The organism is Microbacterium memoriense, assembly GCF_025398275.1.
Classification (GTDB): domain Bacteria; phylum Actinomycetota; class Actinomycetes; order Actinomycetales; family Microbacteriaceae; genus Microbacterium; species Microbacterium memoriense.
In genome coordinates this window covers 288,205-377,566 of the sequence record NZ_JAODOR010000011.1, presented here as the reverse complement: position 1 = coordinate 377,566, position 89,362 = coordinate 288,205, and the positions used below count along the sequence as shown (strand labels likewise).

Genomic DNA, 89,362 nt, shown 5'->3' with positions numbered 1-89,362 from the left:
AGATCAGGGGTCAAGCCCCGAAGGCACGTCGACCGTCTCTTCCATCAAGAAGCCTCCCACCTCTCCGATGCGACACCCGTGGCCAAGCCGAGTTCGATCGCCAGTCGCAACTGCGGGCCCCGACGCGGCCCCGATCTGCTGCTGGCCTCCCACTGGCGGACGCAATCTCGCAGCACGGCCACCTGTGCGCGAGTGAGGGCCTGCTTCTGCCGCTTCGGACCCTTTACCTTTTTCGAAGGCCTCGGCAGTTCTCGCGCCGGGTTGAAAGGTATGGCACCCATGCTGACCGCAAGTCCAAGCGAGTCCCGGAGCGCGCGAAGAATGTGCAGACGGTAGGAGACCGAATAGCCGACCTCGCCCTTGCCTCGTGGAGTGCGATGGGGTGCGACGCGCATCTCCTTCATGAAGTCGCGCAGCTGAGGCGTCGTGATGTCGCCGAGACACAACGCTCCGATGCGCGGGACGATCGCGCCTCGCGCGGTGCGTGCATATGTTTCGGCTGACTGCGGCTTCTGCGCATTCCCTTCATCCGCGTCACTCAGAGTCGCGATCCATCGCTCAATTGCTTCCTCCAGCGTGGCCGATCGCGACCACACGTCCCCGAGGTAGACGAGCGACGCGGCCTTCATCCTGAGCTCGGCCTCTACTTCTACGCGGGTATCGCGCACGGCGACGACGCGCCTCGGCCTGTCGGCACCATCACGCGTGCGGGCGACCCCGCGGATCTTCCCCGGAGTGCGCTCATAGTCCCAGTCGATCCGTCCGATCGCTCCCGGCTTGATTCGCGTCGGCGACATCAGCTGGCCATCCGATCGGCGGACTGCTCGCATGCTTCAAGCCAGCGCAAGACGGAGACCGCCCGATATCGCGGCTTCTTTCCCTCGAGAATGAAGGGTGGGCCTCCCCCGTCCTTGCGCCCGCGCTGGATCTTGCGAACGTGGTAGCCCGTCCGTTTGGAGAACTCCACCTCGTCCCACATCTCAAAAGGGTCAATGCCAGTGTTCGAATCGCTCATGGACACCACATGCACGGTGTTCGACCGGTGTCTATGGTCGCCAACGGCGAGGGGCGGCGAGGTGTGCACCAGCGAGCTCGTATAAGGCGCCGCGGGACCCTCATTCGGCACCCATTCGACACCTCGGCGCGCACTCCGGGAAATCCGAAACAAGAACTGATCCACGATCCACCTCTGCAATTCCGCGGAAATCAGGTGGTCAGAGCTTCGTGAAAACGGTGCCGGCTACAGGACTTGAACCTGCAACCCCCTGTTTACAAGACAGGTGCGCTACCAATTGCGCCAAGCCGGCAAGGAGACTCAAGTCTATCCGGCCGACAGCCTGATCACGGAGTCGGGCTCGGTGTCGCCGTCGGCGTTGCGGACTGCGACTTCTGATACGCGCCGCTCGCGCTCGTCAGGACGAACTGCGAGAACTCGGCCGCGTCGGCGAGATCTCCGACGTACTGCTGACCGTTGACGATGACCATCGGGGTTCCGGTGAGCGCGAGGTTCGTGCCGGTGATGCCGGACACAGCGCGTTCGGTCGCGGATTTGACCCAGGAGGTGAATGCCTCGTCCTCGACGCAGGCGCGGATCTGCTTGGGGTCTTCAGCGCCGGAAGCGATGGCCAGGTCGGCGAGCTTGGCGTCGGAGATGCCGTCCGAATCGATCTCGGGCTGCTGCGTGAGCAACGAGGTGTGGAACGTGAAGAACGTCGCCGGCTCGTAGGTCGCGACGCACGCGGCAGCGCCGGCCGCACGCAGGGAGTATTTCGTGCCGTTGGACTTCGCCGTCATCATCGACACCGGGTGGTACCGGAGCGCCACCGCACCCTCGCCGACCCACGAGGCGAGTTGAGCCGAGTTGGCGAGCTGCCACTCGCGCGCGCCCGGCGAGAGGTAATCGACATACACCTGAATGTCGACGGCAGCAGGAGCGTCGGTCGCCGTGGGCGTGGGGTTCGCTTCACCCTCGGTCGTCGCATCCGGAGTGGCGGCTCCGGGGTCGGTCATCTCGGCCTGCGCGGGCGCGAGCCCGCTGACGTCGGTGATCACGAAGCCGTCGGCGGTCGTGTTCGCGGGCGACAACTGGGGGCGGCCCGCCGTCGAACCGATGGCCCACATCACGACGACGGCGACGACGGCGACAGCAGCGACGAGACCCGCGATGAGCGCGGAGCGGCGGAGCACGCGGGCCCGCGACTGCTGGGCCTGTACCTGCAGCGCCTTCTCGCGCACAGCCTCACGGCTGCTGCGGGATGCGGGTGCACTCGAATTGTCGTCGCTGGACATGGAACCTTCTGGAAAGAGCAGGGCGGACGCGTGATCGCAGTCCGATGGGTAGCCACCCGGGCGTGGCACTGTGACGATGCTAACCAGCCACCCTGAGAGAACCCAGACACCGAAACGCGGATGGAGGCCCGCTCATGCGATAATGGAGGTGCGCCCAATGGTGGGCGTGCGGGTCAAGCCCCCGCTCATTCCATTCACTACGGATCGTCCGGCACGTACCTGCCGGTGAAGGAGAAGAAAACATGGCATCTGTCACGTTCGACAACGCCACCCGCCTCTACCCCGGCGGAACCCGCGCCGCGGTCGACAAGCTGAATCTCGAGGTCGCGGACGGCGAGTTCCTGGTTCTGGTCGGACCGTCCGGTTGCGGTAAGTCCACGTCGCTTCGCATGCTGGCCGGCCTCGAAGAGGTCAACTCGGGCCGCATCCTCATCGGCGATCGCGATGTCACCGACATCCCGCCGAAGGACCGCGACATCGCGATGGTGTTCCAGAACTACGCGCTCTACCCGCACATGACGGTCGCCGAGAACATGGGCTTCGCCCTGAAGATCGCCGGCGTCGGCAAGGACGAGCGTGCGCAGCGTGTGCTCGAGGCCGCGAAGCTCCTCGACCTCGAGGAGTACCTGTCCCGCAAGCCCAAGGCTCTCTCCGGTGGTCAGCGTCAGCGTGTCGCGATGGGTCGCGCCATTGTCCGTCAGCCGCAGGTGTTCCTCATGGACGAGCCGCTGTCGAACCTCGACGCCAAGCTCCGCGTGCAGACGCGCACCCAGATCGCGTCGCTCCAGCGTCGCCTGGGCGTCACGACGGTCTACGTCACGCACGACCAGACCGAGGCCCTCACGATGGGTGACCGCATCGCGGTGCTCAAGGATGGACTCCTCCAGCAGGTCGGCACGCCCCGCGACCTGTACGAGAAGCCGGACAACGTGTTCGTCGCCGGCTTCATCGGCTCGCCCGCGATGAACCTGTTCCCGGTCGCCCTGACCGAGGGCGGCATCCAGTTCGGCACTGCCGTCGTCGAGGCAGACATCGACAAGCCCACGAGCGCAGGCCAGGTCACGGCCGGTGTGCGCCCCGAGGACATCGTGGTCAACCCCGCCGATGGCAAGGGTCTGAGCGTGACGGTCGACCTCGTCGAAGAACTCGGCGCGGACGGTTACCTCTACGGACACACCGATATCGCCGGCAAGCGCACCGACATCGTGGCGCGCGTCGACGGTCGCAGCCACCCGAGCGCCGGCGAGACCGTGGTTCTGGCCCCCGTGCCGCACCACGTGCACGCGTTCGACATCGAATCGGGACAGCGCCTCACCAAGAAGGCGATCGCGTCCGTCTGATCGGATATCTCACGACGCAACGGCGCGGGCGGGTCTTCGGGCCCCCCGCGCCGTTGCGCATGAACGGACGAAAGGCTTCCCGGTGGTGAACTCCCTGACGATCACGGCGAGCAGCATCGACGCCGGGCTCCTGGAACTCCCGTGGAAAACGCCGCTGGGCGAGTGGGGCAGCGACACCATCGTGTCGTTGCCGAAGGGGCTCTCTCGCCACCTCGTGCGGTTCGCGAACCTGTCGGGCCGTGTCGTGGCCGTCAAAGAGACCACGGGCGAGATGGCCCGCCGCGAGTACGAGATGCTCGGCTCGCTCGCACGTCTGGATGTCCCGTGCGTCAGCCGGGTGGCGGCCATCGACGGGCGGCGGACGCCGAAGGGCGAGCCGTTGCCGGCGGCCCTCGTGACGGCGCATCTGAAGTTCTCGCTCCCCTATCGCGCTCTGTTCACGCAGACGCTGCGTCCCGACACGGCCGGACGCCTGGTCGACGCCCTCGCCGTCCTTCTCGTGCGCCTGCATACCGTCGGCTTCTTCTGGGGCGACGTGTCGCTGTCGAACACGCTGTTCCGCCGGGATGCCGGGGCATTCGCCGCCTATCTCGTCGACGCCGAGACCGGCGAGCTGCACGAGGGCGGCCTGACCCGCGGTCAGCGAGAACACGATCTGGATGTGGCCCGGACGAACATCGCCGGCGAGATCATGGATCTCGAAGCCGGCGGGCGTCTCGAAGGCGGAGTGGATGCCGTGGCCATCGCCGACGGCATCATGGCGTCGTACCACTCCCTGTGGGGCGCACTCACCGGCCGTGAGACCTTCGCCGCGGATGAGGCCTGGCACATCACCGAACGGGTCCACCAGCTGAACGCTCTCGGCTTCGACATCGGTGAGATGTCGATCGAGACGACGTCGGATGGCACCCGCGTCTCGATTCAGCCGAAGGTCGTCGACGCCGGTCATCACCAGCGGCGTCTCCTGCGCCTGACCGGACTGGACGTGGAAGAGAACCAGGCCCGTCGCCTTCTCAACGACATGGATGAGTTCAGCGCCCGTATCTCGCGCCTCGGGACCGACGAGGAGATGGTCGCCCATGAGTGGTTGACGCGGGTATTCGAGCCCGTGGTCAAAGCCATCCCGTGGGATCTGCGTGCCAAGCTCGAGCCGGCCGAGGTCTTCCACCAGGTACTCGAGCACCGCTGGTACATGTCGCAGGCGCGAGGCCGGTCCGTGCCGATCGCCGAAGTGCTCTCGTCCTACGTCGCCAATGTGCTCCGTCATCGCCGCGATGAGGCGACCCTGATGGGTCCCCCGACCGAGACGGTGGCCATCCCGGTCATCGCCGATGACACGCCGGACGAGGATGTGCCCACCGACACGGGCACGGTGGACTGGCGCGACCTGGTCTAGCCGCGCCAGTGCCGCTCAGTAGCCGACGGTGAAGCGCTGGCGCGAATGCCGGGGATTCTCGACCTCGTCGATCACGGCGACCGCAAGGTCTTCGCCCGAGATGAACGAGACACCCTCGGCATCCGTGACGAGGACGTCGCCGCCGGTGCGGTACTTCCCCGTGCGCTCCCCCGGCGCGAAAGCGCCGAAGCCACCGGCCGGGTGGACGAAGAACCAGTCACGATCGGACTGCTCCGACTGGAGGTCCTCGAGCACACCGATCAACTCGAAGGCTTCGGCCTTGAACGCGTCGGGGAACTCACCGTCGATCACGCGCGGCCCACCGGGCGCGACGAGGCTTCCACCGGCACCGCCGATGACGCCGATGCGCACCGAGTCCGGCAAAGCCGCTGCCAGCGCCTCGAGATTCGGACGGACGAGACCGGCCATCTCGCCGCGCGGCGACACGGCGCTGATGACGACATCGACACCGGTCAGCTGCGCGACGAGCCCGGGGACATCCAGGAGCGTGCCCTCGATGTAGCTGGCACCCGGGACGCGCTCTCCCGGCACCGATCGGGCGATCGAGACGACCGTGTGGCCACGCTGAGCGGCTTCGGCGACGATGTGGCGGCCGGCGTAGCCGGTGCCACCGAGAACGGCGATGAGTGCCATGGGGTTTCCCTTCGGACGGTAGTGTCCTCAGGTCCAGCCGTGGGACCTCACCGGATATTCCCGACTATTCGGCCGCGGCGCGGATCGTTGCGACCTGGTAGAGCGCGACGGATGCCGCGATTCCGGCGTTGAGCGACTCGGTGGCCGTCGAAATCGGAATCGAGACGATCTGGTCGCACGTCTCGGTGACCAGGCGCGAGAGCCCTTTGCCCTCGGAACCCACGACGATCAGCACGGGGCGATCGGCCAGTTCGAGCGCGGGGAGCGAGACATCGCCGCCGCCGTCGAGGCCCAGCACGAACACACCTTGCTTCTTGAACTCTTTGAGCGTCGAGGTGAGGTTCGAGGCCATCGCGACCGGCACGCGCGCCGCGGCGCCCGCGCTCGTCTTCCACGCGGCGGAGTTGACTCCCGCCGACCGGCGCTGAGGGATGATCAGACCCTGGCCGCCGAACGCCGCCGTGGAGCGGATGATCGCGCCGAGGTTGCGGGGGTCGGTGATGCCGTCCAACGCCACCATCAGCGGCGTCTTTCCTGCGTCGATGATCTCCTCGAGCAGATCCTGCGGGTGCGCATACTCGTACGGCGGTACTTTGAGCGCCACACCCTGGTGGACGCCGTCGAAGCCGGCCATACGGTCGAGTTCGGGCCGCGTGACCTCCATCACCGGGATCCCGCGGTTCGTCGCGATCGACAGCATCTCCTTGACGCGGTCATCCATCTCGACGCGCTGCGCGATGTAGAACGCCGTCGCGGGGATCTTGGCGCGCAGCGCCTCGAGCACCGAGTTGCGTCCGGTCACGTTCTCGGTGTCGTCGCCGGCTTTCGCCTTCGGCGAGCGCGAAGGACCGCTCGGACGCTGACCGGGAGCTCCCTTTCCGCCCGCGGCGGCATAGCGCTCCGCAGCGGCCTTGCGCTTGCCCGCCGGGTGCCATGCCCGGTCTTCAGCCTTCGGCGTCGGGCCACGGCCCTCCAACGAGCGCTTGTTCTTGCCGCCGGTGCCCTTCGTGGGGCCTTTGCCGCCCTTTGCGGCGCCGGGACGTCCTGGCTTAGCCATCGATACTCCAATGTGTTCCGTCCGGAGTGTCCTCCAGAGTGATTCCTGCCGCGGTGAGCGCGTCGCGGATGCGGTCGGCCCCCGCCCAGTCCTTCGTGGCGCGGGCGTCTGCGCGCTGCGTGATCATCGTCTGGATGAGCCGATCCAGAGCAGCCGCGTCGGCGCCGGCGTCGGCGGCACGCCACTGCGGGTCGTCGGGGTTCAGCCCGAGAATGCCGGTCATCCGCGCCACTTCCACGGAGGCGCGCGCCGCGAGATCGCGATCGCCGGCGTCGAGGGCGGCGTTGCCCGCGCGCACGGTCTCGTGGATGACCGCGAGCGCCTGCGGCACCCCCAGGTCGTCGTCCAGCGCCTCCGCGAACGCGGTCGGCAGGCCGGCGGCCGTCAGCCAGCTGGCGGTGCCGAGCATCCGCTTCGCCCGCTGTTGGAAGGTCCGGATGCGCCCGAGCGCCGCCTCGGCCTCATCGAAGCTCGCGGGTGTCAGGTCGAGGTTGGAGCGATAGTGCGCGGCGCCCAGCGCGTAACGGACGACCAACGGGTCACGCTCGGCGAGGACCTCGCGCGCCAGACGATAATTGCCCAGCGACTTCGACATCTTCTGGTCACCCACGGTGACCAGACCGTTGTGCACCCAATAGCGCGCGAAACCGTCGCCGGCGGCAGCGGATTGCGCCAGCTCGTTCTCGTGGTGGGGGAAGCGGAGGTCCAGCCCGCCCCCGTGGATGTCGAACTCGGCACCGAGGTAGCGCCGACTCATGGCCGAGCACTCGATATGCCACCCCGGACGGCCCGCACCCCACGGCGACTCCCACACCGCGTCGGCGGGCTCACCTTCCTTGGCACCCTTCCACAGCGCGAAATCCCGCGGGTCACGCTTTCCGCGCGGATCGGCATCGGGCGCCGGCTCCATCGCGTCGATCGATTGATGCGTCAGCGCGCCGTACGCGGGCCACGAGCGCACGTCGAAGTACACGTCGCCGGCCCCACCGTTCCCTGAGCCTGCCGAAGGGTACGCATGGCCGGCGGCGATCAGACGGTCGATCATCTCGATCATCTGCGGAATCGACGCGGTCGCGCGCGGCTCGTACGTCGGCGGGAGGATCCCGATCGCCGCGTAGGCGCCGGAGAACTCCTGCTCCATCCGGTACGCCAGTGCCCACCACGGCTCGGCGTCGGTCGCGTTCGCCAGGACCTTGTCGTCGATGTCCGTCACATTGCGCACGAACGTCACTCGGCCGTACCGACGGACCAGCCAGCGGCGCAGCAGATCGAAAGCGAGTGCGGCGCGCAGATGATGGATGCCGGGCCCGGATTGCACCGTCGGGCCGCAGACGTACATTGTGACGTTCGCCGGATTCAGGGGCGCGAAGTCTCGCAGCGCCTGCGCCTGAGTGTCATAAAGCCGAACCGTCACCGCTCCAGCCTACCGGCGCACGGTAGAACTGATGGGTGCGCTCCGTTCTCGCTGTCCTCGCCGCTGCCCTGCTGTTCGGCACCACCGGCACCTCGCAAGCGCTCGGCCCCGACGGGACGACCCCCCTGTCGATCGGCGTGATGCGGATGGTCATCGGCGGCACGGCGCTCGCTCTCGTCGCGTTCGCGCTGGCGCGGCGTCACGCGCGCACGCGCACCGGTGCCGGGCCCGCGCTCACGGCGCGTCCGGTGGCGCTCATGATCCTCACCGGCGTCTGCCTGGCGGTCTACCAGCCGCTCTTCTTCCTCGGCACCGAGCGCAATGGTGTCGCCGTCAGCACCGTCATCGCCCTCGGCTCGGCCCCGGTCCTCGCGGGCCTGCTCGAGTGGGCATTGACCCGCCGGCTTCCCTCGCGCGTGTGGATCGCCGCGACGGCGCTCGCGACCCTCGGCGTGGTCCTCCTCGGCGTCGGCGGGTCCTCCGGCGGCGGCACCGATCCCATCGGGATCATCGGCGCCGTCGGCGCGGGCGCGTCGTTCGCGGTGATCGCCAACGTGCAGCGGCGCCTGCTGGACGACGGGTGGGATGCGTTCACCGTCGTCGGAAGCATGGGAGCGAGCTCCGCGGCACTGTGTCTCCTCGCCCTGCCCTTCGTCGATGTCAGCTGGCTCGGCGACCCGGGCGGGCTCGCGATGGCGCTCTGGCTGGGACTGGCGACGATCGCGGTCGCCTACATCCTGTTCACCTGGGGCCTCCAGGGCCTATCGGCGGCGACAGCGGCGACCCTCACGCTCGGTGAACCGCTGACGGCGGCACTCCTCGGGATCACCGTGCTCGGCGAGCACCTGTCGCTCCTGGCCGTGATCGGTCTCGTCGTCCTCGGGACGGGTCTCGCCCTCCTCGCCTGGGGATCGCGCTCCGCGCGTGACCCGGCACCGTTCGCGATCGAGGCATGACGCGGGGCGAAGAAACACTCGGGAAACCTACGCGCGGCATGCTGGAAGCCGTGACCCTGCACATCCGCACCGACGATCTGTCGGGTGCCGCCACGCGACAGCTCATCGGCAGCCATCTCGCCGGAATGTACGACACGTCCCCCGCCGACAGTGTGCACGCACTCGGAATCGACGAACTGCAGGACCCCGCCATCACGGTGTGGTCCGCGTGGGACGGTGAGGACCTCGTCGGAATCGGCGCGCTGCACCAGCCGGATGCGACCCGCGGCGAGCTCAAGTCGATGCGGGTCGCCGACGACTTCCGCGGCACCGGAGCAGGTCGCGCGATCCTGCGGCACATCGTCGACGAAGCGAAAACACGAGGAATCGAGACGCTCTGGCTCGAGACCGGGTCTGAGGACTTCTTCGCCCCCGCGCGGGCCCTCTACGCGAGCGAAGGATTCACCGAATGCGGGCCTTTCGGCCGCTATCTTCCCGATCCGAACTCGACGTTCATGACCCGGACGCTCTGACGACGCGCGGGAGTCAGGCCGGTCGCGGGACGACCAGGGCAACCGCGAATGCCGCGACACCGTCGCCGGTGCCCGTGAAGCCGAGCCCGTCGGTCGTCGTCGCCGACACCGTCACGGGCGCCCCGAGCGCGGCTGTCAGCACGGCCTCCGCCTCCGTCCGCCGCGGCGCAAGCTTGGGCCGATTCGACTGCACCTGCACCGACACGTTCCCGATCGCGAAGCCGGCGCCCGTCAGGAGCACACGTGTGCGCGTGAGGAACGCCGCGGCGTGAGCCCCGGCATACTCCGGCTGATCCGTGCCGAAATGGGTGCCGATGTCTCCGAGCCCGGCAGCGGCCAGGAGCGCATCGACGATCGCGTGCGCGACGACATCGCCGTCGGAGTGCCCCGACAACGCCTGCTCCCCCGGCCACTCGAGGCCCGCCAGCCACAATGCCCCCTCGCCGCCGAACGCATGAACATCGGTACCGACACCGATCCGCGGCACCGGGGCACCGGCCGCCCTGGGCACGGCGAGCAGCGCGCGCGCCCGGTCGAGGTCGGCGGATGTCGTGATCTTGAACGCGAGGGCATCCCCCGCCACCGTGGCGACCTCGTGCCCCGCGGCCTGCACCAGTGCGGCATCGTCGGTGTGGTCGGCCGCGGCCGCGGCGTACGCGGCATCCAACACCGCGCGCCGGAACCCCTGCGGGGTCTGGGCGGCGGCCAGCTCGGAACGATCGAGCGCTGCGATCACGCGCACAGCGTCGACACGCTTGACCGTGTCGACCATCGGCACGACCGGAAGCGCGGCGTCGTGGCCGCTTTCGAGCGCAGCGACGACGCGCGTGAAGACGACGGGCGGTGTGAGGGCGCGTGCGGCGTCGTGCACGAGCACGTACTCCACCGCCGGCCAAACGACACGTAGGCCCGCGGCAACCGATTCCTGGCGCGTTCGCCCACCGGCGACCACGTCGATCAGCTCGTGCCGTGCCCCAGCGACGGCGCGCGCCTCGGTGAGAGCGTCGCCGACGCGGTCCTCCGGAGCAACGACGATCACCTGCGCCAGCGGACCGGCGAACACGCGCTCGAGCGCGTGGCGCAGAATCGAATGCTCATCGATGCCGACGAACGCCTTCGGCGCTCCGGCGGCCAAGCGTGTGCCCGAGCCTGCCGCGACGACGATCACGGCGACATGCGGGGTCGGAAGCGCATCGGAGCTCATGCTCCGACACTACCGATTCAGCTGGCGAGGACCTCGTCGAGCACGGCAGAAGCGTGCTCTTCGTCGGCCTTGAGCGCCAACGCGATCTCGGAGACGAGGATCTGGCGGGCCTTGGCCAGCATGCGCTTCTCGCCGGCCGAAAGTCCACGGTCCTGATCGCGGCGCCACAGGTCGCGAACGACCTCGCTCACCTTGATGACATCGCCGGACGCGAGCTTCTCGAGGTTCGCCTTGTACCGGCGCGACCAGTTGGTCGGCTCCTCGGTGAACGGCGCGCGCAACACGTCGTAGACCCGCTCCAGACCGTCCTGACCGATCACATCGCGAACACCCACGAGGTCGACATTGTCTGCCGGGACCTCGATGATCAGATCACCCTGAGTGACGTTCAGCTTCAGGTATTTCTTGGTCTCGCCCTTGATGACCCGGTCTTTGACCTCGATGATCGTAGCGGCCCCGTGGTGCGGATAGACGACCGTCTCGCCAACCTCAAAAAGCATGCAGTTATGTCCTTTCGGCAACCTCTAGGATACCACAGGCGTTATACGCTAAGGTACGCGGGCTCAGGCCCCGCACGCATACCCCAGACCACCGGTTCCCATAGACTGAGATGAACCCGTCTCGCCTCTGGAGGATCCGTGAAATCGCGTCTGCTCACCTCGCTCGCCCTCGGCGTCACGCTCGTCCTCGGCACCACCGGGTGCAGCATGATCACCGAGCAAGCGACGACGATCCCGTACTCGGCCTCCGACGGCGTCAACATTCCGGACTCCGGCCCCCTGAAGGTGCGCAACGCCTTGCTGGTGGCCGACGAGTCCGGCGCATCCGCCAACTTCCTGGCCGCCGTCGTGAACGACACCGACACCGCGGAGACCCTGCTCGTGGGCCTGGACGGTGCAACCCAGACCGTGCGCGTGCCGGCACGCTCCGCCGTGAGCCTCGGCTTCGACGGCTCGGACCCCCTGCTGTTCCCGCGCATCGATTCCGCACCCGGCACGAACGTCGAACTCACGTTCCAGTCCGGCGATGGTGAAGGCGTCGCCTACTTCGTCCCCGTGCTCGACGGCACGCTGGACTACCTGGCCGACTTCGTCCCCCAGGACTGACGCGCGGCACAGCCGCAGCGAAGAGCCCCGACCGGTCAGCTGACCGGTCGGGGCTCTTTCACGCTCAGCCCTCGAAGCGGTAGCCGAGCCCTCGCACGGTCAACAGCATGACCGGCTCGCTCGGGTTCTTTTCGATGCGGGAGCGGATGCGTTTGATGTGCACGTCGAGCGTCTTCGTGTCGCCGAAGTAGTCACTCCCCCACACCCGGTCGATCAACTGGCCGCGCGTGAGTACGCGTCCGGTGTTGCGCATCAGCACCTCGAGCAGCTCGAACTCCTTCAACGGCATCGAGATCACTGCACCGTCGACCGAGACCGTGTGCCGATCCATATCCATCGTGACCCGGCCGCCCTCGACGATCCGCTCGTCGATCCCGAGGTCAGGACCCTCCGACCGGCGGAGCACCGCGCGCATCCGGGCGAGCAGTTCGCGCGACGAATACGGTTTCGTGACGTAGTCGTCGGCACCGAGTTCCAACCCGACGACGATGTCGATCTCGCTGTCCTTGGCCGTCAGCATGATGATCGGGACGGCGGAGGTCGTCCGGATGATGCGGCAGACCTCGGTTCCCGGCATCCCGGGGAGCATGAGGTCGAGGAGCACGATGTCGGCTCCGCGCGCTCCGAAGGCGTCGAGGGCCGATGGTCCGTCCTCGGCGATCTCGACCTCGAACCCTTCCCGACGGAGGAGGTAGGCGAGGGGGTCGGCCAGATCGGGTTCGTCCTCGACGATCAGCACGCGAGTCATAGAGTCTTCTCTCGGTTGACGGCCGCGGCCTTCGCGGCTTTCTTCTTCTTCGCGCGGCGCTTCTTGTCCGGCAGATTCAGGGGCGGGTCGACGGCCGGCAGGCGCAGAGTGAAGGTCGAGCCGCGTCCTGGACGCGACCAGAGTTCGATATCGCCACCGTGACGCTGCACCGCATGCTTGACGATCGACAGCCCGAGACCGGTCCCGCCTGTGCGGCGTGAGCGGGCTTGGTCTGCCCGGTAGAAGCGCTCGAACACCCGGCGTTGCTCGTCTTCGGAAATACCGATGCCACGGTCGGTGACGGCGATCGACACGACACCGTCGATGAGTTTGACCCCGACGCCGACCTGCGCACCCGCGGGCGAATAGGCGATCGCGTTGGCGACGAGGTTGCCCACCGCTTCCGTGAGCACCTGCACGTCGCCACGCACGTAGGCGCGGCGAGACCCTCCGCGGGCGATCGTGATGTCGGCCGACTGCGCCGCGAGCCACTGGGATTCGATCGCGGCCGCGACGACCTCGTCGACGGAGACGTCGCGGAGCTCGGTGAGATCATCGGCGGACTGCAGCCGCGACAGATTCATGATGCGCGAGGTCAGCTGCCCGAGCCGCCCCGCCTCGGCGGTCAGGCGAGAAGCGAAGTGGCGCACCTGATCGGGGTCGTCCGCGGCCGATTCGATCGCCTCCGCCAGGAGAGTGACAGCCCCTACGGGGGTCTTCAACTCGTGACTGGTGTTGGCGACGAAGTCCCGCCGCATCTCCTCGACGCGCTCCCGCTCGGTGATGTCCCGGATGACGACGAGGGTCAGCCGCGCGGTGATCACGCTGGCCCGGGCCGTCACGAGGCGGGGCTCGATCCCGCGCTTCAGGCGCAGATTCTCCGACTCAGGATGCTCGGCGCGCCGCGCCGCGCGCACCAACAGGCGCAGGTCATCGCCGGGAAGATCTTGCCCTTCTTGCATACCGAACAGCTCTGCGGGCGGCGAGGCCGCCACGATGAGCAACGAGGTGTCGACCACGACGGCCACGTCGTCCATGCCCTGCAAGACGGAACGCGTGCCGTCGGGAAGCTCGAACGATGCCTCGATGCGCGCACGGTCGCGCGCCCGCAGCGCCATGAGCACCAGGGCCGCGAGGGCACTACCGATGAGGACGCCCACCACGAGGGCGACGAGCGCCGCTTGCGTCGAGTCCATGAACACCAGCGTAGAGCGGGGCGCACAGGCACTGCGGACGTTTTGCGCGGCGGCCGACACGATCACCCGGAGTGTTCACGGCTCCGGCACCGTTCGTTAACCTTCGAGGGAGAAGATCACCGAGTCTGCGTCGGGCGCCTGCCTGCCGCAATGAAGAGAGGTTCCGAAGATGCGCGAAGTGTTCCACCAGTCGCTCGAGGACGTTCAGTCACGTCTCGTGGAGATCGCCGAGCTCGTCACCGTCGCGATCGAACGCGCGACGAAGGCTTTCGGCACCAGCGACGTCACCCTCGCCGAAGAGGTCATCGAAGCCGACCAGGTCATCGACGACAAGGCCATCGAGCTCGACGAGCTCGCCATCCAGATCCTCGCGCGCCAACAGCCCGTCGCGCGTGACCTCCGCATCGTCGTCGCCGCGCTCCGCGTCAGCGCGTCGCTCGAACGGATGGGTGACATCGCCGAGCACATCGCGCAGCTGACCCGCATGCGCTTCCCCGAGCGCGCGATCCCGAAGGGCCTGAAGAGCACCTTCACCAAGATGGGCGAGATCGACGTGCAGGTCGCGAATCTGCTCACCGAGATTCTCCGCACGGAGGACCTGGCGCTCGTCGAAAAGCTGCGCACCCTCGACGACCAACTCGATGACCTCCATCTGTCGGTCTTCGAGAAGGTCCTCAGTGAGAACTGGCAGGGTGAAGCCGGCGCCACCGTCGACGCGACCCTCGCGAGCCGTTACCACGAGCGCTTCGCCGACCACGCACTGTCCGTCGCCAAGAAGGTCGCCTACCTCGCGACCGGCGAGTGGACGCCCGACACCGATTCGATCGCCGTGATCGTGGCCGCCGACCTGGCCGCCGTGCGCGAGAACGCCGACGGCGCCGAGGCCTGATCGACAGCACGAAGAAGGGGGATGCCGGCCGGCATCCCCCTTCTTCGTGGTTCAGGCTATTTCTTACCCTGGCTCGCGACCGCGGCGGCGCCCGCGGCAGCGGCCTCGGGATCGAGGTACGCGCCCGGCTCGAGCGGCATGAAGTCTTCACCGAGTCGGTAGACCAGCGGGATGCCGGTCGGGATGTTGAGCTCGGAGATGTCGGCGTCGCTGATCCCGTCGAGGTGCTTCACGAGGCCGCGCAGCGAGTTGCCGTGCGCCGTGACGAGGACGGTCTTACCGGCCTGGAGGTCGGGAATGATCTCGGACTCCCAGTAGGGCAGCATCCGGTCGATCACGATCTTGAGCGACTCGGTACGCGGAACCTCGCCGTCGATGCCGACGTAGCGGGGGTCACCGGACTGGCTGTACTCGGCGTCATCGGCCAACTCGGGCGGCGGCACGTCGAACGAGCGACGCCACAGCATGAACTGCTCGTTGCCGAACTCCTCGAGCGTCTCGGCCTTGTCCTTGCCCTGCAACGCGCCGTAGTGGCGCTCGTTGAGGCGCCAGGAGCGCTTCACCGGGATCCACAGGCGGTCGGCCGTGTCGAGCGCGATGTTCGCGGTCTGGATCGCGCGGGAAAGGAGCGAGGTGTGCAGGACGTCGGGCAGCAGGCCCGCGTCCTTGAGGAGCTCGCCACCGCGGGCGGCTTCGGCCTCCCCCTGCTCGGTGAGGCGGACATCCACCCACCCGGTGAACTGGTTGGTCTTGTTCCACTCGCTCTGCCCGTGGCGGAGGAGGATGAGCGTATACGGAGCGGTCATAATCGTCATCCTACCCATCGCAGCGCTGGCATCATGAGGGGATGACGCCGGAGAAATCACCCGGTTCGCGCGCGACCGGCAAGATCACACGCGGCACGACGAACACCAACCGGCTACGCCGTGTCGATCGATGGATCGCGCGGCATCCGGTGCTGCACCGGACCGACGATCCGCTCGTCGTCGACCTCGGTTACGGAGCCAGCGGTGTGACCGCCTTCGAGCTCGAGGCGCGGTTACGACGCGCCCGCGCCGACGTCGAGGTCCTCGGGCTCGAGATCGACCCGGCCCGCGTGCAGCGTGCCACCGCACAGCTCGCCGAGGTGCGCGATGGGAGCACATCGTTCGCACCGGATGCCCGCGTCTCGTTCGCACGCGGAGGCTTCGAGGTGCCGCTTCCCGCCGGGCGCCGACCCGCCGTCATCCGCGCATTCAACGTGCTGCGTCAATACGACGAGGCCGACGTCGCCGCAGCCTGGACGCTGATGGCGACGCGCCTGGCTCCGGGCGGCATCATCGTGGAGGGCACCTGCGACGAACTGGGCCGCATCTGCACGTGGGTGGAGGTGGGCGCGGACGCCCGCCCGCGGAGCCTCACGATCTCGCTCCGGCTGGCGCAGTTGGACTCCCCCGGCATCGCCGCCGAACGCCTGCCGAAGGCCCTCATCCACCGCAATGTGCCCGGCGAGCGTGTCCACGCATTCCTCGTCGCGCTGGACGCCGAATGGACCCGGGCAGTGGCGGCGTCGAGCTTCGGTGCCGAGCAGCGCTGGCGGGCCGCTCTCGCAGCGATGGCGGCATCCGGCTGGCCCGTCGGCGACCGTGCGCGCTGGCGACTCGGCGAGGCCACTGTGCCGTGGGACTGCGTCGCGCCGTCCTGACGCCGCTCGGTCGTGCGCGCGCCGCGCTCATCCGGCGCACAGCGCGCCTGCGGGGCTACGAAGCGCCGCTTTCCGCCGGATGAAGGGATGCCCCACACGCTCATCCGACGCGAATCGCGGCCGCGGCGCCGCGTTGCGCCGCTTTCCGCCGGATGAACCCGATGAACCCGGATTGACCGGGCGGGAGCGCGGGGTCACGAGCGCGGGCGCCGTCAGACGCGAGGGAGCGCAGCGCGGGCGTCGGCGGCGGGCATGCCTGCCGCCGTCATGAGGTCGACGGCGAGCGGGCGCAGGGCACCGAGGAGGTTGTGCTCGCTGCCCGCACGTCCACGCGTGAGTTCCGCGGGATCCAATCGACCGGCGACCGCACGCACGGCTTCACGCGCGGGCGGCTCGAACGAGATGTCGGCGAGCGATTCGCCGATCAGCCGGGCGCCGGCCGCCAGTTCCGCGAGCAGATCGGCGGCGACCGGACGCGCTTGCCGGTCATCGCACAGGTAGACGACCCGACGCGCGATCACGCGAAGGTTGCGGCTGGCGAGATCCAGGTGGGCACGGACTCGCTCCTGGCGTTCGAGTTCGCACCGCTCGCGACGCAGGAACGGCGAGATCCGTGCAATGGCCATGCCGGACTCGAGCGACACCCGCCAGTCGTCCACGAGCGGCTGGAGTGCGCGGGCCTTCTCCAACCCCCGTTCAGCACGGACACGGTCGCCGCGTCGAAGGGCCTGGACGAGTGTGGCTACGGCGTTGTCGAAGGCTGCCAGCAGCGCGGCGCCCTCCCGGGTCGCGGCTCGCAACGGCCGACGCGGCACGAGAGCGGTGACGAGCAGCGCCGCGACGCCCCCGATGATCCCGTCGATGAGTCGCAGGAAGGGCACGCTCGCCGGGATCACCATGACGATCGCGGACTGGATGGCCGCCGCGATCGCGAAGCCAGGCTGCGCCGACAGGAATCGGGCGACGATGAGCGACGCGGTGAGCGTGATCGCCAATTGCCACCATCCGACCCCGGCTACGAGCACCATCAGCTCGGCGATCAGGATGCCGACGATCATCCCGACGACGGTCTCCAGCACCCGGCGGGGCCGGGCGTCACGGACCAGGCCCAGGCTCGAGACCGTGACGGTCGCGGCCAGCAACGGCACCGGGTGCCCGAGCGCGTAATGCGCGAATGCGAACGCGGCTGTCGACGCGATGACGATCTGGAGCACGGCCGGCGCGGACTCACGGACGCGCTCGATTCCGGGACGCGGGTCGAAGCGGTGACGCCACCCGGTGCGGACGGGAGTCGTCGGCGGATCGACGTGACCCGACACGTCAGCGGCGACGGGACAAGCGCGGAAGACGCGGCACGGCGGCGGTGCGACCGGCATCCGGCGGAACGATCGTCTCTGCCGACGCGGCGACCTCGCCGTCCCCCGTCTGCACGGTCAGCACGGCTCCCTCGACGAGTGTGCGCTTCACGAGCGCCAGCGCGATCGGGCCCTCTTCGAAATGGCGTGCGACCGACGTGATCGCGCCGACCGGTTCGCCGTCGGCGAGCACCACGGCACCCGGCTCGGGCAGGACGGCATCGCTGCCGTCGAGCTGCAGTGCGATCAGGCGTCGCGGCGGATGGCCGAGATTGTGCACCTTCGCGACCGTCTCCTGCCCGCGATAACACCCCTTCTCGAGGTGAACCGCCGTGCGGAGCCAATCGACTTCGTGCGGCAGGGTGCGCCCGTCGGCCTCCGCCGAGGCGCGAGGCCGCCAGGCCGCGACACGCAGCGCGTCGGCCGCCCACCGTCCGGCGACGCTCTGTTCACCACGCGCAGCGGCGTTCGCGAGCGCGGCGTACTGCTCGAGGTCGACGATCGCTTCGGCCCAGTCGCGCTCTCCGCCCGGATGCGGATCGGCCGGCGCATACCCCCAGCCGCCGGGAGCCACGCGCGGCCACGGATCGGTCCAGGTCGCCACCGGCGCGAGCGCCGCGATCGCCGCGGCTGTGCCGCCGATGACACGATGGGACGAACCGGCATCCTGCAGTTCGACGCGCAGGCGGAAACGCATGCGCGTGAGCCAGGTCAGCAGCGCGGCGGAGCGGTCGCGATCGACGATGAGCCAGGTGGTCGCGCCGTCATCGACGATGGATGCCGCGTGTTCCACGTGTCCCTGCGGATCGAGGATGAGCAACTCGGTGCTCTCTTCCGGCTGAAGTGCGGACACGGCCTGCGACGTGATCGAGTCCAGCCAGGTCAGGCGGTCGGGACCGGCGAGCGTCAGGACACCGCGGTCGCCGAGGACCGCCACGGCGCGTCCGGCGACGAGTTCGCGTTGCTCCCGATGGGGCGAACCGAAGTGCACCGGACCGGAGTCATCGACAACGGCGCCGGGCACCGCTGTGAACGGATCGGTCATCAGTCTGCCCGGGCGAGGCGCGCGGACGCGTGCGACGCAAGTTCGCCGCCGAGCGCAGCAACGTCCCACGCCCACAGCAGATGACCGTCGACGTAGCCGTACATCCGGGTCGCTGCGGCGTATTCCTTCGCGGTCGCAGGGCGCACGATGGCGTCCGTCGCGATGTCGATGCGGGGGCCACGAGCCTGACCGAGATAGAGCTCACTGATCCCGTCGGAGTGCACGATCGCCACTTCGATGTCGAAGCCGCCCTCCTCGGTACGAAGCGCCTCCACGTCGTCGACGGTGCGGAGCTGGGTCGACACCTCGGCGGGCGGCAGGAGCGCCGGCCCGGCATCCGCACCGGTCGCGGGTCGCGCCAAGCGCCAATATCCTGTCTCGGCAACGAGCGGCGAGCGCTGGCCGTCTTCGCCGAGCAACCAGGCGCTGGCGGCATAGTTGACGTAGTCGCCGCCATCGTGGCTGAAGCTCACGCGGTGCGAGAACTCGCCCGAGAAGGCGGTGCCGTCCACGTCGTAGTCGATGACACCGGTGCCTTCCCAGACACCCAGGAGCCAAGACAGCGGAACGATGTCCGCCGGGAGGTCGGTGGGGAGATCCAGCACGGCGTCAGCGCTGGCCGCGGTACAGGTTCTTGATCACGACGCCGGAGACGAACACGATCGCCAACGAGGCGAGTGCGAGCAGCCCGACGAAGAAAAGTTCGAGAGCGACGAGGTCCATGAGCTCAGTCTACGCGCGCATCGCGCTCAGGCGGAGAACAACGACGCGAGCCCGAGCCCGACCCCGATGAGGCCCATCACGACGAGACCGCCCAGGACGCTCGCCGCGACGCGCTGGATGAATCCGTGGGGGTGGCCGTGGGCGAGCTGGATCGCGAACGACGCGATGAGGACGAGCCCCATCCCCACGGCCATCCATGCAGCCTGCGCCTCGGACGGCACGGCGATCCCGATCACGAGGGCGATGACGGCGGAGATCACCCATGCGGCCACGATGCCGCGAACGCCGCTACGGGGCGCGAGCTCGGGGAGGGACATGCGTCCATTGTGACCCAACCTGTACGCTGACGCACGCTCGGCGTAGCCCGAGCGCACGACGCTCTAAGATGGGACTCGATCCGGGTCCACCCGAGTCCTCCCAGCGGAAGGGACCCTGTTGGCGCAACTGCTCGTGCTGAGCTCCGCCCCCGGCGGAGGATCAGTCCTGCCCGCGCTCGAGTTGCTGAGCCACCGCGTCCGCCAGATCCCGGCAGAACCGGCATCGCTCGTGAATGCACCGAGCTCGGACGTGATCTTCATCGACGCACGCATGGACCTCGTCGGTGCGAAGTCGCTGTGCAAGATCCTGAACACGACGGGCATCGACGCGCCCCTCATCCTCGTCGTCACCGAAGGCGGCCTCACCGCCGTGTCGACCGATTGGGGCATCGACGACGTCCTCCTCGTCACCGCAGGACCCGCGGAGGTCGACGCCCGCATCCGTTTGGCGGTCGGGCGGTTGGCCAAGGAGCAAGTCTCCAGCCGCATCTCGACGTCGGGGATCACGATCGACGAGTCTTCCTATTCGGCCAAGGTCCGTGGGAAGCCACTGGATCTGACGTACAAGGAGTTCCAGCTCCTGCATTTCTTCGCGACGCACCCGTCCCGCGTGTTCACCCGCGAGCAGCTGCTGAGCGAAGTCTGGGGTTACGACTATTTCGGCGGCACGCGCACAGTCGACGTGCACGTGCGGCGCCTGCGCGCCAAGCTCGGCGACCTCGAGCAGCTCATCGGCACCGTCCGCAACGTCGGATACCGCTTCAACGTCTACGAGGACGACCAGGTTCCCGCTCCGCGCGAACGCGTGCAGGGCTGACGGTTAACGTTCCGGTCACTTCCCCCTGCAATGATGAGGGAATGATCGATACGGACGTTCTCGACTCTGGTCTGGGCGATGCGGACGACGACGACTTCGATGAAGCCGTCGAAGCCTACGACTCCCAGTTGCCGGACAACCGCTATACCGACCGTGAACTGAGCTGGCTGGCGTTCAACCAGCGTGTGCTCGAGCTCGCGGAAGACCCGCGGCTGCCGGTGCTGGAACGCGCGAACTTCCTCGCGATCTTCGCGAGCAACCTCGATGAGTTCTTCATGGTCCGTGTCGCCGGACTCAAACGTCGCATCGTCACCGGTCTTGCGGTGCCGACCAACGTCGGCCGTTCACCCCACGAAGTGCTCGCCGACATCTCCGCCGAAGCGCACCAGCTGCAGCTGCGGCATGCCGCCGCCTGGGCAGAGCTCGTCTCGCCGGCGCTGGCGGAGTCCGGGATCGAGCTCGTGTCGTGGACCGACCTGGACGAGTCCGAACGCCGCACGATGTACGACTACTTCCAGGCGCAGGTGTTCCCGGTACTCATGCCGCTCGCCGTCGACCCGGCCCACCCCTTCCCGTACATCTCGGGCCTGTCCCTGAACCTCGCGATCCGCATCCGGAACGCGAAGACCGGGCGCCAGGAGTTCGCGCGCCTCAAAGTGCCGCCCATGCTCCCGCGCTTCGTCGAGCTCCCCGCGAGCGGACGTTCACGCTACCTGCCGCTCGAGGAACTCATCGCGGAGAATCTCGGCGATCTCTTCCCCGGGATGGAGATCCTCGAACACCACGCTTTCCGCCTCACCCGCAATGAAGACGTCGTGGTCGAGGAGGACGAGACCGAGAATCTCATCCAGGCACTCGAGGCCGAGTTGCTGCGTCGCCGGTTCGGGCCGCCGATCCGTCTCGAGATCACCGACAGCATGGACCCCGTGACGCTCGACCTGTTGCTGGACGAGCTGGACATCACCGACCAGGAGGTCTACCGCCTGCCGTCGCCGCTCGACCTCCGGGGGCTCTTCGACCTGGCGCGCATCGATCGGCCGGACCTGCACTACCCGCCGCACGTCCCGACGACAGCGCCGGCCTTCCAGCCGGCCGAGCAGAACGGGCGGGCCGATCTGTTCGCCGCGATCCGTGGCGGCGACGTTCTGGTCCACCACCCGTACGAATCGTTCACCACGAGCGTCGTAGCGTTCCTCGAGCAAGCCGCGCGCGACCCGCACGTGCTCGCGATCAAGCAGACGCTCTACCGCACGTCGGGTGACAGCCCGATCGTGCAGGCCCTGATCGACGCGGCTGAAAAGGGCAAGCAGGTGCTGGCGCTCGTCGAGGTGAAGGCGCGGTTCGACGAGGCCAACAACATCGTCTGGGCCCGCAAGCTCGAGAAGGCCGGCGTCCACGTCGTCTACGGCCTGGTCGGTCTGAAGACGCACTGCAAGCTCCTCCATGTCATCCGTGAAGAAGACGGGATGCTCCGCAGCTACAGCCACATCGGCACCGGAAACTACAACCCGAAGACCAGCCGACTCTACGAGGACTACGGGCTCTTCACGACCGACGAGCAGGTCGGCCGTGACCTCACGCGCCTCTTCAACGAACTCAGCGGCTACGCGATCGAGAAGAAGTTCAAGCGTCTGCTCGTCGCGCCCCTGCACCTGCGTAAGGGCCTCCTCCGTCACATCGACAAGGAGCGGCGCAACGCGCAGGACGGCAAGGCCGCACATATCCGCATCAAGGTCAACTCGATGGTCGATGAGCAGATCATCGATGCGCTGTACCGGGCCAGCCAGGCCGGCGTCCGCGTCGACGTCTGGGTGCGCGGCATCTGCTCGCTGCGTACCGACCTTCCCGGGGTCAGCGACAACATCACGGTGCGCTCGATCCTCGGCCGTTACCTCGAACACTCGCGCATCTTCGCGTTCCACAACGACGGCGTTCCCCAGGTGTTCCTGGGCAGCGCCGACATGATGCACCGCAACCTCGACCGACGCGTAGAAGCGCTCGTGCGGGTCGTGGCCCCGACGCACGTGCGCGATCTCGTCGAGCTGTTCGACGCCGCGATGAGCGAGGACACGAGTTCGTGGCGTCTCGGAGAAGGCAGCGTCTGGACCCGCCACAGCGTCGATGCGGACGGCACGCCGCTCGTCGACCTGCAGGAGAAGACCATGGCTCAGGTGCAGCGGCGTCGCCGAGCCCGCGCTGTGCGATGACCGACACCGCCGTGTACGCCGCGGGTGGTGTCGTCTGGCGCGTCGTCGGGGGCAAGCTCAAGGTGCTGGTCATCCACCGCACCGCCTACGCCGATGTCACGCTCCCCAAGGGCAAAGTCGACCCGGGTGAGACCCTCGCCGAGACCGCCGTGCGCGAAATCCACGAAGAGACCGGCATCCGCGTGGCCCTCGGCTTCCCGGTCGGCGTCTCGCGATACCGCATGCCGAACAAGCGTCAGAAGATCGTGCACTATTGGGCGGCGGAAGCGACCGACAGCGCCCTGCGTGCCTCCGCATTCGTTCCGAACAAGGAGATCGCGGCGCTCGAATGGGTCTCCCCCCGTCGCGCGCTCGGCTATCTCTCGTATCCGGTCGACGTCGAGATCCTCGAGCAGTTCCTCGCGTTCGTCGACGACGGGGTCCTCGAGACCTTCCCGATCGTCGTCCTCCGCCACGCGAAGGCCCTCGCGCGGGAAGACTGGAAAGGCGCGGATGCGACGCGCACCCTCACGTCGCGCGGCATCAAACAAGCCGCGTCGATCGTCGGGCCACTTCGCGCGTTCGGTGTGCGGCGCATCATCTCCAGCGACGCCGTCCGATGCCTGACGACCGTCGCTCCCCTGTCCGCCGCGCTCGGCAAGAACGTGACTTCCACGCGTCAGCTCGGTCAGGACGCCTGGGAAGACGGCACGTCTGATGTCCGCTCAATCGTGGGCAAGCGCGTCCGGTCCGGCAAGCCCGCCGTCCTCTGCAGCCATGGCCCCGTGATCCCCGGCATCCTGAACGAACTCGCGCTGGCCACCGGGACGCTCCGCGGGTCGTACCTCGGCAGCGCATCCGCGCTCGAGCCGGCGGCATTCTCGGTCGTGCACCTGTCTGCCACGAATCCCGGTTCGGGGATCGTGTCGATCGAGACGCACGAGCCGAAGCCGTAGCGTGTCGGGCCTCCGACTGGCCTGGGCGGTCGCCCCGGGCGGCCGCGCGGAGCGGCGCGAGCGGGCCTGGAATCTCGTGCGGGAGCTCCTGGCGCGCGAAGGGCACGCGGATGCCGGCCTGTCGAACGCGTGTCCGCACTGTGGCGGACCACACGGACCAGTGACGGTGACGGGTGCGCCGTGGCGCGCGTCAGTGAGCTATGCCGGCGGGGTGGTGGTGATCGGCATCCATCCCGACACGGTGTCGGCGTTCGGGATCGATGCCGAGCGCCTGATCGACCCGGTCCGCGATGCGGCCGGCGGTATCGAGGGGGGATTGCTCCGCTGGGTGCGCACCGAAGCGGTGCTCAAAGCGGACGGACGCGGTCTGCGTGGCGATGCTGTCGTGGAGATCACCGAGAACGGCGGGCAATGGACAGCCCACCTTCCCGGCGCGGCCGGGCCCCTCGAGGGGTGGGAGCCCGTGGGGCCCCCGGGTGTTCTGGTGAGCGTCGCCGTCAGTCGTGGCCGACGAGCTTGAGCCCGACGACACAGCCGACGAGACCGAGGATGAGCAGCATGCGCACGATCGAGAACGACTCGTCCCCCGTGGCCATCGCCCAGGTGACCGTGAGGGCTGCGCCGATGCCGACCCAGACGGCGTAGGCCGTACCTGTCGAGATGTCGCGCATCGCCCAGGCGAGACCGCCCATACTCGCCAGCAGTGCAACGCCGAACACGATCGACGGCCCGAGCTTGGTGAACCCCTCGGACTTTCCGAGCGCCGTCGCCCAGACGGCCTCGAGGATTCCGGACACGATGAGAATGATCCACGACATGACAGTGCTCCCTGGCCAGTCTTGTCGCGTTCCGGGTACTGATCCGTCGTCCGGGGGCCTGATCCGGCCCAGGTCTTCAGGCTAGACCGCGCACCTGGGCACGCCCTGATCAGGGAGAGATCAGGAAGAACCCCTCCAGCATCCCCGGGTTGTGCGCGTGGACCAGCACCGCGAACACGACGGCGTCGAACAGCAGATGCACCGTCACGACATAGCCGAGCGACCGCGTCTTCAAGAAGATGATCGCCTGCAGCAATGCGAACGGGATCGTCAGCACGGGCCCCCACGACCGATAGCCGAGTTCCCAGAGGAACGAGACGAACACGACGGCCTGCAGCACGTTCGCCGCACCGTCGGAGAAGTGTCGGCGCAACAGGGCGAACACGGTGCAGATGAAGAACAGCTCATCCCAGATGCCGACGGCCCCGACGCCGACGAAAAGGCGCGCGATCATGTCCGGGCTGTCTACGACGGGCCAGTTCACGTAGACACCGGAACTGATGAAGTAGAACGGCAGGATCAGCCAGCCGAGCACGAGGACAGCGGCGAGCCACCCCCACTGCCAGCGCTTCCAGCGTCCGCCACCGCGCCACGGGAAGCGGATCGCGCGATCGCGATAGACCCACCGGGAGATCACGTACGGCACGAGCACCGCGCCACCCAGAGCGAGCGTGAAGCGCACCATCGACAGGTTGTCGAGTTTCGCGGCGAGGTCGATGACGCTCACGATCAGAAGCCCGACCGTGATGAGCGACAGGTCGCGCGTGAGCGAGGGGGCGGATGCCGCCACGCCCCGGCGTTCGATGGCGAGCGCGACGATCATCCCGACCGCGAGGAACGCCCACCCGAGCCACGGCAGTCGCGCGACGAACAGCGCGGGAGCGGCGAGACAGACCAGCACCGCCGGGAGGGCTCCGAGCGACACGTGCGGACGCATGCCCGTGGCGGTATGCGCCGGCACCGGTCAGCCTCGCGGACTGCGGCGGTAGGCGAGGTCGCGGATATCACGGCCTTTCGCGAGGCCCTTGCGCTCGAACGCCGTCATGATCCGGCCCTCGAACCGCTCGCCCCAGTCGCCGTCGAACATCGGCTCGAAATCGTCGGCCTCGCCGAGCACGTGCCGCATCTGCCGTGCGTAGTCTTCCCAGTCCGTCGCGAGCCGCAGGATGCCGCCATCGCGCAGCACGCGCGCCGCCAGCGCCGGGAACGGTGGTGCGACCAGGCGGCGCTTGGTGTGCTTGGACTTGTGCCACGGGTCGGGGAAGAAGATCCACAGCTCGTCGACGGATGCCTCGGGCAGCAGGTGCTCGAGGACCTCCGGCGCGTTGGCCTCGACGAGCCGCAGATTGCTGACGCCGGCCCGCTCTGCGTCGAGCATCGTGCGCGCAAGACCCGCCACGAACACCTCGACGGCGAGAAAGTCGGCATCCGGCCGCTCACCGGCCGCGTGGACGATCGCGTGGCCCTGCCCGGAGCCGATCTCCACGATCAGCGGCGCCGAGCGGCCGTAGATCTGCTCGGGCACGATCTCGGTGCCGGGACGGACGCTGGTGACGGCGGCATCGCGTTCCACCGGGATCACGTAGAACGGCGCCAGCTCGCTCCACCCGCGCTCCTGCCCGTCGGTCATCCGCCCCCCGCGCCGCACGAACGAGACCGGCTCGGTGCGAAACGGCTGCACGGACGCGGAATCGTCGACGGCGGGCTGCGGCATGGGTCCAGGGTATCGGGGACCGGCGGAAGTACGCGTGATCAGGTCGTCACGGACGTGAGCGTCAGGACGTCCTCGAGCAGGTGCGTGCGATCGTGCACGTCGATCTCGATCGCGTCGCCCTCCCGAAGCGTCAGCTCGACCGACGCCGCACTCACACGCACTTCCATGACGCGCCCGCGGAAGCCGACCGTGAACGTGTACGCGTCCCAGCCGTCGGGGCAGAACGGGCGCAGCGACAAGGTGTCCTCGCGCACGCGCATACCGGCGAAGCCCTGCACGATCGAGAGCCAGGCGCCGCTCATCGACGTGATGTGCAGGCCGTCCTCGGTGTCGTCGTTGTAGTTGTCCAGATCCAGGCGTGCGGTGCGCCGGTACAGCTCGATCGCCCCGTCCTCGTTGCCGATCGAGGACGCCACAATCGAGTGGATAGACGCCGACAGCGACGATTCGTGGACCGTCATCGGCTCGTAGAAGTCGAAGTTGCGCCGCAGGTCGTCGACGCTGAAGTCCTCCTCGAACAGGTACATGCCCTGGAGCACATCGGCCTGCTTGATGAAGCACGACCGCAGGATGCGGTCCCATGACCAGTTCTGGTTGATGGGGCGCTGCGCCGCGGGGATGGTCGCCGTGCTGCGCAGATCCTTGTCGAGGAAGCCATCGTGCTGCACGTTGATGCCCAGCTGATCGTCGACCGGCAGGTACATGCCGTCCGCGATCAGCTGCCACCGGGCGCTCTCCTCGGCCGATACGCCGAGCCGCGCCGCGCGTGCCTCGGGAAGCTCGGCCAGGGTCGCACGAGTGTATCGGAGCACCCACGAGGCCAGGTAGTTCGTGTACCAGTTGTTGTTGACGTTGTTCTCGTACTCGTTGGGCCCGGTCACTCCATGCAGCATGTAGGTGCCCGTGCGCGCGGAGAAGTGGACGCGATCGGCCCAGAACCGGCTGATCTCGACCAGCACCTCGATGCCGGGGCCTTCCAGGTAGGACCGGTCTGCGGTGTACCGCGTGTAATTGTGGATGGCGTAGGCGATCGCGCCGTTGCGGTGAATCTCCTCGAAGGTGATCTCCCACTCGTTGTGGCACTCGACGCCCGTGAACGTCACCATCGGGTACAGCGCGCCGGCGAGGTCCTGCTGGCGCGCGTTGTGCTGGGCCTGCGGCAGCTGCTCATGCCGGTAGGTCAGCAGCGAGCGCGAGACCTCCGGGGGCGCGACGGCCAGATAGAGCGGGACCAGATACGCCTCGGTGTCCCAGTAGGTGGCGCCGCCGTACTTCTCGCCGGTGAAGCCCTTGGGACCAACATTGAGCCGCTGGTCTTCGCCGAAGTATGTCGAGAACAGTTGGAAGAGATTGAACTGGATGCCCTGCTGCGCCTCGTCATCGCCCTCGATGACCACCTGGGCCCGCGCCCAGCGCTGTTCCCACAGCGCGGTGTGCGCCGCGAGCTGCTCGTCGAAGGAGCGGATGCCGGACTCCTCCAGGAGTGTCCCCACTGCATCGACGTGATCGGCCGCGTCGATGTCGCGTGTGGTGACCACTGCCGTGGTCTTGATCAGCTCCGCCGTCTGGCCGGCCGACAGCGTGCCGGTGAACACCGTGCCCACCTCCCACGGCGCGTCGATGGCGGCCGCGCACGTGAGCCCGGTGGCCTCCGCCCGCATCGCGGCGGTGACGGTGAACTGCGGTGTCCCGAACGGGTTGGCGATGGTGCGCACCGACAGGTACGGGACGGGCAGGGAGCCACGCGATTCCTCCTGCCAGAACTGCTCGCCGTAGTTGGCGTCGACGTTGTGCACGTCCCCGTTCAGGCGCGGAGTCAGTTGCACCTCAGCCGTGCCGCTGAGCACCTCCACGCGGATGCGCTGCAGGCACAGCTCCCGCGTCTGCACGGACAGGAAACGCTCGAACGACAGTCGCACCCGGGCCTGCGCCGTCTCGTACACGTACGACCGGCTGAGCAGGCCGTTGCGCAGATCGAGCCGCAGGGCGAAATCGGTGTGGCGTCCCGTGAACAGATCGACCGGCACTCCGTCCAGCTCAATGCCGACGGCGATCAGATCGATCGCGTTGATGACCTTGCCGAAGTAGTCGGGGTAGCCGTTCTTCCACCATCCGACACGCGTCTTGTCGGGGAACCACACTCCTGCGATGTACGTGCCCTTGTGCGTATCGCCGGAGTAGCCCTCCTCGAAGTTGCCGCGCATGCCCATGTGACCGTTGCCGATCGAGGTGATCGACTCGATCAGCCGGATCCGATCGTGATCCAGCCGTGTCGTCTCGACTGCATCCCGCGCAATGTCGAACACCCGCTCGCCCATGAGCTCCGCCTCCTCCTGCGCCACGCAGCTATGCGCACGCGATGTTGTCCTGGCCCGAATCGATCTCCGGAACCGTATCCGGAAAGACCCTACTCCAGGCTCTCCTCAGCCGCACGCCGACGCCCGCTATTAGGCTGACTGCGGAGGTGGCGGTGTTCTCTCGACTGTTCGACGCGAATGCACCGATGTGGCGAGCCATGAGCATGGTCGGCGACATCATCGTGCTGAATCTGCTGACCCTGATCACCTGCCTGCCGGTGATCACCGTCGGAGCGAGCATGACGGCGCTCTACGACACCGCACGCCGTGTGCTGGACGGCACCGACAGCGGTGCCGCGCGCACGTTCTGGTTCTCGTTCCGCTCCAATCTCCGACAGGCGACGCTTCTTTGGGCCGTCGTGGGCCCTGTCGCCGCCGCCGTGCTGGCGACGTGGATTTTCGTGCAACTCGATGAGCTGCTCATCCTCAAGGTGCTGCTGAGCGTTGTTTTTCTGCTGATCTTCCCGTTCGTCTGGGCGCTTCAAGCGCGCTTCGTGAACACCCCGTGGCGCACTCTGGGCAACGCCGCGGCGGTCGCCTTCGGCCGCCTGCCGTACTCCGGCGGCGCCCTGATCATCCGTCTCGTGATCGGCTCGCTCGCGGTGACGGTGTGGATGCAGCTACCCCAGGCCGTGATCATCCTGGTGCTGCTCGGCTACCCGCTGGCGGTCTTCGGCGCCATGCCCCTGATCGAGCGGGCCCTGGAGCCCCTGTTGCCGACCGCGCCGCTCGACGACAGCGCCGACGTCGCCGCATCCTGAGACCAGCCCTGCGGCGCGCCGCAGGGCGACCGGCGCTCTTGCATCCCCCGGGGCGGACGCGTACTGTGTGCATCAGCCCGGAACCGATTCCGGCAAATCGCCCCGAAGCGCAGATGCGACGGAGCACAAGAGTGTCCTCGATCCAAAGAAGGAAGGCCCAGGACAATGATGAAGCGCAAAATGGCGACCGTGATCGCCGCCGGTCTCACAGTGACCGCACTCACCGCGGCTCTCGCCGGCTGCAGCGCCGGTGGGGACGGCGACGGCGGAGACGCCGAAGGCAAGGTGTACTACCTCAACTTCAAGCCCGAGCAGGCCGACGACTGGGTGGCCTTGGCCGCCGAGTACACGGAGGAGACCGGCGTGCAGGTCGACGTGCAGACCGCGGCGTCTGGCACCTACGAGACCACGCTGAAGTCCGAGATGGCCAAGAGCAACGCCCCGACGCTGTTCCAGGTCAACGGCCCGGTCGGTCTGGCCAGCTGGAAGGACTACGTCGCCGACCTGTCCGACACGGCCGTTTACGAGCACCTCAACGACCAGTCCGTCGCCCTCACCGGCGACGACGGCGAGGTCCTGGCGATCCCGTACGTCGTGGAGACCTACGGCATCATCTACAACAAGAAGATCGTCAACGACTACATCGCACTGGGCGACTCGTCCGTCTCGTCGATCGACGAGATCACCGACTTCGCCACGCTCTCGTCCGTCGTCGAGGGCATTCAGGCACACAAGGACGACCTCGGCATCGAGGGTGCGTTCACCTCGGCCGGCTTCGACTCCTCGAGCGACTGGCGTTTCAAGACCCACCTGGCCAACATCCCGCTGTACTGGCAGTTCAAGGCAGACGGCGTGACCGGTCAGCCCGCCGAGATCAACGACAGCTACCTCGACGGCTACCAGGACATCTTCGACCTGTACATCAACAACGCCACGGTCGACCCCTCGACCCTGTCGGGCAAGACGATCGAAGACACCAACAGCGAGTTCGCCTTGGGCAAGGCCGCGTTCTACCAGAACGGGACGTGGGCCTACGGCGACGTCTCCGGCCAGGCGGTCGCGGATGAGGACCTCGGCATGCTGCCGATCTACATCGGCGCCGAGGGCGAAGAGAACTCGGGCCTGGTCACGGGTTCGGAGAACTACTGGGTCGTCAACAACGAGTCGTCCGAGGCCGATCAGCAGGCCACGAAGGACTTCCTGGAGTGGGTCATCACCTCCGACACCGGTCGTGACACGCTGGCCAACACCATGGGCTTCGTGACCCCGTTCGACACGTTCGGCGACTACCTGCCGGCCAACCCGCTCGTCCGCGCCGACGCCGAGTACACCGCAGCCGGCAAGACCGCCGTCACGTGGAACTTCACCGTCATGCCTTCCGAGGAGTGGAAGAACGGCGTCGGACAGGCACTGCTGCAGTACGCCCAGGGCACCGGCGACTGGGACGCTGTCGAGACCGCCTACGTCGACGGCTGGGCCACCGAGTACCAGCTCGCCAACGGCTGATCGATTCCAGACGCGGAAGCCACCGGCATCCGCACCCCCGTGCCGGCGGCGGCGACGCGAGTCGCCCCGCCGGCACATCCATCCCTACCACCGCGCCCGTTGCAGGAGCACGCATCATGAAGAAGTCCCTCGCCCGCTGGGGGTGGCTGTTCACCGGACCGACGGTAGCCGCCTTCATCATCGGGTTCATCGTCCCGTTCATCCTGGGCGTATACCTCTCGTTCACCGAGTTCCGGACCGTCACCCGCAGCACGTGGGTCGGCCTGAACAACTACGCGAAGCTGTTCGGCGACGAGGTGTTCCTCCACTCGCTGTGGTACACCGCCGCATTCGCTGTGGTGACCACCGTTCTGATCAACGTGTTCGCGTTCGCCATCGCGTACCTGCTGGTGAAGAACTTCCGCGGCAAGAACGTCTTCCGCTCGGTGTTCTTCATGCCGAACCTGATCGGCGGGATCGTCCTCGGCTACGTCTGGCTGCTTCTGCTGAACGGCGTGCTGGGCATGTGGGCCCGCTCGATCACCTACGACGCCTCGTACGGCTTCTGGGGCATGGTCATCCTCATGTGCTGGCAGCAGATCGGCTACATGATGGTCATCTACATCGCCGGGCTGCAGTCCGTGCCGACCGAACTCCTCGAAGCGTCCGAGATGGACGGAGCCTCCAACGGCCGGACACTGCGCAGCGTGATCATCCCGCTCGTGATGCCCGCGATCACCGTCTGCACCTTCCTGACCATCACCAACGGGTTCAAGATGTTCGACCAGAACCTCGCCCTCACCAACGGTGCCCCGTCGCGACTGAGCGAACTGCTCGCGCTGAACATCTTCAATACCTTCTACGGCCGCACCGGATTCGAGGGAGTCGGCCAGGCGAAGGCCGTCGTGTTCCTCATCATCGTCGCGGTCATCGCCCTCGTGCAGAACCGTTTCGCCCGCTCGAAGGAGGCCGCCCTGTGAACGCCCAGCCCCGCCGCCCATGGCTGTGGACGCTCTCGTTCACCGTCATCGCACTGGCCTACCTCTACCCGATCGCACTGGTGGTCATCAACTCCTTCAAGGGGAAGGTGTACATCGCCGACAATCCGTTCTCGCTGCCGACCGCCGAGAGCTTCGTCGGCTGGCAGAACTACATCGAGGGTGTGCGCAAGACCGACCTGATCACCTCGTTCGGCTGGTCTCTGGTCATCACGGTCGGCTCTGCCCTGCTGATCTTGGCGGGCACGTCGATGACGGCCTGGTGGATCGTCCGCATGGACAACCGCTTCGCCAAGACGCTGTACACCAGCTTCCTGTTCAACCTCGTGGTTCCCTTCCAGATGGTCATGTTCACGCTCTCCTGGCTGGCCGACTCCCTGGGACTGAGCAACCCCTTCGGGCTGTGGATCATCTACCTCGGCTTCGGCGCGGGCCTTGCGGTGTTCATCTTCACGGGATTCGTCAAGGGCATCCCCTACGAGATCGAAGAGGCCGCGACGATCGACGGATGCGGCCCGGTGCGCACGTTCTTCCTGATCGTGCTGCCGGTCATGAAGCCGGCCGTCATCACCGTCGCGATCCTCGAGGTGATGTGGCTGTGGAACGACTACCTGCTGCCCTACCTCACGCTGGACCTGAAGAAGTACATGACCATCCCGATCTCGGTCCAGTACCTCAAGGGCGGCTATGGCGCGGTCGACATGGGTGCGATGATGGGTGTGCTCGTGCTGGCGCTGATTCCCGTGATCGTGTTCTATCTGTTCAGTCAGAAGCACATCATCCAAGGAGTCGTCGCAGGCGCGGTCAAGGGCTGAAGCTGGCGCGGGTGCCGGGCCGATCCGTTCGAAGAAGAGGAAGTCCGTCTTGGCGGAGATGACCATCCGGGAACTGGCGCGCATCTGCGGCGTCGCGGTCTCGACGGTCTCACGGGCGATGAATGATCGCTCCGACGTCAACCCCGAGACGCGCGCTCGCATCCGTGCGGCCGCGGAGCGCCACGGCTATGTGCCCAATGCGAGCGCGCGGCGCCTGAAGATCGGCACCACCCAGACGATCTCGGTCGTCATCCAGGGCGAGCTCGGGCAGCTCCTGATCGAAGTGCTCGAGCACCTCGGCTTGGCCTTCGCCGACGCCGGCTATGACACCGTGCTCTCACACGTCGCCGAACAGCATGCGACCGCCGGGACCGTGGAACGGATCGTGCGCGAGGGGAAGTTCGACGGTGTCGTCTTCCTCGGACGGTACGGAAGCGCCGATCGGGAAGCGTCGTCTCAGCTGAGCCGGCGCCTCGCCGAGATCGACGTCCCCATGGTGTTCTGCACGACGCCGGACTACTCCGGGGCCGCGTCGCTGCACTCTTCGATCTCGGTAGACGATCAGACCGGCGCCTACGAGCTGACCAGCCATCTCATCGCGCACGGTCACCGGCGCATCGCGTTCGTAGGCGGCGGCACGGAGCGCGATGGTGAGCACGCGTGGGCGCTGCGCCTCGCCGGCTACCGGGCCGCCCTGGGTGCCGCCGGGATCTCATTCGACGAGGAGCTCGTGGTCCCCTCGGTCCTTCCCGATCAGCTGTACACGATGCGCAACGGCTACGAGTCGGTCGCCCAATGGCCCGGATCCGGGATCCCCGGCGACGTCACCGCGATCATGGCGGTATGCGACGCCGCCGCCGTCGGTGCCGCACGCGCGCTCAGCGAGGCGGGACGGCGCGTGCCCGACGAGGTCTCGCTCGTGGGGTTCGACGGCCTCGACATCGGCAAGTATCACGTGCCCCGCATCACGACGGTCGCGCAGCCGCTCGCCGAGATCGCGCAGAGCACGGCGCGGGTGCTGCTGGCCACGATGCGAGAGCCGGACCGGGCGATCGAGCAGGTCTGGATCCGCGGTCGCGTCGTCGAGGGCGAATCCGTCCGGCTGCTGACGTGAGGCCGGGCTCGCGGGCGACGTCGGCGCTCACTGCGTGACGAAGTCGATGAGCTCCTCGACGCGGCCGAGAAGTGCCGGGTCGAGGTCCCGGTAGCTGTGGACCGAGCGCAGGATCCGCTGCCAGTTCCGCGCCAGGTCGGCCTGATCGTCGGCCGGCCAGCCCAGTGCACGGCTGACACCGACCTTCCACTCGATGCCGCGCGGAATGCGGGGCCAGGCGGCGATGCCGAGCGCCCGCGGGGTCACGCACTGCCAGACGTCGATGTGCGGATGCCCGACGATCCGGACGTAGCGGCCGTGCGGACCTCGAGCGACCGCCTCGGCGATGCGGGATTCCTTCGAACCGGCGACCAGATGATCGACCAACACCCCGTAGCGACGGTCCGGTCCGGGGGGCTCGTCGTCCAGAGCCGCGGCCAGAAGATCGACACCCTGCAGGTATTCGACGACAACGCCTTCGACCCGCAGATCGTCTCCCCACACCTTCTCGACGAGTTCGGCATCGTGCCGCCCCTCGACAAGGATCCGCGATCCGCGGGCGACCCGCGCCCGCTCCTGCGGCGCCGCGAAGGACCCGGATGCCGTCCGCGTCGGCCCAGCGGGTGTCGCAGGCTTCGGGACGATCAGGACGACTGGGTCGCCGTCGACGAGGAACCCTCCGCCGAGGGGGAAGAGCCGCCGGCGACCGAGGCGGTCCTCGAGTTCGACGGTGCCCGACTGGACGCGCGTGACGGCGCCGCAGAATCCGTCTGACGCGACCTCGACGACGAGGTCGCGCTCAGCCTGGACCTCCGGCACCACGCGGCGTCCGGCATCGCGCCATCCGCGGGCGAGGACATCCCCGCCGTATCTGTCGTCCATAGCTCCTCCGACTCGGCAACCTACCCGGACGTCACCGAGAACCCGGGAGCGACTCCCCGGTCGGGTCGAGCTCACACCTCTTTCATCGCCCGCGTTCACCTCCGGCGCCCAGGACTTTTGCTCATGCACGACGGGGAATAGGGTGTTCGCGGGGACGGTTTCCGTTGTCCCCGTGGAGGAAAGGACCCCATGCGCGCGCACTGGCCTCTCGCGTTGGTGACAGCTGCGGCGGTTGTCCTGGGCGGTGGCGCGGCGGCGATGGCGACCGATCCCGTCCCGTTGACGAGCACACACGTGTGGGACCAGTCCGACGTCCTGAGCTCATCGCAAGAGGCGGCCGTCGAGGAACGCCTGACCGCCCTCCCCGCCGCCGGGATCGACCTGTGGGTCGTCTACGTGGATCAGTTCACCAATCCGAGTGACCCCGAAGAGTGGGCCAACCGAACGGCGAGCGACAATGGTCTGGGCCCCACGCAATACCTCCTTGCAATCGCGACCGACGGGCGCCAGTTCTACCTCTCGGGCGACAGTTCCGGACCCGTCGACATCGATCAACTGGCCTCGATCGAGCAGGAGAGGATTCTGCCCGAGCTGCGCACCGAGAACTGGGCGGGAGCTGCGACGGCGGCCGCCGACGGTCTCGAGAATGCCGTCTCCGGAGGAGGATCCGCGGGGGGATCCTTCCTGCCGATCCTCCTCATCGTCATCCTGCTCGCACTCGCGACTCTCGTCGTCTGGATCGTGCTGCGTTCGCGGAAGAAGGCGGCCCTGACCGTCGGCGGCGGCCAACCGTCGGCGGACGCGCTCAGCCAGATCTCCACGAAGGACCTCGGACGGCAGGCCTCGTCGGCCCTCGTCGACACGGACGACGCGGTGAAGACCAGCGAGCAAGAACTCGGATTCGCCGAAGCGCAGTTCGGCGCCGAAGCCGCCGCTGAGTTCCACACGGCCCTCGCCCGCGCGAAAGAAGATCTCAGTCAGGCGTTCGCGCTGAAGCAACAGCTCGACGACGAGGTCCCCGACTCCGAACAGGCGATCCGGCAGTGGAACGCGCAGATCCTCGAGCTGTGCGCGCACGCCAATCACGAACTCGACGAGAAAGCCGCCGCGTTCGATGAGCTCCGCAGGCTCGAACAGAACGCACCGGAGGCGCTGGCGCGCGTCCAGTCGCAGCGCGCGGAGGTGGCCGGTGCACTCGATGCCGTGGCGCCTCGCCTCGCGACCCTCGCGGAGAGCTACGCTCCGGAAGCGCTCGCCACCGTCGCCGGCAACGCCGACCACGCGGCGCAGCTGCTGACCTTTGCCGACGAGCAACTGCGCGCCGCGCAAACGGCCATCGGCGCCGGAGACGGCGCGCGCGCAGCGGTCGGCATCCGGGCCGCCGAAGACGCGATCGGCGAGGCGAAACTGCTCCAGGATGCGGTCGAGAAGCTCGGCGCCGACCTCGCACAAGGCGATCAGGATGCCGCCCGCCTGATCGCCGAACTCGACACGGACCTGGCCACGGCCAGCGCTCTCCCCGACCCTGACGGCCGCCTCGCCCCCGTGATCGCCGCGACCCGCCAGCAGGTCGAGGCGGGACGCACGCTCCTGGCCGGATCGGCGCGACGGCCGCTCTACGCTCTCGAGGGACTCACCCGGGCCAACGAGCAGATCGACGCATTGCTGGAGGGCGTGCGCGACAGTCAGCAGAAAGCGCAGCGCGCGAGCCAGCAGCTCGGTATGCTGCTCACCCAGGCGCAGGGCCAGGTCTCAGCGGCCGAAGACTTCATCACATCGCGTCGCGGTGCGATCGGAGCGGAAGCGCGCACGCGCCTCGCCGAAGCCGGCGCATCTCTCGTCCAGGCCCGCCAACTGCAGCAGAGCGATCCCGCACAGGCACTCGGGTACGCGCAGCGCGCGAACGACCTCGCAGCCCAGGCCATCCAGTACGCGCAGAACGACGTCGGCTCCTTCCCGGGCGGCGGCATGTTCGGCGGGGGCACCAGCGGCGGCAACGGTGGCGGCGGCAACATGATGAATGCCGTCCTCGGTGGGATCCTCATCAACTCTCTTCTCGGTGGCGGCGGCGGCGGCCGAAGCTCCGGCGGCGGCATGTTCGGCGGCGGAGGTGCTCGGCCGGGCAGCTTCGGCGGCGGCGGCACGCGCAGTCGCCGCGGAGGAGGACGCTTCTGACCCCCGCACCCCGACTTTCGATGCCGGCATCCGCCGTTCACCTCCATCAACCCGGATAGAAAAGGAAAACCGATGGCAAAGCAGTCCATTTTCGGTCGCATCTCGACGCTCATGAAGGCGAACATCAACGCGATGCTCGACTCTGCGGAAGACCCGCAGAAAATGCTCGACCAGCTCGTGCGCGACTACTCCAACAACATCGCGGACGCCGAGTCGGCCATCGCCGAGACGATCGGCAACCTGCGCCTGCTCGAGCGGGACCACGAGGAGGACGTCAAGTCGGCCACCGAGTGGGGCAGCAAGGCGCTGGCCGCGAGCAAGAAGGCAGACGAACTGCGCACGATCGGTCACACGACCGACGCCGACAAGTTCGACAACCTCGCGAAGATCGCTCTCCAGCGCCAGATCAGCGAGGAGAACGAGGCTCGGGCGATCGCCCCCGCCATCGCCGCCCAGACCGAGGTCGTCGACAAGCTGAAGGACGGCCTCAACGGCATGAAGGGCAAGCTCGAGGAGCTGCGTTCGAAGCGCTCCGAGCTGCTGGCCCGCGCCAAGTCGGCCGAGGCGCAGAACAAGGTGCACGACGCCGTCAAGTCCATCGACGTGCTCGATCCGACCAGTGAACTCGGTCGCTTCGAGGACAAGGTCCGGCGCCAGGAGGCCCTCGCCTCCGGCAAGGCGGAACTGGCCGCGTCGAGCCTCGACGCGCAGTTCGCCTCGCTCGACGACGTGGGCGAGCTCACCGAGGTCGAGGCGCGCCTGGCTGCGTTGAAGGCCGGCGGCACGAGCGCCCCGGCGATCGAACAGTAAGACCCATGGATGCGCGCGGCGTCGGGCCCTCGGGTTCGGCGCCGCGTCGTCGTCTGCGGGGCGCACCGCGCGAGAGGATGGACCCATGACGCGATATCTGGTGGCCCCGCAGTGGCAGGGCTCTCCCTCCACCCGGGCGATGCACCTCATCGACGGAGCCGAAGCGATCGCCGGAGACCTCCCCCGCGCCGCGACGGTCCGAGTCGACGTGCCGATCGAGGCCGGTGAGTCTCTCGGAACCGGCATCCGGCGGTTCAGCGCGGTGAACCGCGTCGCCGAGAATGTGACGACCGCCCTCGCCGCCTCCGATGAGCCGGCGATCGTCGTCGGCGGCGATTGCGGGATCGCCGTCCCGACCATCGCGCACACCGCGGCAACGCACGACGACCTCGTGGTCGTCTGGTTCGACGCACACGCCGACCTGCACTCGCCGGAATCGAGCCCGTCCGGGTCGCTGGCCGGCATGGCCCTCCGAGCGACCTTCGACGCGATCGACCTGCCGTCCGGCGGGATCACGCGCGACCACGTCATCCTGGCCGGTGCCCGCGAGTTCGATGACGCCGAATGGGAGTTCGTCCAGGAGTCGGGACTGCGGACGCTCAGCGTCGCCGACCTCGCCGATCCTGCGGCGCTGGCCGCCGCGGTCGCTCAGACCGGTACCACCGCGGTGTATGTCCACGTCGATCTGGACGTCCTGGATCCCGCAGTGCTCGGCGGACTGGCACTGCCGGTCCCCTTCGGACTGCCCCTGGAGCACCTCACCGGCGCGATTGCCGCGATCCGCAGCGAGGCGCGAATCGTGGGCGCATCGATCGCCGGGTTCGCGCCGTCCTCGCCCGCCGCCGCCCTCGATGACCTCGGCACGATCCTGCGTGTCCTCGGAGCCCTCAAGTGATCACCTCTCCCCCGGCAGGGTGGCAGGAGCGTGCCCAGCGCGCTGTGGTGCGCGGAGCACGCGTGGATGCCGCCATCCCCGCTTTCCTGCTCGACTCACCCCTGAGTGTCATCGGCTACTGGTGGGGCACGTCGGTCGGTTGGCTGTGGGGATCGATCTGGTCGACGGGACGCGTCGAGCGGAAAGCCGGGCTGTGGGTGTTCACGGGCCTGCCGAACTGGGCGTTCCGGCGCGGAGGCGTCTGTGTCGGCGGTTGTTTCCTCACCGGTCAGGCGCACGTCAGCGACGCCGTCCTCCGACACGAGGCCGTCCACGAGCGGCAGTGGCGCCGTTACGGTTTCCTCATGCCGATTCTGTACCTCGCTGCCGGTCGAAACCCGCTGACGAACCGGTTCGAGATCCTCGCGGGCCTCGAAGACGGCAACTACGTCCGCTGATCAGCGCGCGAGGGCGACGCCGAAGCGCTCAGGCACGTGGATGGCGTCGGCATCGACGCCGCGCTGTGACGTGAGATGGTCGAAGATGTCCGCAGTCCCGAGGAATCCGCCCAGGAGGTAGACCCGGGTGCCGTCGGCGCCGTCGCAGAACATCTCGTCCGCCCAGGCGGTCACGGCGCGCGCGAGCGCCTGGCCGGGCGCGCAGGAACGCCCCGATCCGGGGTCGCCCGTACGGCGAGAGCGATCGAGCCACGTGACGATCATCCGCGCCGGGACGATGATCTCTCGCGCGGAGGCGGCATCCGCCACCTCGATGAACACTCGCCCGGTCGAGCAGATCGGCAACGTCGCCAGCAGTGTCTCGAGATCGGCGAGAGAAGACTCGTCAGCCGTGATGAGATGCTGCACCCGCGTATGACGCGACGCCTTGCAGGCGGTGTCATTGTGCGGCGTGGTCGAGGTCATGATCCTCCCACTATAGCCCCGAGGGAAGGGGAGCCTCACCTTAGTGCGATGGGTCTCAGCGAACCCGCAGGAGCACCCGTCGCAACTCGACGAGCTCCGCGTCGGTCAACCCGTGTGCGCGCAGATACTCGACCGGCGCGCCGTAACGGTCGCTCAGGTCGGCGAGCATCCCCCGCATAACCGGCGCCGGCGAGCGCGTGGCGAGCTCTTCGAGGTGGACGGCGTCGGGGTGCAAACCGCGCAAGAACGACACGACGCGCGCGTTGCGTTCGGTGGGCAGAAGGGTCTCGGTACGGGCGTAATCGGCGATCACCGCGTCTTCGTCGACGCCGACCGCGGCGAGGATGAGAGCGACCGTCACGCCGGTGCGATCCTTTCCCACGGTGCAGTGCACGAGGACCGGTTGATCGGCCAGCACCGCCCGCACGACGTCGACGATGCGAGCGGCGGCCTCATCGATGAGGCCCCGGTACATGTCGGCGAGGGAGACGTCGTGCGTGAAGAAGGATGCCGTGGACCCCAGGAAAAGCGGCGCCCGCACCGTGTCGATATCGAGGCCCTCGATCAGGCTCGGGTCGCGCACGAGCTCATCGTCCTCACGCAGGTCCACGATCCGGCGAAGCCCGAGGGCGCCCAACGCACCGCGGCCGTCGTCTTTCAGCTGAGCCAGGTTGCCGGAGCGGAACAAGACGCCCTCGCGCGTGACGAACCCACCGGCGGGCAAGCCCCCGATGTCGCGGAAGTTGAGTGTGCCGGGGACCGTCACGCCGACGGTTCCGCCGCGGCCCCGTGGCGTCGCGGCACCGCGTACTTGCCGGCGATCGTGACCCGGTTGAATGCGTTGATCGAGACCAGCAGCCAGCTCAGCGCGACGTACTCCCCCTCGGTCAGAATGCCTCCCACGTGGTCATAGACCTCATCGGAGATGCCGTCTTCGTGGATGAAGACGTAAGACTCGGTCAGTTCCAGCGCCGCACGCTCCCGTGCCGTGAACACGCCCGACTCCCGCCACGTGGCGATCTGCGCGATCTCATCCGCCGACATGCCCCCAGCCACAGCGCGATCCACATGGACCCGCACACAGTAGGCGCAGCCATTGAGCTGCGAGGCGTGGATCAGCGCGATCTCCTTGAGCCGTTCGTCGATGCCCGCTTCCGCCGCGAGCGCGCCGACGGTCTGCGAGAAGGCCTCGAGTGCGTCGTAGGCGGGACGAGCTGAACGAGAGAGATGCACGCGACGTTCCTGGGTCATGGCTCCAGCCTACGACCGCCACCTGGCGCGGCCTCGGGATGCGTCACAATAGCCCGATGGACGAATTCCAGTTCCTCCCCGACCAGGCCCGCGACATCGGTTCGGACCGAGTGCCACCGGTCCGTCGCCTCTCTTTCGACCTCCCCGACGGACGCTCCGTGAGCGGACTCCAGTACGGCGATCCCCTCACCGGCGCGTTCGCCCCGCCGATCGTGACATTCCTGCACGGCGCCGGATTGAACGCCCACACGTGGGACACGACCGTGATCGCTCTCGGGCTCCCCGCCCTGGCTCTCGACCTGCCCGGCCACGGCGATGCATCGTGGCGCGCGGATGCCGCCTACACCGGACGGGCGCTCGCGGAGGACATCGCGGACGCGATCTCCGCGTGGACTGAGGGGCCACAAGTACTCGTCGGACAATCGCTCGGTGGATTGACCGCGGCGGCGCTCGCGGCATCCCGCCCCGACCTCGTGCGGGAGCTCGTCGTCGTCGACATTTCCCCCGGAATCGACCCGACCGGGGGCGCGAGCCAGATCGCGGCGTTCTTCGCCGGCCCGACCGACTGGGCCAGCAGGGACGAACTGGTCGAGCGCGCTCTGCGCTTCGGACTCGGCGGAAGCCCGGAAGCCGCCGCCCGCGGCGTGTTCCTCAATTCCCGCATCCGCCCCGACGGCCGGGTCGAGTGGAAACACCACTTCGCACATCTCGCGGCCGCGATGGCGGAAGACCCGATCGCCGCGCAGGCGGCGCAGCAGGGTCAGGACGCCCTCCGCAGCGTTCTGGCGTCCTCGGGCTGGGATGACCTGGCGGCCGTGCGCACTCCCCTCACCCTCGTGCACGGCGAGCGCGGCTTCTTGAGCGCGCAGGACGTCACCGATTACCGCGCTCACCGGCCGGACGCCGTGATCATCGCGGTGCCCTCCGGCCACAATGTGCAGGAGGAAGCTCCCGTCGAGCTCGCTGGGATCCTGGCGGGAATCGCTCGGGCGGGTTCCGGGAAGATGTGATGATCTGCGTCGGTTGATGACGGGGATGCCCACGGCATCGCCGTCGGACCTTAGGCTGATACGCGCACCCGAGTCCGCAGACCGTGCCGGTCCAGCAACGACGCACGCCTGCTCCCTGCGAAAGGACCCCTCCCCGCATGCTTCGCCGAACCACCCTGGCTGCGGCCGCGCTCGTCGCTGCCGGCGCCCTGCTGCTCACCGCATGCACCGGCGCCACCGCGCCGACGCCGTCGAACACCGGTGGAACCCCCGACCCTGATGCCTCCGTGGCCGTCCGCCTCGTGGCGGAGCCCGGAAACCTCGACATCCGCGAGACCGCGGGCGCGGCGCTCGATCAGATCCTGGTGGACAACGTGTACCAGGGCCTCGTGTCGCGGACGGCCGATCAGGAGATCGTCCCGGCGCTCGCGAGCGACTACGAGGTGTCGGCCGACGGCCTGACCTATACCTTCACCCTCCGCGAGGGGGTCACGTTCCAGAACGGCGAAGAACTCACCCCCGACGACGTCGTCTGGTCGCTGCAGCAGGTCAAGGACACCGCGAGCTACCGCGACTCCGCGCGCCTCGCCGGCGTGAGCACGATCGCGGCCGAAGGCCAGACGATCACGCTGACGCTGAGCGCGCCCGACTCCACCCTCCTGTGGAACCTCACCGGCCGCGCGGGTCTCATCCTCAAGAAGGACGACGCGACCGACCGGAAGACCGCCGCCAATGGCACGGGCCCGTACACGTTGACGGACTGGAAGCAGGGCGACTCGATCACGTTCACCCGCAACGACGCCTACTGGGGAGAGAAGGCGCAGGTCGCCGAGGTCGTCTTCAATTACCTCCCGGAGACACAGGCCGCCCTCAACGGCGCCCTGGCGGGAGAGCTCGATGTGCTCACCGGCTTCGACGCCAACCTCACCGACCAGGTCGAGGCGAACGGCGACTTCGCCGTGACGCTCGGCCAGTCCACCGACAAGGGCACCCTCGCGATGAACTCGACGAAGGCACCCCTGAGCGACATCCGTGTCCGCCAGGCGATCCGCCAGGCGATCGACAAGAAGGCGATCGTGGAGGCGTTCGCCGCCGGCCAGACGCAGTATGGCCCGATCCCCGAACTCGACCCGGGCTACGAGGACCTCGAGTCCGTCGCACCGTTCGATCCGGCCGCCGCAAAAGAGCTCCTCGCCGAGGCCGGCGCCGAGGACATCACTCTGACGCTCACGATCCCCTCCTTCTACGGCACGACGGTGTCGCAGATCCTCGTCTCGAACCTGAACGACGTGGGGATCACGCTGAAGGTCAATGCGGTCGAGTTCTCCGCCTGGCTGCAGGACGTCTATATCAACCAGGACTACGACCTCAGCTTCGTGCTGCACACCGAGGCGCGCGACTTCGAGAACTGGGCGAACCCGGAGTACTACTTCACGTACGACAACGCCGAGGTCCAGAAGCTGTACGCCGACTCGCTCGCCGCGACCGACGACGCGGCCGCCGCCGACCTGCTGAAGAAGGCGGCGAAGATCGTGTCCGAAGACATGGCCGCCGACTGGTTGTACAACGGCGCATCGACCGTGGCGATCGCCTCCGGAATCACCGGGGTTCCGACCGTGAACACGAACGAGCGTCTGAACCTGGCTGAGTTGGTCAAGAGCGAGGGGTGATCCGCTACGCACTGACGCGACTGGCCCTGCTGCTGCTGGGCCTGTTCGTCGCCAGTGCGCTGATCTTCCTCACGTTGCGGATCCTCCCCGGCGATGTCGCTCAACTCATCGCCGGGGTGGGCTCCACTCCCGAGCAGGTCGAGGCGATTCGACAGCGACTGGGTCTCGACACTCCCCTGCCGGCGCAATACTTCACCTGGATCGGCGGGGTGCTCCGCGGAGACCTCGGCACCTCCCTGCTCACCGGCGCCCCGGTGGCGACCGAACTCGCGCAGAAGGCGCAAGTGACGGTCCCGCTCGGCCTCCTCTCGCTCACGGTCGCCCTGCTGATCGCGCTGCCCCTGGGCGTCGCGTCGGCGATGCGCCGCGGGCGGCCGGACGGCACGGCGCTGAGCGTCGGCGCGCAGACGCTCGCCGCGGTCCCGGTGGTGTGGGCCGGCATGATGCTCGTCCTCGTGTTCGCGGTCTGGCTCGGCTGGCTCCCGGCGCAGGGTTTCCCCCGCGACGGGTGGTCAGACCCCGGTCTCGCTCTACGTTCGCTGCTCCTCCCGGCGCTCACGATCGGTGTCGTCGAAGGTGCCATGCTGTTGCGCTTCGTGCGGTCGGCGACGCTGCAGGCGGTCGGTCAGGACTTCGTCCGCACGGCCGCGGCCAAGGGGCTCACGCGCAATCAGGCGCTCGTGCGCCACGGTCTGCCCACCGTCGGACTGTCGATCATCACGGTGCTGGGGCTCCAGATCGCGGGCATCATCGTCGGCGCCGTCGTGATCGAGCAGCTGTTCGGCCTGCCGGGCGTCGGGCGGATGCTGGTGGCCGACGTCGGCAATCGCGACCTCCCGAAAGTGCAGGGTGAACTGCTCGTCTTGACCGGTTTCGTGTTGATCGTCGGGTTCCTCGTCGATCTCGTCCATCGGGTCATCGACCCCCGGCAGCGGGAGGCGGAATGACCAGACGATTCGCCTGGCCGGCCCGGCTGTGGGCGCTGTCGACGAGCCGGTTCGGGATCATCGTGATCGCGATCGTCGGTCTCGTGGCCGTGATCAGCGTGTTCTGGCTGCCGTTCGACCCGAAGAGCGTCGACATCGCGAACCGGTGGGCCCCGCCGGGATGGCCACACGTGCTCGGCACGGACGGATCGGGCCGTGACATCGCGAGCCTGCTGATGGCCGGCGCACGCACGACCGTCTGGGTCGCGCTCGGCGCGGGCGTGATCGCGACGCTCATCGGCCTCGCCCTCGCCGCGCTCGGAGCCCTGACGGTGCGGTGGGTGCGCGAAAGTATCGCGGTGTTCGTCGACATCCTCATCGCTTTTCCGGTGCTGCTGATCGCGATGATGATCTCCGCGGTCTGGGGCGGATCGTTGTGGGTCGTGATCGTCTCGGTCGGCATCGGTTTCGGCGTGAATGTCGCACGCGTGACCCGTCCGGAGCTCCGCCGGGTTCTCCACAGCGACTTCGTCCTGGCGGGGCGCGCGAGCGGCCTCTCACCGTGGCAGAACCTGTGGCGTCATCTGCTTCCGAACGTCGCCCCGGTGTTCATCGTGCAGTTGTCCTGGGCGATGGCCGTCGCGGTCCTCGCCGAGGCGGGCTTGTCCTACCTCGGGTTCGGAGCACCGCCGACCGAACCGTCGTGGGGCCTGCTGTTGGCCGAGCTGCAGTCCTTCATTTCGGTGCATCCGCTGACCGTCGTGTGGCCCGGCCTCGCGATCACCCTTACCGTGCTCGGACTCAATCTCCTGGGCGACGGTCTACGTGATGTGACCGACCCGACGCTCTCGCGGCGGGGCGCCGCCGCCCGCACACACGTACCGGAGGTCGTCGCGTGAGTCTCGAGGTACGCGATCTCACGATCGACATCGCCGGACGTCGCGTCGTCGACGGCGTCTCCTTCGATGTCCCCGAGGGGGCACGGGTAGGCCTCATCGGCGAATCGGGTTCGGGCAAGTCGCTCACTGCACTGGCTCTGCTCGGGCTCCTCCCGGATGGCGCTGTCGCGGGCGGCAGCATCCGCTGGCAGGGCCGCGAGCTCCTCGGCCTCCCCGACCGCGAGCTCGCGAAGATGCGCGGAGACGAGATCGGCATCGTGTTCCAGGAACCGCGGACGGCCCTCAACCCGATCCGCACGGTGGGACGCCAGATCGCCGAGTCCATCCGCATCCATGAAGGACTCGGACGCCGCACGGCGCTGGCCCGCGCCGTCTCCGAGGCCGAGCGGGTGCATCTTCCGGGCCCCGCGCAGATCGTGCGGCGGTATCCGCACCAGCTCTCCGGTGGCCAGCGCCAACGCGTCGCCATCGCGATGGCCTTGGCATGCCGCCCCCGCCTGCTGATCGCGGACGAACCCACGACGGCGCTCGATGTGACGATCCAGGCCGAAATCCTCGACCTGCTGCGCACCCTCGTGGAACGCGACGGCATGTCGCTCGTCTTCATCACTCATGACCTCGCTGTCCTCTCCCAGGTCGCGACCCACGCCGTCGTGCTCGAAGACGGCCGGGTCGTCGAATCCGGCCCTCTCACGACACTGCTGACGGCGCCGAGTTCACCGGTGACGCAAGGCCTGCTGCGCGATGCGACCGCGACGCTCTGGCGACCGGGAGGCGCCGCATGACCGAGACACTCATCCGCGGCCGCGGTCTGACGCGCCGCTTCCGCACACCGGCCCGCCGATTGTTCGAGCCCGCCACCGTCACGACGGCGCTCGACGATGCCGACATCGACGTCCGCGAGGGGTCGGCGGTCGGGATCATCGGCGAATCCGGATCGGGCAAATCCACGCTCATCCGCCTGCTTCTCGGCCTCGACACCCCGACGTCCGGAAGCGTCGAAGTCGCCGGGCGCGTGGTGGATGCCCGGGCCTCCGCGCGAGATCTGCACTGGTTGCGCAAGCAGACCGGGATCGTCTTCCAGGACCCGTATGCGTCGCTCGATCCTCGGATGAACGTGGGGCGCATCATCGGTGAACCCCTCTGGGCGCTGGGGATCCCCGGCGACCGGAGGGAGCGGGTCCGCGACGTGCTCGCGCAGGTGGGACTGGACGCCGACATGGCGGCGCGGTATCCGCACGAGTTCTCCGGCGGACAGCGTCAGCGCATCGCCCTCGCGCGCGCCATCGTGCACCGCCCCCGCATCCTGATCGGCGACGAACCCTTGTCGGCGTTGGATGTCACCGTCCGCGCGCAGATCCTCGATCTTCTCCGCGATCTGCGCCGCACCGAGCACCTCACGCTCGTGATGGTGTCCCACGACATCGGCGTCGTCCAGAGCCTCTGCGACGAAGTCATCGTCATGAAAGACGGCCGCATCGTCGAAGAGGGCCCCACCGAGAAGGTCCTGCTGCAGCCGCAGGTCTCATACACGCGACGGTTGCTGGCCTCGATTCCGGTCATCGATCCGCGCTGACACTGACGCGCGTCAGAGGCCGGGACTAGCCTGTCGCCATGCCTGAGATCGTCCCTCCCTACCTGTTGTCCCGGCTCGCGGCCACGCAGGAGCCGCACCTGGCTCGCGCGGCCGCCGCGGCGCGGGCGACGCTCGCCGCGCCGCGCAGGTATCTGCCGGTGCGCGCGAACATCGACCTGTCCGTCGATGGCGGTGCGCTCGTCGTCGAAGCCTCCCCCGCTCCGGACCGCGTCATCAGCGACGCGCAGACCCGCGAGGAACTTCCCGGCGTCCGGGTCCGCGGCGAGGATGATCCCGTCAGCACCGACACCGCCGTCAACCAGGCCTTCGACGGGTTGGGGGCGACGTTCAGGCTCTACTGGGACGCTTTCGGCCGGTCCTCGATCGACGCTGCGGGCGGGACTCTGCCGGCGACGGTGCACTACGGGGATCGCTACGACAACGCGTTCTGGAACGGTGAGCGCATGGTCTTCGGCGACGGCGACGGCGAGGTCTTCACCGGGTTCACCCAGTCGCTGTCAGTGATCGCGCACGAGCTCACGCACGGAGTGGTCGAGTACTCCGGTGGTCTGGCCTACTCGGGGCAATCCGGCGCCCTCAACGAATCGCTCGCCGATGTGTTCGGTGCCCTCACCGAGCAGCACGCGGCCGGGCAGGAGGCGGCGCAGGCGACGTGGCTGATCGGCGAGGGGATCTTCACGGATGCCGTTCAGGGCACGGCCCTGCGTTCCCTGCGCGCACCGGGCACCGCCTACGACGACGACGTCCTGGGCCGTGATCCGCAGCCCGCGCACATGCGGGACTTCGTCGTCACCGAAGCCGACAACGGCGGCGTGCACATCAACTCCGGCATCCCGAACAAAGCGTTCTTCCTAGTCGCGACGGCGCTCGGCGGATACGCCTGGGACCGCGCCGGGCACATCTGGTACCTCGCGATGACGGGAGGCTCCCTTCCGCCGTCGGCCGACTTCGTGACGTTCGCCGCCGAGACTCTCGCGATCGCCACGCAGGAGTACGGTGAGGGATCGGAGGAGGTCGACGCCGTCCGCGCCGGGTGGATCGGTGTCGGCGTGATCGAGGATGACGAATCAGCCTGAGCCCCTCGAGTCCGAGGGCCCTGCGACGCTGTCGGTCGTCGTCGAGCGCACGGGCGGCTTCGCGGGCCTCACGCGGACGTGGCGGGTCGATGCGGTCGCCGCCGAGTATTCGAGATGGGCCGACCTGGTCGATCAGTGCCCGTGGGAGCGCCTTCCGCCGTCGCCGACGAAAGGCGCGGACCGCTTCTCCTGGATCGTGTCGACGCACCGCGGAAGAGAGCGTCGCCACGCTGAGCTGGCTGAGCAGGAACTCACCGGACCGTGGAAGGAGCTCATCGACGCCGTGCGGGATCGTGCGCAGACCGAGCGCGCGCGATCAGCGAGCACGCCGCCCGAAGAGTGAGCGTTTCTTCCGCCCCACCAGATGCTTCTGGAGGTAGATCGTGCCGATCGAACGGCCGAACTTGAACCCGACCCTCCCCATCCGGCCGACCTCGACGAACCCGAGCCGTTCGTGCAGCGCGACGGAGGCTTCGGCGCCTTTGTCGCTGATGACAGCGACCATCTCGCGAATGCCGAGCTCTTCACACGCCGCGATCAGCGCTTCCAGCAGCGCTCTCCCCAGGCCCTTGCCTGTGGCGGCATGACCGAGGTAGATCGAGTTCTCCACCGTGTAGCGGTAACCGGACGTGCCCGTCCACGGGGCGACGAGACCGTACCCGAGGATCTGGCCCGAGGGCGAGACGGCCACGAGGAATGGCAGGGAGATCTTCTGCAGAAAATCGAACTTGTCGAACCACTGCTGGTGCGACCACTTCTTCTCGTCGAGAGTGGCGATGGAGTTGGTGACGTAATAGTTGTAGATCTCGCGCACGTGCGGCATGTCGGTGCGCACGGCCGGGCGGATCTCGTAGGCGAACGGATGCTCGGTCTCGGGTTGCCGGCGCAGATGACGCGGAACGCGGCGCCGCGACTTGTCGTATTCCTCCTCAAGCATGCGGCTCAGCCTACGCGGAGGGGTCCGCGGGCGGGAGGCGCCAGTCGATCGGGGGCGCGCCGAGCTCGCCGAGCAGATCGTTCGTCCGTGAGAACGGGCGCGAGCCGAAGAAGCCGCGTCGCGCCGACAACGGGGAAGGGTGCGCCGAGGCGATGATCGGCGTCTCGCCGAGCAGCGGGCGCAGGCTTTCGGCATCCTTCCCCCAGAGAATCGCGACGAGCGGTCCGGGGCGGTCGGCGAGAGCGCGGATCGCGTGCGCCGTGACCTTCTCCCACCCCCACCCGCGGTGCGATCCCGCAGCGCCGGGCGCGACGGTGAGCACACGGTTGAGGAGCATGACGCCCTGATCGCTCCAGGCCGAAAGATCACCGTGCGGTGCGGGCGGGATGCCGAGATCGCTCTCGAGCTCCCGGTAGATGTTGGTGAGGCTCCGCGGCAGCGGGCGCACGCGCGGGTCGACGGCGAAGGACAGGCCGATCGCGTGGCCCGGCGTGGGGTAGGGGTCCTGCCCCACGATGAGGACCCGAACCCCCGACAGCGGGCGTGCGAACGCGCGGAGGACCGCATCGCCCGCGGGAAGCGACGACCTGCCGGCATCCTCCTCGGCGCGCAAGCGATCCCCGATCGCCGCGATGTCGCCGGCGACCGGTGCGAGCGCATCAGCCCAGTCGGGGGCGATCACGCCCGCCGCAGCGAGGTGATCGAGTGAGCGAGACATCATGCGCTCGCCGCGGCCGCATCCTCCTGGACGACAGATCCACGCAGCGACCAGGGGAAATCGATCCACAGGTCGGTCTCGCGCCACACGAAGTCGGGGCGGGCGATGGATCCGGGCTTCGTGTACAGACAGACCGAGCGCACGTCGGCCGCGCGCGCTGCGAGGAGATCGACGGCGAGCGCGAGAGTGCGTCCGCTGTCTGCGACGTCATCGACGAGAAGTACCCGCTTGCCGGCCAACGAGGCAAGGTCGAGATCGGGCGACAGCAGCACGGGTGCCTCCAGGACCGTCCCCACCCCGGTGTAGAACTCGACGTTCAGCGCGCCGCAGCTCTTCACCCCCAGCCCGTACGCGATCGCCCCACCGGGCAGCAGTCCGCCGCGGGCGATCGCCACGACGACGTCCGGCTCGAAGCCGCTCGCGACGATGCTCCGCGACAGCTCGCGCGTCGCGTCACCGAACCCGGTCCACGTCAGGGTTTCGCGCTGTGCGCTCATGCTGTCTCCTTCGGGCGAAATGTCAGCCTACGGCGCTGCCGGGTCCGCGCGCGCCGCGACCCTAGACTGATCGCCGTGTCCACGCTCCCGTCCACGCCCCTTCGCACATCGGCCCTCGGCATCACCGCGGGTCTGATCGGGTGGTTCATCCTCGTCGAGATCGTCAGCGGGATTCTGCAGGGCTACTACGTGCCGCTGTTCAGCGACATCGTGGTGTCGCTCGGCATCCACGATTCGGACGTCAACTGGTTCGAAGCCGCACAGCTGCTGCTGTCTGCACTCGTTGTGCCGATCCTGGCGAAGCTCGGCGACATGTACGGCCACAAGCGCATCCTGCTGATCGCGGCGATCCTGACGGCGGGCGCCACCTGGTGGCTGGCGTTCGCGACGTCGTTCTGGAGCTTCCTGATCGCCTGGGCGTTGCAAGGCTTCTACGTCGTCTGGCTGCCGTTGGAGATCGCCCTCATCTTCGAGCGCGGGCGCGCGCAGAGCCGGGGCGTCTCCACGACGCGGCGCGCGGCCGGCCTGCTCGTCGTCGGGCTGCAAGCCGGTGCGATCATCGGCGCACTCGCGGCCGGCCGGATCTTCGCCGCGACCGGGGAGAATTTGACCGCGACGCTCATCGTGCCCGCGATCGCGGTCACCCTCGTGGCGATCGTGATCTGGATCGGCGTGCCGGAGTCCACACCCGAACCCGGACGGAAGCTCGACTCGGGCGGATTCGTGCTCTTGGCGATGGCGCTGCTCCTGGTCACGAGCGCTCTCACCTTCTTGCGACTCAACGGACCCAGCGCCGTGTGGGTGTGGATGCTGCTGATCGCCGGCATCGCCGGCTTCGCCGTCTTCGTGTGGTTCGAACTGCGTCAGGACGACCCCGCGGTCGACATCCGCGTGCTGCGCCGCCCGGAAATGTGGCCCGTGCAGGCCACGGCGTTCCTCGTGGGGATCAGCCTGCTGGGCGCACAAGGACCGCTGTCGACCTACGCCGGCACAGACCCCGCCCTCGGCTACGGGCTCGGACTCGACGCGACCGAGCGGTCGAACATCATCGGCGTGTATCTCGTGTCGCTCATCGTCGGCGCCATCGTGTTCGCCGTCACCTCCCGACGCGCGAGCCCGCGCGTCGTCCTGATCGCGGCGGCGCTGCTCGTGGGGATCGGCTACGCGCTGTTCCTGCCGTTCCATCTGGAGCTGTGGCAGGTACTCCTCAACCTCTCGATCGCCGGGCTCGGCTGCGGCGCCCTTGTCGGCGCGATGCCGGCGGCCGCCGCCGCGGCGGCTCCCCGCGGGCAGACGGGCATCTCCTCGGCCCTGACCAACACGACCAAGACGATCGGCGGGACGTTCTCCTCCGCCGTGTTCGGGGTCGTGCTCGCCGCTGGTGCCGGAGCTGTCGCGAGTGAGACCGCGGCATCCCTCGGCGGCTACCTCACCGTGTGGGCGATCTGCGCTGCGGGCGGTTTCCTCGCGGCGATCTTGCTGGTGTTCGTGCCGAAAGTCGCCTTCGCCGACGCTCCCCCGGCCTGAACCGCGCGTCAGGTGCGCGGGCGCAGGGGCCCCCGCGCCAGCACGTGCTGCGCCGACTGCGCGACGGGACGCATCGCGATCAGGTCGAGGTTGACGTGTCCGGGCGCGTTCAGCGCGTACCGGATCACATCGGCCACGTCTCCGGCCACGAGCGGGTTCTCGACGCCCTCGTAGACCTTCTCGGCGCTCGCCTGGTCGCCGCCGAGCCGGTTCACGGTGAACTCTTCCGTGAACACCATGCCGGGAGCGACCTCGGTCACCCGAATGGGCTCACCGTTGAGTTCGAGCCGCAGCGCGTGGACGAGCATCGCCTCACCGGCTTTCGCCGCGTTGTACCCGCCGCCACCCGGGTACGCCGTCTGCGCGGCGGTCGACGTGACGTAGAGCGTGTCCGCGTGGTCGCCGTCGTCGGTGATCGACGCCCGCAGGAGCGGCAGGAGAGCCGCCGTGACGAGTTGCGCGGAAAGGACGTTGACCTCGAACATCCAGCGCCAGTCGGCCGCGCGGCCGTCCTCGATGCGGTCGGCGCCGCGGGCGCCACCGGCGACGTGGACGAGTGCGTGCACGGGACCGGTGGATCCGAGGTGCTCGGCGAGAGCGGCGACATCTCCCTCGTTCGTGAGATCGGCCGCAAAGGACGCCGAACCGACTTCGGCATCGAGGGCCTCGAGCCGGTCCGCGCGGCGTGCGACACCCACCACGTCCCAGCCCGCCGCACGGAGGGCTCGGACCGTGGCCTCACCGATTCCCGAACTTGCCCCTGTCACCACTGCGCGTCGCAAACTCATGCCACCACGCTACCGGCCGCCGACATTACGTCACATTTCCCGGAGGTTGTTGACACGGACCCGTCCGCCCTACTGTCGGTGGAGTCGCCGGCATCCGCCCGCGCCACCGACGAACATCGCAGGAGTCGCACCGTGTCCGCACCCGAGAACTGGCGCTTCGAGACCACCCAGATCCATGCCGGCGCCGCGCCGGACCCCGTCACGAAGGCCCGCGCGACTCCGATCTACCAGACCACGTCGTACGTGTTCGACAACGCGGATCACGCCGCCAACCTCTTCGCGCTCGCCGAATTCGGCAACATCTACACGCGCATCCAGAACCCGACACAGGCTGTCGTCGAAGAGCGCGTCGCGGCGCTCGAAGGCGGCACCGGCGCGCTCCTCGTCTCGAGTGGCCAGTCGGCGACGACCTTCGCCGTGTTGAACATCGCCGAGGCGGGCGACCACATCGTCTCGTCGAGCTCGATCTACGGCGGCACGTACAACCTGTTCAAATACACCCTCGCCAAGCTCGGCATCGAGACGACCTTCGTCGAGAACCAGGACGACCCCGAAGAGTGGCGCCGCGCCGTCCGCCCGAACACGAAGCTCTTCTTCGGCGAAACGATCGGCAACCCGAAGATCAACGTCCTCGACATCCGGGCCGTCGCGGATGTCGCGCACGAGGTCGGTGTTCCGCTCGTCGTCGACAACACGATCGCAACCCCCTACCTGATCAAGCCGTTCGAGTTCGGCGCCGACCTCATCGTCCACTCCGCGACGAAGTTCCTCGGCGGCCACGGCACGACCATCGGCGGCGTCATCGTCGACGGGGGGTCCTTCCCCTGGTCGGAGCACTCCGACCGGTTCCCGGGCCTCACGACCCCCGACCCCTCGTACCACGGAGCGGTCTACACCCAGGCGGTCGGCGATGGGCTGGCCTACATCATCAAGGCGCGCGTCCAGTTGCTCCGCGACCTCGGTGCGGCCATCTCGCCGCAGAGCGCATGGTTGCTCATCCAGGGCATCGAAACACTCTCGCTGCGTATCGAGCGGCACGTCCAGAACGCGCAGGAGATCGCGGAGTGGCTCGACAGCAGTGACGACATCGCCTCGGTCAACTACTCCGGCCTGCCGAGCTCGCCGTGGTACGCCGCCGCGAACCGCTACGCCCCGAAGGGTGTCGGCGCGGTGCTGTCGTTCGAGCTCAAGGGTGGGGTGCAGGCGGGTCGCGAGTTCGTCAACTCGCTCAGCCTGTTCAGCCACCTCGCCAACATCGGCGATGTGCGTTCGCTCGTGATCCACCCGGCATCCACCACGCACGCGCAGCTCACACCCGAGCAGCAGCTGACCGCCGGTGTGACCCCGGGGCTCGTGCGCCTGTCCGTCGGCCTCGAGAACGTCGAAGACCTGAAGGCCGATCTGGAGCAGGCCCTCGCCGCCGCGCGTCGCCTCTCCGAGGCCGCGCGCGCCTGACCCCTCTCCCCTGCGAGTCACCAACTCCGCAGAATGTCGCGAACTCCGCATCCATCGCTGTCATCGGATGCGGAGTTCGCGCATTTCTGCGGCGTTCGCGCGCGACGAGGGGCGTAACACGACGGCGGGGACCCCTCCCGACCGAGAGAATGGATGCCATGGACTGGCAGACCTCCGAAGACACGGTGCCGACCGCACCGATCACGGAGGCCGACGCGCGCCTGCTGCGCGGCCGTCCGCCCACGACCGGGGCGTGGCGGGACGGCGATCCGATGGGCGACCGGCACTTCGCGACCCTGGGTGCCTTCGCGACCGAAAGCGGGTCGGAGCTTCCGGGCATCCGTCTGGCGTACGAGACATGGGGCGAACTCACTCCTGCGCGCGACAACGCGGTGCTGGTGCTGCACGCCCTCACCGGAGACAGCCATCTGCGCGGACCGGCAGGCCCCGGACACCCGACGGCGGGCTGGTGGGGCGACATCGTCGGCCCCGGCGCGCCGATCGACACAGACCGCTGGTTCGTCGTCGCTCCGAACATGCTCGGTGGATGCCAGGGCTCGACCGGACCGTCCTCGATCGCCCCGGATGGCTATGAGTGGGCGTCACGGTTCCCGTATCTCACGATCCGCGATCAGGTCGCCGCGCAAGTGCGCCTCGCCGATGCGCTCGGTGTGGAGGTGTGGGCCGCCGTCATCGGAGGGTCGATGGGCGGGATGCACGCGTTGGAGTGGGGCATCGGCGAGCCCGACCGGGTACGCCGTCTCGCGGTGCTGTCGGCCCCGCCGATGACGACTGCCGATCAGATCGCGCTCAACGGCGTGCAGCTCGAGGCGATTCAAATGGATCCTCGCTTCGCGGCCGGCGAGTACTACGACTCCGGCGACGGCGACGGGCCGCATCGCGGCCTCGCGCTCGCGCGCCGCATGGCGCTGCTGAACTACCGCAGCCCGACCGAGCTCAATCAGCGTTTCCAGCGATCCTGGCAGTCCGGCAAGAGCCCGCTCGGGCACGGCGGACGGTTCGCGGTCGAAAGCTACCTCGACTTCCACGGCAACAAGTTCACCCGACGGTTCGATGCGAACAGTTACATCGCGCTCGTCGAGGCGATGGATTCGCACGACGTCGGTCGGGGGCGCGGGGGCATCGAAGACGCCCTGGCGCGAGTGCAGGCGACGACGCTCGTCCTCGGTATCGACAGTGACCGGCTCTTCCCGGTCGACGGTCAGCACCGCATCGCGCGCGGCATCCGCACGACGATCGATCCGGATGCGGTCGTCCTCTCCAGCGACTTCGGACACGACGGGTTCCTGATCGAGACGGCCGCCGTGGGCGCGCACGTGCGCCGGCTGCTGGAGTCCTGAACCTCAGGCGGCGACGAGCGAGGGGCGGCGGGCCTCGAGGCGGAAGCTGACGAGCGCGAGGGCGAGTCCGGCGGCGGCGAGACCGACACCGACCCACACCGGGGCGACGAATCCGAAGCCCGCCGCGATCACCACACCGCCGAGGAACGCGCCACTGGCATTGCCGATGTTCAACGCCGAGTGATTGAGTGCCGCGGCGATCGACTGATTGTCGCCGGCGACGTCCATCAGGCGCGTCTGGATCGTCGGGCTCAGCACCGACGAGACGAAGCCGACGGCGAAGACGAAGAACGCGAGCGCCACGATCCACTGCGCCGTCAGACCGAGGAGGGCTTGGACGGCGATCAGCAGGACCATGCCGCCCACGAGCGTCCGTTTCAGATCGAGGTCGGCCAGGTGTCCGCCGACGAGGTTTCCCGCCGTCATGCCGATACCCATGACGACCAGGATGATCGGCACGGCCCACTCCGGCGACCCGGCGACATCGGTCACGATCGAGGCGATGTAGCTGTACGCGGCGAAGAATCCGCCGAAGCCGATCGCCCCGACACCCAGTGTCAGCCAGACCTGTCCGATGCGGAACGCGCCGAGCTCGGCGCGCAGTGTCCGCCCGGGGTCTCCGGCGTGCGGGGGAACCGTGAACGCGATCATCACGGTGGCGAGGGCAAAGATCGCCGCGACCAGGAGGAACGCGATGCGCCACCCGAACTGCTGGCCGAGGAAGGTCCCGATCGGCACGCCCACGACGTTGGCGACCGTGAGGCCGGTGAGGACGAACGCGACCCCCTTCGCCCGCTTGCCGGGCCCGAGGACGTCTGCCGCGACGAGCGCGCCGATGCCGAAGTACGCACCGTGTGGCAGGCCTGCGAGGAATCGGGATGCCGCGACCAGCTCGAATGTCGGCAACACGAACGTGAGGGCATTGAAGACAGTGAGCGCCGTGGCCAACGCCAGCATGACCCGGTGGCGCGGATACTTCGCGACCGACGCGGCGATCGTGGGAGCCCCGACGACGACCCCGAGCGCATAGAGGGTGATGAGCCACCCGGCCCCTGCGACGGCATCCTCCGGTGAGGCGGCCCAAGCAGCCGGCTGGAGATCGGCCGCGATGTTGGGAAGGAGGCCCATCACGACGAACTCGGTCATACCGATGCCGAAGGAGCCGATGGCGAGGGAGAGGAGCGCGGAAGAGCGATTCACAGGCACATCGCCGCACTCCTCGAAGTAATCGAGGAGGTCACTCGCTACAGCTTACCGGCGCGCGAGTAAGGCAGGCGCTACTCGGCTCCGTCCTCCAGCGCCTGCTCCAGCCGGTCGATCTTCGCGTCGAGCTCACCGGTGTATCCGGGACGGATGTCGGCCTTCAAGACGAGCGAAACACGCGACCCGAACGGCAGCACGGCCTCCGTCGCCGTTTTGACGACGGCGAACACGTCATCCCATTCGCCTTCGATCTCGGTGAACATCGAGGTCGTCCGGTGGGGCAGGCCCGACGCACGGACGACGGCGACGGCGGCCGCGACGGCGTCGTGCACCGAGCCGTCAGAGCGGCCGGTGCCGGACGGGGCGACGGAGAAGGCGATCAGCATGGGGACTCCCGGAGTGTGTGTCAGCGGACGAGGACGTGAGCACCGACGACGCGCGGTGCGGGCGCTCGCACCAGTCGGACGAGGCGGACCAGCATCCACACGAAGATCGCGACGAGGATCGCGTTGCGGAGCGTCAGGATCACGACCGGCAGCAGCGCGGGGTAGAGGATGCCGTTGTACAGCAGCGGATAGACGAGTTGGGTCAGGAGCGCCGCCGCCAGCGCGACCGTGGCCGGCAGCGCCCAGCGGCGCCGATCGAGGACGAGCCCGAGCGCGATCGGCGGGATCAGCCAGCACAAGTACTGCGGCGAACCGACCTTGTTGATCACGATCAGTCCCGTCACGAGCGCGAGCGACAGCGGCGGGAAGAGCGACACGAATCGCGCGCCTCGGGCCGCGGCCCACGCGCCGAGCAGACCGACGGCGGCCATGGCAACGATGAGGATCGGCGTCATCGCGGCGATCACCGGGTCGATGTCGGTCCCGGTGACCTGGAACGTCACGATGCCCGAGTCCCAGTAAACCCAGAATCCCTCGAGTCCCTGGAGTGCGCCCCACAGGTAGGGGGCGCTGACGACGGCCTCGACCTGCAGGCCGCGGTCGCTCTGCTCCGTGAGGAAGCCGAACGCGTACTGCCCGCCCCCGGCGAGGACGATCGCCGCGAAGGTCAGTGCCGAAATCACCACCGCGCCGCCGAGGAGAGCGCCCCGTCGGCGCACCGCGACGACCGCAGCGAGCAGCACCGCCGCCGGCCACACTTTCATCCAGGTGGCCACCGCGAGGAGGACCGACGCCGCCCACGGCCGCCCGACGAGCCACAGACACGCCACCAGCACGAGCGGAACGGTGAAGCCGTCGAGCCGGTAGAGCCCGACCGGGCCGAGCAGTGCGATGAAGGACAGCCAGAACCAGGCCGCCGTCGTCCGACCGACCGAGCGCGCCGAGCCGACCAGCACGGCGAAGGCGACGGCATCCACGAGCGTCACGAGGATCGCCCATCCCACGATGTACCCCGCGATCCACGAGAACGCGTGGGCGAGGATCATCGGAATGATCGCGAGTTGCGGGTACACCCATTCCTCGGTGATCCCGACCATCCCCCCGCCGGACAGCACCTGCCTCGACCACGGCTCGTAGACGTTGTAGACGTCGCCCATCGGCTGGTTGGGCAGGAGGAACCCGAGCCACGCGACGCCGAGGTGGACCACGGCGAACGCGATCCACAGCACAGCTCGCCTCGACACGCTCCCATCCTAGGGAGCGCCCCGCTCACCTCCGACGGAACGCGAGCACTCCCCCGATGACGGATGCCGCGGCTTCCGCGACGTCGAGCGCGACCAGGGGACCACCGCCGTGCGCCGCCGACGCTGCCGCTCCCGCGCGGCCGTGCAGCCAGGCAGCACTCGCCGCGGACGCGAACGGGTCGCCGCCGGCGGCCAGCAGCGCGCCGAGGATCCCGGCCAGGACATCACCGGTCCCCGCGGTCGAGAGCCACGGCACCCCGGTCGTCACCGTGCGTTGCATGCCGTCCGGGGCGGTGATGATTGTCGTCGCGCCCTTGAGGAGCACAACGACACCCAGGTGGGCGGCGGTGTCGCGGGCAGCCTCGGCGCGATCGGTGCGTTCGGGGAGGCCGAGGCGGGCGCGGAGCGCTGCGTGTTCGCGATCATGAGGGGTGAGGACGCGCGGCACCGGTGCGCGACCCACGAGGTCGAGCGCGCCGGCATCCACGACGACGGGCACCTGCCCGGCGAGCACAGCCTCCAGCGCCGATGTCTCCTCCGCGCTCCGGTGGGCGGCATCCATCCCCGAACCGATCACCCAGGCCTGCACACGACCGTCGACCGTGACGGTCTCGGGGCGCCGGTGGAGCACGAGGTCGCAGGCGGGTCCGAGGTAGCGGACCATGCCCGCACCGGCACGCCAGGCCGCCTCCACCCCCAGCACGGCGGCTCCCGGGTACCGTGCCGAGCCTGTCCGCAGGCCCACGACCCCTCGGGAATACTTGTCGTCGCCGTCGGTTGGCTCTCGCAGGAGCGCGGCGACATCTGCCTGCGTCCACTCGGTGCCCACGGTCATGGCGCCACCCTACCGATCCGAACCGGAGCACACGATGAGCCTGCTGCTGAGCCCGTACGATCTGGCCGGACGCACCGTCCGCAACCGTCTGTGGGTCGCGCCGATGTGTCAGTATTCCGCGACCCGGGGGATGCCGAACGACTGGCATCACGTGCACCTTGCGCAGTTCGCTGCGGGCGGCGCCGGCGCCGTCATCTCCGAAGCCACCGCGGTGCTTCCCGAAGGGCGCATATCCCCCGAGGACGTGGGGATCTGGACCGATGCCCAGCGGGATGCGTGGGCCCCGATCGTCGCGGCGATCCGCTCGCGCGGCGCGATCCCCGGCATCCAACTCGCCCACGCGGGACGGAAGGCCTCGACGTGGTCGCCCTTCACCGGCGCCCGAGGATCGGTTCCGGCCGCCGACGGCGGATGGCAGACGGTTGCTCCGTCGGCGATCGCCTTCGAGGGATATGCCGAGCCCACCGCCCTCGACGAGGCGGGGATCGACAGGATCGTGGCTGCCTTCGGCGCCGCGGCGACCCGCTCGGTCGCCGCGGGGTTCGAGATCCTCGAACTCCACGCCGCGCACGGATACCTGCTGCACCAGTTCCTCTCGCCCCTGTCGAACCAGCGCACGGACGCGTACGGCGGCACGCTCGAGAACCGCGCTCGCCTGCTGCTGCGGGTCGTCGATGCGGTCCGCTCGGCTGCACCGGACGCAGCGATCCTCGTGCGCTTCTCCGGCACCGATGGGGCCGAGGGTGGCTGGGACAGCGCTCAGACGGCGACCGTGGCGACGTGGGCCGCGGCACGCGGTGCAGACTTCTTCGACATCTCATCCGGAGGCTTGGTCGCGCACCAGAGCATCACGACCGGTCCGGGCTATCAGGTCGCACTCGCCGCCGAGGTGCGCCGGGCCACCGGCTTGCCGGTGAGCGCCGTGGGCGAAATCACCTCCGGTCCGCAGGCCGAGCAGATCCTCACCGCGGGCGACGCGGACATCATCCTCGCCGGCCGCGAATGGCTGCGCGATCCGCACTTCGCTCTGCGCGCCGCGACCGAGCTCGGCGAGCCGGCGGCGGCACCCTGGCCGCCTCAGTACGTCCGGGCTCGGCCGCGCATCTGAGCGCGGTGACGCGATCTGCCCGGTCCGCAGCGGCGGCCGGGCAGATCGGGTCACCTATCTGCCGAAGTGGTGACCGCGCCTGGTCGCGTCGTGGACCTCACCGACGAGCTCTTCGATGATGTCCTCCAGGAACAGCACCGCGGTGACCGCGCCGTCCGTCCCGCGTACCTGAGCGAGGTGTCGGCTGGAGCGACGCATGAGTGCGAGCGCATCCTCGAGATCGGTCTGCTCGCCCACGGGCACCATATGGTGAATCCGCTTCGGCTTGATGGGCGCGTTCGCGCGTTCGGCCCCATCGGGTCGTTCGGCGTCGCGGAGGATGTCCTTCAGGTGCACGTAGCCCACCGGGGCACCCTCGACATCGACGATCACGTAGCGCGAGAAGCCGTGCTTGGCCACCGCACGCTCGACATCGTCCGGCGTCGTGCTTTCGGGCAGCGTCACCAGTTCCGACAGGGGCACCGCGATGTCGCGGGCCTTCTTGTCGGTGAACTCGACCGCTGCCGCCACGGCACCGGAGGCGTCGTTGAGGACACCTTCGATGCGGGACTGGTTCACGATCGTGGCCACCTCGTCGAGAGTGAACGTCGAAGCCGCTTCATCCTTCGGCTCGACGCCGACGAGACGCACGATATGGTTCGCGACCCAGTTGAGCACCACGATCACCGGGTGGAACAGCTTCGACACCCACAGGAGCGGGGTGGCCAGCAGCAGCACGGCCCGGTCGGGCATCGAGAAGGCGAGGTTCTTCGGGATCATCTCGCCGAACACGACGTGCAGGTAGGAAACGAGCACCAGGGCGATCGCGAACGCGACACCGCCGATCACGGGTTCGCTCCAGCCGGTGAGACCGAGCGGGCCCTCCAGCAGGTGGTGGATCGCGGGCTCGGACACGTTCAGGATCAGCAGCGAACAGATCGTGATACCGAGCTGACACGTCGCGAGCATGAGCGTCGCGTGCTCCATGGCCCACAGCGCCGTTTTCGCGCCGCGGGATCCCTTCTCCACGAGGGGTTCGATCTGCGAACGCCGCGCAGAGATCACCGCGAACTCGGCGCCGACGAAAAACGCGTTGAAGGCCAGCAGCACGACGAGCCACGCAATTCCTGCCCAATCGTTCATCGTCCCGCACCCCCTTCGTCGTCCGCGCCGTCCGGCAGGGCGGCAGCCACGAACTTCACGCGATCCACACGCCGCCCATCCAGCCGCTGCACGGTGAGCGTGCCGTCGTCGATCTCGATGACGTCACCGACGAGGGGAATGCGCTCCAGAGTCGACATCACGAAGCCGCCGACCGTGTCGTACACATCGCCCTCCGGGACGCGGATGCCGGTGCGGTCACGCAGCTCGTCCGGCCGCAGATCGCCGGGGAAGACGACGCCGTCGGCGGTGCGGACGATGCCGGCACGGTTGCGGTCGTGCTCGTCGAGCACCTCTCCGACGATCTCCTCGACGAGGTCCTCCAGAGTGACGACGCCGGCCGTACCGCCGTATTCGTCGACGACGATGGCCATCTGATAGCCGCGAGCGCGAAGCTCGGACATGACGGCATCCAGGTGCACGGCCTCGGGAACGCGCAGCGGTTCTTCCGCGATTGCGGCGGCCGGCACGTCGGCACGGCGGTTGCGCGGAACACTGATGGCCTGCTTGAGGTGGACGATCCCCGTGATGTCGTCCATCGAGTCTCCGTAGACCGGGAAGCGGCTGTGTCCGGTCCGACGGGCGAGTTGGATGACGTCTTCCACACTGTCGCCGGCGGCGACCGCGTGCACGCTCGGGCGCGGGGTCATCACGTCCGCCGTTGTCAGACGCGCGAAAGTCAGCGTGCGGTCGAGCAGGGATGCCGTGTCCTCCTCGAGCACGCCGGCGCTCGCCGAACGGCGCACGAGACTCGAGAGCTCTTCCGCGGTCCGGGCGCCGGAGAGTTCCTCCTTGGGCTCGACACCCATGCTGCGGAGCACGCCGTTGGCACTGCCGTTGAGGACGATGATCGCGGGCTTGAACACCGTCGTGAAGGCGACCTGGAACGGCATGACGATCTTCGCGGTCTGCCGCGGAACCGCCAGCGCCAGATTCTTCGGAACGAGCTCGCCCAGGATCATCGAGAAGATCGTGGCGACCGTGATCGCGACCACTGTCGCGATCGGGCTCACCACAGCCTCCGTCATCCCCCACCCCGTGAGCACGGGGCGCAGCAGGTTCGAGATCGCCGGTTCCATTGTGTATCCGGTGAGAAGCGTCGTGAGCGTGATGCCCAATTGCGCACTCGAGAGGTGCGTCGAGGTGATGCGTAACGCCGAGATCGTCATCGACAGGCGGGACTCACCGGCATTCCTGCGAGCCTCGAGATCGGCACGATCGAGGTTCACGAGCGCGAATTCGCTGGCGACGAAGAGTCCGGTGCCGATTGTCAGGAGCAGCCCCACGCCCAACATGACGTAATCCATCACGCATCACCCCCGATCGTGCAGGGGAAGGGTCGGTGGGGCGAGCGTCTACTGGGAGGGTCGTCCATTATGCCGACAATTCTACGGCACGGATCTCGCGCTCCGTCCGCGGGCTACCAGCTGACCGGCAGTGCTTTGCCTTCTTCGTAACCGGCAGCCGACTGCAGACCGACGGTCGCGCGATCGTGGAACTCGGCCACCGTCGCGGCGCCCGCGTACGTGAACGAGGACCGCACCCCGGAGGTGATCATGTCGAGCAGGTCCTCGACGGAGGGGCGGAGCGGGTCGAGGTAGATCTTCGACGACGAGATCCCTTCCGCGAAGAGTTCCTTGCGTGCCCGCTCGTAGGGGTCGAGGCGGCCGAAGCGGCCGAGCACGGCCTTGGTCGACGCCATCCCCCACGATTCCTTGTAGACCCGACCTTCCGCGTCGGTCTGCAGGTGGCCGGGCGCTTCGATCGTGCCCGCGAACCACGAGCCGATCATGACGGATGCCGCGCCCGCCGCGAGCGCCAACGCCACGTCGCGGGGGTAGCGGACGCCGCCGTCGGCCCAGACGTGCGCACCGAGTTCCGCGGCAGCCTGCGCCGTTTCGAGCACGGCGGAGAACTGCGGGCGACCGACCGCGGTCATCATGCGTGTCGTGCACATCGCGCCCGGCCCGACGCCGACCTTGAGGATCGTCGCGCCGGCGCCGACGAGGTCGCGCGCGCCTTCCGCCGTGACGATGTTGCCCGCCGCGATCGGAATGCCGAGATCGAGGTCGGCCACGGTGCGCAGCGCGCGCAGCATCCCTTCCTGATGCCCGTGAGCAGTATCGACCACGAGCACGTCGACACCCGCCGATGCGAGCGCACGCGCTGTGGCGGCGACGTCGCCGTTGATCCCGACTGCGGCCGCGACGATCAGTCGCCCGTCGGCATCCACGGCCGGTTGATAGAGGGTCGAACGCAGCGCGGTGCGGCGCGAGAGGGTGCCCACGAGGAAGCCGTGATGCAGGACGCACACGGTTTCCGCCTCGGCGGCGACGATGAGGTCGAATGCGTGCCGCGCGTCGTCGACATCGTCCGCATCGATGGATGCCGTCCGCCCGCGCACGATGTCTCCCAGACGCGCGTCCGGCAGCGCGGTCGCCAGGCAGGTCGCCGGCACGATCCCGAACACGTCGTCGACATGGATACGCGGACCACGCGCCGAAGCGACGACGATGCCGTGACCCTCCGTGGCCGGGAGGAGCGCCGCGGCCTCGGCGACGGTCGCGTCGGGGCCGAGGACGATCGGGGTGTCCCACTGCGCCGGCTGGTCCTTGACCCAGCGGATCGCCGCGTCGATCTCCTGCAGGGGCATGTCCTGAGGGAGTACGGCGAGCCCGCCACGGCGGGCGAGCGCCGCCGCCAGACGGGGACCGGTGACGGAGTTCATGTTGCTGGCCACGAGCGGGATCGTCGCGGTCGTGCCGTCCCGAGGTGACAGATCGACCTCGAGGCGGCTGGTGACCTCCGACCGTCGGGGGACGAGGAAGACGTCCGAGTAGGTCAGATCGACGGTGGGCTGCGGGCCGGAGAACTGCATGTCTTCACGCTACCCGGGGTTCGAACCGAGGTAGCGGCCGGATTCCTGGGCTAACCTTGATAGCTGTGTGCGCGAGGGCTGGCAACGGTTCCGCACGATCTGAACTTCATCGATGAAAGCAGGCGCAACCGTGTCCAGTCAGGTGACCGGCGTGGGAACTTCCAGCGAGGGCGAATTCGGGGCCAATGAGTGGCTCGTCGCCGAAATGTACGACCAGTTCACGAAGGACCGCAATTCGGTCGACAAGGCGTGGTGGCCCGTTCTCGAGGCGTACCAGCCCGCTGTCGAGACCGCGGCCGCTGAGGCCGCGTCGGCACCGGCGGCATCGCCCACCGCGAGCGCCGAACCGCGCCCGGTAACGGCGCCGATCCCCGTCATCGGCGCGCCACCCGTGGCCCGCACCACGGCACGCCCCGCGTCGCCGCAGCCGGTCCCCGCCCAGGCGCCGAAGGTCGAGCCCGCCCCGGCTCGCGACGCCGACGATGACGTCGTCACGCCGCTGCGCGGCATGACCAAGACCCTCGCGGCGAACATGGATGAGTCGCTGACGGTTCCGACCGCGACGAGCGTGCGCACCGTGCCGGCCAAGCTCATGATCGACAACCGCATCGTGATCAACAACCACATGGGTCGCACCCGCGGCGGCAAGGTCAGCTTCACGCACCTCATCGGATGGGCCCTGATCCAAGCGCTCAAGGCGTTCCCCAGCCAGAACGTCTCCTACGCCGAGATCGACGGCAAGCCGTCCGTCGTCGCTCCGGCGCACATCAACCTCGGCATCGCGATCGATCTCCCCAAGCCCGACGGGTCGCGCGCGCTCATGGTGCCCAGCATCAAGCGTGCGGAGTCGCTCTCGTTCAGCGAGTTCCTGTCGTCGTACGAAGACCTCGTCGCGCGCGCCCGGGGCAACAAGCTGACGGGCGCCGATTTCCAGGGAACCACGATCTCGCTGACGAACCCGGGCGGCATCGGCACGGTGCACTCGGTCCCCCGTCTCATGAAGGGGCAGGGCTGCATCGTCGGCGCCGGCGCCCTCGAGTACCCGGCCGAGTTCCAGGGCTCGAGCGAGAAGACGCTCGTGGAGCTCGGTATCGGAAAGACCATCACGCTCACCAGCACCTACGACCACCGGGTCATCCAGGGTGCCGGCTCGGGCGAGTTCCTCAAGATCGTCCACGAACTGCTCACGGGTGGCCGCGGCTTCTACGAGGGCATCTTCGCGGCCCTCCGCATCCCGTACGCGCCGATCCGCTGGGCAGGCGACATCAACGTCGACATCGCCGAGCGCGTCGACAAGACCGCGCGGGTCCAGGAGCTCATCAACTCGTTCCGCGTGCGAGGCCACCTGATGGCCGACATCGACCCGCTCGAGTACATGCAGCGGACGCACCCCGATCTCGAGATCGAGAACCACGGACTGACGTTCTGGGATCTCGACCGCGAGTTCGTGACGGGCGGATTCGGCGGCAAGCGGCTGATGAAGCTCCGCGAGATCCTCGGTGTCCTCCGCGACTCCTACTGCCGCACGATCGGCATCGAGTACATGCACATCCAGGACCCGAGCCAGCGCGCCTGGTTCCAGGCCAACGTCGAGGTCAAGTACCAGAAGCCCGGTCACGACGAGCAGCTCCGCATCCTCGACAAGCTCAACCAGGCCGAGGCGTTCGAGACGTTCCTGCAGACGAAGTACGTCGGCCAGAAGCGCTTCAGCCTCGAAGGTGGCGAGTCGCTCATCCCGCTGCTGGATGAGATCCTCCAGGGCGCGGCGGGCGCGAACCTCGAGGGCGCCGCGATCGGTATGGCCCACCGCGGTCGCCTGAACGTGCTCACCAACATCGCCGGCAAGACCTACAGCCAGATCTTCCGTGAGTTCGAGGGATCAGTCGCCATCGGCTCCAAGAGCGGATCCGGTGACGTCAAGTACCACCTGGGTACCGAGGGCACGTTCGTCTCGGATGCCGGCCACGAACTCCCGATCTACCTCGCCGCGAACCCGTCCCACCTCGAGACCGTCGATGGGGTGCTGGAAGGCATCGTCCGCGCGAAGCAGGATCGGATGCCGATCGGTTCGTTCTCGTGGCTGCCGATCCTCGTCCACGGCGACGCGGCGTTCGCCGGTCAGGGCGTCGTGGTCGAGACGCTGCAGATGTCGCAGTTGCGCGGCTACCGCACGGGCGGCACGGTGCACGTGATCGTCAACAACCAGGTCGGTTTCACGACACTCCCCCAGGACGGTCGCACGTCGATCTACGCCACGGATGTCGCCAAGACCATCCAGGCCCCGATCTTCCACGTCAACGGCGATGACCCGGAGGCCGTGGCGCGCGTCGCCGAACTCGCTTTCCGGTACCGCCAGGAATTCCACCGCGACGTTATCGTCGATCTCGTCTGCTACCGCCGCCGCGGTCACAACGAGGGCGACGACCCCTCGATGACGCAGCCGCTCATGACGAACCTGATCGAGGCCAAGCGGTCGGTCAGGCGCCTGTACACCGAGTCGCTCGTCGGCCGTGGAGATATCACGGAAGAGGAATACGAGAACGCGAAGCAGGACTTCCAGAATCGCCTGGAGATCGCGTTCGCCGAGACGCACGCCGCCGAGACCGGTGCGACCGGCATCGTCTCACCGACGACGGGTCCGATCGAGCTCGCCGTCGGCGAGCCCGAGAGCACCGGAGTGGGCGCAGATGTCGTCCGCCAGATCGGTGACGCCTTCGTCAACAAGCCGGAAGGCTTCACGGTCCACACGAAGCTCCAGCAGTTGCTCGACAAGCGCAACGACATGAGCCGGAACGGCAACGTCGACTGGGCGTTCGGTGAGCTGCTCGCATTCGGTTCGCTCCTGATGGAGGGCACGAACGTTCGCCTCGCCGGTCAGGATGCCCGTCGTGGCACGTTCGTCCAGCGTCACGCGGTGCTGCACGACCGTGCGAACGGCCAGGAGTGGCTCCCGCTGGCCAACCTCGGTCAGAACCAGGGTCGCTTCTACGTCTACGACTCGCTCCTCAGCGAATACGGCGCCATGGCCTTCGAGTACGGCTACTCGGTCGAGCGGCCGGACACCCTCACCCTGTGGGAAGCGCAGTTCGGTGACTTCGCCAACGGTGCCCAGTCCGTCATCGACGAGTACATCTCAGCAGCCGAGCAGAAGTGGGGCCAGCAGTCCGGTGTCGTCCTTCTCCTGCCGCACGGCTATGAAGGCCAGGGCCCGGACCACTCGTCGGCGCGCATCGAGCGGTACCTGCAGATGTGCGCGCAGGACAACATGACCGTCGCGCGACCGTCGACGCCGGCGTCGTATTTCCACCTCCTCCGTCGTCAGGCGTACGCGCGTCCGCGCCGGCCGCTGATCGTCTTCACGCCGAAGGCCATGCTGCGCTTGCGTGGCGCGACCAGCAGCGTCGAGGACTTCGCGACGGGCCGCTTCGAGCCCGTCCTGAACGACAATCGCGGGCTGGACGCATCCGCCGTGACGCGCGTGCTCCTGCACTCGGGCAAGATCCACTGGGATCTCAAGGCCGAGCTCGACAAGAAGCCGAACCCGCAGGTCGCCCTCGTCCGACTTGAGCAGCTGTACCCCGCACCGGTCGAGCAGCTCAACGCGATCATCGACAGCTACCCGAACGCGGAACTGGTGTGGGTGCAGGACGAGCCCGAGAATCAGGGCGCCTGGCCCTTTGTGGCTCTCGAGGTCGTCAAGCACGTGCACGGGCGCACGATCCGCTGCATCTCCCGGGCGGCGGCGGCATCGACGGCGACGGGATCACCGAAGGTGCACGCGCGCGAGCAGGCCGCCATCCTGGAGCAGGCGCTGACGCTCTGACTCCCCGGCGGACGCTCTCCGCATATTGTCGCGAACTCCGCACCCGATCGGTCGATCCGGTGCGGAGTTCGTCACATTCTGCGGTGTTCAGGAGACGGGGACCCGCTCATGCTGGCGGCGGCGCTCGGGATCGCCCTGCTGCGTGGCGCACGCGCACGCTCGATCCGCGCGGCATCATGAATCGGGGGGTTCCTCGTGCCACCCTCCGCCCACTGACCGGTTTCGCCTCCTCTCGAAGGACGACATGGACGTCGCGCTTCTGACCAATCCCGCCGCCCGCGCCGGCGCGCACACCGGTGCGGCGATGCGGACCGCCGAGCGCCTCCGCGCGGCAGGCATGCGGGTCAGTGTCATTTCCGGTGGGAGCGCCGAGGAATCGTCCACTCTGCTGCGCACCGCGCTGGAGGTGGGTGTGGATGCCGTGGTGGTCGCCGGCGGCGACGGGACGGTATCCCTCGCGATCCAGGAACTGGCTACGACCGCAGTTCCCCTGGGCATCGTCCCGACCGGGACGGGGAACGACCTGGCCACGTCCCTCGGCATCCGCGATCTCGACGCCGACGGCGCTGCGGATGCCGTCATCTCCGGCCGGACGCGCACGATCGACCTCGCCCGCGTCACCCGGGCGGACGGGTCCTGCGTCCTGTACGGCACGGTCCTCGCCAGTGGTTTCGACTCGAAAGTCAACGACCGCGCGAACCGTATGACCCGGCCGCGCGGGCACACGCGTTACAACATCGCGATCCTCGCGGAGTTCGTGGCGCTACGCGGCACTCCGTTCGAGGTGGAACTCGACCTCGACAGCGGCGTCGCCGAGCGCATCGCCGGTGATCTCGTCATGGCCACGGTCGGCAACGGTCGCACATACGGCGGCGGCATTCCGATCTGTCCGGACGCCGACCTCGAGGATGGATTGCTAGACGTCACGCTGGTGCGCCCGGCCGGAAGGCTCAAGCTCTTGCGTTTGCTCCCCCGGGTCTACCGAGGGACCCACACGTCGATCGAACAGGTGTCGACGTTCCGCGTCCGTCGAGTGCGGCTGTCCTCACCGGGCGTCACCGCCTACGCGGACGGCGACCCGCTGGGGCCGCTTCCCCTGTCGGTCGAGGTCGTCCCGAGCGCACTCCGCGTCTTCAGCGCGCAGCGGGTTCAGTGATGCGTGGCCTGCTCGCTGCGCAGGCGCGAGAGCACCTGATCGCGCAGCTCCTCCGGAGCGGTCTCTTTGCACGCCCGCGCGATGACGGCCGTGAGGGTCGTCGCCACCAGCGCCTCATCACGACACGCCGGGCACTTGTCGAGGTGCTCCGTGATGTCGGAGTGCTGCGTCTTGCAGACCTCGTGACGCAGGTACTCTTCCAGATCCTTGCGTGCTTTGTCGCAGCCGCAATCGCTCATGTCGCGCTCCTTGTGGCGGGCACATCGATGCCGCGCTCTCGTGCATAATCGGCGAGCAGGTCACGGAGCATTCGCCTGCCGCGGTGCAGGCGGCTCATGACCGTGCCGATCGGGGTTTTCATGATGTCCGCGATCTCTTGATACGCGAACCCTTCGACGTCGGCGAGGTACACCGCCAGGCGGAAGTCTTCCGGAATGGACTGCAGCGCGTCCTTCACGACGGAGGCCGGCATGTGGTCGATCGCTTCGGCTTCGGCCGAGCGGGAGCTCGTCGCGGTCGTCGATTCGGCGCCACCGAGCTGCCAATCCTCGAGCTCGTCGATCGTTCCCTGATACGGCTCGCGCTGCTTTTTCCGGTAGGTGTTGATGTAGGTGTTCGTCAGGATGCGGTACAACCACGCTTTGAGGTTCGTGCCCTGCGTGAACGAGGACCACGAAGCGAAGGCCTTGACGAAGGTTTCCTGGACGAGATCTGCCGCATCCGCGGGGTTGCGCGTCATCCGCATGCCCGCGGCGTACAACTGATCCATGAACGGCAGCGCCTGCTGCTCGAACTGGGTGCGGGGATCCTGCGTCTGCGGGTCCGGCTGGGTCTGCGGGTCTGTCGCCGCCTGCTCTTCCATCACGCGCCAGTCTACGTCCGTGGGCTCCTCAAGCACCGGTGTCAGCGTCGCGGTCACGGGGGCTCCTTTCGGCAAGGTCGTAGGGTTTCGTTAGGGTAGAACCCGATGACCGCACCCGGGTATTCCCCAGACTCCTCCGAAGCCCTCGAACCGCCGCCCGCGGGAGGGCTGACCGTCGCGGATGGCCACTGGGACGCGCCCGGCTCGCACGGCCCGCTGGAGTCGACGATCGCGCTCCCCGGATCGAAGTCGCTCACCAACCGCAAGCTGGTCCTGGCCGCAATCGCGGACGGGCCGAGCACACTGTCTGCGCCGCTCCATTCGGACGATTCCGCCCGGATGATCGAGGCGTTGCGTGTCCTCGGCGTCGAGATCGAAGAGATCCCGGGGAGCGGAGAGTTCGGACCAGATCTGCACGTGACGCCGCCGGTCCAGTTCCGCGGCCACACCGTGATCGATTGCGGCCAGGCCGGAACCGTCATGCGTTTCATCGCCCCGATCGCAGGTCTCGCGACCGGCGACGTGACCATCACCGCGCACCACACGGCGCTCCACCGCCCGATGGGCACGATGATCAAGGCGCTGCGCGAGATCGGCGCCGACATCGACGACGGCGGAAGCTGGTCGCTCCCGTTCACGGTGCGCGGACGCGGGCACATCCGCGGTGGCGAAGTCACGATCGACGCGAGCAGCTCGAGCCAGTTTGTTTCCGGGCTCCTGCTGGCCGCCCCCCGATTCGACGTCGGATTGCACCTCATCCACTCCGGCGAGCGTCTGCCCTCTCTGCCGCACATCGATATGACGATCGAAACCCTCGCCCGCCGCGGCGTGCAGGTCGAGCGCCCGACTCCGAACGAGTGGGTCGTTCCGGCGGGTACTCCGCGAGGGCGGGATGCCGTCATCGAGCCCGACCTCTCCAACGCGGCACCGTTCCTCGCCGCGGCTCTTGTCTCGGGCGGCGTCGTCACGGTCCCGGGCTGGCCCGCTAGTTCTACCCAGCCGGGCGCCTTGCTGCCCGAAATCCTGTCGCTGCTGGGCGCACGGACGTCCCGCCGCGGTGGCGCTCTCAGCGTCTCCGGCACGGGCCGAATCGCGGGGGTCGACCTCGATCTCACCGCCGCGAGCGAGCTGACCCCTGCCCTGTTCGCGCTCGCGGCCTTCGCCGACGCCCCGACGACCCTGCACGGCATCGGGCACATCCGCGGGCACGAAACCGACCGCATCGCGGCGCTCGTCGCGAATCTGCGCGCGCTCGGGGGTGAAGCCGAAGAGCTTCCCGACGGCATCCGCGTGATTCCGCGGCCCCTGCACGGCGGGCTCTGGCGGGCGTACCACGATCACCGCATCGCGACGGCGGGTGCGATCATCGGCCTCCGTGTGCCGGGCGTTCAGGTCGACGACATCGGGACGACCGCGAAGACCATGCCCGAGTTCCCACATCTGTGGCAGCGGCTGCTTTCCCCGGTGAGCTGAGCTCCCGGATGAGCTGGCTGGACTCCCCCGACGACGACGAGGCCGACGACTTCGACGAAGCCGATTTCCGCGTCCGACCGAACCCGAAAGCCAACCGGCCGCGCACGAAGCGGCGCCCCGCGCATGCGGATGCGAAGATCGCCCGCGTCGTGGGCGTCGACCGGGGACGGTACACGGTGCTGGTCGACGAAGACGGCGCCGACGAACATGTCGTGCTCGCCACTCGCGCGCGCGAGCTCCGAAAACAGCCCATCGTCACGGGTGACCGGGCGCGCATCGTCGGCGACTCGACCGGCGATGACGGCACTCTCGCGCGCATCGTCGGCATCCAGGAACGCACGTCGCTGCTCCGACGGAGCGCCGACGACACCGACCAGGTCGAGCGGATCATCGTCGCCAACGCCGACCAAATGCTCATCGTGGTCGCCGCCGCTGACCCCGAGCCCCGCCCGCGACTCGTCGATCGGTATCTGATCGCCGCATTGGATGCCGGCATCCACCCGCTGCTCGTCGTCACCAAAACCGACCTCGCCGACCCGACATCCTTCCTCGGACATTTCGAGGGCCTCGACACGCTCGAGATCTTCCTGAGCAGCCAGGAGGGCATGCCCTTGGAGGCCATCGGCGCACGCCTCATCGGGCACTCCACGGTGTTCGTCGGACACTCGGGCGTCGGCAAGTCCACGCTCGTCAATGCGCTCGTGCCGAGCGCCCTGCGGGCGACAGGCCATGTCAACGAGGTCACAGGACGCGGACGACACACCTCGAGCTCGACCGTGTCCCTGCGTTACCAGAGCGAGAAGGGACGCGGTTGGGTCATCGACACGCCCGGAGTGCGCTCATTCGGGCTCGGACACGTCGACCCCGCGAGCATCCTGGCCGCCTTCACCGACCTCGCGGTCGTCGGAGAAGAGTGTCCGCGCGGCTGCACACACCTCGCCGACGCACCGGACTGCGCGATCGCCGAAGCCGTCGCCGCGGGGCGACTCGGCGACCGCGGGCCGGCCCGGCTCGATTCCCTGCAGCGCCTGCTGGCGACGTTCAGCGGGGGTCCGCGCGTAGGCTGAGCGCATGTCTCGCCTCGAACCCGGATCGTTCGCTCCCGACTTCACTCTGCCCGATCAGGATGGCCACGACGTCGCCCTGTCGACTCTGCGGGGTGGCGGAGTCATCCTCTTCTTCTACCCGGCTGCCATGACCCCCGGCTGTACGACGGAGGCGTGCGACTTCCGCGACAGCGTCGTCCCCCTGCAGACCGCCGGGTACACCGTGTTCGGTGTGTCCCGCGACGCCCCGGCGACGCTCCGCGAGTTCCGCGAGCGCGACGCGCTCCCCTACGCCCTGCTGAGCGACCCCGACCACAGCGTCCATCAGGCCTACGGAGCCTGGGGCGAGAAGATGAACTACGGCAAGGTCGTCGAGGGTGTCATCCGGTCGACGTTCGTCATCGGAGGAGACGGCCGCATCGAGCACGCTCTCTACAACGTGAAGGCCACGGGGCACGTCGCACGCGTGCGCAGCCTGCTCGGCGCGGCGTGACCGATCCGCGGGGATGATCAACTCCCCCGCGTGATCTCCTCTGCCGAGCGCCGGGCGCCTGCCCGTCGCGCCGCAGCGATCAACACCGCGAGGGTGACCACAGCGGGGAGCGCCAGCAGAACTGCCGTCGCCGGTTGCGCATCCAGGCCGGTCAGTGCCCCCGCCGCCACCGCGAGCAGCAGCAACTGCGTCACGACGCCGCCCGATCGGCCCCAGGATTGCCCGCGCGCGATTCCGACGGCGAACGCGATCACCGCCACGGCACCCACCACCGTCAGCACCAGTAACGCGACGGCACTCGTCACCGACTCGGTGTCGCCCGCGGCGAGCGCAACGATCTCCCACCCCGCAATGGTCACGAGCGCCAGCCCTTCCAGGCCGACCAGGAGCGCCGCAAGACGTTCAGCGGGCGATGCCGGCATGGGGTTCTCCTCGTTTTTCACGGCGCGTCGGGCGAACACACAGAAAATCGGGCAGGAAGTGCCGTGTTCACTCTTGATTCATATCGACGTGCATGGGACCATTGTTGAAGCAGTGTGCTCCCACAGCGAAGTGGGGCGAGCATTCCAGCTCGCACACCACCAGAGTAATCGACGCATCGCGTCGCCCCCGTCTCTGACTTCGAATCCCGCATCAAGGAGCACCCTATGGATTGGCGCGACAAATCCGCCTGCCTGACCGTCGACCCCGAACTGTTCTTCCCTGTGGGGAACACGGGCCCCGCCGTCGACCAGATCGAAAAGGCGAAGTCCGTCTGCGCACGGTGCACGGTCACCGAGATCTGCCTGCAGTACGCCCTCGAGACCGGCCAGGACTCGGGTGTGTGGGGAGGCCTGTCCGAGGACGAGCGCCGCGCTCTGAAGCGCCGCGCTGCCCGCGCACGCCGCGCGTCCTGACTCGAGGGAGTCACCGGCCCGTGGGCCGGTGACTCAGTGCGCGGCGCGGTCGATGTAGCGCAGCGGGATGTCGATGGTCACTTCGGTGCCGCTCCCGGTGATCGTGTGCCAATCGATCGTGCCGCTGAGTTCGCCCTGGATGAGGGTGCGCACGATCTGCGTACCCAGACCCCGGCCGACCTGACCCTCGGGGAGTCCCACGCCGTTGTCACGGACGCGCACTTCGAGGCGATCGTCGCTGCGCGCGGCGATGATCTCGACCTCGCCTTCCTTATCGGCGAGGCCGTGCTCGACCGCGTTGGTGACGAGTTCCGTGAGGGCGAGAGCGAGCGGTGTCGCATACTCGCTGGGCAGGGTTCCGAACGTGCCGCTCTTGAGCGTCCGCGCGCGCGTGTTGGGGGATGCCGCAACTTCCGCGACGAGCTTCATCACCTGGTTGAAGACCTCATCGAAGTCGACATCCTGCGCGAGGCCCGCCGACAGCGTGTCATGGACCACGGCGATCGCCGAGACGCGGCGCATGGCCTGCGTCAGGGCGTCGCGGGCATCCTCGGAATGCGTACGGCGGGACTGGATGCGCAGCAGCGACGCGACGGTCTGCAGATTGTTCTTGACCCGGTGGTGGATCTCGCGGATCGTGGCGTCTTTCGTGATCAGCTCTTGCTCCTGATGCCGAATCTCCGTCACATCGCGGCAGAGCACGATCGCCCCGATGCGGGCACCTTGGTCACGGAGGGGAATCGTCCGCAGGGACACGGTGACCCCCCGCGCCTCAAGATCCGCGCGCCACGGAGCGCGTCCGGCCATCACGATCGGCAACGACTCGTCGTATTCGCGCTTGGCGGGCAGGATCGCCGACGCCATCTCGAGCAAGGACTCCCCCTCGAGCTCGTCCTCGAACCCCAGCCTGTTGAAGGCCGACAGCGCGTTGGGGCTCGCGAACGTCGTGATCCCGTCCACATCCAGCCGGATCAGACCATCTGACGCGCGCGGAGCACCCCGACGGGGAGAGGTCGGCGCGGTGAGGTCCGGGAAATCAGCCGCGGCGACCATGCCGAACAAATCGTCGGCGCAATCGTTGAACGTGATCTGCTGACGCGACGGTGTGCGCGCCTCACCCAGATTGGTGTGTCGGGTCAGGACGCCGACGACGGTCGGTGGGCGATCCGCCGTGGCACGCTCACGGACGATCGGGACGGCCCGCACCCGCGTCGGCGTCTCTTCGAACCAGTCCGGCGATGCCGAGTCGACGATGCGGGCGTGCGTGAACGCCTCGCGCACTTGGGTACGCCACTGCGGACGGACGAGGTCGCCCACGATGTCCCGGTAGAACAGCGTCGCCGCTCCCCCGGGACGCGTGTGCGCGACCGCGACGAATGAGTCGTCGTTCGTCGGCACCCACACGACGATGTCGGCGAAGGCCAGGTCGGCCAGAAGCTGTCCGTCACCGGCCAAACGGTGCAACCACTCGATATCGGCCTCACTGGAGAGACCCTGGGCGTAGACGAGATCGCTGAGTGCCGACACGGTCCCAGCCTAGGGCCGGGTGGCGCTCACGCCGCGCGGCGAGCGAGTCGACCGCGCGGCGAACCGCGACCAGGCTGTCGACTGTGGCGCGTCTCGCGCACGCGGACGGGCGGGTCGACCGCTTCCCCCACGAACCGGCGGAGCGCTGCCGAGAACGACGAGCGCCCCGCGACCTGCGCGATGGGTTGCGCCGCCAAGAGCGCCGCGTCGGCCGCTTTGACGTCCCACGGTAAGAACCAGATGTCATCCGCGCCGAGGTAGCGCTCGAGCGTCCGGCGGACCTGTCCCCGCGCATCGATGCCGAGAGCTCCCGTCCGCGTCTTGTTGACGACGACGCGCACCGGAGTCGCTCCGGCGACGGCGCGCAGGTCCCCGTAGCCGCGAACGAACCGCGACACGCTCGTCGGATCGGCCGCCACGACCGCGACGATCAGATCAGCCTCGGTCAGGACGGCGAGTGTGGATGCATTGCGGCGAGGGCCATCGAGGTCGCTCACGATCTCTTCGTCCCGCTCCAGAGGCGACGCGACATCGACGATGGCGTCCGTCACCCATTCGCGACACACGCCGAGCGCGCCGCGCACCCGCTCGTGGCCGAGTTCGGGCCAGCGGCTCGGGCGATTCACTCCGGTCAGCACCTCCACGGGGCCGAGCGGCACGGCGATGCGCGCGAGTTCGGCGACGGTGAGGGTCCCCCGTTCCGCATGCCGACACGCTGCCGCGAACCCCGGTCCTTCATCGGCCAGCCCGGTGGCCAGAGCGACCGACGGCGCGTGCGAGTCAGCATCGATCAGGGCGACCGGGCGTCCGTCCCGCGCCAACTCGCAGGCGAGTTCCACCGCGATCGTCGTCCGACCCGGCGCACCGGCGGGGCCCCACACGGCGATGATCCGCCCACGCGCGGCGGGGACGGCATCCGGCACCGTCGGCGGGGCGACGAGGAAGGATGCCGCATCCGCTCCCTCGTCGAAAGAACCGACGCCGAACATGCCGGCGAGTCTTCGGTGCTCGTCGCGCGTACAGAGCGCGACGATCCGCACTCCGAACCGATCGCAGGCGGCGACGAGCTGCGCCGTGAGCGCGGACCGCTCGGCCGCGACGATGAGAACCTCCACGCGCGACAGCTCCCCGAGAAGCTGGGCTGCTTCCGGCCCGGCCATCGCATCCGCTACTGCCGTGGCCGGGTCGTCGGCGTCGACGACGAGGCGCACCTGCGCCCCTTCGAACGACAGTTCGTCGGCGAGCGCGCGACCGCGCCGTCCGTCGACCGCGACGATCACCGAGGTCATCGCTCGGCTCCCGCCGTGGGGACGATCGACATACTGGAGCCGGCCGCAACTGCTGCCAACGTCGAGGCGACATCGGCCCGTTCAATCACGAGCTCCACCGCGGTCCCAGCGCTTCCCATCACCGACTCATCGTCGTCGACCGAGGCGACGGTCGCCGCCGCAACCAAGATCCGCGGAGTGTCGAAGACGCCGCGTTCGAGTTGCGGAGCGGCCCACACCTCCACCGTCGCGCCCCTTCCCACCGCCGCGGGAATGGCGGTCGCGCTCGTCACCACAACCGTCGTCGTCCGCGCCTGCTCCGCCGCGCCGATCGCACTCTCCGGAACGAGCTCTCCGGCGGTGATGGTGCGCATGGCGACCGAACCGGGTTCAAAGCTCGTCGGTGACGCGTACGCGTCCTCGATCCGCCCGAGTGCGACCTCGACGACCTGCAGATCATCGGAGGTGACGGCCTCGCCCGGCACGATCGTGCGCGATGCCGCGAAGACCGGAACGGTCTGTCTCGCCGCGGCGACGACGAACCACACGCCCGCGACGGACACGACGATCAGTCCGATCCCGAGCAGAAATCGCAGATCGGACCAGAACGCACGGGGACGGGGGCGGGCAGGGACGGTCTCACTCATGCCGTCCATCGTCGCCGACCCGGCGCCGGCACATCGCGCGTTATCCACAGGTCGGCGTGGACCGACGATCATCCGGCACCGCGGGAACATAATGGCCTCATGCCCGAAACGCCCGAAGCGGGGGTGCGCTTGTTCGCGCCTGCCCAAGTCGCGGAGATGCTCCATCTCCCCGTCGACGAGGTCGTCGCGCTCGTCCTCGAGGGTCGACTGCGGGGGGCGAAGGTGGGGACCCCGGGACGGTGGCGGATCGAGGCCGACAGTGTCGACACGTATCTCGACGACCAGGCCGAGGAAGCACGCCGCATCGCCCTGTGGCGTGAGTCGAACGCGGCAAGTTTCCCGGAACTCTGGGGGCGCGGCAGCATCCGCAACCCCGACTGACGACGACTCAGGGGAGGTCGGCGGGTGCGTCCAGCCGCACGAGCGCGACGGCCGCGAACGGCACCAGACGGAAGCCGGTGACGTTGTCGGCCCGACGCGGCACGCCGGGCTCGTGCAGGGCGAGATCGAGGTGATCGGCGCCGGCGCGGTCGATCGTGCCGGCCAGTGCGCGACCATCGGTCAGGTGCACGGTCGTCGGAATGCGGCGGCGCACGACATCGCGCAGCACGAACCCGAACGTCATCCGCTGCGCGAGGACCGAGCCCGGCGCCGCCTCCCGCACACTCGAGAGCACGGCCTCTGCGGTGGTGCCCACCGTCAGCGCAGCGCTCAGCGGCACCAGCGCGACGACGGGTCGTCGTGCGCTCGTCTCGAGCGCCCACCAATCCAGGCCGACTCGGCTGACACGACCGGAGACCGTACCGCCCCCGGCGACCTCGACCACGACCTGAGCTCCGGCCGCCGCCAAGGCCACGACGCGTTCGCGGATCGGCACGCGCGACAGCCGCAAACGCTCGGCCTCTGTGTCCAGCGCGGCGCGCTCGGCCTCCCATTCGGAGTCGAGCTGATCTTCCAAGTCCTCGAAGAATCGATCCCAGCGCACGTCGAGAGGCTAGGCGATCCGCTCCGAGCACGGGGAGCCTCTCCACAGGTTGGAGGATTCTCATCCCACGGCTGCGTGCGCTGTGCTGTACTCGTGCCACGTCGCCGGTCCGGCATCCCTCCCGCTGCCAGGCCGCCTCTCCCGCATCGAGGAGGTCAGGATGGTTCCCCCGCTCGCACGTTCCGCTCGCCGCGCCGGCACGGCTCTGGAGGTCGAGGAGTACTTCGCCCCCCAGCGGAGTTCCACGGATCAGCTCCCCGATCCGGGGGCGCTTCTGCAGAACCTCACGATCGGCGTCCTCGAGGTGCTCGCGGGGGTGCGCGAAGTCGACCAGCTCGCCCGCTGGCTGGACGAAGACGCCTACCGGGCTCTCGTCACGCGAGCCAACCTCACCGCACGCGCCCGCAGCGCGCGTGGCGTGCCCGCCGCCCGACCGTCACACCGCATCCTCTCCATCCACTGCACCTCCCCCGCAGACGGGGTCGTGGAGGGTGTCGTGATTTCGGCCGGGCCGGCGCGGACGCGCGCCGTCGCGATTCGACTCGAAGGGTGGGACGGGCGCTGGCGCGCCACGTCCCTCGCCCTCCTCTGACGACCGCCGCTACTGGCGGTAGGACGACAGGAAGTTGCCCAGCCGCTCGATCGCCTCGGTGAGCACACGCGCTTCGGGCAACGTCACGATGCGGAAGTGATCCGGCGTCGGCCAATTGAACCCGGTTCCCTGCACCAGCAGAACGCGCTCGGCGACCAGGAAGTCGTAGACGAACTTCGCATCATCGTGGATGTCGTACACGTTCGGATCCAGCCGAGGAAAGGCGTACAACGCTCCCTGCGGCTTATGGCATTCCACACCGGGAATGCTGACGAGCGCCTCGTAGGCGGCATCGCGCTGCTCGTGCAGCCGCCCGGTCGGTGCGATGAGCCCTTCGATGGACTGCACGCCCGACAGAGCCGCCTGCACGGCGTATTGGGCGGGGACGTTGGGACACAGTCGCGTCGAGGCGAGCAACTGGATACCCTCGAGGAACCCGGCCGCGTGCTTCTTCGGTCCCGTGATGACCATCCATCCGGAGCGGAACCCGGCGACGCGATAGGTCTTGGACAGCCCGTTGTACGTCAGACACAGGAGGTCCGGCGCGAGGGTCGCGAGCGGCACGTGGACGGCGTCGTCGAAGAGGATGCGGTCGTAGATCTCGTCCGACAGCAGCAACAGGTCGTTCTCGCGCGCGATCTGGACGAGGCCCTCGAGGATCTCACGGGAGTAGACGGCGCCGGTCGGGTTGTTCGGGTTGATGACGACGATCGCTTTCGTGCGCGGCGTCACTTTGGCGCGGATGTCCTCGAGGTCGGGCTGCCACCCGTTGTCGTTGTCGCAGCGATAGTGCAGCGGCGTCCCGCCGGCGAGGCTCGTCATCGCGGTCCACAGCGGGTAATCCGGCGACGGGATGAGGACTTCGTCGCCCTCATCGAGCAACGCCTGCATCGTCATCGTGATGAGTTCGGAGACGCCGTTGCCGAGGTACACGTCATCCGGGTCGAACGGGGGGAACCCTGCGACCTCTTCGTAGCGCGAGACGACGGCGCGACGAGCCGACATGATGCCGCGGCTGTCGCTGTACCCGTGCGCGTGCGGGATGGCCTCGATCATGTCCCGCACGATCTGGAACGGTGCCTCGAAGCCGAAGACGGCCGGGTTGCCGGTGTTGAGCTTCAGAATGCGGTGGCCGTCGGCCTCGAGCCGGTCAGCCTCCACCAGGGCGGCTCCACGGATCTCGTAGAGGACGTCCTTCAGCTTCGATGACTGGTCGAGGATACGGCGGCTCATCGGATCAGGATATCCCCGCCCCGGCCGTGCCAATCGACCGCGCGTGGCCTGCGCTGCTACTTCTTCTTGTCGGCGGCGCGGCGCTCAGCGCGATTCTGCGGTGCGGATGCCGGGGCTTCGGCACGCTGGCCGAAGGCGCCGCGAGGCGCTTCGGGGGCGGGCGCGGGCGCCTGCGGAGTCTGACGCAGCTTGCTCGTCGCCGCCTGCTGGACCTGTCCACGGTCGTTGCGGACCTCGACCTCACCGGCATCGTTGGGTGCGGTGTACTGCAGGCGCTGCGCTTCGACGACCGGCGCATCGAGTCCCTTGGCCTCGACGTCGCTGCTCCCGGCCTGGCGTACTTCGACGTCCAGGTTGAAGAGGAACCCGACCGACTCCTCCTTGATCTGGCCCATCATGGACTGGAACATCTGGTAGCCCTCGCGCTGATACTCGATCAGCGGGTCACGCTGCGCCATGGCGCGCAGGCCGATGCCGTCCTTCAGATAGTCCATCTCGTACAGGTGGTCGCGCCAGCGACGATCGAGCACCTGCAGGATGACGCGCCGCTCGAGCTCGCGCGTCGCGGGTGCACCGAGCGACTCCTCGCGAGCGGCGTAGGCGATCTTCGCGTCCGAGATGATCTCCCGTTTGAGGCCCTCGGGCGTGACGCGTCCCTTGTTGCCGCTGTCGGCGACGACCTCGTCGATCGTGACGCCGACAGGATAGAGCGTCTTCAGCTCGGCCCACAGGGCGTCGAAGTCCCAGCTCTCGGTGTGACCACTGCCGGTGTGGTCGTCGATGACAGCGCCCACGGCATCCTCGATGAAGTGCTCGACGCGGTCGGAGAGGTCATCGCCCTCGAGCACGTGCCGCCGGTCGCCGTAGATGGCTTCGCGCTGACGGTTGAGGACGTCGTCGTACTTGAGGACGTTCTTGCGGATCTCGGCGTTGCGCGACTCGACCTGCCCCTGGGCGCTGCGGATCGCGCGGGAAACCATGGTCGACTCGATCGCCACATCGTCGGGGAAGTTGGTGCGGGCGAGAATCGCCTCGGCAGCTCCGGACTGGAACAGGCGCATGAGATCGTCGGTCAGCGACAGGTAGAACCGGCTCTCACCGGGGTCACCCTGACGCCCCGAGCGACCGCGCAGCTGATTGTCGATACGGCGGGACTCGTGGCGCTCGGTTCCGAGGACGTAGAGTCCACCGGCATCCACAACCTTCGTCGCCTCCTCGGCGACGACATCGCGCATGCTCGTGTAAACCTCGTCCCAGGCGGTCTCGTACTCCTCGGGGGTCTCGACCGGGTCGAGACCGCGCGACTTCATCTCCTGGACGGCGAGGAACTCGGCGTTTCCGCCGAGCATGATGTCGGTACCGCGACCGGCCATGTTCGTCGCGACCGTGACGGCACCGAAGCGACCCGCGCGGGCTACGATCTCGGCCTCGCGGGCGTGGTTCTTCGCGTTGAGGACTTCGTGCTTGATGCCCTTTTTCGCCAGCAGACGCGAGAGGTACTCGCTCTTTTCGACGCTGACGGTACCGACGAGCACGGGCTGACCGGTTTCGTGGCGACGGGCGATGTCTTCGACGACCTGGGCGAACTTCGCCTGCTCGTTCTTGTAGACGAGGTCTGCCTGGTCCTTGCGGACCATCGGCTTGTTCGTCGGGATCGGCACCACACCGAGCTGGTAGGTCGACATGAACTCGGCCGCTTCGGTTTCGGCGGTACCGGTCATTCCGGCGAGCTTGTCGTACAACCGGAAGTAGTTCTGCAGGGTGACGGTGGCGAGAGTCTGGTTCTCGGCCTTGACCGGCACGGCTTCCTTGGCCTCGATCGCCTGGTGGATGCCTTCGTTGTACCGCCGACCGACCAGGATGCGGCCGGTGTGCTCGTCGACGATCATGACCTCGTCGTTCATGACGACATAATCGGTGTCGCGCTTGAAGAGAGCCAGCGCCTTGATCGAGTTGTTGAGGAACGAAATGAGCGGTGTGTTGACCGATTCGTAGAGGTTGTCGATGCCGAGGTAGTCCTCGACCTTCTCGATGCCGGGTTCGAGCACACCGATCGTGCGCTTCTTCTCGTCGACCTCGTAGTCCACACCCGGCTCGAGCGTCTTCGCGATCTTCGCGAACTCGACGAACCAACGGTTGGCCTCGCCCGAGGAGGGGCCCGAGATGATGAGGGGTGTGCGCGCCTCATCGATCAGGATCGAGTCGACCTCGTCGACGATGGCGAAGAAGTGCCCGCGCTGGACGAGGTCGTCGCGACGCCAGGCCATGTTGTCGCGGAGGTAGTCGAAGCCGAACTCGTTGTTCGTGCCGTACGTGATATCGGCGTTGTACTGCTCACGACGCACCTCGGGCGTCTGACCCGACACGATCGTGCCGGTCGTCATCCCGAGCGCGCGATAGACACGGCCCATCAGCTCGGACTGGTAGGACGCGAGGAAGTCGTTGACCGTGATGACGTGGACGCCCTTGCCGGCGATCGCATTCAGATAGACAGCGAAGGTCGCGGTCAGGGTCTTGCCCTCACCGGTCTTCATCTCGGCGATGTTCCCGAGGTGAAGGGCCGCTCCGCCCATGACCTGCACATCGTAGGGGCGCTGACCGAGCGTGCGTTGGGCCGCTTCGCGGACGGCGGCGAACGCCTCGGGCATCAGCGCGTCGAGGGTTTCACCGGCCTCGTAGCGTGCGCGCAGCTCTGCCGTCTCGCCCCGGAGTTCGTCATCGGTGAGCTTCGCGTACTCCTCTTCGAGCGCACCGACCGCCTTCGCGACCTGCTGGAGGCGCCGGAGGATGCGTCCTTCGCCGGCGCGAAGCAGTTTCTCGAGAGGATTGGCCACGGAGGTTCTCCATACTTTTCTAAAGCGTTCCAGCAGATCGCCGGTGCCGCGCACGACATCGGGCGTCGTGCGGGCATTCCCATTCATGTTATCGGTCTGTGACCTTGGAGTGCTCTGAGTCGCCGGGACAAGTCCTGTGGACGCTTCGCCTCGCGACACCGCTGCCGTATGCCGACCTAGGATCGTCCTATGGCCGGAATCTGGGGCACCCGCAAGAAGGAACGCGCGCAGCTCGCTGCGCAGGACGCCGAACTCGGCCGGCAGGCCGACGCCGCGCTCGTCGCGACGGACGAGCGTCTGCGCAGCACAGCCGATGAGCTGATGTTCGCCGAGATCGAACTCGGGCGGGATGCGACCGCCGATCTCCGCGCCGCGTTGACCGCCGTCCGCCAGCATCTCGGTGAGGCCTTCCACCTCAACCAGCTCAATCACGATGAGATCCCCGACACCCCGGAAGAGCTGCGCACCCGGAACGCCCGGATCCTTCAGCTCTGCGAATGGGCGGGTGAGCTTCTCGACGATCGGACGGAAGCCCTCGCCGCACCGATCGAGCGCGCCCGGCGAGCGCCGGAGATCATCGCGGGCATCCGCAAGGACCTCGTCACGCTGCGTGACCGCCTGCCGGCAGCGGAAGCGACCGTCGCCCGGCTCGCCGGACGCTACTCGGCGGAGGCTCTCCGCAAGATCTCCGGAAACCCGACCGAAGCAACCCAATTGATCGACTTCGCGGCGCACGGCTCGGACATCTCCGAGGCGCGTCGACAGTCGGGGCAACGTGAGCAGGCGAACCTGGCGCTGGAGACGGCGATGGAGGCGGTACGGCGCGCGACGACCCTTCTGGATGCCGTCGACGCGTACGAGGTCGAGGCGCTCCGCGCGGCCTCCACCCTCGCCGCGATCGTCGACGACTCGCGGGAGGACATCGTCACGGCCCGCGATCTCCGACACGTCCCCGAGGTCGCCGCCGCGAGCGTTGCGCTCGAGAAGGCGCTCAGCACGCTCGCCCCCGCCGGGACGCCGACCGATCCGTTCCTGGAGCTCACCTCCCTGCGGGAAGCGAACGGCACTCTCGACGCCGCCGTCGCCAAGGCCCGCCAGCGGGCCGCGCACCCGGCGCCGCCAGAAGCCCATGTGCGTCATGCGATCGACGACGCCGACCGCCAACTCGGTGTCGCCCGCAGCGTCATCTCCGGCCATCGCGGGTGGATCGGCGCCGACGCGCGCACCCGCCTGGCTGAGGCGGAGCGCATCCGACACGACCTCTCCGCTGTCGCCGGCGGCGGCGCGATCGATGAGGATGACCGCGAGAAGGCACTGGCCGACGCGCGCCGCTGCGGCCAGCTGGCGTCGGAGGCACTGCAGCTCGCCCAGCGCGACATCGACTCCTCCCGCCCGAACGACGGCGGGTGGGGTCCGCAGGGCGGCGGGCGCCGCGGCAACGGTGGCGGCGGCGACATGATGGGCGGCATCCTCGGTGGCCTCGTGATCGGCAGCCTGCTGGACGGCATGTTCGACTGACACATCCCCGAGCCGCTCAGGGTGATCCCCCAATCATCCTTGAGACGGATACGCCGGACGGTTTCCACCTCCTAGGTTCGAGGTAGTTCACTCGCACCACGGAGGTTGTCCCATGCTCGTCTGGCGTCGCTGGATCTTTCCGCTCTTTCTCCTTCTGGTCTGCGCGGCCATCGCCGCCGCGCTCGTCAAGCTGGCCTTCTTCCCCGACCGTGTCGATGCCGCTGCGCTGAATCCCGGCGGCGAAGTGACGACGCCCACCGTGACGGTCGAACGCGGCAGCATCGTTGACGAGCTCTCCGTCGATGCGACGATCGCGCGCGACGACGACGTGATCGTGCGCGCGCAGGTCGAGGGAACCATCACGGCGGTCGCCGTCGCGTCGGGGCAAACCGTCGCCGCGGGCCAGGTGCTCGTGACGGTGAAGCAGACGTATCCCGTGAAGAGCATCGACATCGTGGCGCCCGAGGCGGGCGAGATCACCTCGTTCGAGCTGGTCAAGGGCCAGCCGGTCTCCCTCGGTATCGAGGTGGCGAAGCTCACTCCCGCCCGGTATCACCTCGTGGGGACCGTTGACCCCGTGTTGCTCTATCGACTCGTCGGTGCACCCACCGATGCCGAAGTGACGATCCAAGGCGGGCCCGCCCCGTTCACGTGCACGGGGCTCGCCGTGCAGGTGGGAGAGGACGGATCCACGAGCGTCGCGTGCGCCGTGCCGACCGACCAGCAGGTGTTCGCGGGCCTGAAGGCGACGCTCGCCGTGCAGGCGGGCGCGGCCGACGACGCTCTCGTCATCCCTACGACGGCGGTGCGAGGAGGAGCCGGCACCGGCGTCGTCTGGGTCGACGCGGAGGGCACGCCCGAAGAGCGCACAATCGCGCTCGGCGTCACCGACGGCACGCAGGTCCAGGTCACGGAGGGGCTCGTCGAGGGCGACACGATCCGGCAGTTCGCACCGGGATCGACCGCGGGCGACGAGCCGGTCTGCTACGACGATGGCGCGGGCGGCCAGTACTGCGAAGATCCCGGGATGAGCTGGTGAGCCTCGTCGAACTGCGCGGGGTCACGCGGCACGTGCTTCTGCCGGACGACTCCCGGCTCGACATCCTGCACGGCGTCGACCTCTCGGTCGCCGCCGGGGATCACGTCGCGATCGTCGGGCGCAGCGGCTCGGGGAAGTCGACTCTCCTCAACATCCTCGGCATGCTCGACCTGCCGTCATCGGGTGAGGTTTCGTTCCGGGAGCAACCGGTCTTCCGTGACACCGGAAAACGTCTGCGCCGCAGCGCGCTGGACCGGATGCGGGGGCGCGAAGTGGGCTTCGTCTTCCAGCAGTTCAATCTGCTCCCGGGGCGGACTGCCACGGACAATGTCGCGATGCCCCTCGGATACGCCCGCGGAAAGCAGTTCTGGCGCCGACGGGAACTCGCGCGAGAGATGCTCGACCGTGTGGGGCTCGGCCATCGCCTCGACTCCGTGCCCGAGCGCCTCTCCGGCGGTGAGCAGCAGAGGGTCGCGATCGCGCGGGCGCTCGTCCGCCGCCCGGCGCTGATCCTCGCCGACGAGCCGACGGGCGCCCTCGATGTCGAGACCGGTGCATCCATCATGGCTCTTCTGGATGACGTGGCCTCCGAAACCGAGGCGGCACTGGTGACCATCACCCACGACCTGCACGTCGCTGCCCGCGCACGCCGGCACTACCGGCTGGAAGCGGGGGTCCTCACGGGCGTCGACCTCGACGCGGCGTCGCGCGAGACCGCGCTCGGCGCACTCTCGCCGACACCGATGACGCGACGATCGGCGATCACCGCATGAGCGGGTTCGTCGGTGCACTCAATGAGGCCTGGGCAGAGCTCCGCCATCACAAGTTGCGCGTGCTCCTGAGCCTCATCGGCATCGCCGTGTCGGTCGCCGCGATCGCCGCCGTCCTCGCCCTCGGCGACTACATGCGGCAGCAGACGATCGAGCAATCCGATCGCTACGGCGGCCGGGAAGCGACGATCGCCATCAGTGCGTACCGCACAGACGGCGGCGCGATGGACTGGGAGGGCCTCGATGCGGATCTGCGCACCGCGGCCGACCGGTTCGATCTCGCGCACGTCACGCGCCGTGCCGACTCGATCTCCACACCCGTCTCGGTGCAGATGTCGGACTACCTGCGCCCCGTGCAGACTCGCCTCGCCGACCCTGATTACGCCGTGATCCACCGGACCACGCTCTCCGCGGGCCGCTGGTTCGACGCGGGCGATGCGGAGTGGATGGCTCCCCCGGTGGTCGTTTCCTACGCCCTCTGGCAAGCTCTCGGGTCGCCGAACCTGGGGACGTCGCCGTCGCTGGATATTGGTGGGATCCTGGCCGGCACCTACCGGATCGTCGGAGTGAACACGGCGGAGTACCTCGGAGACACGCAGAAATTCATCACGCTCCTGCCGGACACCTACTTCGCCCGTGCGGAAGTCCTGTCCGACAGCGACGCGCTCTCCTGGGAGGTCTGGGTCGGGCCCGATCGGGTGAACGAGATCGGACCCGAGCTGGCCGCTCAGTTGCGGGCGGCGGCGGGACCGGACGTCGAGGTCACCCTCAGCCGCGCGGACTGGGGATCCCGCCCCGAGAATCAGGCGCAGGTGCAGATCTTCGAACTGACCACAGGGGTCATCGCCGGTCTTGTTCTCCTGCTCGGCGGCTTAGGCCTCGTCAACATCCAGCTCGTCGCGATGCGTCAGCGCATCCGCGAGATCGGTGTGCGGCGAAGCTTCGGCGCGACCGGCGGGCGCATCTTCACGACGGTGCTCCTCGAGAACGTCGTGGCGACCGCTGTCGCGGGCGTCGTGGGGATCATCGTGGCGATCATCGTTCAGCGGGCGCTCTTCACGTTCGGGGTGCTCACCCCGCTCCAGGACAACCCGCCGTTCCCGATGCACGCCGCTCTGGTCGCCCTCGCGGCGGCCGTCGGGATCGGGGCGATCGCGGGATTCCTCCCCGCGCTCGTGGCCGTCCGCGTGAAGGTGATCGACGCGCTCCGGTTCTGACCTTTTCACGGGGCACGAACGAAAGGAAGGGCGGATGCCGCAGCATCCGCCCTTCTGTCATTCTCAGCCGGTTACGAAGCGAGTTCCTCCGTGCCGGGTGCCGCGGTGGTCGTGAGCCCGATGACGCCGTAGTCCCAGCCCTTACGGCGGTACACGACACTCGGGTGGTCCGAACGTGCGTCGATGAACAGGAAGAAGTCGTGTCCGACGAGCTCCATCCGGTCGACCGCTTCCTCGACGGTCATCCACTCGGCATCGAAGCTCTTGGTGCGGATGACGACGGGGGTGTACTCCTCGTCATCTTCACCGGAGGCGACGATGGGGACTTCCCCGGTCGCGACGGCGCGGAGCGCCTCGACGGATGCGGGCTCGACATCGATGCCCTGGAGCGATCCGCTCTCCTTGTCGAGCTTCGCGCCGCGCGGGTGGTTGCGGGCGTCCACCCGCTTGTCCTTTGCACGCCGGAGCTGCTCGGCGAGCTTGTCGACCGCGAGGTCGAGGGCGACGAACTTGTCGCCGTCGGTCGCTTCCGCGCGGACGACGGGGCCCTTTCCGGTGACGGTGAGCTCGACGGTCTCTTCTTCGCGGTTGCCGTTGTGATAGGCCCGATGGGTGACCTTCACGTCGAGTTTCTGCGCACGCGGTGCGAGATTCTCGACGCGGGCGGACTTTTCTTCGGTCACGGTCCGGAAGCGATCTGTGATGCTCACTCCCACGCCGACGATGCTGGTTTCCATCCTTGACCTCCTTGTATCCGGGTCGCCCGGTCAAGGGCGGACCCTCGTTCGCCTTGTCATTCCCACGCTATCGATCCAGACCCCTCCTGTCACCCATGGGTGCCGTTCGGAGTGTCGTGGCGACCGTCGCCGCACCGAGCACGACGGCTCCGCTGGCCTCGAGCGCGCGCGCCGCTTCCCGCAGCGTCGCGCCCGTCGTGACGACGTCATCGACGACGACGACGCGCAGGCCCGCGACACCCCGCGCGTGGAGCGTCCCCGCGACGTTGCGTTCTCGATCGCCCCGCCCGAGTCCGCGTTGATCGGCGGGCGTGCCGACGCTGGCCAGCAGTCGCACTGGGCGGAGTCCCCCGCGGCGTGCGAGCAGCTCGGCGATCGGGTATCCCCGTCGACGCATCGCCGCGGGCGACGAGGGCACCGGCACGACGACCGCCTCACCGACCTCGACCGCGGCGGTGGCGAGCAACGGGCCGAGGGTGCGCGCGAGTGACGTGCGACCCTCCTCTTTGAACGCACGGATGGCACGGGCAGCGACACCGTCGAACCGCACCGCGCTGATCACCGGCATCCGGTCGAGCCGTCGCGTCAGCCTGTGGAAGGCCAACTCGCGGCGACAGGCCTCGCACAACGCCACATCCGGTTGATCACACCCCGCGCACCAGGTGGGGAAGACGAGACTGAGTCCCTCGGCGAGCGCGTCATCGACCGCCTGGTGCACGCGCGGGAGGAGGGGCATCCACCGACTGTGCCGCACGCGCGTGCCCCGCGGAACGGCGGCACCGGCATCCGTGGACAACTCTCCACCCTCGCCGCCTGGGGAGGAGAAGTCAGCGCGGCGAGCCTTGCTGCGTCGCGAGGACGAGCACACCGGCCGAGAGATGCTGCCAGTTCACGCCGCTCTGCACATAGAGGTCGCCCGCAGCGTCACGCAATCGAGCGGACCCCGACTGATTACCGCCCGCGACCGTGGTCACACCATCGGGCGTGCGGACGAACGAGCCGAAGCCGCCGAGCGGCTGGTCCCACAGGTAGGTGGCACCGTCCAGGCCATAGAGGACCGAGAGCGTCCCGGCATCCGACCATGCGACCTGGACGCCCGTGCCCGGCAGCACCGCCATCGCTTCCGGGACGCCGAGCGCTGTGGGCACCCCGTTGCGATCGCGGAGGATGCCGGCGACCCACAGTGCATCGCGCGTGCCATCACGGACGATA

General features: G+C 68.3%; 90 protein-coding genes, 1 tRNA gene and 1 riboswitch (1 of these 92 cut by a window edge). Of the genes, 44 read left to right on the top strand and 47 right to left on the bottom strand.

The window, feature by feature from the left end; all coding sequences use genetic code 11:
- Positions 1-44: 44 nt before the first annotated feature.
- The 4 genes from N4R40_RS11095 to N4R40_RS11080 all read right to left on the bottom strand — a co-directional run bounded on the left by N4R40_RS11095 (position 45) and on the right by N4R40_RS11080 (position 2,289).
- Entirely contained in the window at positions 45-797 is a 753-nt protein-coding gene (locus tag N4R40_RS11095; RefSeq protein WP_261607429.1) for a hypothetical protein, read from the bottom strand.
- Complete coding sequence (locus tag N4R40_RS11090; RefSeq protein WP_261607428.1) at positions 797-1,015, bottom strand: hypothetical protein; 219 nt, start codon at positions 1,013-1,015, stop codon at positions 797-799. The genes N4R40_RS11095 and N4R40_RS11090 overlap by 1 nt, the downstream gene beginning before the upstream one ends.
- Positions 1,016-1,234: 219 nt before the next feature.
- A tRNA-Thr gene (locus N4R40_RS11085) sits at positions 1,235-1,307 on the bottom strand.
- Positions 1,308-1,341: 34 nt separating this feature from the next.
- Positions 1,342-2,289: a DsbA family protein gene (locus N4R40_RS11080; RefSeq protein WP_261607427.1), complete on the bottom strand. Its 948-nt coding sequence runs from the start codon at positions 2,287-2,289 to the stop codon at positions 1,342-1,344.
- A 242-nt stretch (positions 2,290-2,531) separates the two neighbouring features.
- Here N4R40_RS11080 and N4R40_RS11075 point away from each other — a divergent pair, with 242 nt between their 5' ends.
- Together N4R40_RS11075 and N4R40_RS11070 are read left to right on the top strand one after the other, a co-directional pair.
- Positions 2,532-3,629: an ABC transporter ATP-binding protein gene (locus N4R40_RS11075; RefSeq protein WP_261607426.1), complete on the top strand. Its 1,098-nt coding sequence runs from the start codon at positions 2,532-2,534 to the stop codon at positions 3,627-3,629.
- An 82-nt stretch (positions 3,630-3,711) separates the two neighbouring features.
- The gene (locus N4R40_RS11070; protein WP_261607425.1) at positions 3,712-5,025 is read left to right on the top strand and encodes a DUF4032 domain-containing protein; all 1,314 of its coding nucleotides are present in this window, start codon (positions 3,712-3,714) and stop codon (positions 5,023-5,025) included.
- 15 nt (positions 5,026-5,040) lie between these two features.
- On the opposite strand, the gene N4R40_RS11065 is transcribed toward N4R40_RS11070, so the two are convergent.
- From N4R40_RS11065 to cysS, 3 genes are all read right to left on the bottom strand, one after another.
- On the bottom strand, positions 5,041-5,679 hold the full coding sequence (locus tag N4R40_RS11065) for an NAD(P)-dependent oxidoreductase (RefSeq protein WP_261607424.1): 639 nt from the start codon (positions 5,677-5,679) through the stop codon (positions 5,041-5,043).
- Positions 5,680-5,743: 64 nt separating this feature from the next.
- Complete coding sequence (gene rlmB, locus N4R40_RS11060; RefSeq protein WP_261607423.1) at positions 5,744-6,736, bottom strand: 23S rRNA (guanosine(2251)-2'-O)-methyltransferase RlmB; 993 nt, start codon at positions 6,734-6,736, stop codon at positions 5,744-5,746.
- The gene (gene cysS / locus N4R40_RS11055; protein ID WP_261607422.1) at positions 6,729-8,150 is read right to left on the bottom strand and encodes a cysteine--tRNA ligase; all 1,422 of its coding nucleotides are present in this window, start codon (positions 8,148-8,150) and stop codon (positions 6,729-6,731) included. The genes rlmB and cysS overlap by 8 nt, the downstream gene beginning before the upstream one ends.
- 35 nt (positions 8,151-8,185) lie before the next feature.
- On the opposite strand from cysS, the gene N4R40_RS11050 reads away from it, so the two are divergent.
- Both N4R40_RS11050 and N4R40_RS11045 read left to right on the top strand, forming a co-directional pair.
- The gene (locus N4R40_RS11050) at positions 8,186-9,106 is read left to right on the top strand and encodes a DMT family transporter (RefSeq protein WP_261607421.1); all 921 of its coding nucleotides are present in this window, start codon (positions 8,186-8,188) and stop codon (positions 9,104-9,106) included.
- A 50-nt stretch (positions 9,107-9,156) separates the two neighbouring features.
- Positions 9,157-9,618 (top strand): GNAT family N-acetyltransferase, encoded by a 462-nt coding sequence (locus N4R40_RS11045; RefSeq protein WP_261607420.1) that lies wholly within the window; start codon positions 9,157-9,159, stop codon positions 9,616-9,618.
- Positions 9,619-9,631: 13 nt separating this feature from the next.
- Here the strand turns inward: N4R40_RS11045 and ispD are convergent, their stop codons facing one another.
- Both ispD and N4R40_RS11035 read right to left on the bottom strand, forming a co-directional pair.
- Complete coding sequence (ispD, locus tag N4R40_RS11040) at positions 9,632-10,822, bottom strand: 2-C-methyl-D-erythritol 4-phosphate cytidylyltransferase (protein ID WP_261607419.1); 1,191 nt, start codon at positions 10,820-10,822, stop codon at positions 9,632-9,634.
- A 17-nt stretch (positions 10,823-10,839) separates the two neighbouring features.
- The gene (locus N4R40_RS11035) at positions 10,840-11,322 is read right to left on the bottom strand and encodes a CarD family transcriptional regulator (RefSeq protein WP_203189805.1); all 483 of its coding nucleotides are present in this window, start codon (positions 11,320-11,322) and stop codon (positions 10,840-10,842) included.
- 138 nt (positions 11,323-11,460) lie between these two features.
- Here N4R40_RS11035 and N4R40_RS11030 point away from each other — a divergent pair, with 138 nt between their 5' ends.
- The gene (locus N4R40_RS11030) at positions 11,461-11,928 is read left to right on the top strand and encodes a DNA modification methylase (protein ID WP_261607418.1); all 468 of its coding nucleotides are present in this window, start codon (positions 11,461-11,463) and stop codon (positions 11,926-11,928) included.
- 64 nt (positions 11,929-11,992) lie between these two features.
- Here the strand turns inward: N4R40_RS11030 and N4R40_RS11025 are convergent, their stop codons facing one another.
- Entirely contained in the window at positions 11,993-12,676 is a 684-nt protein-coding gene (locus N4R40_RS11025; RefSeq protein WP_261607417.1) for a response regulator transcription factor, read from the bottom strand.
- Positions 12,673-13,872, bottom strand: a complete 1,200-nt coding sequence (locus N4R40_RS11020; protein ID WP_261607416.1) for a sensor histidine kinase — start codon at positions 13,870-13,872, stop codon at positions 12,673-12,675. The genes N4R40_RS11025 and N4R40_RS11020 overlap by 4 nt, the downstream gene beginning before the upstream one ends.
- 169 nt (positions 13,873-14,041) lie before the next feature.
- On the opposite strand from N4R40_RS11020, the gene phoU reads away from it, so the two are divergent.
- Complete coding sequence (phoU, locus tag N4R40_RS11015) at positions 14,042-14,761, top strand: phosphate signaling complex protein PhoU (RefSeq protein ID WP_261607415.1); 720 nt, start codon at positions 14,042-14,044, stop codon at positions 14,759-14,761.
- 56 nt (positions 14,762-14,817) lie between these two features.
- Here phoU and N4R40_RS11010 read toward each other — a convergent pair whose 3' ends face one another.
- Entirely contained in the window at positions 14,818-15,567 is a 750-nt protein-coding gene (locus N4R40_RS11010) for a phosphoglyceromutase (RefSeq protein ID WP_261607414.1), read from the bottom strand.
- Positions 15,568-15,608: 41 nt separating this feature from the next.
- Here N4R40_RS11010 and N4R40_RS11005 point away from each other — a divergent pair, with 41 nt between their 5' ends.
- Complete coding sequence (locus N4R40_RS11005; RefSeq protein ID WP_261607413.1) at positions 15,609-16,445, top strand: methyltransferase domain-containing protein; 837 nt, start codon at positions 15,609-15,611, stop codon at positions 16,443-16,445.
- Between the two features lie 212 nt (positions 16,446-16,657).
- On the opposite strand, the gene N4R40_RS11000 is transcribed toward N4R40_RS11005, so the two are convergent.
- From N4R40_RS11000 to N4R40_RS10985, 4 genes are all read right to left on the bottom strand, one after another.
- Positions 16,658-17,764, bottom strand: coding sequence for an FUSC family protein (locus tag N4R40_RS11000; RefSeq protein WP_261607412.1), 1,107 nt, complete (start codon positions 17,762-17,764; stop codon positions 16,658-16,660).
- 1 nt (position 17,765) lies between these two features.
- A complete protein-coding gene (gene ygfZ, locus N4R40_RS10995) occupies positions 17,766-18,845 on the bottom strand; it encodes a CAF17-like 4Fe-4S cluster assembly/insertion protein YgfZ (RefSeq protein ID WP_261607411.1) in 1,080 nt (359 codons plus the stop codon).
- Positions 18,845-19,450: an FABP family protein gene (locus tag N4R40_RS10990; RefSeq protein ID WP_261607410.1), complete on the bottom strand. Its 606-nt coding sequence runs from the start codon at positions 19,448-19,450 to the stop codon at positions 18,845-18,847. The genes ygfZ and N4R40_RS10990 overlap by 1 nt, the downstream gene beginning before the upstream one ends.
- Positions 19,451-19,594: 144 nt before the next feature.
- Positions 19,595-19,885, bottom strand: a complete 291-nt coding sequence (locus N4R40_RS10985; RefSeq protein WP_261607409.1) for a hypothetical protein — start codon at positions 19,883-19,885, stop codon at positions 19,595-19,597.
- A gap of 118 nt (positions 19,886-20,003) precedes the next feature.
- Between N4R40_RS10985 and N4R40_RS10980 the strand changes: the two genes are divergently transcribed.
- The 4 genes from N4R40_RS10980 to N4R40_RS10965 are packed head-to-tail and all read left to right on the top strand — an operon-like array spanning position 20,004 to position 24,364.
- The gene (locus tag N4R40_RS10980; protein ID WP_261607408.1) at positions 20,004-20,702 is read left to right on the top strand and encodes a response regulator transcription factor; all 699 of its coding nucleotides are present in this window, start codon (positions 20,004-20,006) and stop codon (positions 20,700-20,702) included.
- A gap of 41 nt (positions 20,703-20,743) precedes the next feature.
- Positions 20,744-22,909: an RNA degradosome polyphosphate kinase gene (locus tag N4R40_RS10975; RefSeq protein ID WP_261607407.1), complete on the top strand. Its 2,166-nt coding sequence runs from the start codon at positions 20,744-20,746 to the stop codon at positions 22,907-22,909.
- Complete coding sequence (locus tag N4R40_RS10970; protein WP_261607406.1) at positions 22,906-23,844, top strand: NUDIX hydrolase; 939 nt, start codon at positions 22,906-22,908, stop codon at positions 23,842-23,844. Before N4R40_RS10975 ends, N4R40_RS10970 begins: the two co-directional genes overlap by 4 nt.
- Before the next feature lies 1 nt (position 23,845).
- The gene (locus N4R40_RS10965; RefSeq protein ID WP_261607405.1) at positions 23,846-24,364 is read left to right on the top strand and encodes a 4'-phosphopantetheinyl transferase family protein; all 519 of its coding nucleotides are present in this window, start codon (positions 23,846-23,848) and stop codon (positions 24,362-24,364) included.
- On the opposite strand, the gene N4R40_RS10960 is transcribed toward N4R40_RS10965, so the two are convergent.
- From N4R40_RS10960 to N4R40_RS10945, 4 genes are all read right to left on the bottom strand, one after another.
- A complete protein-coding gene (locus N4R40_RS10960) occupies positions 24,342-24,662 on the bottom strand; it encodes a DMT family transporter (protein ID WP_261607404.1) in 321 nt (106 codons plus the stop codon). The genes N4R40_RS10965 and N4R40_RS10960 overlap by 23 nt on opposite strands.
- Positions 24,663-24,672: 10 nt before the next feature.
- Positions 24,673-24,740: riboswitch (guanidine-III (ykkC-III) riboswitch) on the bottom strand.
- 31 nt (positions 24,741-24,771) lie between these two features.
- Positions 24,772-25,599 (bottom strand): CPBP family intramembrane glutamic endopeptidase, encoded by an 828-nt coding sequence (locus N4R40_RS10955; protein ID WP_261607449.1) that lies wholly within the window; start codon positions 25,597-25,599, stop codon positions 24,772-24,774.
- 27 nt (positions 25,600-25,626) lie between these two features.
- A complete protein-coding gene (trmB, locus tag N4R40_RS10950) occupies positions 25,627-26,376 on the bottom strand; it encodes a tRNA (guanosine(46)-N7)-methyltransferase TrmB (protein ID WP_261607403.1) in 750 nt (249 codons plus the stop codon).
- 38 nt (positions 26,377-26,414) lie between these two features.
- Positions 26,415-28,718: a family 65 glycosyl hydrolase domain-containing protein gene (locus N4R40_RS10945; protein ID WP_261607402.1), complete on the bottom strand. Its 2,304-nt coding sequence runs from the start codon at positions 28,716-28,718 to the stop codon at positions 26,415-26,417.
- A 122-nt stretch (positions 28,719-28,840) separates the two neighbouring features.
- Between N4R40_RS10945 and N4R40_RS10940 the strand changes: the two genes are divergently transcribed.
- The 5 genes from N4R40_RS10940 (at position 28,841) to N4R40_RS10920 (ending at position 33,906) form a co-directional block, all read left to right on the top strand.
- Complete coding sequence (locus N4R40_RS10940) at positions 28,841-29,494, top strand: YesL family protein (protein WP_261607401.1); 654 nt, start codon at positions 28,841-28,843, stop codon at positions 29,492-29,494.
- Positions 29,495-29,659: 165 nt separating this feature from the next.
- Complete coding sequence (locus N4R40_RS10935) at positions 29,660-31,000, top strand: ABC transporter substrate-binding protein (RefSeq protein ID WP_261607400.1); 1,341 nt, start codon at positions 29,660-29,662, stop codon at positions 30,998-31,000.
- A 116-nt stretch (positions 31,001-31,116) separates the two neighbouring features.
- Entirely contained in the window at positions 31,117-31,959 is an 843-nt protein-coding gene (locus N4R40_RS10930) for a carbohydrate ABC transporter permease (protein ID WP_261607399.1), read from the top strand.
- The gene (locus N4R40_RS10925; protein ID WP_261607398.1) at positions 31,956-32,792 is read left to right on the top strand and encodes a carbohydrate ABC transporter permease; all 837 of its coding nucleotides are present in this window, start codon (positions 31,956-31,958) and stop codon (positions 32,790-32,792) included. The genes N4R40_RS10930 and N4R40_RS10925 overlap by 4 nt, the downstream gene beginning before the upstream one ends.
- 58 nt (positions 32,793-32,850) lie before the next feature.
- The gene (locus tag N4R40_RS10920; RefSeq protein ID WP_261607448.1) at positions 32,851-33,906 is read left to right on the top strand and encodes a LacI family DNA-binding transcriptional regulator; all 1,056 of its coding nucleotides are present in this window, start codon (positions 32,851-32,853) and stop codon (positions 33,904-33,906) included.
- Between the two features lie 27 nt (positions 33,907-33,933).
- On the opposite strand, the gene N4R40_RS10915 is transcribed toward N4R40_RS10920, so the two are convergent.
- Positions 33,934-34,767: a DUF3097 domain-containing protein gene (locus N4R40_RS10915; RefSeq protein ID WP_261607397.1), complete on the bottom strand. Its 834-nt coding sequence runs from the start codon at positions 34,765-34,767 to the stop codon at positions 33,934-33,936.
- Positions 34,768-34,956: 189 nt separating this feature from the next.
- Between N4R40_RS10915 and N4R40_RS10910 the strand changes: the two genes are divergently transcribed.
- From N4R40_RS10910 to N4R40_RS10895, 4 genes are all read left to right on the top strand, one after another.
- The gene (locus N4R40_RS10910; RefSeq protein ID WP_261607396.1) at positions 34,957-36,942 is read left to right on the top strand and encodes a TPM domain-containing protein; all 1,986 of its coding nucleotides are present in this window, start codon (positions 34,957-34,959) and stop codon (positions 36,940-36,942) included.
- Positions 36,943-37,014: 72 nt separating this feature from the next.
- The gene (locus N4R40_RS10905) at positions 37,015-37,752 is read left to right on the top strand and encodes a PspA/IM30 family protein (RefSeq protein WP_261607395.1); all 738 of its coding nucleotides are present in this window, start codon (positions 37,015-37,017) and stop codon (positions 37,750-37,752) included.
- A gap of 85 nt (positions 37,753-37,837) precedes the next feature.
- Complete coding sequence (locus tag N4R40_RS10900; RefSeq protein ID WP_261607394.1) at positions 37,838-38,647, top strand: arginase family protein; 810 nt, start codon at positions 37,838-37,840, stop codon at positions 38,645-38,647.
- Entirely contained in the window at positions 38,644-39,084 is a 441-nt protein-coding gene (locus N4R40_RS10895; protein WP_261607393.1) for a Fe-S oxidoreductase, read from the top strand. The genes N4R40_RS10900 and N4R40_RS10895 overlap by 4 nt, the downstream gene beginning before the upstream one ends.
- Here the strand turns inward: N4R40_RS10895 and N4R40_RS10890 are convergent, their stop codons facing one another.
- The 3 genes from N4R40_RS10890 to N4R40_RS10880 are packed head-to-tail and all read right to left on the bottom strand — an operon-like array spanning position 39,085 to position 40,800.
- A complete protein-coding gene (locus N4R40_RS10890; protein WP_261607392.1) occupies positions 39,085-39,549 on the bottom strand; it encodes a siderophore-interacting protein in 465 nt (154 codons plus the stop codon).
- Positions 39,550-39,604: 55 nt separating this feature from the next.
- On the bottom strand, positions 39,605-40,315 hold the full coding sequence (locus tag N4R40_RS10885; protein ID WP_261607391.1) for a tyrosine-protein phosphatase: 711 nt from the start codon (positions 40,313-40,315) through the stop codon (positions 39,605-39,607).
- Positions 40,312-40,800, bottom strand: coding sequence for a carboxymuconolactone decarboxylase family protein (locus tag N4R40_RS10880; RefSeq protein WP_261607390.1), 489 nt, complete (start codon positions 40,798-40,800; stop codon positions 40,312-40,314). The genes N4R40_RS10885 and N4R40_RS10880 overlap by 4 nt, the downstream gene beginning before the upstream one ends.
- A gap of 56 nt (positions 40,801-40,856) precedes the next feature.
- Here N4R40_RS10880 and N4R40_RS10875 point away from each other — a divergent pair, with 56 nt between their 5' ends.
- The 8 genes from N4R40_RS10875 to N4R40_RS10840 all read left to right on the top strand — a co-directional run bounded on the left by N4R40_RS10875 (position 40,857) and on the right by N4R40_RS10840 (position 48,300).
- Entirely contained in the window at positions 40,857-41,810 is a 954-nt protein-coding gene (locus N4R40_RS10875) for an alpha/beta fold hydrolase (protein ID WP_261607389.1), read from the top strand.
- A 137-nt stretch (positions 41,811-41,947) separates the two neighbouring features.
- Positions 41,948-43,459: an ABC transporter substrate-binding protein gene (locus N4R40_RS10870; RefSeq protein ID WP_261607388.1), complete on the top strand. Its 1,512-nt coding sequence runs from the start codon at positions 41,948-41,950 to the stop codon at positions 43,457-43,459.
- Positions 43,456-44,406 (top strand): ABC transporter permease, encoded by a 951-nt coding sequence (locus tag N4R40_RS10865; protein WP_261607387.1) that lies wholly within the window; start codon positions 43,456-43,458, stop codon positions 44,404-44,406. The genes N4R40_RS10870 and N4R40_RS10865 overlap by 4 nt, the downstream gene beginning before the upstream one ends.
- Complete coding sequence (locus N4R40_RS10860; RefSeq protein ID WP_261607386.1) at positions 44,403-45,284, top strand: ABC transporter permease; 882 nt, start codon at positions 44,403-44,405, stop codon at positions 45,282-45,284. Before N4R40_RS10865 ends, N4R40_RS10860 begins: the two co-directional genes overlap by 4 nt.
- On the top strand, positions 45,281-46,069 hold the full coding sequence (locus N4R40_RS10855; protein WP_261607385.1) for an ATP-binding cassette domain-containing protein: 789 nt from the start codon (positions 45,281-45,283) through the stop codon (positions 46,067-46,069). The genes N4R40_RS10860 and N4R40_RS10855 overlap by 4 nt, the downstream gene beginning before the upstream one ends.
- On the top strand, positions 46,066-46,860 hold the full coding sequence (locus N4R40_RS10850) for an ABC transporter ATP-binding protein (RefSeq protein ID WP_261607384.1): 795 nt from the start codon (positions 46,066-46,068) through the stop codon (positions 46,858-46,860). The genes N4R40_RS10855 and N4R40_RS10850 overlap by 4 nt, the downstream gene beginning before the upstream one ends.
- A 38-nt stretch (positions 46,861-46,898) precedes the next feature.
- A complete protein-coding gene (locus N4R40_RS10845; protein ID WP_261607383.1) occupies positions 46,899-47,957 on the top strand; it encodes a M4 family metallopeptidase in 1,059 nt (352 codons plus the stop codon).
- Positions 47,941-48,300, top strand: coding sequence for a protealysin inhibitor emfourin (locus N4R40_RS10840; protein WP_261607382.1), 360 nt, complete (start codon positions 47,941-47,943; stop codon positions 48,298-48,300). Before N4R40_RS10845 ends, N4R40_RS10840 begins: the two co-directional genes overlap by 17 nt.
- Here the strand turns inward: N4R40_RS10840 and N4R40_RS10835 are convergent.
- Genes N4R40_RS10835 through N4R40_RS10825 form a run of 3 tightly spaced genes read right to left on the bottom strand, consistent with a single transcriptional unit; the run spans position 48,274 to position 50,109 of the window.
- Positions 48,274-48,894: a GNAT family N-acetyltransferase gene (locus N4R40_RS10835; RefSeq protein ID WP_261607381.1), complete on the bottom strand. Its 621-nt coding sequence runs from the start codon at positions 48,892-48,894 to the stop codon at positions 48,274-48,276. The two genes, N4R40_RS10840 and N4R40_RS10835, sit on opposite strands and share 27 nt — an antisense overlap.
- A 10-nt stretch (positions 48,895-48,904) precedes the next feature.
- The gene (locus N4R40_RS10830) at positions 48,905-49,615 is read right to left on the bottom strand and encodes a uracil-DNA glycosylase (protein WP_407665874.1); all 711 of its coding nucleotides are present in this window, start codon (positions 49,613-49,615) and stop codon (positions 48,905-48,907) included.
- A complete protein-coding gene (locus tag N4R40_RS10825; RefSeq protein WP_261607380.1) occupies positions 49,612-50,109 on the bottom strand; it encodes a phosphoribosyltransferase in 498 nt (165 codons plus the stop codon). Before N4R40_RS10825 ends, N4R40_RS10830 begins: the two co-directional genes overlap by 4 nt.
- 75 nt (positions 50,110-50,184) lie before the next feature.
- Between N4R40_RS10825 and N4R40_RS10820 the strand changes: the two genes are divergently transcribed.
- Positions 50,185-51,636 carry an MFS transporter gene (locus N4R40_RS10820; RefSeq protein WP_261607379.1) on the top strand — a complete coding sequence of 484 codons (1,452 nt, stop codon included), beginning with the start codon at positions 50,185-50,187 and terminating at the stop codon, positions 51,634-51,636.
- Between the two features lie 8 nt (positions 51,637-51,644).
- Here N4R40_RS10820 and N4R40_RS10815 read toward each other — a convergent pair whose 3' ends face one another.
- A complete protein-coding gene (locus N4R40_RS10815; RefSeq protein WP_261607378.1) occupies positions 51,645-52,424 on the bottom strand; it encodes an SDR family oxidoreductase in 780 nt (259 codons plus the stop codon).
- 132 nt (positions 52,425-52,556) lie between these two features.
- Between N4R40_RS10815 and N4R40_RS10810 the strand changes: the two genes are divergently transcribed.
- A complete protein-coding gene (locus N4R40_RS10810; RefSeq protein WP_261607377.1) occupies positions 52,557-53,879 on the top strand; it encodes a bifunctional o-acetylhomoserine/o-acetylserine sulfhydrylase in 1,323 nt (440 codons plus the stop codon).
- 158 nt (positions 53,880-54,037) lie between these two features.
- Positions 54,038-55,240, top strand: coding sequence for a homoserine O-acetyltransferase MetX (gene metX, locus N4R40_RS10805; RefSeq protein WP_261607376.1), 1,203 nt, complete (start codon positions 54,038-54,040; stop codon positions 55,238-55,240).
- Positions 55,241-55,243: 3 nt separating this feature from the next.
- Here the strand turns inward: metX and N4R40_RS10800 are convergent, their stop codons facing one another.
- From N4R40_RS10800 to N4R40_RS10785, 4 genes are all read right to left on the bottom strand, one after another.
- A complete protein-coding gene (locus N4R40_RS10800) occupies positions 55,244-56,446 on the bottom strand; it encodes an MFS transporter (protein ID WP_407665873.1) in 1,203 nt (400 codons plus the stop codon).
- Between the two features lie 71 nt (positions 56,447-56,517).
- A complete protein-coding gene (locus tag N4R40_RS10795) occupies positions 56,518-56,829 on the bottom strand; it encodes a thiamine-binding protein (protein WP_261607375.1) in 312 nt (103 codons plus the stop codon).
- A gap of 20 nt (positions 56,830-56,849) precedes the next feature.
- Complete coding sequence (locus N4R40_RS10790) at positions 56,850-58,073, bottom strand: glycosyltransferase 87 family protein (RefSeq protein WP_261607374.1); 1,224 nt, start codon at positions 58,071-58,073, stop codon at positions 56,850-56,852.
- A 25-nt stretch (positions 58,074-58,098) separates the two neighbouring features.
- Positions 58,099-58,908: an NAD(P)H-hydrate dehydratase gene (locus N4R40_RS10785; RefSeq protein WP_261607373.1), complete on the bottom strand. Its 810-nt coding sequence runs from the start codon at positions 58,906-58,908 to the stop codon at positions 58,099-58,101.
- A gap of 34 nt (positions 58,909-58,942) precedes the next feature.
- Between N4R40_RS10785 and N4R40_RS10780 the strand changes: the two genes are divergently transcribed.
- Complete coding sequence (locus tag N4R40_RS10780) at positions 58,943-60,016, top strand: NADH:flavin oxidoreductase/NADH oxidase (RefSeq protein WP_261607372.1); 1,074 nt, start codon at positions 58,943-58,945, stop codon at positions 60,014-60,016.
- Positions 60,017-60,070: 54 nt separating this feature from the next.
- On the opposite strand, the gene N4R40_RS10775 is transcribed toward N4R40_RS10780, so the two are convergent.
- The 3 genes from N4R40_RS10775 to guaB1 form a co-directional block, all read right to left on the bottom strand.
- The gene (locus N4R40_RS10775; protein ID WP_261607371.1) at positions 60,071-61,138 is read right to left on the bottom strand and encodes a hemolysin family protein; all 1,068 of its coding nucleotides are present in this window, start codon (positions 61,136-61,138) and stop codon (positions 60,071-60,073) included.
- Positions 61,135-62,463 (bottom strand): hemolysin family protein, encoded by a 1,329-nt coding sequence (locus tag N4R40_RS10770; RefSeq protein ID WP_261607445.1) that lies wholly within the window; start codon positions 62,461-62,463, stop codon positions 61,135-61,137. The genes N4R40_RS10775 and N4R40_RS10770 overlap by 4 nt, the downstream gene beginning before the upstream one ends.
- A 113-nt stretch (positions 62,464-62,576) precedes the next feature.
- The gene (guaB1, locus tag N4R40_RS10765; protein WP_261607370.1) at positions 62,577-64,034 is read right to left on the bottom strand and encodes a GMP reductase; all 1,458 of its coding nucleotides are present in this window, start codon (positions 64,032-64,034) and stop codon (positions 62,577-62,579) included.
- Between the two features lie 130 nt (positions 64,035-64,164).
- Here guaB1 and N4R40_RS10760 point away from each other — a divergent pair, with 130 nt between their 5' ends.
- Both N4R40_RS10760 and N4R40_RS10755 read left to right on the top strand, forming a co-directional pair.
- On the top strand, positions 64,165-67,857 hold the full coding sequence (locus tag N4R40_RS10760) for a multifunctional oxoglutarate decarboxylase/oxoglutarate dehydrogenase thiamine pyrophosphate-binding subunit/dihydrolipoyllysine-residue succinyltransferase subunit (RefSeq protein ID WP_261607444.1): 3,693 nt from the start codon (positions 64,165-64,167) through the stop codon (positions 67,855-67,857).
- A 244-nt stretch (positions 67,858-68,101) separates the two neighbouring features.
- Positions 68,102-69,013: a diacylglycerol kinase gene (locus N4R40_RS10755; protein ID WP_261607369.1), complete on the top strand. Its 912-nt coding sequence runs from the start codon at positions 68,102-68,104 to the stop codon at positions 69,011-69,013.
- Here the strand turns inward: N4R40_RS10755 and N4R40_RS10750 are convergent.
- Positions 69,007-69,252, bottom strand: coding sequence for a zf-HC2 domain-containing protein (locus N4R40_RS10750; protein ID WP_261607368.1), 246 nt, complete (start codon positions 69,250-69,252; stop codon positions 69,007-69,009). The genes N4R40_RS10755 and N4R40_RS10750 overlap by 7 nt on opposite strands.
- The gene (locus N4R40_RS10745; protein WP_261607443.1) at positions 69,249-69,875 is read right to left on the bottom strand and encodes a sigma-70 family RNA polymerase sigma factor; all 627 of its coding nucleotides are present in this window, start codon (positions 69,873-69,875) and stop codon (positions 69,249-69,251) included. The genes N4R40_RS10750 and N4R40_RS10745 overlap by 4 nt, the downstream gene beginning before the upstream one ends.
- 105 nt (positions 69,876-69,980) lie before the next feature.
- Here N4R40_RS10745 and aroA point away from each other — a divergent pair, with 105 nt between their 5' ends.
- From aroA to bcp, 3 genes are read left to right on the top strand one after another with little or no spacing between them, the layout of a single operon-like run.
- Positions 69,981-71,348: a 3-phosphoshikimate 1-carboxyvinyltransferase gene (gene aroA, locus N4R40_RS10740; RefSeq protein WP_261607367.1), complete on the top strand. Its 1,368-nt coding sequence runs from the start codon at positions 69,981-69,983 to the stop codon at positions 71,346-71,348.
- A gap of 8 nt (positions 71,349-71,356) precedes the next feature.
- Positions 71,357-72,415, top strand: coding sequence for a ribosome small subunit-dependent GTPase A (gene rsgA, locus N4R40_RS10735; RefSeq protein WP_261607366.1), 1,059 nt, complete (start codon positions 71,357-71,359; stop codon positions 72,413-72,415).
- A 4-nt stretch (positions 72,416-72,419) separates the two neighbouring features.
- Positions 72,420-72,887 (top strand): thioredoxin-dependent thiol peroxidase, encoded by a 468-nt coding sequence (gene bcp, locus N4R40_RS10730; RefSeq protein ID WP_261607365.1) that lies wholly within the window; start codon positions 72,420-72,422, stop codon positions 72,885-72,887.
- A gap of 17 nt (positions 72,888-72,904) precedes the next feature.
- On the opposite strand, the gene N4R40_RS10725 is transcribed toward bcp, so the two are convergent.
- Entirely contained in the window at positions 72,905-73,309 is a 405-nt protein-coding gene (locus N4R40_RS10725; protein ID WP_261607364.1) for a histidine kinase, read from the bottom strand.
- Positions 73,310-73,534: 225 nt separating this feature from the next.
- Here N4R40_RS10725 and N4R40_RS10720 point away from each other — a divergent pair, with 225 nt between their 5' ends.
- Positions 73,535-73,783, top strand: a complete 249-nt coding sequence (locus N4R40_RS10720) for a WhiB family transcriptional regulator (RefSeq protein ID WP_121060093.1) — start codon at positions 73,535-73,537, stop codon at positions 73,781-73,783.
- 33 nt (positions 73,784-73,816) lie between these two features.
- Here the strand turns inward: N4R40_RS10720 and N4R40_RS10715 are convergent, their stop codons facing one another.
- Genes N4R40_RS10715 through N4R40_RS10705 form a run of 3 tightly spaced genes read right to left on the bottom strand, consistent with a single transcriptional unit; the run spans position 73,817 to position 77,225 of the window.
- Entirely contained in the window at positions 73,817-75,310 is a 1,494-nt protein-coding gene (locus tag N4R40_RS10715) for a sensor histidine kinase (protein WP_261607363.1), read from the bottom strand.
- A 26-nt stretch (positions 75,311-75,336) separates the two neighbouring features.
- A complete protein-coding gene (locus tag N4R40_RS10710) occupies positions 75,337-76,599 on the bottom strand; it encodes an AAA family ATPase (protein WP_261607362.1) in 1,263 nt (420 codons plus the stop codon).
- Entirely contained in the window at positions 76,596-77,225 is a 630-nt protein-coding gene (locus tag N4R40_RS10705; RefSeq protein ID WP_261607361.1) for an SAF domain-containing protein, read from the bottom strand. Before N4R40_RS10705 ends, N4R40_RS10710 begins: the two co-directional genes overlap by 4 nt.
- Before the next feature lie 99 nt (positions 77,226-77,324).
- On the opposite strand from N4R40_RS10705, the gene N4R40_RS10700 reads away from it, so the two are divergent.
- Positions 77,325-77,606: a helix-turn-helix domain-containing protein gene (locus N4R40_RS10700; protein ID WP_261607360.1), complete on the top strand. Its 282-nt coding sequence runs from the start codon at positions 77,325-77,327 to the stop codon at positions 77,604-77,606.
- A gap of 7 nt (positions 77,607-77,613) precedes the next feature.
- Here the strand turns inward: N4R40_RS10700 and N4R40_RS10695 are convergent, their stop codons facing one another.
- Positions 77,614-78,210: a hypothetical protein gene (locus tag N4R40_RS10695; RefSeq protein WP_261607359.1), complete on the bottom strand. Its 597-nt coding sequence runs from the start codon at positions 78,208-78,210 to the stop codon at positions 77,614-77,616.
- 160 nt (positions 78,211-78,370) lie between these two features.
- On the opposite strand from N4R40_RS10695, the gene N4R40_RS10690 reads away from it, so the two are divergent.
- Complete coding sequence (locus tag N4R40_RS10690) at positions 78,371-78,802, top strand: Rv3235 family protein (RefSeq protein ID WP_261607358.1); 432 nt, start codon at positions 78,371-78,373, stop codon at positions 78,800-78,802.
- Between the two features lie 9 nt (positions 78,803-78,811).
- On the opposite strand, the gene N4R40_RS10685 is transcribed toward N4R40_RS10690, so the two are convergent.
- Together N4R40_RS10685 and secA are read right to left on the bottom strand one after the other, a co-directional pair.
- On the bottom strand, positions 78,812-80,035 hold the full coding sequence (locus N4R40_RS10685) for a pyridoxal phosphate-dependent aminotransferase (RefSeq protein WP_261607357.1): 1,224 nt from the start codon (positions 80,033-80,035) through the stop codon (positions 78,812-78,814).
- A 56-nt stretch (positions 80,036-80,091) separates the two neighbouring features.
- Positions 80,092-82,869: a preprotein translocase subunit SecA gene (gene secA / locus N4R40_RS10680; protein ID WP_261607442.1), complete on the bottom strand. Its 2,778-nt coding sequence runs from the start codon at positions 82,867-82,869 to the stop codon at positions 80,092-80,094.
- Between the two features lie 189 nt (positions 82,870-83,058).
- Between secA and N4R40_RS10675 the strand changes: the two genes are divergently transcribed.
- The 4 genes from N4R40_RS10675 to N4R40_RS10660 all read left to right on the top strand — a co-directional run bounded on the left by N4R40_RS10675 (position 83,059) and on the right by N4R40_RS10660 (position 87,413).
- The gene (locus tag N4R40_RS10675) at positions 83,059-84,387 is read left to right on the top strand and encodes a coiled-coil domain-containing protein (protein ID WP_261607356.1); all 1,329 of its coding nucleotides are present in this window, start codon (positions 83,059-83,061) and stop codon (positions 84,385-84,387) included.
- A gap of 112 nt (positions 84,388-84,499) precedes the next feature.
- A complete protein-coding gene (locus N4R40_RS10670; RefSeq protein ID WP_261607355.1) occupies positions 84,500-85,426 on the top strand; it encodes an efflux RND transporter periplasmic adaptor subunit in 927 nt (308 codons plus the stop codon).
- Positions 85,423-86,199 (top strand): ABC transporter ATP-binding protein, encoded by a 777-nt coding sequence (locus N4R40_RS10665; protein WP_261607354.1) that lies wholly within the window; start codon positions 85,423-85,425, stop codon positions 86,197-86,199. The genes N4R40_RS10670 and N4R40_RS10665 overlap by 4 nt, the downstream gene beginning before the upstream one ends.
- On the top strand, positions 86,196-87,413 hold the full coding sequence (locus tag N4R40_RS10660) for an ABC transporter permease (RefSeq protein ID WP_261607353.1): 1,218 nt from the start codon (positions 86,196-86,198) through the stop codon (positions 87,411-87,413). Before N4R40_RS10665 ends, N4R40_RS10660 begins: the two co-directional genes overlap by 4 nt.
- Positions 87,414-87,484: 71 nt before the next feature.
- Here N4R40_RS10660 and hpf read toward each other — a convergent pair whose 3' ends face one another.
- The 3 genes from hpf to N4R40_RS10645 all read right to left on the bottom strand — a co-directional run.
- Entirely contained in the window at positions 87,485-88,150 is a 666-nt protein-coding gene (gene hpf / locus N4R40_RS10655; RefSeq protein ID WP_261607352.1) for a ribosome hibernation-promoting factor, HPF/YfiA family, read from the bottom strand.
- Positions 88,151-88,217: 67 nt separating this feature from the next.
- Positions 88,218-88,886, bottom strand: a complete 669-nt coding sequence (locus N4R40_RS10650; RefSeq protein WP_261607351.1) for a ComF family protein — start codon at positions 88,884-88,886, stop codon at positions 88,218-88,220.
- 91 nt (positions 88,887-88,977) lie between these two features.
- Positions 88,978-89,362: the end of an LpqB family beta-propeller domain-containing protein gene (locus N4R40_RS10645; RefSeq protein WP_261607350.1), read on the bottom strand. The gene runs 1,307 nt beyond the window's last position; the window shows 385 of its 1,692 coding nt (coding positions 1,308-1,692); the start codon falls outside the window, past its right edge; the stop codon is at positions 88,978-88,980.

Excerpts from the sequence above, each read along its gene's own strand:
- aroA (WP_261607367.1), top strand. The coding sequence starts at position 69,981 with ATGACCGCACCCGGGTATTCCCCAGACTCCTCCGAAGCCCTCGAACCG.
- N4R40_RS10910 (WP_261607396.1), top strand. The coding sequence starts at position 34,957 with ATGCGCGCGCACTGGCCTCTCGCGTTGGTGACAGCTGCGGCGGTTGTC.
- N4R40_RS10845 (WP_261607383.1), top strand. The coding sequence starts at position 46,899 with ATGCCTGAGATCGTCCCTCCCTACCTGTTGTCCCGGCTCGCGGCCACG.
- N4R40_RS10750 (WP_261607368.1), bottom strand. The coding sequence starts at position 69,252 with ATGAGCGATTGCGGCTGCGACAAAGCACGCAAGGATCTGGAAGAGTAC.
- N4R40_RS11080 (WP_261607427.1), bottom strand. The coding sequence starts at position 2,289 with ATGTCCAGCGACGACAATTCGAGTGCACCCGCATCCCGCAGCAGCCGT.
- N4R40_RS10880 (WP_261607390.1), bottom strand. The coding sequence starts at position 40,800 with ATGACCCAGGAACGTCGCGTGCATCTCTCTCGTTCAGCTCGTCCCGCC.
- N4R40_RS10890 (WP_261607392.1), bottom strand. The coding sequence starts at position 39,549 with ATGACCTCGACCACGCCGCACAATGACACCGCCTGCAAGGCGTCGCGT.
- N4R40_RS10705 (WP_261607361.1), bottom strand. The coding sequence starts at position 77,225 with ATGAGTGAGACCGTCCCTGCCCGCCCCCGTCCCCGTGCGTTCTGGTCC.
- N4R40_RS11010 (WP_261607414.1), bottom strand. The coding sequence starts at position 15,567 with ATGACCGCTCCGTATACGCTCATCCTCCTCCGCCACGGGCAGAGCGAG.
- ispD (WP_261607419.1), bottom strand. The coding sequence starts at position 10,822 with ATGAGCTCCGATGCGCTTCCGACCCCGCATGTCGCCGTGATCGTCGTC.
- N4R40_RS11090 (WP_261607428.1), bottom strand. The coding sequence starts at position 1,015 with ATGAGCGATTCGAACACTGGCATTGACCCTTTTGAGATGTGGGACGAG.
- N4R40_RS10650 (WP_261607351.1), bottom strand. The coding sequence starts at position 88,886 with ATGCCCCTCCTCCCGCGCGTGCACCAGGCGGTCGATGACGCGCTCGCC.
- N4R40_RS10970 (WP_261607406.1), top strand. The coding sequence starts at position 22,906 with ATGACCGACACCGCCGTGTACGCCGCGGGTGGTGTCGTCTGGCGCGTC.
- N4R40_RS11025 (WP_261607417.1), bottom strand. The coding sequence starts at position 12,676 with ATGACTCGCGTGCTGATCGTCGAGGACGAACCCGATCTGGCCGACCCC.
- phoU (WP_261607415.1), top strand. The coding sequence starts at position 14,042 with ATGCGCGAAGTGTTCCACCAGTCGCTCGAGGACGTTCAGTCACGTCTC.
- N4R40_RS10840 (WP_261607382.1), top strand. The coding sequence starts at position 47,941 with ATGACGAATCAGCCTGAGCCCCTCGAGTCCGAGGGCCCTGCGACGCTG.
- N4R40_RS10860 (WP_261607386.1), top strand. The coding sequence starts at position 44,403 with ATGACCAGACGATTCGCCTGGCCGGCCCGGCTGTGGGCGCTGTCGACG.
- N4R40_RS10675 (WP_261607356.1), top strand. The coding sequence starts at position 83,059 with ATGGCCGGAATCTGGGGCACCCGCAAGAAGGAACGCGCGCAGCTCGCT.
- N4R40_RS10850 (WP_261607384.1), top strand. The coding sequence starts at position 46,066 with ATGACCGAGACACTCATCCGCGGCCGCGGTCTGACGCGCCGCTTCCGC.
- N4R40_RS11065 (WP_261607424.1), bottom strand. The coding sequence starts at position 5,679 with ATGGCACTCATCGCCGTTCTCGGTGGCACCGGCTACGCCGGCCGCCAC.
- N4R40_RS10685 (WP_261607357.1), bottom strand. The coding sequence starts at position 80,035 with ATGAGCCGCCGTATCCTCGACCAGTCATCGAAGCTGAAGGACGTCCTC.
- N4R40_RS10835 (WP_261607381.1), bottom strand. The coding sequence starts at position 48,894 with ATGCTTGAGGAGGAATACGACAAGTCGCGGCGCCGCGTTCCGCGTCAT.
- N4R40_RS10780 (WP_261607372.1), top strand. The coding sequence starts at position 58,943 with ATGAGCCTGCTGCTGAGCCCGTACGATCTGGCCGGACGCACCGTCCGC.
- N4R40_RS11005 (WP_261607413.1), top strand. The coding sequence starts at position 15,609 with ATGACGCCGGAGAAATCACCCGGTTCGCGCGCGACCGGCAAGATCACA.
- N4R40_RS10920 (WP_261607448.1), top strand. The coding sequence starts at position 32,851 with ATGACCATCCGGGAACTGGCGCGCATCTGCGGCGTCGCGGTCTCGACG.
- N4R40_RS10770 (WP_261607445.1), bottom strand. The coding sequence starts at position 62,463 with ATGGATTACGTCATGTTGGGCGTGGGGCTGCTCCTGACAATCGGCACC.
- metX (WP_261607376.1), top strand. The coding sequence starts at position 54,038 with ATGGACTGGCAGACCTCCGAAGACACGGTGCCGACCGCACCGATCACG.
- N4R40_RS10830 (WP_407665874.1), bottom strand. The coding sequence starts at position 49,615 with ATGATGTCTCGCTCACTCGATCACCTCGCTGCGGCGGGCGTGATCGCC.
- N4R40_RS10690 (WP_261607358.1), top strand. The coding sequence starts at position 78,371 with ATGGTTCCCCCGCTCGCACGTTCCGCTCGCCGCGCCGGCACGGCTCTG.
- N4R40_RS10900 (WP_261607394.1), top strand. The coding sequence starts at position 37,838 with ATGACGCGATATCTGGTGGCCCCGCAGTGGCAGGGCTCTCCCTCCACC.
- N4R40_RS10700 (WP_261607360.1), top strand. The coding sequence starts at position 77,325 with ATGCCCGAAACGCCCGAAGCGGGGGTGCGCTTGTTCGCGCCTGCCCAA.
- N4R40_RS10815 (WP_261607378.1), bottom strand. The coding sequence starts at position 52,424 with ATGAGTTTGCGACGCGCAGTGGTGACAGGGGCAAGTTCGGGAATCGGT.
- N4R40_RS11035 (WP_203189805.1), bottom strand. The coding sequence starts at position 11,322 with ATGCTTTTTGAGGTTGGCGAGACGGTCGTCTATCCGCACCACGGGGCC.
- N4R40_RS11075 (WP_261607426.1), top strand. The coding sequence starts at position 2,532 with ATGGCATCTGTCACGTTCGACAACGCCACCCGCCTCTACCCCGGCGGA.
- N4R40_RS10825 (WP_261607380.1), bottom strand. The coding sequence starts at position 50,109 with ATGAGCGCACAGCGCGAAACCCTGACGTGGACCGGGTTCGGTGACGCG.
- N4R40_RS10960 (WP_261607404.1), bottom strand. The coding sequence starts at position 24,662 with ATGTCGTGGATCATTCTCATCGTGTCCGGAATCCTCGAGGCCGTCTGG.
- rlmB (WP_261607423.1), bottom strand. The coding sequence starts at position 6,736 with ATGGCTAAGCCAGGACGTCCCGGCGCCGCAAAGGGCGGCAAAGGCCCC.
- guaB1 (WP_261607370.1), bottom strand. The coding sequence starts at position 64,034 with ATGCAGTTCTCCGGCCCGCAGCCCACCGTCGATCTGACCTACTCGGAC.
- N4R40_RS10660 (WP_261607353.1), top strand. The coding sequence starts at position 86,196 with ATGAGCGGGTTCGTCGGTGCACTCAATGAGGCCTGGGCAGAGCTCCGC.
- rsgA (WP_261607366.1), top strand. The coding sequence starts at position 71,357 with ATGAGCTGGCTGGACTCCCCCGACGACGACGAGGCCGACGACTTCGAC.
- N4R40_RS10670 (WP_261607355.1), top strand. The coding sequence starts at position 84,500 with ATGCTCGTCTGGCGTCGCTGGATCTTTCCGCTCTTTCTCCTTCTGGTC.
- trmB (WP_261607403.1), bottom strand. The coding sequence starts at position 26,376 with ATGCCGCAGCCCGCCGTCGACGATTCCGCGTCCGTGCAGCCGTTTCGC.
- N4R40_RS11095 (WP_261607429.1), bottom strand. The coding sequence starts at position 797 with ATGTCGCCGACGCGAATCAAGCCGGGAGCGATCGGACGGATCGACTGG.
- N4R40_RS10975 (WP_261607407.1), top strand. The coding sequence starts at position 20,744 with ATGATCGATACGGACGTTCTCGACTCTGGTCTGGGCGATGCGGACGAC.
- N4R40_RS10935 (WP_261607400.1), top strand. The coding sequence starts at position 29,660 with ATGATGAAGCGCAAAATGGCGACCGTGATCGCCGCCGGTCTCACAGTG.
- hpf (WP_261607352.1), bottom strand. The coding sequence starts at position 88,150 with ATGGAAACCAGCATCGTCGGCGTGGGAGTGAGCATCACAGATCGCTTC.
- bcp (WP_261607365.1), top strand. The coding sequence starts at position 72,420 with ATGTCTCGCCTCGAACCCGGATCGTTCGCTCCCGACTTCACTCTGCCC.
- N4R40_RS10710 (WP_261607362.1), bottom strand. The coding sequence starts at position 76,599 with ATGACCTCGGTGATCGTCGCGGTCGACGGACGGCGCGGTCGCGCGCTC.
- N4R40_RS10875 (WP_261607389.1), top strand. The coding sequence starts at position 40,857 with ATGGACGAATTCCAGTTCCTCCCCGACCAGGCCCGCGACATCGGTTCG.
- N4R40_RS10870 (WP_261607388.1), top strand. The coding sequence starts at position 41,948 with ATGCTTCGCCGAACCACCCTGGCTGCGGCCGCGCTCGTCGCTGCCGGC.
- N4R40_RS10775 (WP_261607371.1), bottom strand. The coding sequence starts at position 61,138 with ATGAACGATTGGGCAGGAATTGCGTGGCTCGTCGTGCTGCTGGCCTTC.
- N4R40_RS10915 (WP_261607397.1), bottom strand. The coding sequence starts at position 34,767 with ATGGACGACAGATACGGCGGGGATGTCCTCGCCCGCGGATGGCGCGAT.
- N4R40_RS10905 (WP_261607395.1), top strand. The coding sequence starts at position 37,015 with ATGGCAAAGCAGTCCATTTTCGGTCGCATCTCGACGCTCATGAAGGCG.
- N4R40_RS10725 (WP_261607364.1), bottom strand. The coding sequence starts at position 73,309 with ATGCCGGCATCGCCCGCTGAACGTCTTGCGGCGCTCCTGGTCGGCCTG.
- N4R40_RS10955 (WP_261607449.1), bottom strand. The coding sequence starts at position 25,599 with ATGCGTCCGCACGTGTCGCTCGGAGCCCTCCCGGCGGTGCTGGTCTGT.
- N4R40_RS10755 (WP_261607369.1), top strand. The coding sequence starts at position 68,102 with ATGGACGTCGCGCTTCTGACCAATCCCGCCGCCCGCGCCGGCGCGCAC.
- N4R40_RS10795 (WP_261607375.1), bottom strand. The coding sequence starts at position 56,829 with ATGCTGATCGCCTTCTCCGTCGCCCCGTCCGGCACCGGCCGCTCTGAC.
- N4R40_RS10785 (WP_261607373.1), bottom strand. The coding sequence starts at position 58,908 with ATGACCGTGGGCACCGAGTGGACGCAGGCAGATGTCGCCGCGCTCCTG.
- N4R40_RS11020 (WP_261607416.1), bottom strand. The coding sequence starts at position 13,872 with ATGGACTCGACGCAAGCGGCGCTCGTCGCCCTCGTGGTGGGCGTCCTC.
- N4R40_RS10985 (WP_261607409.1), bottom strand. The coding sequence starts at position 19,885 with ATGTCCCTCCCCGAGCTCGCGCCCCGTAGCGGCGTTCGCGGCATCGTG.
- N4R40_RS10745 (WP_261607443.1), bottom strand. The coding sequence starts at position 69,875 with ATGGAAGAGCAGGCGGCGACAGACCCGCAGACCCAGCCGGACCCGCAG.
- N4R40_RS10930 (WP_261607399.1), top strand. The coding sequence starts at position 31,117 with ATGAAGAAGTCCCTCGCCCGCTGGGGGTGGCTGTTCACCGGACCGACG.
- N4R40_RS10720 (WP_121060093.1), top strand. The coding sequence starts at position 73,535 with ATGGATTGGCGCGACAAATCCGCCTGCCTGACCGTCGACCCCGAACTG.
- ygfZ (WP_261607411.1), bottom strand. The coding sequence starts at position 18,845 with ATGACCGATCCGTTCACAGCGGTGCCCGGCGCCGTTGTCGATGACTCC.